The organism is Citrobacter sp. 506 (assembly GCF_050434985.1).
GTDB lineage: Bacteria > Pseudomonadota > Gammaproteobacteria > Enterobacterales > Enterobacteriaceae > Citrobacter > Citrobacter braakii.
Map to the genome: position 1 here is coordinate 1 of NZ_JBNDJN010000006.1, position 115,343 is coordinate 115,343.

Annotated in this window: 97 protein-coding genes, 3 tRNA genes, 1 pseudogene and 1 CRISPR repeat array (1 of these 102 running past the window's edge); of the genes and pseudogenes, 67 read left to right on the forward strand and 34 right to left on the reverse strand. The window is 52.4% G+C overall.

Annotated elements, in window-relative coordinates; translation table 11 throughout:
• The first annotated feature begins 258 nt into the window (after window positions 1-258).
• From ABIE10_RS19780 to recD, 8 genes are all read left to right on the forward strand, one after another.
• Window positions 259-729: a prepilin peptidase-dependent protein gene (locus tag ABIE10_RS19780; protein WP_016157377.1), complete on the forward strand. Its 471-nt coding sequence runs from the start codon at window positions 259-261 to the stop codon at window positions 727-729.
• Window positions 720-1,283 (forward strand): prepilin peptidase-dependent protein, encoded by a 564-nt coding sequence (locus ABIE10_RS19785; RefSeq protein WP_047359084.1) that lies wholly within the window; start codon window positions 720-722, stop codon window positions 1,281-1,283. Before ABIE10_RS19780 ends, ABIE10_RS19785 begins: the two co-directional genes overlap by 10 nt.
• A complete protein-coding gene (locus ABIE10_RS19790) occupies window positions 1,280-1,687 on the forward strand; it encodes a DUF2509 family protein (protein ID WP_047499364.1) in 408 nt (135 codons plus the stop codon). Before ABIE10_RS19785 ends, ABIE10_RS19790 begins: the two co-directional genes overlap by 4 nt.
• Window positions 1,672-1,995, forward strand: coding sequence for a prepilin-type N-terminal cleavage/methylation domain-containing protein (locus tag ABIE10_RS19795; RefSeq protein WP_141875602.1), 324 nt, complete (start codon window positions 1,672-1,674; stop codon window positions 1,993-1,995). The genes ABIE10_RS19790 and ABIE10_RS19795 overlap by 16 nt, the downstream gene beginning before the upstream one ends.
• Window positions 1,996-2,007: 12 nt before the next feature.
• Window positions 2,008-5,376: an exodeoxyribonuclease V subunit gamma gene (gene recC / locus ABIE10_RS19800; RefSeq protein WP_259688475.1), complete on the forward strand. Its 3,369-nt coding sequence runs from the start codon at window positions 2,008-2,010 to the stop codon at window positions 5,374-5,376.
• Window positions 5,377-5,555: 179 nt separating this feature from the next.
• Window positions 5,556-8,444 (forward strand): pitrilysin, encoded by a 2,889-nt coding sequence (gene ptrA / locus ABIE10_RS19805; protein ID WP_049282203.1) that lies wholly within the window; start codon window positions 5,556-5,558, stop codon window positions 8,442-8,444.
• Window positions 8,437-11,982 (forward strand): exodeoxyribonuclease V subunit beta, encoded by a 3,546-nt coding sequence (recB, locus tag ABIE10_RS19810; RefSeq protein ID WP_429156805.1) that lies wholly within the window; start codon window positions 8,437-8,439, stop codon window positions 11,980-11,982. Before ptrA ends, recB begins: the two co-directional genes overlap by 8 nt.
• Window positions 11,979-13,799, forward strand: coding sequence for an exodeoxyribonuclease V subunit alpha (gene recD, locus ABIE10_RS19815; RefSeq protein ID WP_429156807.1), 1,821 nt, complete (start codon window positions 11,979-11,981; stop codon window positions 13,797-13,799). The genes recB and recD overlap by 4 nt, the downstream gene beginning before the upstream one ends.
• 46 nt (window positions 13,800-13,845) lie before the next feature.
• On the opposite strand, the gene argA is transcribed toward recD, so the two are convergent.
• Complete coding sequence (gene argA / locus ABIE10_RS19820; RefSeq protein ID WP_008785703.1) at window positions 13,846-15,177, reverse strand: amino-acid N-acetyltransferase; 1,332 nt, start codon at window positions 15,175-15,177, stop codon at window positions 13,846-13,848.
• Between the two features lie 235 nt (window positions 15,178-15,412).
• Here argA and amiC point away from each other — a divergent pair, with 235 nt between their 5' ends.
• Window positions 15,413-16,666, forward strand: a complete 1,254-nt coding sequence (gene amiC / locus ABIE10_RS19825) for an N-acetylmuramoyl-L-alanine amidase AmiC (protein ID WP_016154266.1) — start codon at window positions 15,413-15,415, stop codon at window positions 16,664-16,666.
• A gap of 74 nt (window positions 16,667-16,740) precedes the next feature.
• On the opposite strand, the gene ABIE10_RS19830 is transcribed toward amiC, so the two are convergent.
• From ABIE10_RS19830 to ABIE10_RS19840, 3 genes are all read right to left on the reverse strand, one after another.
• Window positions 16,741-16,817, reverse strand: a tRNA-Met gene (locus ABIE10_RS19830).
• 34 nt (window positions 16,818-16,851) lie between these two features.
• Window positions 16,852-16,928: transfer RNA gene (locus ABIE10_RS19835), tRNA-Met, on the reverse strand.
• A gap of 34 nt (window positions 16,929-16,962) precedes the next feature.
• Window positions 16,963-17,039: transfer RNA gene (locus tag ABIE10_RS19840), tRNA-Met, on the reverse strand.
• Window positions 17,040-17,244: 205 nt separating this feature from the next.
• On the opposite strand from ABIE10_RS19840, the gene mltA reads away from it, so the two are divergent.
• Both mltA and tcdA read left to right on the forward strand, forming a co-directional pair.
• On the forward strand, window positions 17,245-18,342 hold the full coding sequence (gene mltA, locus ABIE10_RS19845) for a murein transglycosylase A (RefSeq protein WP_019077597.1): 1,098 nt from the start codon (window positions 17,245-17,247) through the stop codon (window positions 18,340-18,342).
• Between the two features lie 39 nt (window positions 18,343-18,381).
• Window positions 18,382-19,188 (forward strand): tRNA cyclic N6-threonylcarbamoyladenosine(37) synthase TcdA, encoded by an 807-nt coding sequence (gene tcdA, locus ABIE10_RS19850; RefSeq protein WP_103766717.1) that lies wholly within the window; start codon window positions 18,382-18,384, stop codon window positions 19,186-19,188.
• Between the two features lie 47 nt (window positions 19,189-19,235).
• Here tcdA and csdE read toward each other — a convergent pair whose 3' ends face one another.
• Window positions 19,236-19,679 carry a cysteine desulfurase sulfur acceptor subunit CsdE gene (csdE, locus tag ABIE10_RS19855; protein WP_016154263.1) on the reverse strand — a complete coding sequence of 148 codons (444 nt, stop codon included), beginning with the start codon at window positions 19,677-19,679 and terminating at the stop codon, window positions 19,236-19,238.
• A complete protein-coding gene (gene csdA, locus ABIE10_RS19860) occupies window positions 19,679-20,884 on the reverse strand; it encodes a cysteine desulfurase CsdA (RefSeq protein WP_429156813.1) in 1,206 nt (401 codons plus the stop codon). Before csdA ends, csdE begins: the two co-directional genes overlap by 1 nt.
• Before the next feature lie 192 nt (window positions 20,885-21,076).
• Here csdA and ABIE10_RS19865 point away from each other — a divergent pair, with 192 nt between their 5' ends.
• The 4 genes from ABIE10_RS19865 (at window position 21,077) to rlmM (ending at window position 24,092) form a co-directional block, all read left to right on the forward strand.
• Window positions 21,077-21,304, forward strand: coding sequence for a YgdI/YgdR family lipoprotein (locus ABIE10_RS19865; protein WP_016154261.1), 228 nt, complete (start codon window positions 21,077-21,079; stop codon window positions 21,302-21,304).
• Window positions 21,305-21,667: 363 nt separating this feature from the next.
• Window positions 21,668-22,585 carry a glycine cleavage system transcriptional regulator GcvA gene (gcvA, locus tag ABIE10_RS19870; RefSeq protein ID WP_016154260.1) on the forward strand — a complete coding sequence of 306 codons (918 nt, stop codon included), beginning with the start codon at window positions 21,668-21,670 and terminating at the stop codon, window positions 22,583-22,585.
• Between the two features lie 18 nt (window positions 22,586-22,603).
• Entirely contained in the window at window positions 22,604-22,999 is a 396-nt protein-coding gene (locus ABIE10_RS19875; protein WP_003034037.1) for a DUF423 domain-containing protein, read from the forward strand.
• Entirely contained in the window at window positions 22,992-24,092 is a 1,101-nt protein-coding gene (rlmM, locus tag ABIE10_RS19880) for a 23S rRNA (cytidine(2498)-2'-O)-methyltransferase RlmM (protein ID WP_003034040.1), read from the forward strand. The genes ABIE10_RS19875 and rlmM overlap by 8 nt, the downstream gene beginning before the upstream one ends.
• A gap of 35 nt (window positions 24,093-24,127) precedes the next feature.
• Here rlmM and fucR read toward each other — a convergent pair whose 3' ends face one another.
• The 4 genes from fucR to fucI form a co-directional block, all read right to left on the reverse strand.
• Complete coding sequence (gene fucR / locus ABIE10_RS19885) at window positions 24,128-24,856, reverse strand: L-fucose operon activator (protein WP_235117394.1); 729 nt, start codon at window positions 24,854-24,856, stop codon at window positions 24,128-24,130.
• Between the two features lie 57 nt (window positions 24,857-24,913).
• Entirely contained in the window at window positions 24,914-25,336 is a 423-nt protein-coding gene (fucU, locus tag ABIE10_RS19890) for an L-fucose mutarotase (protein ID WP_429156817.1), read from the reverse strand.
• A gap of 1 nt (window position 25,337) precedes the next feature.
• Window positions 25,338-26,756 carry an L-fuculokinase gene (fucK, locus tag ABIE10_RS19895; RefSeq protein WP_153690056.1) on the reverse strand — a complete coding sequence of 473 codons (1,419 nt, stop codon included), beginning with the start codon at window positions 26,754-26,756 and terminating at the stop codon, window positions 25,338-25,340.
• A gap of 99 nt (window positions 26,757-26,855) precedes the next feature.
• A complete protein-coding gene (gene fucI, locus ABIE10_RS19900; RefSeq protein WP_235117392.1) occupies window positions 26,856-28,631 on the reverse strand; it encodes an L-fucose isomerase in 1,776 nt (591 codons plus the stop codon).
• 463 nt (window positions 28,632-29,094) lie between these two features.
• Here fucI and ABIE10_RS19905 point away from each other — a divergent pair, with 463 nt between their 5' ends.
• The 7 genes from ABIE10_RS19905 to fucO all read left to right on the forward strand — a co-directional run bounded on the left by ABIE10_RS19905 (window position 29,095) and on the right by fucO (window position 37,269).
• Window positions 29,095-30,594 carry a sugar ABC transporter ATP-binding protein gene (locus ABIE10_RS19905; protein WP_046276142.1) on the forward strand — a complete coding sequence of 500 codons (1,500 nt, stop codon included), beginning with the start codon at window positions 29,095-29,097 and terminating at the stop codon, window positions 30,592-30,594.
• Window positions 30,595-30,597: 3 nt separating this feature from the next.
• Window positions 30,598-31,581 (forward strand): ABC transporter permease, encoded by a 984-nt coding sequence (locus ABIE10_RS19910; RefSeq protein ID WP_003034055.1) that lies wholly within the window; start codon window positions 30,598-30,600, stop codon window positions 31,579-31,581.
• A gap of 73 nt (window positions 31,582-31,654) precedes the next feature.
• The gene (locus ABIE10_RS19915; RefSeq protein WP_016157361.1) at window positions 31,655-32,605 is read left to right on the forward strand and encodes an ABC transporter substrate-binding protein; all 951 of its coding nucleotides are present in this window, start codon (window positions 31,655-31,657) and stop codon (window positions 32,603-32,605) included.
• Between the two features lie 53 nt (window positions 32,606-32,658).
• Window positions 32,659-34,239 carry an FGGY-family carbohydrate kinase gene (locus ABIE10_RS19920; RefSeq protein ID WP_016157360.1) on the forward strand — a complete coding sequence of 527 codons (1,581 nt, stop codon included), beginning with the start codon at window positions 32,659-32,661 and terminating at the stop codon, window positions 34,237-34,239.
• A gap of 66 nt (window positions 34,240-34,305) precedes the next feature.
• On the forward strand, window positions 34,306-35,304 hold the full coding sequence (locus ABIE10_RS19925) for a LacI family DNA-binding transcriptional regulator (protein ID WP_016154251.1): 999 nt from the start codon (window positions 34,306-34,308) through the stop codon (window positions 35,302-35,304).
• A 141-nt stretch (window positions 35,305-35,445) separates the two neighbouring features.
• Window positions 35,446-36,093 (forward strand): L-fuculose-phosphate aldolase, encoded by a 648-nt coding sequence (fucA, locus tag ABIE10_RS19930; protein ID WP_200051885.1) that lies wholly within the window; start codon window positions 35,446-35,448, stop codon window positions 36,091-36,093.
• Window positions 36,094-36,120: 27 nt separating this feature from the next.
• On the forward strand, window positions 36,121-37,269 hold the full coding sequence (gene fucO / locus ABIE10_RS19935) for a lactaldehyde reductase (RefSeq protein ID WP_429156821.1): 1,149 nt from the start codon (window positions 36,121-36,123) through the stop codon (window positions 37,267-37,269).
• A gap of 89 nt (window positions 37,270-37,358) precedes the next feature.
• Here fucO and xni read toward each other — a convergent pair whose 3' ends face one another.
• The 5 genes from xni to queF form a co-directional block, all read right to left on the reverse strand.
• On the reverse strand, window positions 37,359-38,114 hold the full coding sequence (xni, locus tag ABIE10_RS19940; RefSeq protein ID WP_429156822.1) for a flap endonuclease Xni: 756 nt from the start codon (window positions 38,112-38,114) through the stop codon (window positions 37,359-37,361).
• A gap of 137 nt (window positions 38,115-38,251) precedes the next feature.
• Complete coding sequence (locus ABIE10_RS19945) at window positions 38,252-39,619, reverse strand: L-serine ammonia-lyase (protein ID WP_429156824.1); 1,368 nt, start codon at window positions 39,617-39,619, stop codon at window positions 38,252-38,254.
• Window positions 39,620-39,672: 53 nt separating this feature from the next.
• Window positions 39,673-40,962 carry an HAAAP family serine/threonine permease gene (locus tag ABIE10_RS19950; protein WP_016154247.1) on the reverse strand — a complete coding sequence of 430 codons (1,290 nt, stop codon included), beginning with the start codon at window positions 40,960-40,962 and terminating at the stop codon, window positions 39,673-39,675.
• A 562-nt stretch (window positions 40,963-41,524) separates the two neighbouring features.
• Window positions 41,525-42,889 carry a nucleotide 5'-monophosphate nucleosidase PpnN gene (gene ppnN / locus ABIE10_RS19955; protein WP_235117390.1) on the reverse strand — a complete coding sequence of 455 codons (1,365 nt, stop codon included), beginning with the start codon at window positions 42,887-42,889 and terminating at the stop codon, window positions 41,525-41,527.
• Between the two features lie 113 nt (window positions 42,890-43,002).
• Entirely contained in the window at window positions 43,003-43,851 is an 849-nt protein-coding gene (gene queF / locus ABIE10_RS19960; RefSeq protein ID WP_429156826.1) for an NADPH-dependent 7-cyano-7-deazaguanine reductase QueF, read from the reverse strand.
• Window positions 43,852-43,919: 68 nt separating this feature from the next.
• Between queF and syd the strand changes: the two genes are divergently transcribed.
• From syd to ABIE10_RS20010, 10 genes are all read left to right on the forward strand, one after another.
• A complete protein-coding gene (gene syd, locus ABIE10_RS19965; protein WP_131346696.1) occupies window positions 43,920-44,465 on the forward strand; it encodes a SecY-interacting protein in 546 nt (181 codons plus the stop codon).
• A 631-nt stretch (window positions 44,466-45,096) separates the two neighbouring features.
• Window positions 45,097-45,426, forward strand: a complete 330-nt coding sequence (locus ABIE10_RS19970; RefSeq protein WP_429156828.1) for a YqcC family protein — start codon at window positions 45,097-45,099, stop codon at window positions 45,424-45,426.
• On the forward strand, window positions 45,426-46,208 hold the full coding sequence (truC, locus tag ABIE10_RS19975) for a tRNA pseudouridine(65) synthase TruC (protein ID WP_316146727.1): 783 nt from the start codon (window positions 45,426-45,428) through the stop codon (window positions 46,206-46,208). The genes ABIE10_RS19970 and truC overlap by 1 nt, the downstream gene beginning before the upstream one ends.
• A gap of 19 nt (window positions 46,209-46,227) precedes the next feature.
• The gene (locus ABIE10_RS19980; protein WP_047499385.1) at window positions 46,228-46,677 is read left to right on the forward strand and encodes a flavodoxin; all 450 of its coding nucleotides are present in this window, start codon (window positions 46,228-46,230) and stop codon (window positions 46,675-46,677) included.
• A gap of 324 nt (window positions 46,678-47,001) precedes the next feature.
• Window positions 47,002-48,660 carry a hypothetical protein gene (locus tag ABIE10_RS19985; RefSeq protein WP_429156830.1) on the forward strand — a complete coding sequence of 553 codons (1,659 nt, stop codon included), beginning with the start codon at window positions 47,002-47,004 and terminating at the stop codon, window positions 48,658-48,660.
• Window positions 48,653-49,069 (forward strand): hypothetical protein, encoded by a 417-nt coding sequence (locus ABIE10_RS19990; RefSeq protein ID WP_429156832.1) that lies wholly within the window; start codon window positions 48,653-48,655, stop codon window positions 49,067-49,069. The genes ABIE10_RS19985 and ABIE10_RS19990 overlap by 8 nt, the downstream gene beginning before the upstream one ends.
• A 539-nt stretch (window positions 49,070-49,608) precedes the next feature.
• Window positions 49,609-50,961: a galactarate/glucarate/glycerate transporter GudP gene (gene gudP / locus ABIE10_RS19995; RefSeq protein ID WP_016154241.1), complete on the forward strand. Its 1,353-nt coding sequence runs from the start codon at window positions 49,609-49,611 to the stop codon at window positions 50,959-50,961.
• A 2-nt stretch (window positions 50,962-50,963) separates the two neighbouring features.
• The gene (locus ABIE10_RS20000) at window positions 50,964-52,304 is read left to right on the forward strand and encodes an enolase C-terminal domain-like protein (protein ID WP_029139643.1); all 1,341 of its coding nucleotides are present in this window, start codon (window positions 50,964-50,966) and stop codon (window positions 52,302-52,304) included.
• Window positions 52,305-52,324: 20 nt separating this feature from the next.
• The gene (gene gudD, locus ABIE10_RS20005) at window positions 52,325-53,665 is read left to right on the forward strand and encodes a glucarate dehydratase (protein ID WP_016154239.1); all 1,341 of its coding nucleotides are present in this window, start codon (window positions 52,325-52,327) and stop codon (window positions 53,663-53,665) included.
• 81 nt (window positions 53,666-53,746) lie between these two features.
• Entirely contained in the window at window positions 53,747-54,889 is a 1,143-nt protein-coding gene (locus ABIE10_RS20010; RefSeq protein WP_016154238.1) for a glycerate kinase, read from the forward strand.
• A 59-nt stretch (window positions 54,890-54,948) separates the two neighbouring features.
• On the opposite strand, the gene barA is transcribed toward ABIE10_RS20010, so the two are convergent.
• Window positions 54,949-57,696, reverse strand: a complete 2,748-nt coding sequence (barA, locus tag ABIE10_RS20015; protein WP_047357900.1) for a two-component sensor histidine kinase BarA — start codon at window positions 57,694-57,696, stop codon at window positions 54,949-54,951.
• A 57-nt stretch (window positions 57,697-57,753) separates the two neighbouring features.
• On the opposite strand from barA, the gene rlmD reads away from it, so the two are divergent.
• From rlmD to eno, 5 genes are all read left to right on the forward strand, one after another.
• On the forward strand, window positions 57,754-59,052 hold the full coding sequence (gene rlmD, locus ABIE10_RS20020; RefSeq protein ID WP_200051889.1) for a 23S rRNA (uracil(1939)-C(5))-methyltransferase RlmD: 1,299 nt from the start codon (window positions 57,754-57,756) through the stop codon (window positions 59,050-59,052).
• A 100-nt stretch (window positions 59,053-59,152) separates the two neighbouring features.
• Complete coding sequence (gene relA, locus ABIE10_RS20025; RefSeq protein ID WP_016154235.1) at window positions 59,153-61,387, forward strand: GTP diphosphokinase; 2,235 nt, start codon at window positions 59,153-59,155, stop codon at window positions 61,385-61,387.
• A gap of 130 nt (window positions 61,388-61,517) precedes the next feature.
• Window positions 61,518-62,309: a nucleoside triphosphate pyrophosphohydrolase gene (gene mazG, locus ABIE10_RS20030; RefSeq protein ID WP_016154234.1), complete on the forward strand. Its 792-nt coding sequence runs from the start codon at window positions 61,518-61,520 to the stop codon at window positions 62,307-62,309.
• Between the two features lie 224 nt (window positions 62,310-62,533).
• Entirely contained in the window at window positions 62,534-64,171 is a 1,638-nt protein-coding gene (gene pyrG / locus ABIE10_RS20035) for a glutamine hydrolyzing CTP synthase (protein ID WP_016154233.1), read from the forward strand.
• A gap of 87 nt (window positions 64,172-64,258) precedes the next feature.
• Window positions 64,259-65,557 (forward strand): phosphopyruvate hydratase, encoded by a 1,299-nt coding sequence (gene eno, locus ABIE10_RS20040; RefSeq protein ID WP_003034129.1) that lies wholly within the window; start codon window positions 64,259-64,261, stop codon window positions 65,555-65,557.
• A 47-nt stretch (window positions 65,558-65,604) separates the two neighbouring features.
• Here eno and ABIE10_RS20045 read toward each other — a convergent pair whose 3' ends face one another.
• The 10 genes from ABIE10_RS20045 to ABIE10_RS20090 all read right to left on the reverse strand — a co-directional run bounded on the left by ABIE10_RS20045 (window position 65,605) and on the right by ABIE10_RS20090 (window position 74,931).
• Window positions 65,605-66,240 (reverse strand): helix-turn-helix transcriptional regulator, encoded by a 636-nt coding sequence (locus tag ABIE10_RS20045; RefSeq protein WP_200051891.1) that lies wholly within the window; start codon window positions 66,238-66,240, stop codon window positions 65,605-65,607.
• Between the two features lie 249 nt (window positions 66,241-66,489).
• Complete coding sequence (locus ABIE10_RS20050) at window positions 66,490-67,005, reverse strand: fimbrial protein (RefSeq protein ID WP_429156840.1); 516 nt, start codon at window positions 67,003-67,005, stop codon at window positions 66,490-66,492.
• Window positions 67,006-67,045: 40 nt separating this feature from the next.
• Window positions 67,046-67,768: a fimbrial protein gene (locus tag ABIE10_RS20055; RefSeq protein ID WP_429156842.1), complete on the reverse strand. Its 723-nt coding sequence runs from the start codon at window positions 67,766-67,768 to the stop codon at window positions 67,046-67,048.
• 53 nt (window positions 67,769-67,821) lie between these two features.
• Window positions 67,822-68,322, reverse strand: a complete 501-nt coding sequence (locus ABIE10_RS20060) for a fimbrial protein (RefSeq protein ID WP_200051893.1) — start codon at window positions 68,320-68,322, stop codon at window positions 67,822-67,824.
• Between the two features lie 31 nt (window positions 68,323-68,353).
• The gene (locus ABIE10_RS20065; protein ID WP_047499395.1) at window positions 68,354-68,890 is read right to left on the reverse strand and encodes a fimbrial protein; all 537 of its coding nucleotides are present in this window, start codon (window positions 68,888-68,890) and stop codon (window positions 68,354-68,356) included.
• Between the two features lie 39 nt (window positions 68,891-68,929).
• Entirely contained in the window at window positions 68,930-69,898 is a 969-nt protein-coding gene (locus tag ABIE10_RS20070) for a fimbrial protein (protein ID WP_200079775.1), read from the reverse strand.
• A gap of 67 nt (window positions 69,899-69,965) precedes the next feature.
• Window positions 69,966-72,545, reverse strand: coding sequence for a fimbria/pilus outer membrane usher protein (locus ABIE10_RS20075; protein ID WP_429156844.1), 2,580 nt, complete (start codon window positions 72,543-72,545; stop codon window positions 69,966-69,968).
• A 59-nt stretch (window positions 72,546-72,604) separates the two neighbouring features.
• Window positions 72,605-73,279, reverse strand: a complete 675-nt coding sequence (locus tag ABIE10_RS20080; protein ID WP_423244165.1) for a fimbrial biogenesis chaperone — start codon at window positions 73,277-73,279, stop codon at window positions 72,605-72,607.
• Between the two features lie 88 nt (window positions 73,280-73,367).
• Window positions 73,368-73,898, reverse strand: a complete 531-nt coding sequence (locus tag ABIE10_RS20085; protein ID WP_047499397.1) for a fimbrial protein — start codon at window positions 73,896-73,898, stop codon at window positions 73,368-73,370.
• Between the two features lie 400 nt (window positions 73,899-74,298).
• Window positions 74,299-74,931 (reverse strand): winged helix-turn-helix transcriptional regulator, encoded by a 633-nt coding sequence (locus tag ABIE10_RS20090; protein ID WP_047499398.1) that lies wholly within the window; start codon window positions 74,929-74,931, stop codon window positions 74,299-74,301.
• Between the two features lie 383 nt (window positions 74,932-75,314).
• Here ABIE10_RS20090 and ABIE10_RS20095 point away from each other — a divergent pair, with 383 nt between their 5' ends.
• Window positions 75,315-75,971 (forward strand): winged helix-turn-helix transcriptional regulator, encoded by a 657-nt coding sequence (locus ABIE10_RS20095; protein ID WP_046276166.1) that lies wholly within the window; start codon window positions 75,315-75,317, stop codon window positions 75,969-75,971.
• Between the two features lie 113 nt (window positions 75,972-76,084).
• A complete protein-coding gene (gene queE / locus ABIE10_RS20100) occupies window positions 76,085-76,756 on the forward strand; it encodes a 7-carboxy-7-deazaguanine synthase QueE (protein WP_429156847.1) in 672 nt (223 codons plus the stop codon).
• A 52-nt stretch (window positions 76,757-76,808) separates the two neighbouring features.
• Here the strand turns inward: queE and ABIE10_RS20105 are convergent, their stop codons facing one another.
• Both ABIE10_RS20105 and ABIE10_RS20110 read right to left on the reverse strand, forming a co-directional pair.
• The gene (locus ABIE10_RS20105; RefSeq protein ID WP_429156849.1) at window positions 76,809-78,287 is read right to left on the reverse strand and encodes an FGGY-family carbohydrate kinase; all 1,479 of its coding nucleotides are present in this window, start codon (window positions 78,285-78,287) and stop codon (window positions 76,809-76,811) included.
• Between the two features lie 26 nt (window positions 78,288-78,313).
• Window positions 78,314-79,612 carry an MFS transporter gene (locus tag ABIE10_RS20110; RefSeq protein WP_103284164.1) on the reverse strand — a complete coding sequence of 433 codons (1,299 nt, stop codon included), beginning with the start codon at window positions 79,610-79,612 and terminating at the stop codon, window positions 78,314-78,316.
• 319 nt (window positions 79,613-79,931) lie between these two features.
• Here ABIE10_RS20110 and ABIE10_RS20115 point away from each other — a divergent pair, with 319 nt between their 5' ends.
• From ABIE10_RS20115 to ABIE10_RS20135, 5 genes and pseudogenes are all read left to right on the forward strand, one after another.
• Window positions 79,932-80,717 (forward strand): SDR family oxidoreductase, encoded by a 786-nt coding sequence (locus ABIE10_RS20115; protein ID WP_016154226.1) that lies wholly within the window; start codon window positions 79,932-79,934, stop codon window positions 80,715-80,717.
• Window positions 80,718-80,776: 59 nt separating this feature from the next.
• Complete coding sequence (locus ABIE10_RS20120) at window positions 80,777-82,231, forward strand: FAD-binding oxidoreductase (protein ID WP_016157342.1); 1,455 nt, start codon at window positions 80,777-80,779, stop codon at window positions 82,229-82,231.
• 45 nt (window positions 82,232-82,276) lie between these two features.
• Window positions 82,277-83,635, forward strand: a pseudogene (locus ABIE10_RS20125) (MFS transporter); the annotation flags it as partial.
• The gene (locus ABIE10_RS20130) at window positions 83,613-84,395 is read left to right on the forward strand and encodes an electron transfer flavoprotein subunit beta/FixA family protein (RefSeq protein ID WP_131405288.1); all 783 of its coding nucleotides are present in this window, start codon (window positions 83,613-83,615) and stop codon (window positions 84,393-84,395) included. The pseudogene ABIE10_RS20125 and the gene ABIE10_RS20130, both read left to right, overlap by 23 nt.
• On the forward strand, window positions 84,392-85,246 hold the full coding sequence (locus ABIE10_RS20135; RefSeq protein WP_429156852.1) for an electron transfer flavoprotein subunit alpha/FixB family protein: 855 nt from the start codon (window positions 84,392-84,394) through the stop codon (window positions 85,244-85,246). Before ABIE10_RS20130 ends, ABIE10_RS20135 begins: the two co-directional genes overlap by 4 nt.
• A 50-nt stretch (window positions 85,247-85,296) precedes the next feature.
• Here ABIE10_RS20135 and ABIE10_RS20140 read toward each other — a convergent pair whose 3' ends face one another.
• The 4 genes from ABIE10_RS20140 to queD form a co-directional block, all read right to left on the reverse strand.
• On the reverse strand, window positions 85,297-85,872 hold the full coding sequence (locus tag ABIE10_RS20140) for a glycerol-3-phosphate responsive antiterminator (RefSeq protein WP_016157338.1): 576 nt from the start codon (window positions 85,870-85,872) through the stop codon (window positions 85,297-85,299).
• A 16-nt stretch (window positions 85,873-85,888) separates the two neighbouring features.
• Window positions 85,889-86,149 (reverse strand): ferredoxin family protein, encoded by a 261-nt coding sequence (locus tag ABIE10_RS20145; RefSeq protein WP_287110206.1) that lies wholly within the window; start codon window positions 86,147-86,149, stop codon window positions 85,889-85,891.
• Window positions 86,140-87,411, reverse strand: a complete 1,272-nt coding sequence (locus ABIE10_RS20150) for an FAD-dependent oxidoreductase (RefSeq protein WP_429156855.1) — start codon at window positions 87,409-87,411, stop codon at window positions 86,140-86,142. The genes ABIE10_RS20145 and ABIE10_RS20150 overlap by 10 nt, the downstream gene beginning before the upstream one ends.
• Before the next feature lie 81 nt (window positions 87,412-87,492).
• Entirely contained in the window at window positions 87,493-87,855 is a 363-nt protein-coding gene (gene queD / locus ABIE10_RS20155; RefSeq protein ID WP_016154218.1) for a 6-carboxytetrahydropterin synthase QueD, read from the reverse strand.
• Window positions 87,856-88,160: 305 nt separating this feature from the next.
• On the opposite strand from queD, the gene cysJ reads away from it, so the two are divergent.
• From cysJ to cas2e, 11 genes are all read left to right on the forward strand, one after another.
• On the forward strand, window positions 88,161-89,960 hold the full coding sequence (gene cysJ, locus ABIE10_RS20160; RefSeq protein WP_429156856.1) for an NADPH-dependent assimilatory sulfite reductase flavoprotein subunit: 1,800 nt from the start codon (window positions 88,161-88,163) through the stop codon (window positions 89,958-89,960).
• A complete protein-coding gene (gene cysI, locus ABIE10_RS20165) occupies window positions 89,960-91,672 on the forward strand; it encodes an assimilatory sulfite reductase (NADPH) hemoprotein subunit (protein WP_016154216.1) in 1,713 nt (570 codons plus the stop codon). Before cysJ ends, cysI begins: the two co-directional genes overlap by 1 nt.
• An 83-nt stretch (window positions 91,673-91,755) precedes the next feature.
• The gene (gene cysH / locus ABIE10_RS20170; RefSeq protein WP_259688450.1) at window positions 91,756-92,490 is read left to right on the forward strand and encodes a phosphoadenosine phosphosulfate reductase; all 735 of its coding nucleotides are present in this window, start codon (window positions 91,756-91,758) and stop codon (window positions 92,488-92,490) included.
• 222 nt (window positions 92,491-92,712) lie between these two features.
• Complete coding sequence (gene cas3 / locus ABIE10_RS20175) at window positions 92,713-95,373, forward strand: CRISPR-associated helicase Cas3' (protein WP_429156859.1); 2,661 nt, start codon at window positions 92,713-92,715, stop codon at window positions 95,371-95,373.
• 488 nt (window positions 95,374-95,861) lie between these two features.
• The gene (gene casA / locus ABIE10_RS20180; protein ID WP_429156860.1) at window positions 95,862-97,418 is read left to right on the forward strand and encodes a type I-E CRISPR-associated protein Cse1/CasA; all 1,557 of its coding nucleotides are present in this window, start codon (window positions 95,862-95,864) and stop codon (window positions 97,416-97,418) included.
• The gene (casB, locus tag ABIE10_RS20185) at window positions 97,415-97,969 is read left to right on the forward strand and encodes a type I-E CRISPR-associated protein Cse2/CasB (protein ID WP_103766737.1); all 555 of its coding nucleotides are present in this window, start codon (window positions 97,415-97,417) and stop codon (window positions 97,967-97,969) included. Before casA ends, casB begins: the two co-directional genes overlap by 4 nt.
• 12 nt (window positions 97,970-97,981) lie before the next feature.
• Window positions 97,982-99,037 carry a type I-E CRISPR-associated protein Cas7/Cse4/CasC gene (gene cas7e, locus ABIE10_RS20190; RefSeq protein WP_235117368.1) on the forward strand — a complete coding sequence of 352 codons (1,056 nt, stop codon included), beginning with the start codon at window positions 97,982-97,984 and terminating at the stop codon, window positions 99,035-99,037.
• 9 nt (window positions 99,038-99,046) lie between these two features.
• On the forward strand, window positions 99,047-99,775 hold the full coding sequence (cas5e, locus tag ABIE10_RS20195; RefSeq protein ID WP_200047098.1) for a type I-E CRISPR-associated protein Cas5/CasD: 729 nt from the start codon (window positions 99,047-99,049) through the stop codon (window positions 99,773-99,775).
• On the forward strand, window positions 99,775-100,425 hold the full coding sequence (cas6e, locus tag ABIE10_RS20200; protein ID WP_429156864.1) for a type I-E CRISPR-associated protein Cas6/Cse3/CasE: 651 nt from the start codon (window positions 99,775-99,777) through the stop codon (window positions 100,423-100,425). The genes cas5e and cas6e overlap by 1 nt, the downstream gene beginning before the upstream one ends.
• A complete protein-coding gene (gene cas1e / locus ABIE10_RS20205; RefSeq protein WP_049282615.1) occupies window positions 100,422-101,345 on the forward strand; it encodes a type I-E CRISPR-associated endonuclease Cas1e in 924 nt (307 codons plus the stop codon). The genes cas6e and cas1e overlap by 4 nt, the downstream gene beginning before the upstream one ends.
• Complete coding sequence (gene cas2e, locus ABIE10_RS20210; RefSeq protein WP_019077560.1) at window positions 101,342-101,635, forward strand: type I-E CRISPR-associated endoribonuclease Cas2e; 294 nt, start codon at window positions 101,342-101,344, stop codon at window positions 101,633-101,635. Before cas1e ends, cas2e begins: the two co-directional genes overlap by 4 nt.
• A gap of 96 nt (window positions 101,636-101,731) precedes the next feature.
• Window positions 101,732-104,998: a CRISPR direct-repeat array (repeat unit 29 nt; unit sequence GTGTTCCCCGCGCCAGCGGGGATAAACCG).
• A 34-nt stretch (window positions 104,999-105,032) separates the two neighbouring features.
• Here the strand turns inward: cas2e and ABIE10_RS20215 are convergent.
• Window positions 105,033-106,079 (reverse strand): aminopeptidase, encoded by a 1,047-nt coding sequence (locus tag ABIE10_RS20215; protein WP_019077559.1) that lies wholly within the window; start codon window positions 106,077-106,079, stop codon window positions 105,033-105,035.
• Between the two features lie 254 nt (window positions 106,080-106,333).
• Between ABIE10_RS20215 and cysD the strand changes: the two genes are divergently transcribed.
• The 10 genes from cysD (at window position 106,334) to ABIE10_RS20265 (ending at window position 113,798) form a co-directional block, all read left to right on the forward strand.
• Complete coding sequence (gene cysD, locus ABIE10_RS20220) at window positions 106,334-107,242, forward strand: sulfate adenylyltransferase subunit CysD (protein WP_003034152.1); 909 nt, start codon at window positions 106,334-106,336, stop codon at window positions 107,240-107,242.
• Between the two features lie 9 nt (window positions 107,243-107,251).
• Window positions 107,252-108,679, forward strand: a complete 1,428-nt coding sequence (cysN, locus tag ABIE10_RS20225; RefSeq protein ID WP_016154213.1) for a sulfate adenylyltransferase subunit CysN — start codon at window positions 107,252-107,254, stop codon at window positions 108,677-108,679.
• Window positions 108,679-109,284 carry an adenylyl-sulfate kinase gene (cysC, locus tag ABIE10_RS20230; protein WP_019077557.1) on the forward strand — a complete coding sequence of 202 codons (606 nt, stop codon included), beginning with the start codon at window positions 108,679-108,681 and terminating at the stop codon, window positions 109,282-109,284. Before cysN ends, cysC begins: the two co-directional genes overlap by 1 nt.
• Before the next feature lie 47 nt (window positions 109,285-109,331).
• Entirely contained in the window at window positions 109,332-109,655 is a 324-nt protein-coding gene (locus ABIE10_RS20235) for a DUF3561 family protein (RefSeq protein WP_016154211.1), read from the forward strand.
• 215 nt (window positions 109,656-109,870) lie between these two features.
• A complete protein-coding gene (gene ftsB / locus ABIE10_RS20240) occupies window positions 109,871-110,182 on the forward strand; it encodes a cell division protein FtsB (RefSeq protein ID WP_003034163.1) in 312 nt (103 codons plus the stop codon).
• An 18-nt stretch (window positions 110,183-110,200) separates the two neighbouring features.
• Window positions 110,201-110,911 carry a 2-C-methyl-D-erythritol 4-phosphate cytidylyltransferase gene (gene ispD / locus ABIE10_RS20245; RefSeq protein WP_046274807.1) on the forward strand — a complete coding sequence of 237 codons (711 nt, stop codon included), beginning with the start codon at window positions 110,201-110,203 and terminating at the stop codon, window positions 110,909-110,911.
• Complete coding sequence (gene ispF / locus ABIE10_RS20250) at window positions 110,911-111,390, forward strand: 2-C-methyl-D-erythritol 2,4-cyclodiphosphate synthase (RefSeq protein ID WP_016154209.1); 480 nt, start codon at window positions 110,911-110,913, stop codon at window positions 111,388-111,390. Before ispD ends, ispF begins: the two co-directional genes overlap by 1 nt.
• A complete protein-coding gene (gene truD, locus ABIE10_RS20255; protein WP_047499410.1) occupies window positions 111,387-112,436 on the forward strand; it encodes a tRNA pseudouridine(13) synthase TruD in 1,050 nt (349 codons plus the stop codon). Before ispF ends, truD begins: the two co-directional genes overlap by 4 nt.
• The gene (gene surE, locus ABIE10_RS20260) at window positions 112,417-113,178 is read left to right on the forward strand and encodes a 5'/3'-nucleotidase SurE (RefSeq protein WP_047499412.1); all 762 of its coding nucleotides are present in this window, start codon (window positions 112,417-112,419) and stop codon (window positions 113,176-113,178) included. Before truD ends, surE begins: the two co-directional genes overlap by 20 nt.
• On the forward strand, window positions 113,172-113,798 hold the full coding sequence (locus tag ABIE10_RS20265) for a protein-L-isoaspartate(D-aspartate) O-methyltransferase (RefSeq protein ID WP_003034172.1): 627 nt from the start codon (window positions 113,172-113,174) through the stop codon (window positions 113,796-113,798). The genes surE and ABIE10_RS20265 overlap by 7 nt, the downstream gene beginning before the upstream one ends.
• Window positions 113,799-113,830: 32 nt before the next feature.
• Here ABIE10_RS20265 and ABIE10_RS20270 read toward each other — a convergent pair whose 3' ends face one another.
• A complete protein-coding gene (locus ABIE10_RS20270; protein WP_223307949.1) occupies window positions 113,831-114,058 on the reverse strand; it encodes a hypothetical protein in 228 nt (75 codons plus the stop codon).
• On the opposite strand from ABIE10_RS20270, the gene nlpD reads away from it, so the two are divergent.
• Together nlpD and rpoS are read left to right on the forward strand one after the other, a co-directional pair.
• Window positions 113,961-115,043, forward strand: coding sequence for a murein hydrolase activator NlpD (nlpD, locus tag ABIE10_RS20275; protein WP_429156870.1), 1,083 nt, complete (start codon window positions 113,961-113,963; stop codon window positions 115,041-115,043). The two genes, ABIE10_RS20270 and nlpD, sit on opposite strands and share 98 nt — an antisense overlap.
• 62 nt (window positions 115,044-115,105) lie before the next feature.
• On the forward strand, window positions 115,106-115,343 hold the beginning of the coding sequence (rpoS, locus tag ABIE10_RS20280; protein ID WP_000081498.1) for an RNA polymerase sigma factor RpoS. It continues 755 nt past the right edge of the window; only the first 238 of its 993 coding nucleotides appear in the window; it begins with the start codon at window positions 115,106-115,108; its stop codon lies beyond the right edge, outside the window.

Genomic DNA, 115,343 nt, shown 5'->3' on the forward strand with positions numbered 1-115,343 from the left:
CGTTTACGGGCCGTAAGTAACGAAGTCTGATGCAAATGTCAGATCGTATGCGCCTGTTAGGGCGCGGCTGGTAACAGAGCCTTATAGGTGCATCCCTCCGGCTATGCCGGAGGATATTTATTTGTCTCAAATCGCGTTCTTCGGCGTGGGTTCCTGAAATATTGCAACGACCTGCAACGCGACAAATATTCCTCGTAGCTCGCCGTAGAAACCGAATTTCCCGCTCGTTATTCATTTTCCTCACGCCATACTGGCGACATGAAAAAACAACACGGCTACACGCTTCTCGAAACCCTGATTGCGATGCTGATCGTCGCGGCGCTTGGCGCCTCGGGGCTGTATGGTTGGCAGCGCTGGCAGCAGCAACAGCGGCTATGGCAAACCGCCATTCAGGTGCGAGATTACCTGCTGCAACTGCGTGAAGATGCTAACTGGCGTAACCGCGATCACGTCATCAGCGTGATTCGGGATGGCACATCCTGGTGTTTTGTCAGCTCTGCTGCTGTGCAAACCACGTGTCTACCCGTTTCGCCCTTGGTTTTTACACCGCCCTGGGACGATGTCGAAATGGCAGAGATAACGCCTTCACTGGCCTTTTTTGGTCTGCGCAATACGGCATGGGCTGGACATATTCGCCTGAAAAATACGACAGGGGAATGGCGCGTGGTGGTGTCTGGCTGGGGGCGAATCAGGCTTTGCGAGAAAGATGAGGCCAGGTTATGTCAGTAAATGAACGGGGCTTTTCACTCCTGGAGGTGCTGATTGCTATGGCGATTAGCAGCGTTTTATTGCTTAGCTCAGCGCGATTTTTACCCGCGCTGCAGCGAGAGATCCTGCGCAACACGCGCCAGTTAGCGCTTGAAGATGAAATATGGCAGCGGGTATACACCGTGGCGAAGCATCTTCAGCGGGCAGGGTATTGCCGCGGAAACTGTGTCGGAGAAGGGCTGGAGATATCGGCTAAGGGCGACTGTGTCATTGCGCGCTGGGATGCCAATAGCAACGGCATTTGGGAGAGCAGTCCCGCGAAAGAGGCCGATACGATTGGATTTCGTTTACAGGACAAGGTACTGGAGACCCTGCGGGGAGTAACGGACTGCAATGGAAAAGGGTGGGAGAAAATGTCCGATCCAGCCACGATACAGATTGAGGCATTTCAGGTTGAACGTCTGAATATCAGCGGATATTCCCCGCTCCTTACGCTGCGTTTGCGCGGAGTGAACAATGTCGAACCACAAAAGGTTATTGAAGCAGTCTACAGCGTGACAGGATTCAACCTGTGAACCGTGAGCGGGGCGTTTCATCTTTAGCGATGGTCCTGTTACTGCTGGTGCTCGGTAGCCTTCTGCTGCAAGGCGTTAGCAGGCAGGAGTCCCGTTTTGCTTCGCGAGTGGTCACGCAAAGTCAGGCTCTGCAGCGCCAGGCGGTGGTGCAATCTGCGATGGAATGGGGGCGTATGCAGCCCTGGCGCTTACAACTCGCCGCACAGTGTCGGCGTTATACCACGCAGGATGCCGCGGTTTGCCTGCGACTGCTTACTAATAATTTCGTGCTGCTTATAGTCCATTATGAAGGGGTATCGTTATGGCGGCAGGGGGCGATTATTGATGACAATATCGAATATTCGGCGCATGGCTGGAGCGATTTTTGTCCGCTAAAGGAGCAGGCACTATGTCAGATCCCCTGAACAGACAGCGTGGCTTTAGCCTGCCGGAAGTGATGCTGGCAATGGTGTTGATGATCATGATTGTGACCGCGCTGTCAGGATACCAGCGGGCGCTGATGAACAGCTTTATCATCAGAAACCAGTATCAGCAACTCTGGCGTCACGCCTGGCAGCAAACCCAGCTGTATCAGTTTTCATCGCCTTTGAACTGGCAGGTTAGCCGAATGCAGACAATGAGCGCGGGATGTGTCAGCATCAACGTTAAAATTTCTTCACCCTTGGGCAGGCAGGGTCAGATGACGCGTCTGCATTGCCCGAATCGTCAGTAGTCAGGAGTCGCTATGTTAAGGGTCTACCACTCCAATCGTCTGGATGTGCTGGAAGCGTTAATGGAATTTATCGTTGAGCGCGAGCGGCTGGACGACCCCTTTGAACCTGAGATGATCCTGGTTCAAAGTACCGGTATGGCGCAGTGGCTACAAATGACCCTTGCACAGAAGTTTAGTATTGCCGCCAACATCGATTTTCCGCTGCCCGCGAGTTTTATCTGGGATATGTTTGTGCGCGTGCTGCCGGATATCCCGAAAGAGAGCGCGTTCAGCAAACAGAGCATGAGCTGGAAGTTGATGACGCTGTTGCCGCAATTGTTGGATGGCGATGACTTCGCATTGCTGCGCCACTATCTGACGGACGACACCGATAAACGTAAGCTGTTTCAGCTTTCCTCGCGCGCGGCTGACCTCTTCGACCAGTATTTAGTCTATCGCCCTGAGTGGTTGACCCAGTGGGAAGCCGGGCGACTGGTTGAGGGACTCGGCGAATCTCAGGCCTGGCAGGCGCCGTTGTGGAAAGCGCTGGTGGAACACACCGAGGAATTGGGCCAGCCGCGCTGGCATCGCGCCAATTTATACCAACGATTTATTCAGACTCTGGAAAGTGCGTCCGAGTGCCCGCAGGGACTGCCTTCTCGCGTCTTTATTTGCGGCATTTCAGCGCTGCCGCCGGTTTATTTGCAGGCATTGCAGGCGCTGGGCAAGCACATTGATATTCATCTGCTGTTTACCAACCCTTGCCGCTACTACTGGGGAGATATAAAAGATCCCGCCTGGCTGGCGAAGCTGATGGCGCGTCAGCGTCGGCACAGCTTTGAAGAACGCCATCTGCCGCTGTTTCGCGATAGTCAGAAAGCCGAAGGATTGTTTAACAGCGATGGTGAACAGGATGTGGGCAACCCGATGCTGGCCTCGTGGGGCAAACTGGGGCGCGATTACATTTATTTGCTTTCAGAACTGGAAAATAGTCAGGAACTGGATGCGTTTGTCGATATTACGCCTGACAATCTTTTGCATAATATTCAATCGGATATTCTGGAACTTGAAAGCCATGCCGTGGCGGGTGTTACGCTGGAAGAGTATTCGCGTAGCGATAATAAACGACGGCTTGAGCTGAACGACACCAGCGTGACTTTCCATGTTTGTCATAGCCCACAGCGCGAGGTAGAAATTCTTCATGACCGCCTGCTGGCAATGCTGGAAGCGGATCCCACGCTGACGCCGCGCGATATTATTGTGATGGTGGCGGATATCGACAGCTACAGCCCGTTTATTCAGTCGGTCTTTGGCAGCGCACCAGCTGAGCGTTACTTACCTTATGCGATTTCCGACCGTCGGGCGCGCCAGTCTCATCCTGTCTTACAGGCCTTTATTAGCCTGCTGTCGCTGCCGGATAGCCGTTTTGTCTCAGAGGATGTGCTGGCATTACTGGATGTGCCCGTGCTGGCGGCGCGTTTCAATATCGATGAAGAAGGGCTGCGCTATCTTCGGTTATGGGTCAATGAATCCGGGATTCGCTGGGGAATTGACGACGATAACGTGCGTGAACTGGAACTTCCGCCTACAGGTCAGCATACCTGGCAATTTGGTTTAACGCGCATGCTGCTCGGCTACGCGATGGAAAGCGCGCAGGGCGAGTGGCAATCGGTATTGCCATACGATGAGTCCAACGGTTTGATTGCCGAGCTGGTAGGGCATCTGGCCTCGTTGCTGATGCAGCTCAATCTCTGGCGTAGAGGGTTAGCGCAGGAACGGCCGCTGGAAGAGTGGCTGCCCGTTTGTCGGGACATGCTTAATGATTTCTTCCTGCCGGATGCAGATACCGAAGCGGCGATGACGCTGATTGAACAGCAGTGGCAGGCCATTATCACTGAAGGTCTGGGGGCTGAGTATGGTGATGCCATACCGCTTTCTCTATTGCGTGATGAGCTGGCCCAGCGTCTTGACCAGGAGCGCATTAGCCAGCGCTTCCTGGCGGGGCCAGTTAACATTTGTACGCTGATGCCGATGCGCTCTATTCCTTTCAAGGTGGTGTGCCTGCTGGGTATGAACGATGGCGTTTATCCGCGTCAGCTTGCACCGTTGGGCTTTGATTTGATGAGTCAAAAACCGATGAGGGGCGATCGCAGCCGTCGCGATGATGACCGCTACCTGTTTCTTGAAGCATTGATTTCAGCACAGCAAACGCTCTACATCAGCTACATTGGCCGCTCCATTCAGGACAACAGCGAGCGCTTCCCGTCGGTACTGGTGCAGGAACTGATGGACTACATCGGGCAAAGCCACTATCTGCCGGGCGATGAATCGTTGACCTGCGATCAAAGCGAGGCCCGGGTAAAAGCACACATTACTCGTTTGCATACCCGTATGCCCTTTGATGCACAAAACTATCTGCCGGGCGAACAGCAAAGCTATGCCCGGGAATGGCTGCCTGCGGCGAGCCTGTCAGGAAAAGCGCACACGGATTTTGTCCAGACGCTTCCCTTTGAGATGCCTGAAACGCTGACGCTGGAAACGCTGCAGCGATTTTGGGCTCATCCGGTAAGGGCTTTTTTCCAGATGCGGCTGAGGGTCAACTTCCGCTCTGAAGAAAGTGAGATCCCGGAAACGGAACCGTTCACTCTTGAAGGATTAACCCGCTATCAGCTTAATCAGCAATTGCTTAACACGCTGGTTGAAGAGAAGGATGCTGAACAACTGTTTCGCCGTTTTCGTGCGGCGGGCACGCTTCCCTATGGGCCATTTGGCGAAATTCTGTGGGATACGCAGCGTCAGGAGATGCAGTCGCTGGCTGAACGCATTATCGCCTGTCGTCAGCCCTGTCAGAGTATGGAAATCGATCTTAACTGTAACGGCGTGCAAATCACCGGTTGGCTGCCACAGGTGCAAGAGGACGGTTTGTTGCGCTGGCGCCCATCTTTAATAAGCATTGCGCAGGGGGTGCAACTTTGGCTGGAACATCTTGTCTATTGTGCCAGTGGCGGTACGGGAGAGAGCCGGTTGTTCCTGCGTAAAGACGGGGAATGGCGTTTTCCGCCACTGGATGCAGAGCAGGCGCTGCTGTACCTGTCGCAGCTCATTGACGGGTATCGGGAAGGCATGTCGTCACCATTGCTGGTATTGCCCGAAAGCGGCGGCGCCTGGATAAAAACCTGTTATGACGCCGTAAATGATGCCATGTTAGATGACGATGCAACGTTGCAAAAAGCGCGCAGTAAGTTTCTGCAGGCCTATGAAGGCAACATGATGGTACGGGGTGAAGGTGATGATATCTGGTATCAGCGTCTTTGGCGTCAGCTGGATGCGGCTACGCTGGAGACCATTGTTTTACAGTCTCAGCGCTACCTGTTACCGATTTTTCGCTTTAATCAGTCATGATGATTGTATAAAAATTGCGCAGTTCGATGGCTTCCACTATGATGCGCATTCTGTCACGGACTGATTCTTACAAAGAGAGGATGCTGGCTCGTTCAGCACATAGTCTTGCCCTGTTCAGACCACGTATTTATGCGTGCTTTGCTGTGAACAGGTGAATACGTTAATGATGAGGTTTGTGAATGCCCCGCAGCACCTGGTTCAGCGCATTACTGTTGTTCGTCGCCCTTTGGGTTCCCGTAAGTCAGGCAGATACCGGTTGGCAGCCTTTAGCTGAAACCATCCGTAAAAGCGATAAAGACACCCGCCAGTATCAGGCCGTGCGCCTTGATAACGGCATGGTCGTGTTGCTGGTATCCGATCCTCAGGCCGTGAAATCCCTTTCTGCACTGGTGGTTCCCGTGGGCTCGCTGGAAGATCCGGACGAGCATCAGGGGCTGGCGCATTATCTCGAACACATGTGTCTGATGGGCTCGAAAAAATACCCACAGCCGGACAGTCTGGCTGAATTCCTGAAAATGCACGGCGGCAGCCACAATGCCAGCACCGCGCCTTACCGTACGGCCTTCTATCTTGAAGTCGAAAACGACGCGTTGGTGGGGGCGGTGGATCGCCTGGCGGACGCTATTGCCGATCCGTTGCTGGATAAAAAATATGCCGATCGTGAGCGTAACGCGGTTAACTCCGAGCTGACGCTGGCGCGTACCCGAGACGGGATGCGTATGGCGCAGGTGAGTGCTGAGACCATCAACCCGGCGCACCCTGGCTCGCGTTTCTCCGGCGGAAATCTCGAGACATTAAGCGATAAACCGGGAAACCCGGTGGTGCAGGCATTACAAAAATTTCATGAAAAGTACTACTCCGCGAACCTGATGAAGGCGGTGATTTATAGCAATAAGCCGCTGCCAGAGCTGGCGCGGATAGCTGCTGACACCTTTGGACGCGTACCGAACAGAAATATCGTAAAGCCTGAAATTACCGTACCGGTAGTCACCGACGCGCAAAAGGGCGTCATCATCCACTATGTTCCGGCAATGCCGCGTAAAGTACTGCGCGTCGAGTTTCGTATCGATAACAACAGCGCGCAGTTCCGCAGTAAAACCGATGAGCTGGTGACCTATCTGATTGGTAATCGTAGCCCTGGCACGTTGTCTGACTGGCTGCAAAAGCAGGGACTGGTTGAAGGTATTCGTGCGGATTCCGATCCGGTGGTCAATGGGAACAGCGGCGTGTTAGCCATTTCCGCGACGTTAACCGACAAAGGGCTGGCGAATCGCGATGAAGTTGTTGCGGCAATTTTCAGTTATCTCAATCTGTTACGCGATAAAGGCGTCGATAAACGCTATTTTGACGAACTGGCGCACGTACTGGATCTCGATTTCCGTTATCCCTCCATCACCCGTGATATGGACTACGTGGAATGGCTGGCTGATACCATGATCCGCGTTCCTGTCGAACATACGCTGGATGCGGTGAATATTGCCGACCAGTACGATGTGAAAGCCGTTGAGCAACGCCTGGCAATGATGACGCCACAGAATGCGCGTATCTGGTATATCAGTGCGAAAGAACCGCATAATAAAACCGCTTATTTTGTCGATGCGCCTTACCAGGTGGATAAAATCAGCGACAAAACCTTTGCCGACTGGCAGCAAAAAGCGCAGGGCATTGCGCTGTCGTTACCGGAGTTGAACCCCTACATTCCGGATGATTTCACGCTGATTAAAACGGATAAAAAATACGCGCACCCGGAACTGATCGTTGATGAGCCGGATCTACGCGTGGTGTATGCGCCGAGCCAGTATTTTGCCAGTGAGCCGAAGGCTGACGTCAGCGTGATCCTGCGTAACCCGAAGGCCATGGACAGCGCTCGCAACCAGGTATTATTCGCACTTAACGATTACCTGGCGGGGATTGCGCTCGATCAGTTAAGCAACCAGGCGTCGGTAGGTGGAATTGGTTTCTCTACCAACGCTAACAATGGGTTGATGCTTAACGCCAACGGCTATACCCAACGTCTGCCGCAGCTTTTTCAGGCGCTGCTGAGCGGCTATTTCAGCTACACCTCAACGGATGAACAGCTGGAACAGGCGAAATCCTGGTATGCCCAGATGATGGATTCTGCAGAGAAGGGTAAAGCCTACGATCAGGCAATTATGCCAGTGCAAATGCTTTCTCAGGTGCCGTACTTCTCACGCGATGAGCGCCGTAAGCTACTGCCTTCCATCACCCTGAAAGAGGTGATGGCGTACCGCGACGCCTTAAAAACCGGTGCGCGGCCTGAATTCCTGGTAATTGGTAATATGAGCGCCGCTCAGGCGACGACCATGGCGCGGGATATCCAACAACAGCTTGGCGCTAACGGGTCACAGTGGTGTCGCAATAAAGATGTGGTTGTGGACAAGAAGCAGTCCGTCATCTTTGAAAAAGCAGGCAGTAGCACGGACTCCGCGCTGGCGGCGGTATTTGTGCCAACCGGATACGATGAATACGCTAGTTCAGCCTACAGCGCCATGTTAGGGCAGATTGTTCAGCCGTGGTTCTACAATCAACTGCGTACTGAAGAGCAGTTAGGCTACGCTGTATTTGCTTTCCCAATGAGTATTGGCCGTCAGTGGGGAATGGGGTTCCTGCTGCAAAGCAATGATAAGCAGCCGTCTTACCTTTGGGAGCGTTATAAAGCGTTCTTCCCGACGGCGGAAGCGAAGCTGCGGGCGATGAAACCTGAAGAGTTTGCGCAAATTCAGCAGGCGATTATTGCGCAAATGCTGCAGGCGCCGCAAACGCTGGGGGAAGAAGCCTCACAGTTAAGCAAAGATTTTGATCGCGGCAATATGCGCTTCGATTCACGTGATAAAATAGTGGCTCAGATTAAACTGCTGACGCCGCAAAAACTTGCCGACTTCTTCCATCAGGCGGTGGTTGAGCCGCAAGGCATGGCGATACTGTCACAGGTTTCCGGCAGTCAGAACGGGAAAGCAGAATATGTGCACCCGGAAGGCTGGAAAGTGTGGCAGACAGTCAGCGCGTTGCAGCAAACCTTACCCCTGATGAGTGATAAGAATGAATGATGCCGCTGAGTCCCTTGATCCACTGCGCTTGCCCCTGACGGGCGAGCGCCTGATTGAAGCCTCTGCGGGCACCGGTAAAACCTTTACCATCGCCGCCCTGTATTTACGTTTACTGCTTGGACTGGGCGGCTCTGCCGCCTTTCCTCGTCCTCTGACCGTTGAAGAACTGCTCGTGGTCACCTTCACCGAGGCAGCCACCGAAGAGTTGCGCGGTCGAATTCGTAGCAACATTCATGAACTGCGAATTGCCTGCCTGCGTGAAAAGACCGACAACCCGCTATATGCCCGTTTGTTAGATGAAATCGCCGATAAAAAACAGGCCGCTCACTGGCTGCTATTGGCTGAAAGACAGATGGATGAAGCGGCGGTGTTTACCATCCACGGCTTTTGTCAGCGTATGCTCAGTCTCAACGCCTTTGAATCAGGCATGCTGTTCGAACAGCAACTGATAGAAGATGAATCGCTGCTGCGCTATCAGGCCTGTGCGGACTTCTGGCGTCGGCACTGCTATCCGCTACCCCGCGACATTGCGCAGGTGATTTTTGAAACGTGGAAAGGACCGCAGGCTCTGCTGAGAGACATCGATCGCTATCTGCAGGGGGAAGCGCCGGTCATCAAGGCTCCGCCGTCTGATGACGAAACGCTGGCTTCCCGGCACGAACAAATTCTCACGCGCATTAACCAGATCAAGCAGCAATGGCGTGAATCCGTTGATGAGCTGGATGGCCTGCTGGAAGCCTCCGGGATTGACCGGCGTAAATTTAATCGTGGTAACCAGGGCAAGTGGATCGAAAAGATCAGCGCATGGGCGCAAGAACAAACCCAAAGTTATCAGCTTCCTGACGCGCTGGAGAAATTCTCACAGCGTTTTCTGGAAGAGCGCACTAAAGCGGGCGGAATAACCCCTCAGCACCCGCTGTTTGTCGCTATTGATGAACTGCTTAGCGAACCGTTAACTCTCCGCGATCTGGTGATCACCCGGGCGCTGGCGGAGATCCGTTCGGCGGTTGCCGAGGAGAAACGACGCCGCGGTGAGCTAGGCTTTGACGATATGCTCAGCCGTCTGGATGCGGCGTTGCGCAGTGAAAGCGGCGATGCCCTGGCGACGGCTATCCGTACCCGTTTTCCGGTCGCGATGATCGATGAATTTCAGGATACCGATCCGCAGCAGTACCGTATTTTTCGCCGGATCTGGCAGCATCAGCCGGATACCGCACTGCTGCTGATTGGCGACCCAAAACAGGCGATTTACGCGTTTCGCGGCGCGGATATCTTCACCTATATGAAGGCGCGCAGCGAGGTCAGCGCACACTATACGCTCGATACCAACTGGCGTTCGGCCCCCGGCATGGTCAATAGCGTAAATACGCTTTTCAGCCAGATGGATGACGCCTTTATGTTCCGCGAAATCCCCTTTAGCCCGGTAAAATTTGCAGAAAAAAACCAGTCGTTTCGGTTTGTTTTACATGGTGAGACACAGCCAGCCATGAGCATGTGGCTGATGGAAGGGGAAAGCTGCGGCGTAGGCGATTATCAGAACTACATGGCCCAGGTGTGCGCCACGCAAATTCGCGACTGGCTTAAGGCCGGGCAGTCAGGCGCTGCGCAACTGGTCAGTGGTAAAACATCCAGTCCGGTACGTGCATCGGACATCAGCGTACTGGTTCGTAGCCGCCTGGAGGCGGCACTGGTCCGTGATGCGCTGACGCAGCTGGCAATTCCCTCCGTCTACCTTTCCAACCGTGACAGCGTATTTGAAACGCTGGAAGCGCGGGAGTTGCTGTGGGTGCTGCAGGCGGTGATGACGCCGGAACGTGAGAACACGCTGCGTAGCGCGCTGGCGACCTCAATGATGGGGCTGAATGCGCAGGATCTTGAAGCCTTAAATAACGACGAAAATGCCTGGGATGCGGTGGTCGAAGAGTTTGATGGCTATCGTCAGATCTGGCATAAACGCGGCGTGATGCCGATGCTGCGCGCGCTGATGACAACCCGCCAGATTGCGGAAAACCTGCTGGCGACGGCGGGGGGCGAACGCCGCCTGACCGATATTTTACATATCAGCGAACTGTTGCAGGAAGCGGGCTCGCAGCTGGAAAGCGAGCATGCGCTGGTGCGCTGGCTGTCCCAGCATATTCTTGAACCCGACAGCAACGCGTCCAGCCAGCAGCTCAGGCTGGAAAGCGACAAGCATCTGGTCAAAATCGTCACTATCCATAAATCTAAAGGGCTGGAGTATCCGCTGGTCTGGTTGCCGTTTATCACGAATTTCCGCGTCCAGGATCAGGCTTTCTACCACGATCGCAGCTCTTTTGAAGCCGTGCTGGATCTCAGCGATGCCGAGGAGAGCGTTGAGCTGGCTGAAGCGGAGCGTCTGGCGGAAGACCTGCGTTTGCTCTATGTCGCGCTAACCCGTTCGGTATGGCACTGCAGCCTTGGCGTTGCGCCGTTGGTGCGACGTCGGGGCGATAAAAAAGGGGATACCGATGTGCATCACAGCGCCCTTGGTCGCCTGTTGCAAAAAGGTGAGCCGATGGATGCCGCGGGTCTGCGTAGTGCGATTGAAGCGTTGTGCAGTGATGATATTGCCTGCCAGACGCCTGCACAGCCTGACGGTGAACGCTGGCAAGTTGCGCAGACTGTTATCTGCGAACTGAGTGCGAAAATACTGCAGCGTACGCCCGGCGATAGCTGGCGCGTGACCAGTTATTCCGGTCTGCAACAGCGTGGGCATGGAATCGCGCAGGATCTGATCCCGCGACTGGATATTGATGCCGCAGGCGTTGGTGAGGTTATTGAAGAGTCAGGGCTAACACCGCATCAGTTCCCGCGCGGCGCTTCGCCAGGTACATTCTTGCATAGCCTGTTTGAAGATCTCGACTTTACTCAATCGGTAGATCCGAGTTGGGTCGAGGAAAAACTGGCGTTGGGCGGTTATGACGCGCACTGGACGCCGGTTTTGACCGAATGGCTGGATGCCATTTTGCAGGCGCCTCTCAACGAGACGGGCGTGAGTTTGAGCCATCTTTCCGCGCGTGAAAAACAGGTGGAGATGGAGTTTTACCTGCCGATTTCGCAGCCGCTGATGGCCAGCCAACTTGATGCGTTAATTCGCCAATACGATCCGCTCTCCGCGGGGTGCCCTGCGTTGGAATTTATGCAGGTACGCGGCATGCTGAAAGGATTTATTGACCTGGTTTTCCGCCACCAGGGGCGTTATTACCTTCTCGATTACAAATCGAACTGGCTGGGGGAAGACAGCTCAGCGTATACGCAGCAGGCGATGGCCTCTGCCATGCAGGCGCATCGCTACGACCTGCAGTATCAACTTTATACCCTGGCGCTGCATCGCTACTTGCGCCATCGCATTGCTGATTACGATTATGAATGCCATTTTGGCGGCGTTATCTATCTCTTCTTGCGTGGCATTGACAGTGAAAATCCGCAACAGGGAATTTACGCGACCCGACCTGACGGGGAGTTAATCACCTTGATGGACGAGATGTTTGTCGGTGCGCCACTGGAGGAGATGTCATGACAATCCAGAAACGATTACTGGAAGCTGTGGAGCAAAAACAGCTCCGGCCTCTGGATGCCCAGTTTGCGCTGGCGGTTGCCGGAAATGACAACCCTGCCGTTGCGCTGGCGGCGGCGTTGCTCAGTCGTGAAGCAGGAGAAGGGCACGTCTGCTTACCACTTTCGCGGTTATCCCTGAGCGAGGATGCCCATCCCCTTTTAAGCGCCTGGCTCGCTGAAGTGGGGGAGCCAGAAGACTGGACGGAATGTCTGCTGGCCTCCGGGGCGGTAAGCCGTGGTGAGCAACCCACGCCGCTGGTGCTGCACGGCGATCGCTTGTATCTGAACCGGATGTGGCATAACGAACGGGCGGTGGCTCGCTTTTTCAGTGAAGTTAACCATGCCATTGAGGTGGATGAACAACGGCTTACCCACACGCTGGCGGCGTTGTTTCCACCAGCGGAAGGTGTTAACTGGCAAAAAGTGGCCGCTGCGGTGGCGTTGACCCGTCGTATATCGGTGATCTCCGGCGGGCCGGGGACCGGAAAAACGACAACAGTGGCGAGGCTTTTGGCGGCGTTGATTCAGATGGCGGAGGGAGAACGCTGCCGTATTCGTCTGGCGGCTCCTACTGGAAAGGCGGCAGCGCGCCTGACTGCCTCGCTGGGCGCAGCGCTACGAGAACTGCCGTTAACCGAAGAGCAAAAGAAACGCATTCCCGATGACGCCAGTACGTTGCATCGATTATTAGGCGCTCAGCCAGGCAGTCAGCGCCTGCGCCATCATGCGGGAAACCCGCTGCATCTGGATGTGCTGGTGGTGGATGAAGCCTCGATGATTGATTTGCCGATGATGTCGCGCCTTATCGATGCGCTGCCGCCGCACGGGCGGGTGATTTTTCTTGGCGATCGTGACCAGCTCGCTTCCGTCGAAGCGGGGGCGGTGCTGGGGGATATCTGTGCTTTCGTCGGTAACGGGTTTACCCCGGAACGCGCCCGCCAGCTCAGTCGTCTGACCGGAAGCGCTATTCCGGCAGGTCCGGGAACTCAGGCCGCCGCTTTGCGCGACAGTTTGTGTCTTCTGCAAAAGAGTTACCGTTTCGGTAGTGATTCCGGAATCGGTCAGTTGGCTGCTGCGATTAATCGTGGTGACAAAGCCGCGCTCAAAACGGTCTTCCAGCAGGGGTTTAGCGACATCGAAAAACGCACGCTACATAGCAGCGAAGATTACGCCGCGATGCTGGATGAGGCGCTGGCGGGTTATGGGCACTATCTGGATTTACTGCGTGAGGGCGCTGAGCCGGAAGCTGTCATTCAGGCCTTCAATGAGTTTCAGCTGTTGTGCGCCCTGCGTGAAGGTCCGTTTGGCGTGGGTGGTTTGAATGAACGCCTTGAGCAAGTGATGGCGCAAAAACGTAAAATTCATCGTTCAACGCATAGCCGCTGGTATGAGGGAAGGCCGGTGATGATCGCGCGCAATGACAGTTCGCTGGGATTATTTAACGGTGATATCGGCATTGCCCTCGATCGTGGACAGGGCCTGAGGGTGTGGTTTGCGCTGCCGGACGGTTCTATCAAATCAGTCCAGCCCAGTCGCTTACCTGAACATGAAACCACCTGGGCGATGACCGTGCACAAATCGCAGGGATCTGAGTTTGACCATGCGGCGTTGATTTTACCCAGCCAGCATTCACCCGTGGTTACCCGCGAGCTGGTCTATACCGCCGTCACCCGCGCGCGCCGGCGTCTGTCACTGTATGCCGATGAGCGGATATTAAGTAACGCCATTGCCACCCGCACCGAACGTCGCAGCGGATTGGCGGCGTTGTTTAATCAATAAAATTCGTTGCCGGATAAGGCATTTATACCGCATCCGGCAACGACCACTACCCCAAATCCGCCATCAGCACCTTTGACCGCCGCTGATAGTTGTACATCTCTTTCTTGCTTTCCGGCAGCAGGTCGATATCTACCGGCGTGAAACCACGTTCCTGGAACCAGTGAATGCTGCGCGTGGTCAGCACGAACAGTTTGCTCAGTCCCATTTGCCGGGCCTGCGCGGCGATCCGCTCCAGCAATACTTCCCCGCGCGATGAGCTACGGTAGTCCGGATGCACCGCCACGCACGCCATTTCGCCAATTCTCTCCTCCGGGAAAGGGTACAGAGCGGCGCAGGCGATGGTCAGGTTATCGCGCTGAATAATCGTGAATTTGTCGATCTCCATTTCCAGTTGTTCGCGGGAGCGACGTACCAGAATGCCTTGCTGCTCCAGCGGGCGGATCAGCTCCAGAATCCCGCCGATATCGTTAATGGTAGCGCGGCGGATCTGCTCGGCGCTTTCCATTACGATCTGCGTACCGATCCCGTCACGGGAGAACAGTTCCTGCAGCAATGCGCCATCTTCCTGATAGCTGATCAGATGGCAGCGCCGTACCCCACTGCGACAGGCTTTCACTGCCCCACGCAGGAAGCGCACTGTGCCGGAGCTGTAATCGCCTTTCTCTTCCTGCAACTCAACGCGCGCCTGGGCTTCGTTAGGAAACAGCTCGGAAATAATATCGCCATCATCGTTGGTGACGCCCTGAGAGGAGCAAAAGCCGATCATTTTCTCTGCCTTCAGTTTGATAGCCAACTGCGTGGCGACCTCTTCTGAAGTCAGGTTAAAGCTCTCACCGGTGACGGAAACGGCGACCGGACCCATCAGCACAATCGCGCCACTGTCTAACTGACGGTGAATGGCATCTTCATCAATACGACGAATACGTCCGCTATGGCAGTAATCCACGCCGTCATCAACGCCCAGCGGCTGGGAGATAATAAAATTACCGCTGACCACATTGATGTGCGCCCCCTGCAATGGCGTATTATTCAGGCTCATTGACAGGCGGGCGGTAATATCAAGCTGAAGTAACCCTGCCGCCTGTTTGACCAGCTCCAGGGTTTTAGCGTCGGTAACGCGCGTATTCTTGTGGTACACCGGTTCATGATGATGCGCCGCAAGATTGGCATCAATCTGCGGTCGTGCGCCATAGACCACGACAAGGCGGATGCCGAGGCTATGAAGAAGGCCAATGTCATTGACGATACTGGAAAAGTTTTCATGCTCGATGGCTTCGCCGCCCAGCATAATGACAAACGTCTTTCCCCGATGGGTATTGATATAGGGAACAGAATGGCGGAATCCCTGTACCAGTTCGGTTCTACGCTCCTTCACCACGGCACACCCTCATTGCATGATTATTCGTAATTTGTGTATTTTTATTCTGTTTTGACGCTGTGCGCAAGCGTAATTTTTACCCATGCCGAAGATTTTTCTCAGTAATGCCGTGAATATAAAAAGAATGTTTACCCTTTTATAGATGACAGATTATGCGTCATTCGCTAAAGTTTCCGGTCAATTCAGACGTTTTACGTATTACCTCAATAAAGATTTCTTTTTGCTCGGGAGAAGCATGTCGGGATCCAATTCAGCAATCAGTCGCCGCCGTTTACTGAAAGGTGCGGGTGCTATGTGGCTTTTGAGCGTCAGCCAGGTTGGTCTGGCTGCCATGAGTCAGGTCGTTGCCGTACGTGTCTGGCCAGCGTCCAGCTACACCCGCGTCACGGTAGAATCTAACCGTCTGCTGAAATACAAACAGTTTGCCCTGAGTAATCCTGAGCGTGTGGTTGTGGATATTGAAGGCGTTAATTTGAACTCGGTGCTCAAGGGCATGGGTGCGCAGATCCGTCCTGACGATCCGTATATTAAATCGGCGCGTGTCGGGCAGTTTGACCCACAGACCGTGCGGATGGTGTTCGAGCTGAAACAGAATGTGAAGCCGCAACTTTTTGCGCTGGCTCCGGTGGCGGGCTTTAAAGAACGTCTGGTGATGGATCTCTATCCTGCGAATGCCCAGGATGTTCAGGATCCGCTGCTGGCGTTGCTGGAAGAATACAACAAGGGCGATCTGGACAAACAGGTGCCGCCTGCGCAAAGTGGCCCGCAGCCGGGTAAAGCGGGGCGCGATCGTCCCATTGTCATTATGCTCGACCCAGGGCATGGCGGAGAGGACTCCGGTGCGGTGGGGAAATACAAGACGCGTGAAAAAGATGTGGTGCTGCAGATTGCCCGACGCCTGCGAGCCCTCATAGAGAAAGAGGGCAACATGAAGGTCTTTATGACGCGAAATGAAGATATCTTCATTCCGCTTAAAGTCCGCGTGGCGAAAGCGCAGAAGCAGCGTGCAGACCTGTTTGTCTCTATCCATGCTGATGCATTCACCAGTCGACAGCCCAGAGGTTCGTCGGTATTTGCGCTCTCGACTAAAGGGGCGACCAGCACCGCCGCGAAATATCTGGCGCAAACTCAGAACGCCTCGGATTTGATTGGCGGCGTCAGCAAGAGCGGCGATCGCTACGTCGACCATACCATGTTCGATATGGTGCAATCGCTGACCATCGCCGACAGCCTGAAGTTTGGTAAAGCGGTATTGAATAAGCTCGGTAAAGTTAACAATCTGCATAAGAACCAGGTTGAACAAGCCGGGTTTGCGGTACTAAAAGCGCCGGATATTCCGTCTATTCTGGTGGAAACCGCATTTATCAGTAACGTTGAGGAAGAGCGCAAGCTCAAAACTGCGACCTTCCAGCAGGAAGTTGCAGAGTCGATTCTGGCGGGGATCAAAGCCTACTTTGCCGATGGTGCGACGCTGGCGAGAAGGGGATAACAAAAAAGCGCTGAAAAGCGCTTTTTTTATGGACCGCAGATACAAAAAAACACCCTTTAGGGTGTTTATAATGTTGGTTGCGGGGGCCGGATTTGAACCGACGACCTTCGGGTTATGAGCCCGACGAGCTACCAGGCTGCTCCACCCCGCGTCACCGTACTGCTTTATATTTTATCAAATTTGATTGGTTGCGGGGGCCGGATTTGAACCGACGACCTTCGGGTTATGAGCCCGACGAGCTACCAGGCTGCTCCACCCCGCGTCACCGTACTGCTTTTATTTCATCAAATTTTAATTGGTTGCGGGGGCCAGATTTGAACTGACGACCTTCGGGTTATGAGCCCGACGAGCTACCAAGCTGCTCCACCCCGCGTCCGTGGATGCGCACTATACTCTGCTCGCATTTTCATGCAACCCTTTTTTCACCTTGATCACGTTTTTAAGGTGAAAATGAACAAAAACAACGCATTCTGGATTGTTTTTTGCTCAAAATTTGCGTTCGGGTATGTATACGCATTTCATTAGGTTCGGGGGTTTGTTATCTTCGTCTCGCATTCAGGCAACATAAGACGAGAACAATGAAAGGACGTTGGGCAAAATATCTTCTGGCGGGAGCAGTCGTCGCGATGCTCGCCGCGTGTTCCTCAAAACCCACCGATCGTGGGCAGCAGTATAAAGACGGGAAATTTACCCAGCCTTTCTCACTGGTGAACCAGCCTGATGCGGTTGGCGCACCAATCAATGCCGGTGATTTCGCCGAGCAGGTTAATCAAATTCGCAGCGCTTCGCCACGTTTGTACGGCAACCAGAGCAACGTTTACAACGCTATCCAGCAGTGGTTACGTGCAGGCGGTGATACGCGCAGTATGCGCCAGTTTGGTATTGATGCCTGGCAAATGGAAGGGGCGGACAACTACGGTAACGTCCAGTTTACCGGTTACTACACGCCGGTTATTCAGGCGCGCCATACGCGCCAGGGCGAGTTTCAGTATCCTATCTATCGCATGCCGCCAAAACGTGGGCGCTTACCAAGCCGTGCCGAGATTTACGCGGGTGCGCTGAGCGACAACTACATTCTGGCATACAGCAACTCCCTGATGGATAACTTCATTATGGATGTGCAGGGCAGTGGTTACATCGATTTTGGCGATGGCAGTCCGCTTAACTTCTTTAGCTATTCCGGGAAAAACGGCCACGCCTATCGCAGCATCGGTAAGGTGCTTATCGATCGTGGCGAAGTGAAAAAAGAAGATATGTCGATGCAGGCTATTCGCCATTGGGGTGAAACGCACAGCGAAGCCGAAGTGCGTGAGCTGTTGGAGCAGAACCCATCGTTTGTCTTCTTTAAACCGCAATCTTTTGCACCGGTCAAAGGGGCCAGCGCGGTACCGTTGATTGGCCGCGCGTCTGTGGCTTCTGACCGCAGTATCATTCCGGCGGGCACAACATTGCTGGCGGAAGTCCCGTTACTGGACAATAACGGCAAGTTTACCGGCCAGTACGAACTGCGCCTGATGGTGGCGTTAGATGTGGGTGGCGCTATTAAAGGGCAACACTTCGATATCTATCAGGGCATTGGTGCTGACGCCGGACACCGTGCGGGGTGGTATAATCACTACGGTCGCGTCTGGGTACTGAAAACAGCGCCGGGTACGGGTAACGTGTTCAGCGGTTAATAGCCGGATGGCGCTCGATATTAATGAATTTGAGGTGTTATGTCTGTGGTTATCAGTGATGCCTGGCGCCAGCGTTTTGGCGGTACGGCGCGTCTGTATGGCGAAAATGCGCTGCAGTTGTTTGCCCAATCGCACGTTTGCGTGGTCGGGATTGGCGGGGTAGGGTCGTGGGCGGCGGAAGCGCTGGCGCGTACCGGTATTGGTGCCATCACGCTCATCGATATGGATGATGTGTGCGTCACCAATACTAACCGCCAGATCCATGCTCTGCGCGATAACGTCGGCCTGGCAAAAGCTGAAGTGATGGCTGAACGTATCCGTCAGATTAACCCGGAGTGCCGGGTGAACGTGGTCGATGATTTTGTCACGCCGGATAATGTTGCTGAGTATATGAGTGCGGGTTATTCGTATGTCATTGATGCTATTGATAGCGTGCGCCCAAAAGCGGCACTGATCGCCTGGTGTCGGCGTAACAAAATTCCGCTGGTGACCACCGGTGGTGCGGGAGGGCAGATCGACCCGACGCAGATACAGGTCGTTGATTTGGCAAAAACTATCCAGGATCCGCTGGCAGCCAAGCTACGCGAGCGACTGAAAAGCGATTTTGGCGTGGTGAAAAACAGCAAAGGCAAGCTGGGCGTGGACTGTGTGTTCTCGACCGAAGCGCTGGTTTACCCGCAGGCAGATGGCTCGGTATGTGCGATGAAGGCGACGGCGGAAGGGCCGAAGCGCATGGATTGCGCATCCGGTTTTGGCGCGGCCACTATGGTGACCGCCACCTTTGGCTTTGTTGCCGTCTCACACGCGCTGAAGAAGATGATGGCGAAAGCGTCGCGCCAGAGTTGAGTGTGTTGTGCCGGATAAGGCGCGTTCGCGTCGCCATCCGGCAACCATCAAACCTGTCGGGCAGCCTCAAGAATCGCCTCGTTCAGAGCATGCAGCCCCTGGGTACGCGAGGCGCTGAGCTGCGCGCGTAAACCTAGCTCGTCAAATAATGCCATAGGCGAATGCGCCAGTAACTCGGCTGCGGTTTTACCTTCAACCGCCGTGAGTAATACCGCCAACAGCCCGCGAACAATGCGACCTTCGCTGTCGCCGAAGAAATGCAAAGTACCATTCTCATGAAGGGTATGCCCCAGCCAAACGCGGTTTTCGCAGCCCGCGATCTCTTTGGCCTGTGCCTTTAGCGAATCAGGAAGAGCTGGCAACTGCTTACCCAGCAGAATCAGCTGGCGATATTTATCTTCCCACTGGGTGAGCGGGGTAAAGGTATTGCGTAACGTCTCTTCCGTTACGGTTGTGCCAAACGGGTGTCCGGCGAACAGAGGGCTTGTCATTAATCCACCAATATTTCCAGCGCGCGGTCAACGGCTGCGACCAACGCATCTACATCACTTTGCGTATTATAAGGTGCAAATGAGGCGCGTAGCGTCCCGGACACGCCCAGTTCTGCCAGCAGCGGTTGCGCACAGTGTTGTCCTGCACGCAGTGCAATGCCATATTCGGCCAGCAACGTCACCATGTCGCTGTGATGAACGCCTGCGAAATCAAAGGCTAACAGACTGGAGTCCTGGCAGCGGAAGGAGCGAAAGCCGGGGCGTTTCGCCAGCGCATCTTCTGCCAACGTCGCCAGACCCCGGCTCCAGTTTTCGGCCTGCACCACGTCAACGTCCGCCAGCCATTCGAGCGCCGCGCTTAGTCCGATAACGCCAGCAACGTTAGGCGTACCGGCCTCCAGCTTCCATGGAGCAGCCTGGGTGGTGAAACCGTCAAAACTGACTTCGCTAATCATTTTACCGCCACCGAGCCAGGGAGACATGGCATCCAGCAGTTCCGGTTTACCGTACAGCACGCCAATGCCGGTTGGGCCATACACCTTGTGGCCCGAGAACGCATAGAAATCAATGTCTAATTGCTGTACGTCGGCGGGGAAATGGACAATCCCCTGGGCACCATCCACCATCACCACCATTCCAGCCGCATGGGCGAGCGTAATGGCGCGGGCCAGATCCGGGCAACCGCCGGTAACGTTCGACATCTGCCCAAGCGCCAGAATGCGGCTGCGTGGAGTGATGAGTTGCGTGAGGCATTCAACGTCTGGCAATAAATGGGCGTTAAGCGGCAGCCTGACGACCTTCGCCCCCGTTTGCTCCGCCACCATCAGCCAGGGCACGAGGTTGGCATGATGCTCTGCTGCGCTAACGATAATCTCATCACCCGGTTGTAAGCGCGGTCGCGCATAGCTTTGGGCAACCATGTTGATCGCTTCCGTCGTACCGCGGGTCCAGACGATTGTTTTGTCATCCGGCGCATTAATCAGGCTTGCGACTTTTTCCCGCGCGGCTTCATAACGTGCGGTCAGGCGCTGTGCTTCGGCAAACTGGCTGCGGTGGACGTTCCCGGCGCTCAGGCTATAAAACTGATGGGTGGCCTCAATCACTGCCTGCGGCTTCAGTGCTGTAGCAGCGCTGTCGAGATAGACGCCAGCATCGTTGAGTGCGGGAAATTGCGCGCGAAACTGCGCGGGGTTAAAAGCGTTCATGGTATTCCTCAGTTCAGTAAACCGATCGTGGCGCAAAAAGGGCGCTGATACAAGGGGGGGGCTAACCATCGGAATACTCTGGATATCCTGGCAAAGTCCACGCAGTGTCTTATGCTATATACCGTTAGGCGAGCAATTTAGCCTGTTACGGAGTGTGTTTTTAATAGCATAAATCGCTTTAAGGAGAAAAAGATGAAAAAGACTGCCGCAATTATCTCTGCTTGTATGCTGACTTTTGCCCTGAGCGCCTGTTCTGGTTCGAATTACGTGATGCACACCAATGATGGTCGATCAATCGTATCTGATGGTAAGCCACAGACCGACAATGAAACGGGGATGATTTCGTATAAAGACGCTAACGGCAACAAACAGCAGATTAACCGTACCGATGTGAAAGAGATGGTAGAACTGGATAACTAACCGGTCGTCCATCGACAAAGAGTCGGACAAAAAAAAGCACCGCAATTTGGCGGTGCTACATTAATCACTATGGACAGACAGGGTAAATGTACAGGAAGTGAAAAAGGGTAGCTTTGCTACCATGGTCTGAATCGCAGACCAATTGCAAACACAACAACACAACATCACAACCGTAAGCCAAAAGCCCACCAGAACACGCATTCCGATAAAACTTTTCGTTCCGGCTTCAGGAAGTGCCGCCACTATAGGTATTTGCTGGTAGAACCTCAACGGACAATTTATAATGGCTCAGATAAAAAAAACTAATAGGTTACAACCTGTTGGTTAATTGTTAAATTCATTTAACATCAAAGCCTAAAAGTCATGTCAAAACGATTACCACCCCTAAATGCGTTGCGTGTTTTTGATGCTGCAGCGCGTCATTTGAGCTTTACTCGCGCAGCAGAAGAGCTTTTTGTGACACAGGCCGCAGTAAGTCATCAAATCAAGTCACTTGAGGATTTCCTGGGGCTGAAGCTGTTTCGTCGACGCAATCGATCTTTGCTGTTAACGGAAGAAGGCCAAAGCTACTTTCTCGACATCAAAGAGATTTTTTCGCAATTAACCGACGCGACGCGTAAACTTCAGGCACGCAGTGCAAAAGGTGCGCTCACCGTGAGTTTATTGCCCAGTTTTGCAATCCAATGGATGGTTCCCAGACTCTCTAGCTTTAACTCAGCTTATCCGGGAATCGATGTCAGGATCCAGGCGGTGGACCGTCAGGAAGACAAACTGGCTGACGATGTTGATGTGGCGATTTTCTACGGACGTGGCAACTGGCCGGGTCTGCGCGTTGAAAAATTGTACGCAGAATATTTATTGCCGGTCTGCTCGCCGCTATTACTCACCGGTGATAAACCGCTAAAGACGCCCGAAGATCTGGCGAAACACACATTATTGCACGATGCGTCGCGCCGTGACTGGCAAGCCTATACGCGCCAGCTTGGCCTGAATCATATCAACGTACAGCAGGGACCCATCTTCAGCCATAGCGCCATGGTGCTCCAGGCTGCTATTCATGGACAGGGAATTGCGTTGGCTAATAACGTCATGGCGCAATCCGAAATAGAAGCCGGACGTCTGGTCTGTCCGTTTAATGATGTTCTGGTCAGCAAAAACGCATTTTATCTGGTTTGTCATGACAGTCAGGCAGAACTGGGTAAAATAGCCGCCTTCCGTCAGTGGATTCTGGCGAAAGCGGCCACGGAACAAGAAAAATTCCGCTTTCGTTATGAACAATAATTTACGTAGGGTATTCACATGACCAGCCGTTTTATGCTGATTTTTGCTGCCGTAAGTGGCTTTATCTTTGTGGCGTTGGGCGCCTTTGGGGCACATGTTCTGAGTAAAACCCTCGGTGTCGTTGAGATGGGGTGGATCCAGACTGGCCTCGAGTATCAGGCGTTCCATACGCTGGCTATATTTGGCCTGGCCGTCGCCATGCAGCGGCGTATTAGCATTTGGTTTTACTGGAGTAGCGTGTTTTTGGCATTAGGAACGGTGCTGTTTAGCGGCAGCCTGTATTGCCTCGCGCTCTCGCATTTACGCCTGTGGGCGTTTGTTACCCCCGTCGGCGGTTTCAGCTTCCTTGTGGGCTGGGCGCTGATGTTAGTGGGCGCTATTCGATTGAAACGTAAGGGCGTTAGCCATGAATAAGGTTGTATTGTTGTGTCGCCCAGGTTTTGAAAAAGAGTGCGCCGCAGAAATTACGGATAAAGCAGGACGCCGGGAAATCTTCGGTTTTGCCCGCGTGAAAGACAATGCGGGTTACGTCATCTTCGAATGCTATCAGCAGGACGATGCCGAAAAGTTAGTGAAAGAGTTGCCGTTTAGCTCGCTGATTTTTGCCCGTCAAATGTTTGTGGTGGGCGAACTGCTGCAATATTTACCGCCGGAAGACCGCATTACGCCGATTGTCGGCATGTTGCAGGGCGTGGTAGAGAAAGGCGGCGATCTGCGCGTTGAAGTTGCTGATACCAATGAAAGCAAAGAGTTGGTTAAATTTTGCCGTAAATTTACCGTACCACTGCGCGCGGCGCTGCGGGAAGCGGGCGTGCTGGCAAAATATGAAACGCCAAAACGTCCGGTGGTTCATGTGTTCTTTATCGCACCAGGCTGTTGCTATACCGGCTATTCCTGGCCTGACAATAACTCCCCGTTCTACATGGGCATTCCGCGTCTGAAGTTCCCGGCCGATGCGCCGAGCCGTTCAACACTGAAGCTGGAAGAAGCGCTGCACGTGTTTATTCCTGCCGATGAGTGGGATGAACGTCTGGCTAACGGAATGTATGCGGTGGATTTAGGGGCATGCCCGGGCGGTTGGACCTATCAACTGGTTAAACGCAACATGTGGGTTTACTCCGTGGATAATGGTCCGATGGCGCAAAGCCTGATGGATACCGGACAAGTTACCTGGCTGCGCGAAGACGGATTTAAGTACCGGCCAAATCGCAATAACATTTCGTGGATGGTTTGCGACATGGTGGAAAAGCCCGCGAAGGTTGCCGCCCTGATGGCGCAGTGGCTGGTCAACGGCTGGTGTCGTGAGACTATCTTCAACCTCAAGCTGCCGATGAAAAAACGCTACGAAGAGGTGTCGCAAAACCTGGCTTATATTCAGGCACAGCTTGACGAGCATGGCGTAAATGCCCAGATTCAGGCGCGTCAGCTGTATCATGACCGTGAAGAAGTCACCGTGCACGTCCGTCGCCTGTGGGCTGCTGTTGGTGGTCGTCGCGACGAGCGATAAGGTAAAATTGCAGGCCGGATGAAGGCGTAAATGCCTCATCCGGCCTGCATTGTTTCAATCAGCGGCGTATCTGAAATAATATGCGTCACATCATCCAGATGCCCAATCCGGGCCTCCCCCGAACGATTAAATTTACTTTTATCGATCAGCAATAATGACTGCGCTGCGCGCTTAAGCAGAATGGACTTGAAGTCGGCATTGGTCGCGTTAGAGTCCCAGAGTGCGCCGTCGCTGTCGATCCCTACGCAGGAAAAAATAAACAGATCGATCTCGAGTGGTTTGAGCTGCGAGATGAGCGAGGGGTTAACATAGCAACCGTATTTACGCTCAAGGCGACCGCCGGAGCTGATGAGCTGAAGGTGTTCGCGTTTAGCCAATTCCTGGCAAATGGGCTGGCTGTTGGTAAAGACGTGAATGTTGATGTCCGGTAACTGTCGCGCCAGGTACCAGCACGTTGAGCTGGCGTCCAGGGCTATCACCATACCTTCTTCGATCCATGCCAGCGCTTCGCGGGCAATATTCGCTTTGTGGGCATAGTGGCTTTTGAGTCGCATATGAAACGGGTCGCCGCTGTCCTGATTTTCCCGATGAATCACTTTGGCCCGCCCGTGATTGCGCAGCACTTTTCCCTGGGCTTGTAGCTCGCTGAGATCGCGGCGTATGGTCTCTTTGCTGACCTTAAGTTGCAAAGCAAGGGTTTCGGTTGTCAGATTTTTGTGGTTGGTAAGCAGATCTACGATCGCCTGCTGGCGCGTCGCTTTCATGTTCTGATCCTCATCTTATGATGAATGCCCGTAGCTGACGGGCATTCAGACCAGAGATTACGGGGTTACTCCTTTTTTTAATAGAATATTCCCGTACTTTGCCCGCTCTCCAGTGATAACGATCGCAAACGCCTGTTGCGCGCGTTCATAGAAGGCATAGCGGTCAATACGCGTGATGTCCGGGCAGGGGGTTTGCAGTGAAAGCGCCTGACGATAGCGGGCCTCGACGTCAGGATCGAGGGCATCGCCTTCAACAGCCGCCATCATCACCAGCGGTGGGGCATAGCTGTCCAGTTCAAAGAGCGGAATAATCGCCTGTAGCAGGTCGCTGACCAGCAGACCGTCGGTGCGGATAACCTGCGGTCCCATGCTGTGGGCCGGGAAGTGGGCATCGGACAATATAATCTCATCGCCGTGCCCCATTTCAGCCAGTACCTTCAGCAGGTCGGGCGAAATTAAGGGAGATATTGTTTTGAGCATATTACTCAACTCCTGTTAGTTCGGATTCGGTTTGCGGATAAAAGTAACGGTACTGGTAGCGTACCTGCCCGCGTGCCTGTTCCGGTGAGGCAAATTCCCCAATGCCCGACCACGCAAACATTGCGGCACCTGCCACGGTGGTTTCGGCGTCATCCAGCACTTTGACAGGTATCCCGAGAACATTCGCTTTGATCTGATTCCACAACGCGTTGCGGCTTCCCCCACCAACCAATAGCAGTTCTGTGGCCTGGAAATGACCGATTTTTTCCAGCGTATGGAGGTTTCGCTGCAGCTGTTCTGTCAGTCCTTCCAGCGCGGCGCGATAAAAGTGCCCACGGGTGGTATTGAGCGTAACCCCTTGCCAGCCCGCATTCTGACAGGCCAGCAGGTCGCAGTGCATCTTCACGCCTTCGGCGCCTGCCGGGATGGCCCTGGCTTCGTCAATCAGCGTCTGCCAGGGGGTGTCGGCAGTCCACAGCAGCTTACGCACCCACTCGAGTACACCGGAAGCCAGCCACTGCATGCCGGGGTTATTCAGTCCAGCCTGGCTATCCAGCTCACAAGTGGAACCCGCATATTGGCTGAGCTGGGAGGTATCCACCTGCGCACTGCGCACCATCAGAATTTCCCATGTGCCGGAAGAGAGCACCGGTTCATCTGGCTGGGCTCCAGCGCCAAATAGCGCAAACTGCGTGTCGTGTCCGGCAGAGATGACCGGAATTCCCGCCGTAAGCCCGAGCAGGCTGGCAGCCTCTGGTTGCAAAGCCCCAATCTGTTCGCCTGCTTCAACCAGGCGCGGGAACAGACGGCGCGGTATACCCGTAGCCTGTAAAATGTCATGACTAAAATCGCGCTGCCGGATGTCCAGCAACTGGCTGGTGCCCGCCATGGTGATATCTGTAGTGAACTCGCCGGTTAAACGGTGGTTGATAAGCGACGAGATAAACAACCAGGCGTGCGCCTGCTCCAGAAATTGCGGATGGTTTTCTTTCAGCCACACCAGTTTATACAGCGTGTTGAAGCTAAATGCGCCGACGCCGGAAATTTCCTGCAATTGCTGCGGTGATATGTAGCGGTGAATATTCTCCATCACCGCTGCGGTGCGTGGGCATTTCCAGCTAATCACCGGATACAGCTGCTTGCCGTTCTTATCAACCAGCGCGCCGTCTACGCCAAAAGTGGTGACGGCGATCCCGCGGACATGGCAGGCGGCTAGTTGCGTGCAGAGGCGCTGACAGCAATCGGCGAAGCGTTGCAGAATGGACTCCAGCGACCATTGATGCCAGGTACTGTTTTCTGTTGCGATGTCACTGGCGTTCGGGGTTGCTGCGCGGGCGACAATCTTTCCCTGTCGGTCAACGGCGATAGCCCGCACGTTGGTCGCGCCACAGTCGAGAACCAGGATAACGTCTTGTTTCATAATCGCTCCCCAAACGTAGCCGGATGGCGCAGCGCTTACCCGGCCTACAAAATTCACCGCGCAGGCCCGGTAAGCTTGCGCCACCGGGCCAGAGTCGCATTAACGCTTATACAGCGGGCCGTAGTTCTGGCAGGCGCGATAATCCTGGCCTTCCATATCCATACCATGGGCTGCCCAGGCTGAAGGGCGGTAAATTTTTTCGTCTTCCACGTTGTGCATACAAACCGGGATACGCAGCATGGCGGCGAGCGTAATAAAGTCCGCGCCCACGTGACCTATCGTCAGTACGCCGTGGTTTGCGCCCCAGTTAGCCATGACGGAATAGACATCGCTGAACGGGCCTTGACCGGTTAAGCGCGGGGCAAACCAGGTGGTTGGCCAGGTGGAGTTGGTGCGCGCATCAAGCTGGTCGTGCATCTCTTTCGGCAATTCCACGCTCCAGCCTTCCGCGATTTGCAGCACCGGGCCCAGGCCTTTGATGATGTTGATGCGGGTCATGGTGAACGGCACGCCGCCCTCGGTCAGGAAGCGAGAAGAATAGCCGCCGCCGCGGAAGTATTCGTGAATAGCCGGACACCATTCGGTAGCCGCCAGGCAATCATCCGCCTCTTTCTGTGAGATTTCCCAGTGCGGCTTCATGGTCGGCTTCCCTTCGCCGTCGCGCTGTTTGCAGGAGCCATCCAGCGCTGCCGAGCCGGAGTTAATCAGGTGAATAATACCGTGCTCAGCAAGGCCGGTCAGCGGTTTACCCGTGACACGTTCAACCGCCTCTGGCGACCAGTAGGTACGCACATCGGCAAAGACCTGCGCTGTGCCGGTGAGTTGATGACCAAACAGCATCGCCACGCCGTTCAGGCTGTCGTTTTCGGTGGCGACAACGAACGGTTCGCGAATGCCGTTCCAGTCAAAGGAGCTGTTGAGCAGTGCTTCGGCGGTATCGCCATTCGGGTATTGATCGGTCCAGTGACGCTGGCCCTGGAAGCCTGCGGCAATCGCGTTGTACCCCAGCGACTCTTCAACCCGACCTTTGTCTGCCAGTTTCTGGTTACCCTGCATCATGTCGCGAATGCACATGGCCATCAGCAGGCTCTCTTTCAGCACCGCACGGCTCTGCTCTGCGTTACGTTTATATTGCTGTGCGTTCTGATCTTCACCGTAGCGGAAGTTTTTATCCGCCCACGCCAGCGCCATTTCCAGCTCAGCTTCGTCATAGATTTTTTGGTCGATGCGACGACGCAGTTCGGTCATATCAACGGGTTGAACCTTCATTCCCAGCCAGGATTCAAAGAAGTTATGATCGACAATCGAGCCGGCAATGCCCATTGAAACACCGCCTACGGACAGGTAGCTTTTGCCTTTCATACTGGCAACCGCCAGGCCCGCGCGGGCAAAGCGCAGCAATTTTTCTTCAACATCGGCAGGAATCGTGGTGTCACCGGCATCCTGTACGTCATGGCCGTAAATAGAGAAGGCGGGAAGTCCTTTTTGATTATGCGCAGCCAATGCTGCGGCCAGATAAACTGCGCCGGGACGTTCTGTTCCGTTAAAGCCCCAGATAGCTTTCGGGCGCATCGGATCCATGTCGATGGTTTCGCTACCGTAGCACCAGCATGGGGTAACAGTAATCGTCACGCCTACGTTCAGGCTGCTGAATTTTTCTTCACAGGCGGCAGATTCAGCCATCCCGGCAATGCAAGTGTCGGCAATCACACATTCAATTTGTGCGCCACAGGCGTGACGAAGTTTCTCTGTGATCAGCGCAGCAGTGACTTTGGCCATATTCATGGTTTGCTCTTCGAGCGATTCACGAACACCCATACGGCGCCCATCAATCACCGGACGAATTCCAATTTTCGGTAAGCTATTTTTGTTCATTCGAGGTTCCTCATCTCACTTTATGCCGTGCTGCAAAAGCGGATGTTGAACACCACTGTCGCAGTTGGCTGAATAACCCATTTTTGCTAACTCGAGTTAGCTTAGGTATTAGAGAGTTTTTTGCACAACTTTTTTGTTGTGGAACTGTGAGAGGCTTCACGAGAAGTGGTTAAAATTCGATCTGCGTCAAATAAACCTGGACGGGTATTTTCAATAAATCCTTTTTAAATTAATCGGTTGTAATAAATTGTCTGTTCAGCGTCACAGTTTTAAACCAAATGATTTGGCTATTTTGAGTAGCTAAAATAGCTTTAAAAGGCACTTCGCTAACTCGAGTTAGCATAATTGATAAAACGCATATGAACTTATAGGTAGTATTCGCATTAACGGTGACGATGGCTCCCTGGCAACGTTTTGCGCCTGATTCACTGATTGCAGTTTCTGTATATTGAGGAAAGCAGCAATGTCTGAAACATTTTTACAGATGAGTCATATTACGAAACGTTTTCCCGGCGTATTAGCGTTGAGTAATGTGGATTTTGCTTTACGCAAAGGAGAAGTTCATGCGCTGCTGGGTGAGAATGGCGCAGGAAAGTCTACGTTGATGAAGATTTTATCCGGTGTTTATCAGCCTGATGAAGGGGATATTATTTTTGAGGGACAACCTGTTACTTTTGCGAACCCGTTAAGTGCACAAAGCGCAGGTATCACCATCATTCACCAGGAGTTTAACCTTTTCCCTGAACTCACGGTGGAAGAAAATATATTTATTGGCAGGGAGTTTTGCAAAAATAATCGCTGGCGTCTGGATGAAAAACAACAGCGACAGGCAGCTATCGATATTTTGCAAAAATTAAACCTGAATATCTCTCCAGAAACGCTGGTGGCCGATCTGACCGTCGCGCAACAACAAATGGTTGAGATTGCTAAAGCGATATCGGTGAATGCCAAGATTCTTATTATGGATGAACCGACGGCAGCACTGACTGAAACGGAAATTGACAGCTTATTTCAGGTAACTCGTTTGCTGAAAGAACAGGGAACGGGCATTGTTTATATCTCGCACAGATTAGAGGAACTGGCGCTGATCGCCGATCGCGCGACGGTGATGCGGGATGGTCAGTTTATTGCCACTGTGGATTATGATGCGGTTAAAATTAGCGATCTGATTGCCATGATGGTTGGGCGCGATCTTGGCAATATCTATCCTCGCCGCGAACCTTTGGCTCAACGCAAGCCGGTGTTGGAAGTAAGCGGTCTGACGCGCAATGGCGTATTGAACAATATTGATTTCACTCTGTATCAGGGCGAAATTTTGGGCTTCGCCGGTCTGATGGGGGCAGGACGTACTGAGCTGGCGCGGGCGATTTTTGGTGCGGATCCCATTGATGGCGGAACCCTCAAGCTGAACGGTAACGTGACGGTAATTAAAGATATTCCTGATGCTATCAAACAGGGTATCAGCTATTTAACCGAGGACAGGAAAAAAGAGGGGCTGGCATTAGGACTGTCCGTTGAGCGCAATATTATGTTGGGCAATTATCCTGAGTATTCCGATCGTTATGGCAACGTGGACAGCAAACGTTGTCAGAAAACCAGCGAAGAACAGGTGAAAGCCCTACGTATTAAAACACCACATTTAGAACAGGCTGCTCTGAATTTAAGTGGTGGTAATCAGCAGAAAATTATTATTGCCAGATGGGTGTGTAAAGACACCGATATTCTCATCTTTGATGAACCCACTCGCGGTATTGATGTGGGTGCCAAACTTGAGATTTATGAATTAATGAATCGACTGGTGGCAAAAGGGAAGTCAATTATCATGATCTCCTCTGAATTACCGGAAGTGCTGGGTATGTGCGATCGCATTTTAGTGATGCGTAATGGACGTATTACCGGGGAGTTAGCTTCTGATGACGCCACACAAGAAAAAATCATGCAATATGCGACGTTAGAGGACTAATTTATGACTATCTCTGTAACCTCTTCAGACAGCAATAATAAGAAAATAAAAATTAACAAAGAACTTTTAATGCGCCTTGCGCCGCTTTTGAGTCTGATTATTTTAGTAATATTTTTTAGCTTTGGTTCGCCATTTTTCTTTAACACTGAAAACATCATGACAATCGCTCTGCAAACTTCAGTGATTGGCATTATGGCGATTGGCGTTACCTTCGTCATTATCACGTCAGGAATCGACCTTTCTCTTGGCTCGGTGGTGGCCTTTTCGGGTGTTGCGGTGGGCATCAGCGCCACGCTGGGATTGCCTCTGCCCGTATGTATTCTGGCCGGGGTGCTGGCCGGTGGATTATGCGGCTATATCAATGGTCTGCTGGTCACCAAAATGACTATCCCGCCTTTTATCGCCACGCTGGGCCTGATGATGTCCGTCAGAGGCATCAATATGGTGATGACAGATGGTCGTGCGATTTATTTCGCTGATTACCCCACCTTCAAAATGCTGGCCCAGGGACGTTTGTTCGATGTGTTGCCTTATCCCGTTTTTTACCTGGTGGTGGTGGCGCTAATCGCCGCCTACATCCTGAAGAAAACGGTGATTGGTCGCTATGTTTACGCTGTGGGTAGCAATGAGGTGGCCGCACATCTTTCCGGTATTAAAGTTCAACGCGTCAAAATTTTCGTCTACGCCTTTTGCGGTCTGCTGACCGGGATCGCCGGCGTTATTCTGGCCTCACGTCTGAACTCTGGTCAGCCAACGGTTGGCGTGGGTTATGAACTGGAAGCCATCGCAGCGGTTGTTATTGGTGGGACGAGCCTGATGGGGGGAATTGGCACCATCGGCGGGACTATCATCGGCGCATTCATTATGAGCGTGTTGAAAAATGGTCTGAACCTGATGGGGGTTTCCCAGTTCTGGCAAATGGTGGCCATGGGCGTGGTGGTCATTGCTGCGGTTTATCTCGATACATTACGCAAAAAAATTCGTTGATTTACGCTCCCGGAAGTCACGGGGCATCATAACCCTGACGTTTAGGGTGACTCACTCAGAACGGAGTAAAACAATGAGAACCAGGAATTTTGTCTATGCGTTATCCCTGCTGGCCTGTATGACATCCAGCGTATTGGCTAAAGATATGAACCTTCCGGTGGTCAGTAAAGGTTTCCAGCATGAATTCTGGCAAACCGTAAAAATGGGGACGGAAGCGGCAGCAAAAGAGTCGGGTGATAAAACCAGCTATGTCGGCCCGGCGGATGAAACTCAGATTGCCGAGCAGATTCAGCTAGTTGAAAACGCGATGGCGCAAAAACCCAATGGGCTATTGCTGGCAGCGTTAGATGCCAATGCGCTGGCGCCATTAGTTGAGACCGCAAATTCACGCGGCATTAAAGTTGTGACGTTTGACTCCGGCGTGAATTCCGATATTCCAGTGAGCTTTGTCGCCACGAATAACCGTAAAGCCGGTGCTGAAGCGGCGGATGCACTGGCTGCGGAAGTGGGCAGCAAAGGTAAAGTGGGCATTATTGCGCACGTAGCGGGGACCTCCTCAGCGATTGAGCGTTCGGAAGGGTTTATTGCCCGCATGAAGGAGAAATACCCGGAAATCCAGGTGCTACCGGTCCAGTACAGCGATGGCGATCCGCAAAAAGCGATGGATAAAACCATCGATATGATCCAGGCCAACCCTGATATTGCAGGGATTTATGGCACCAATGAAGGCTCAACGCTGGGCGTAGCAAACGCCATTGATAGTCAAAATCTGAAAGGCAAAGTGAAAGTGATTGGTTTTGATAGCACCGAGGCAATCATTGCTTTCCTGAAGTCTGGGGTCATTCAGGGCTTTGTCGTGCAGGACGCTTATCAGATTGGCTACCAGGGTATCAAGACACTAAATGCAGCGGTATCGGGTCAGTCTGTACCGAAAGAAATTGATATTCCGGTTAAATTCGTTAATGCGAAGAACATTGACACCCCGGAAATTGACAAGCTGTTACACCCATTTGGTAAAAAATAACCCCGTTGGGGCGAAGTGCTCGCCCCATCATTCGCCAGCGTCAGGGAGTTACTATGGGCAGTGGATATTTCCTCGGTGTGGATGTCGGTTCCGCCAGCGTCAGGGCTGGTGTCTTTGATGCCAGTGGCAAACGGCTGGCTTTTGCGACACACGCCATCTCGCAGTTTCGACCCGGTCCTGAGCGGGTTGAGCAGTCATCTGCAGAAATCTGGCAGCAGGTTTGCCATGCAGTGAAGGAGGCGGTGTCGTCATCCGGGGTTCGCATTGAGGAAATCCGCGCATTGGGATTTGATGCCACCTGTTCATTGGTGGCACTGGATGAACAGGGGCGGGGCCTGGCGGTTTCACCAGGCGAACCATCAGACCATAACATCATCATGTGGATGGATCATCGTGCGGCGCAGGAGACGCAACGTATAAACGCCACGCAGGATCCGGCTCTGCGCTACGTTGGCGGTGAAGTCAGCGTCGAAATGGAGCTTCCTAAAGTACTGTGGCTGAAAAACCATTTTCCAGCCACCTGGCAGAGTGCGTATCGCTTCTACGATCTGGCGGACTTTCTGGTCTCTAAAGCTACCGCCTGTGATGTTGCTGGTCTGTGCACGCTGACGTGTAAATGGAACTATCTGGCACATGAACAACGCTTTAGCCACTCTTTGCTTGACGCTGTTGAGCTAACGGATTTGTTGGGAAAAATCCCGTCGCGGATCCTGCCGCCAGGCGCTGCCGTTGGAACGCTTAGCACCGATGCGGCCCAGGCACTGGGGCTGACGACTGCAGTGGTCGTCGCCAGCGGAATGATTGATGCCCATGCGGGCGGAGTAGCGCTTGCCGGTGTTGAGCCTGAGGGGACGTTGGCGTTGATCAGCGGAACGTCAAATTGCCATATGCTGTGCAGCGAGCAGGAAATTCATACACCAGGTGTATGGGGGCCGTACTGGTCAGCCATGCTGCCAGGCTACTGGCTGACAGAAGGGGGGCAAAGTGCCGCTGGGGCGTTAGTCGACTGGACGCTTCAGGAGTCAGGAGCCAGCGCGGCGCTATTTCACAAGGCTGAGGCGCGGGGTTGCCATCCCATCGTTTTAGTTAATGAATGGGTTGCCGCACTTGAGGCGCAGGAGTCAGAGCCAGGTCGTTATTTGCATGTGCTGGCCGATCATCACGGTAATCGTTCACCGCGCGCGCGACCCGATGCCCGGGGGAGTGTTTGCGGTTTGACTCTTGAGCGAGGCGAGATGCAGGTTGCTCGTCTGTACCTGGCGACATTACAGGCGATCGCCTGCGGTACGCGGCATATTATGGAAGTGATGCGCGAAAACGGTCACACCATTTCCCGACTGACGCTGTGCGGCGGCGCAACGCATAATCCACTGTGGTTGCGAGAATATGCCGATGCCACCGGATGCGATATTCATCTGATGCAGGAAGAGGATGCGGTGACGTTAGGGGCGGCCATCACCGGCGCGGTTGCCTGCGGCGCGTGGGAAAATATTCCATCTGCATGCCAGGCGATGGTTCGATCAGGCGAGGTGATTAAGGCTAACCCGGCACGGCGCAACTTCTATGACCGCAAATATCAGGCTTATCTGATGATGTGGGATCAGCAGCAGGCGATTAACCAACTTATGCAGTAAGACAAAAGTTTAAAATACTTTTATGATTGTAGATTGACGTTTTTGGATGTGAACTGGGGCATATAAATGGCTAAAACAGTAGAACAGATAGCCAGCGATCTGAATTTATCGGTTACGACCGTACGACTGGTGCTGAACGGGAAAGCAGAGCAATATCGAATCAGTGTCAAAACCCAAACGCGTATTAATGAATATGTCGAGCGCTATGGTTACGTCATTAACCATTCAGCACGTAGCCTGAAATTGAATAAAACGGATACGTTGGGATTGATTGTGCCCAATATTTCCAACGTGTTTTTTGCCACACTCGCAGAAAAACTTGAGCAACGCTGTCGTCGTTCCGGTTATCAGCTAACGATTAGCTGTACCTATGACGATGTTGATTACGAAAATAAACTGACCAAAGCGTTAATAGCTCGCAATGTCGATGGCCTTTTTATTGTTCCCTCAACATTAGAGAATCAGCAGCACCATTTACGTCAGGTCAGAAAACCGATGGTGTTACTTGACCGTGATTTTAAGTATACCGATAACGCTCTGGTAGAAAGCCATAACATTTTGGGCGGCGAAAAATTGACGCAAAGTTTGTTTGACGCTGGAAAGTCGCCGATCTGGTTTTTGGTGGGAGATACCGGATTACCCAGCATCGGCGACCGTTTGCAAGGTTATCTTAATGCATTGAACAATAATGGTATTTTGCATAGCGATTGGGTGCGCGAAGGGCCGGACAACACGCCCGAGGGGGGTTATCGACTGATGGATGAGTTGATCGGCGAACAGGGCTGTCCACAGGCATTTATCGCCTCATCATTACCCGTACTGGAGGGGGCCATTAATGCTATTCGTAATCGTTTTGGCACAATTCCACCTGAAATTAACATTGGGACATTCGATGAACACCCAATGCTGGGATTCCTCGCCAATAATGTCTGGTCAATGCAGCAGGATGAAAATGTTTGGGCGGAAAAAGCGTTCGATATGATGATGAGTGCTATTGATGACCAGCCAATTAAAGAAACTGTAAAAGTTGAGATGAAACTTATTAAGCGCGTAAGACAACCTTAATACGCCGCTATAAATAAATCGGCCTACTGAACCTGAATATATACGTTCAGTGGCTGCCTGTATCTGAAACCTGACCCGTCTTACTCTGCGGCTGCATTTTTCGCAATAAAGACGAGGGGAAACTGTACCCGGAGAATCATTATGGAAAGAATGCGTTTGTCGCGAGAAATCATTGAAACCTGCCTTGAAATGACCAGCCTTGGATTGAATCAGGGGACGGCGGGAAATGTGAGTGCGCGTTATGAAAATGGGATGCTGATCACGCCCAGCGGTATTCCTTACGAAAGACTTACTGAAAATATGATCGTGTATGTAGATAACGACGGGAAATATGATAAACGACAATTACCCTCCAGTGAATGGCGTTTTCACCTGGCGGCATACCAGACGCGTCCGGATGCCAATGCGGTTGTCCATAACCATGCCGTACATTGCACGGCCGTTTCTATTCTTAATCGCCCTATCCCGGCAATTCACTACATGATTGCGGCGGCAGGGGGGAACTCTATTCCGTGTGCGCCTTATGCGACGTTTGGTACACGAGAGCTGTCAGAGCATGTGAGCGTCGCCCTGAAAAACCGTAAGGCAACGCTTTTACAGCACCATGGGTTGATTGCTTGTGAAGCGAATTTGGAAAAAGCACTGTGGTTGGCGCATGAAGTGGAAGTTCTGGCCCGCCTTTATCTGAGCACGCTGGCGATTGTTGACCCCGTGCCGGTGCTGGATGACGAGGAGATCGCCATTGTGCTGGAGAAATTCAAATCTTACGGATTACGCATTGAAGAGTAATTTCGCATAGCGAAAAGGAGAAATACGATGGCGAACAGAATGATTCTGAACGAAACGGCATGGTTTGGCCGGGGAGCTGTTGGTGCATTAACCGATGAAGTCATCCGTCGTGGTTATCGCAAGGCGTTGATTGTGACTGATAAAAATCTGGTGCAGTGCGGCGTTGTCGATAAGGTGACTTCCCGAATGGATGCTGCTGGTCTGGCATGGGAAATCTATTCAGGCGTTATTCCTAACCCAACCATTGCGGTGGTGCAGGAAGGGTTGGGTGTCTTTAAGCAAAGCGGCGCAGACTATCTGATCGCCATCGGCGGAGGCTCCCCTCAGGATACCTGTAAAGCGATTGGCATTATCAATAATAACCCTGAGTTTGCGGATGTACGCAGCCTTGAAGGGTTATCGCCAACGCGCAACCCGAGCGTGCCGGTTATGGCTATCCCCACCACCGCGGGAACGGCAGCGGAAGTGACCATTAACTACGTGATCACTGACGAAGAAAATCGGCGTAAGTTTGTTTGTGTCGACCCCCATGACATCCCACAGGTAGCGTTCATCGATGCAGACATGATGGACGGCATGCCAGCGGCGCTAAAAGCCGCCACCGGAGTGGATGCCCTGACCCATGCTATTGAGGGGTACATTACGCGGGCGGCGTGGGCGCTTACCGATGCGCTGCACATTAAAGCCATTGAAATGATAGCCGGGGCATTACGTGGTTCCGTTGCGGGCGATACCCAGGCCGGGGAAGCGATGGCGCTGGGCCAGTACGTGGCCGGGATGGGCTTTTCCAACGTTGGTCTGGGATTAGTGCATGGAATGGCACACCCGTTAGGCGCGTTTTATAACACGCCGCACGGCGTAGCAAATGCCATTTTGCTGCCGCACGTGATGCGCTATAACGCCGAATTCACCGGGGAAAAATTCCGCGATATCGCCCGGGTGATGGGAGTTAAGGTTGAAGGAATGACGCTGGCAGAGGCACGTAAAGCGGCAGTAGATGCCGTCTTCGCCCTTAACCGCGATGTAGGGATCCCGCTGCATTTACGCGATGTTGGCGTACGTAAAGAGGATATTCCTGCGCTGGCGCAGGCGGCATTTGACGATGTTTGTACCGGGGGAAATCCCCGTGAAGCGAATCTTGGGGATATCGTTGAGCTGTACCACACCGCCTGGTAATTTTTCAGCATGACGGCGTGAAAGCCTTATCCGGCCTACCGGGGTTCGACGTGTAGGCCAGATAAGCACAGCGCCATTCGGCAACAGAACTATCGCACCAACCGTAATTGCTGCAGGTTTCCGTCGATATGTAAGTCCGTTTGCAGCCGTGCGATATCGCGACACAGAAACGCCATCTCCTGGTGCATCTCTAGTTTCTTGCGCCACTTGTCCGGTACTTCATCAAGATGCGCGTAAATGCCTTCCAGATGTTGAAACTGTACGAGCAGCTGCGTGGCGCTTTTGGGACCAATACCTGCAACCCCCGGAACTTTCGAACTGCTGATCCCGGCCAGTCCCCAGTAATCAGGCAACTGCTGCGGCAGCACGCCAAACTCTTTCTCAATAAACGGTGCATCCAGCCAGCGCTTCTGGAAGTAGTCACGAATACGCAGCGTCGGGGAGAGCAACTGACAATAGCCTTTATCGGTTGAGACGATGGTAGCCTGATGTCCCGCCTGGCTCACTTTAACCGCCAGGGTTGCGGCTAAATCATCGGCTTCATTCCCGCTGGAGACCCAACAGCAGACGCCGCGCTGTTCAAAAGCGGCGCGTAAGGCGGGCATTTCCTGGTGCAATTCATCAGGCATCGGGGGGCGACCTGCTTTGTAGTTAGGCAACCGTTGGTGACGCCAGCCGCTGTTGCGCGCTTCATCATCGAATACCGCCACGGCGTGCGTAGGCTGACTGTGCACAATCAACTGATCGAGCGCGTGCTGGCACGTCTCTACGCAGGGTGAGCCCTGTACGGCGTGAATGCGGCGGATAAGGTTCAGTGCATCGACAATGAGCAGGTGGACGGCCACGGTGTTCTCCCTAACAAATAAGTTTGTAGGGTAACATTCACGGAGAGGGGAGGCGAGTGTTGCAAAATAGCGTTATCCGTAGACCGGATGGCGGCGAGCGCCTCATCCGGCCTACAGATCCTGAAACGTGGTGGGACTTAATCGCAGGTGACAATCTTCATCGCCAGACCGCCGCGAGATGTTTCACGGTATTTGGCGTTCATGTCTTTACCGGTTTCGTACATGGTCTCGATGACTTTATCAAGGCACACGCGCGGTTCGCTGGTACGGCGCAGCGCCATACGTGCGGCGTTCACTGCTTTAACCGAAGCAATGGCGTTACGCTCAATGCACGGTACCTGTACCTGGCCGGCAACCGGATCGCAGGTCAGACCCAGGTTATGTTCCATACCGATTTCCGCCGCGATGCACACCTGCATTGGGCTACCGCCCAGCAGTTCAGCCAGACCGGCCGCAGCCATGGAGCAGGCAACGCCGACTTCACCCTGACAGCCCACTTCGGCGCCAGAGATAGAGGCGTTCATCTTGTACAGTGAACCAATGGCGCTCGCGACCAGCATGTAGCGTGCCAGCGAGTTAGCGTTCACTTCGCGGATAAACTTGTCGTAGTACGCCAGCACGGCAGGAACAATCCCGCATGCGCCATTAGTTGGCGCCGTAACCACGCGTCCACCGGCAGCGTTTTCTTCGTTCACGGCCAGCGCGAACATGTTGATCCAGTCAACAACCGCCATCGGATCAGTGGTGGTTTTGTCGCTGCTGACCAGCATACGACGCAGCGCCGCCGCGCGACGTGGAACGCGCAGTTTGCCCGGCAATACACCTTCGGTGGTGATGCCGCGCTCAATCCCGCTGCGCATGACGTCCCAGACGTTGGCGAAGTGTTGTTCCAGCTCTTCTTTGCTGTGCAGCGCCAGTTCGTTTTGCATCATCAGACCGGAAAGTGACAGGCCGGTTTCCTGGCAATAACGTTGCAAATCAGCCGCAGATTTATACGGATACGGCACGTTTACCGGAGAGTTGTTCGGTAAACCAAAATGTTCTTCATCAACGATGAATCCACCGCCAATGGAATAGTAAGTCTGGCTGTAAATGGCTTTTTCGCCCGCCAGTGCGGTAATACGCATCCCGTTTTCGTGCAGGGACAGATTGTCCGCATGGAAATTCATGCACTTGTCGACCGGGAACTCGACCTCATGTTGACCGTCCGCCAGCAGCAAACGTCCATGAGTATTCACATCCTGGATAAAGGCCGGGATGGCATCAATGTCTACGGTATCCGGCAGATTACCCGCCAGGCCCATAATAATCGCGATGTCGGTATGGTGACCTTTCCCCGTCAGAGACAAAGAGCCATAGACATCAACCACTACGCGGGTTACGTCAGTGAGAATTCCGCGTGCAATCAGGTCATCCGTGAATTGTTTGCCTGCTTTCATCGGGCCAACAGTGTGGGAGCTGGAAGGGCCAATGCCGATTTTGAAAATATCGAATACGCTAATCATGAGGCGTCCATTGTGTATCGAGGTGCGCCGCCCCGAGGAGCGGCGCAGGGGAATTAACTGAACAGAGAGTAGAAAATAGCGGAGATAGCGATCAGGCCCATAATCACAACGAAGACGTTGCTGATATGGCCGCTGTATTTACGCATTGCCGGTACTTTCTGAATTGCATACATCGGCATCAGGAACAGAATCATCGCGATGATTGGGCCACCCAGGGTTTCAATCATACCGAGGATACTTGGGTTCAGCGTCGCCACAATCCAGGTGGTTACCAGCATGAACAGCGCAGTGATTTTGTTCAGTTTGTTGATTTCGATGGTTTTGCCTTTGCCGCGCAGAGACTTAATCACCATACCGTTGAAACCTTCACGTGCGCCCAGGTAGTGGCCGAGGAAGGATTTGGTGATAGCGATAATCGCGATGATCGGTGCCATCCAGGCAATGATCGGCGCGTTAAAGTGGTTTGCCAGGTAAGACAGGATAGAGATGTTCTGCTCTTTCGCTGCAGCCAGATCCGCTGGGGTCAGGCTAAATACGCAGCTGAAGACGAAGAACATAACGGTCAGCACCATCATGATGTGAGCGAATGCCAGAATCTTAGAGCATTTCTTCTCAGCTTCATCACCGTATTCTTCACGCTTCGCCACGGCGAAGGAGGAGATGATTGGTGAGTGGTTGAAGGAGAACACCATTACCGGAATTGCCAGCCACAGGGTCAACAGCAGTCCGTTGCCGGTGGTTGCTGCAGAGTCAAAGGACAGGGTTTCAAGAACTGCACCGCTCCACTGAGGGATCAGGTACAGCGCCAGCAGCATCAGGGCGGCAACAAACGGGAATACCAGGATGCTCATCGCCTTCACGATCATCTGCTCACCGAAACGCACGATGGTCATCATGCCGACAATCAGGATCAGAGACAGGATTGCGCGCGGCGGCGGCGTAATTGCCAGCTGGTGGGTCAGGAAGCTTTCGACGGTGTTGGTGATTGCTACGCTGTAGACCAACAGAATTGGGTAGATAGCGAAGAAGTAGAGCAGGGTAATCAGTTTACCTGCGCCTACACCAAAGTGTTCTTCTACAACTTCAGTAATGTCTTCACCCGGATTTTTACCGGACAGCACGAAGCGAGTCAGGCCGCGGTGTGCAAAGAAGGTCATTGGGAAAGCAAGGATCGCCATGATGATCAGCGGAATCATACCGCCTACGCCTGCGTTAATCGGCAGGAACAATACACCCGCGCCAATCGCCGTGCCGTAAAGGCCCAGCATCCACATGGTGTCTGTCTTGCGCCATGCGCTGCGGGTCTGGCCCGTAACGATAGTGCTGGTTTGAGTGTTTTCCATCTATTTCTCCTGGAGGAAGCTTAAAAAGTCGGGTTTGGGGTCAATCCAATGAGAAAATACCCGACTGTAAATCGAAATTCGTTGAGCGATTTTTTATATAATTTTTCGCCGTAATAATTTGCGGGCGGAAAGATACATTTTAGTAATGAATGTATCAGTGATCGCGATCCCAAATGCAATAATCCACCTTTTATGTGGATAAATTTGGACCATTAATCTGTTAAAAAATAGTCAAAGCGAATTTACGGGCGCGAAGGCTAACATTAACGACATATATCATGAAAGCGAAGGCGCGAAGATACGAGCGTTACGCTGTAAAAACTGTTGTTTTTAGAGGATTTTGGCGACTAATAATAATTTCCTAAGATAAATCACGGTTGGGTTTTAAAGGTAATCGTTTGCGTGGCTCGCTATTTTTAATGAAACATCATCGGTATTTATATGATCGTCTGAGCTATGTGACTGGTATCACTAAAAAAAGCCGGGAGGCTGATGCGCCAAACCCGGCTTTGATATGGACAAAACTGTCACCGCGATAGCGTCTGCTGGCGGCTGTTGGAGGTTAGGCGCAAATCTCGTAGCAAGGGATATACGCGGAGCCTGGTAACTTCATACGATGCTGTGCAACAAAGCCCTGCAGGAGATCGTCCATGCGGCGCATCATTTCGTGGTCACCGTGGATTTTGTACGGGCCAAACTCTTCAATGGCGCGGATCCCGACTTCCTTCACGTTACCGGCTACAATCCCCGAGAACGCACGGCGCAGGTCTGCCGCCAGTACTTCCACGGGTTGATCCGGGTACAGCTTCAGGTTAGCCATGTTTTCATGGGACGGCTCGAACGGCATCTGCAAATCAGGCGCGATACGAATCGACCAGTTAAAGCTGTAGGCATCACCGGTGTCACGGCGGTTCTCTTTCACCAGCGGCATCGCTTTTTTCATCAGACGAGCCACTTCTGCTGCATCGTCTATGATAATGCGATAGTGGCGACGCGCATCTTCCCCCAGCGTGTGCACGATAAATTCGTCCAGCACGCGGAAGTAATCGGCGCTCTCTTTTGGTCCAGTCAGGATCAGCGGTAAAACCTGATCTTTGTTGGCCGGGTTCATCAGGATCCCCAGCAGATACAGCAGTTCTTCTGCTGTCCCTACGCCGCCTGGGAAGATGATTATACCGTGGGCGATACGCACGAACGCTTCCAGACGTTTTTCAATGTCCGGCATGATGATCAGTTCGTTAACCAGCGGGTTAGGCGGCTCAGCGGCAATGATTGACGGTTCGGTCATACCGATAAAGCGGCTGTCTTTGTATCGTTGCTGGGCGTGACCGACCGCAGCGCCTTTCATTGGCGCTTCCATCGCCCCCGGACCACAGCCGGTACAGATGTTCAGTTCGCGCAGGCCCAACTGGGTACCAACGCGGCGGGCGTACAGGTACTCATTTTCGTTGATTGAGTGACCCCCCCAGCAGACGACCATGTTCGGCGCTTCACCCACGTGTAGCGCCCGGGCATTGCGCAGGATCGAGAATACCAGGTTGGTAATATGCACCGAGCTTTCGAGATCCAGATGCTGAAAGCGACCGGCGTTATGGATCTGGCCATTGACGAACAGAATGTCGCGCAGCACAGCAAACAGGTTGGCCTGCAGTGCGCGAATAATGCGTCCATCAACAAACGCATCTTCAGGCGGGTTGATCAGTTCCAGCTTTACGCCCCGTTCGCGGCGCAGCACGTTAATGTCGAAACTTTCAAAGCGTGACAGCAGCTCTTTGCTGTTGTCGGTCAAACTGCCGGAGTTCAGAACGGCAAGCGAACAGTTACGAAACAGTTGATACAGGTCGCTGCTGGCCGTGCGTTTAAGCATATCGACTTCCAGCTGCGACAACATGTCCATTGAGCCAAGCGGGCTAATATGTGTAATCAAGTAAACTCCTTATGGGACGCAACACGTCATTCCCTGTTGATTACAATAGCCCTGGCTTATGACCTTTCACAACCTTGCGCGCGGAATCCGGCACGCAAAATTGAGAAAAAAGATTACTGACGTACCAGGCGCCCCGTTGCTGGGGTGAAATCGGTGTTGGTGCGCCATGGGTTAATGTCCAGGCCGCCACGTCGCGTGTAGCGTGCGTAAACGCTCAGTTTCTCCGGCTGGCAGAAGCGCAGAATGTCATTGAAAATGCGTTCCACGCACTGCTCGTGAAACTCATTATGGTGACGGAAGGAGACCAGATAACGCAGCAGGTTCTCGCGATCGATTTTCCGTCCGCGATACTGAATCTGTATGGAGCCCCAGTCCGGCTGGTGGGTGATCAAGCAGTTAGACTTCAGCAGATGGCTGACCAGCGTCTCTTCCACCGCTTTTTCACCGCCAACGGCATTTTCCAGATACTCTGTGCTGAACTGGTAGTTATCGATGACGATATCCTGATTGTCGATACAGGTGCCGTTAAAGTGGGCTATCGGTTGTCCTTCCAGTTCGTCAAGACGGTACAGCGCTACGCTGACATCACCCTGAGCACAAGCGCGCAGATCGTTTTCCAGCGTCTGGCGTACCGCATCCCAGGAATCAAAACGCGTCTGGTTAAAACTGTTCAGGTAAAGCTTAAAGCTTTTCGATTCGATCAGATTTACGCTGGTGTAATCCAGTTCTACATGACCGACCGCTACCTGCGGTAAACCGTTGGCATTCAGCCAAGACAGTTCATATAGCGTCCAGATATCGGCACCGTGAAAAGGCAGATTATCGGCCTGTAAATCCAGCGGGTCGCGGTTCAGGCTGCGTGGAACGCCCTGCAGCAGGCTGGCATCGTAATTGTCACGGTAATCTGTTGATTTACCGAGAGTCAGGCCGTCAAGCGCCTGATGATTTTCATAAGAGGACATGTTTCACCGTCATAAACCAGATACACTATGCGACAAGTGTATCCTGGCTTTTGTGAAGAGAGAAATCAGTGGACGAATTGACAGCGCAGGCGTTGACAGCCTTTACGACACGTTATTGCGACGCATGGTACGAAAAAAACAACAGCTGGCCCCTCAGCGATGAGCTGTATGGCGTACCTTCTCCGTGCATCATTTCTTCCACAGACGATGCGGTATTCTGGCAACCTCAGCCTTTTGTCGGCGAAAAAAACCTCAATGCGGTTGAACGCGCCTTTGATATCGTGATACAACCAGCCGTTCACGCTTTTTACACCACCCAGTTTGCCGGGGACATGCACGCGCAGTTTGCGGATGAAAAACTAACGCTGCTGCAAACCTGGAGCGAAGACGACTTCAGGCGCGTTCAGGAAAACTTGATTGGTCACCTGGTTACGCAAAAGCGCCTCAAGCTGTCGCCTACGCTTTTTATTGCCACCCAGGACAATGAGCTTGACGTTATTTCGGTGTGCAATCTCTCCGGTGAAGTGTGCAAAGAAACGCTGGGAACCCGTAAACGAACGGTGCTGGCAGACTCACTTGCGGAATTTCTCACTCAGCTTAAGCCAGTTCTGTAATCCAGATTGCCCTGAACCTTGTGAGAGATCTCTTACAAACCCTGTAGGACATTGCCAGGTAATAAGTAAAGACTTAATGAACGGATAAAATAATTATCCCTTATTATTCATAAAGTTAATGTTTTATTGTCAACTTTCATACGAAAATAATCTTAAGGGAGTGTCTGTAAGCATCTTGTAAGACAAGGCGAAACAGGCGATTCTATATCTGTCGACAAGGAGTCGCACAACGAAGAGAACATCAGGATGATGGCTCTTCGGCAGGACACACCAGGACGGTGTTACAAGGACAGGCTTCAGGATGAAGCGAAGCGGAAAGCGCTGGATGCGTTAAGGGACACCTCCAGGATGGAGAATGAGAGCCGGTCAGGATGTTCGGCGGGTCAGGATGGCCAGGACACTTCAGGATGAAGTTTTCACATCGGGGTGATGTGAGCAGGATGCACAAGTTCAGGATGAACAAGGTCGCAAGACCACAGGAAAAGTTGTCACGGATGAGCAGGGAGCACTAAAAGTAGCTGGAACGCTGCGAAACGAACCGGGAGCACTGTTTTTACAGTGCTCCCTTTTTTTATTTCCCTTCACTAGTGCTATTCTTCGCGCCAGATTTTTCATCATTGAGGTTAATTTCATGACGACTCATGACCGTGTGCGCCAGCAGTTACACGCGCTTGAAGCGCTACTGCGTGAACATAATCACTGGCGGTTGGATGAGCCTGCAGAGCATCTGTTTACCAGCACGCAGCCTTTTTGTATGGATACCATGGAGCCGGTTGAGTGGCTGCAATGGGTATTGATTCCCCGCATGCATACGCTGATTAATAACGCTCAACCGCTTCCGCAGGCTTTTGCCGTCGCACCGTATTACGAAATGGCGTTGGCAGCCGATCACCCGCAACGCGAAATTCTGCTGACGGCATTGCAGGAGTTGGATGCACTGTTTACAAGTGATAACGCCTGATGCTGGAGATTCTGTATCAGGACGAATGGCTGGTCGCAGTTAACAAACCTTCGGGCTGGTTGGTTCACCGCAGTTGGCTCGACCGGGATGAGAAAGTGGTGGTGATGCAAACGGTACGCGACCAGATTGGTCAGCACGTTTTTACCGCCCACCGACTCGACAGACCGACTTCCGGGGTACTGCTGATGGGACTGTCCAGCGAAGCCGGGCGGTTGCTGTCCCAGCAATTTGAACATCATCAAATTCAGAAACGCTATCATGCGATTGTGCGTGGCTGGCTGATGGATGATGCTGTGCTGGATTACCCGCTGGTCGAAGAACTGGATAAGATCGCCGATAAATTTGCCCGTGATGATAAAGGCCCGCAGCCTGCCGTCACCCATTATCGCGGTTTGGCGACGGTTGAGATGCTGGTAGCGACCGGACGTTATCCGACGACCCGTTATGGATTGGTGGAACTGGATCCTAAAACCGGTCGAAAACACCAGCTCAGACGCCATCTGGCGCACTTACGCCATCCAATTATCGGCGACAGTAAGCACGGTGATTTGCGGCAAAACCGCAGCGCCGCTGAGCATTTTGGCTGTCAGCGTTTGATGCTTCATGCCAGCCAGCTTGCGCTGACTCATCCTTTCACCGGCGAACCGCTGGTTATTCGCGCCGGGCTGGATGATGTCTGGATGCAGGCGCTATCACAGTTTGGCTGGCGTGGACTTCTCCCTGAGAATGAAAGGGTTGAGTTCAACGGGCTGTCAGGTCAGGATGAGCAGATAGATTCTTAAGTCCCAGGAGATTACGGTTATGGCGGAAATTGGAATTTTTGTCGGCACGATGTACGGAAACGCGTTGCTGGTTGCCGAAGAGGCCGAAGCTATTTTGACGGCGCAGGGTCATAAAGCCACGGTGTTCGAAGATCCCGAGCTCAGCGACTGGCAGGCATATCAGGAAAAATATGTGCTGGTGGTGACCTCAACGACCGGACAGGGCGATCTGCCGGATAGCATCGTGCCGCTGTTTCAGGGGATCAAAGATAATCTCGGTTTCCAGCCAAATCTGCATTACGGGGTAATTGCGCTGGGTGACAGTAGCTATGTTAATTTCTGCAATGGCGGCAAGCAGTTCGATGCACTGTTGCAGGAACAAAGCGCCCACCGTGTTGGGGAAATGCTGCTGATTGACGCCAGCGAGCATCCTGAACCGGAAAGCGAATCCAATCCCTGGGTAGAAAACTGGGGAACCTTGCTTAAATAACCTTGCGCCCGGCAGCGCTTTGTTTGCACGGGCCTGTGACAAATGATGGACATGGAGAGAACAATCTGATTATCACTAAGGGAGATTTGCTTTAATTTATCTGTATTATAAATACAATCGCATAATTTTATTTGTAACCCGAATTTATAAAAATTAAATTCGGGTTTTTTATTATTTATGAGATCAAAAGCACAAACAAATAACCCGGTTATCATGCTTTAATAAAAACAGGCCCAAAATCTGGATTTTGTGAATGAATTAATGAGGTGAATAAATGAGATAGAATGATAATAATTGGAAATTATTAAGCTAAGGAGATGCAATTTGTTTACTTTGTATAATTCACGGGATTTTAGCCAAAGCGCCAGATTAGAAGACTTCGAAAAAATAATTTCACCTAAAGAAGGTATTAGGTTAGCAAGGATATATTATGAACTTGATGATGATAAAAATCAGCGCTCAACTATATTTGGCCTGCCACAGAGAAAATGGAATGTAAACCGATATTCTTCTGGTGCGTATGAAAGGCCCTCTATTGGTAGATGTAATCGCATTTATGATGAGATACAACACAAATTAAGCGTGGGCTGGATAATAGCGATAGATTATGATGAGCATTGGTCCTGGGACAGAAATCCTTTTTATTTTGATCAGGACGGGGAGTTAGTTTATGAACCATTTATGCCTGATGTATTCGACAGTATCTTCGCAGAGAGAGTAAGGAGAGCTTATCAGGAAACCCTCGACAGGGGACTGGGAAGAAAAACCAGACCCACTCAAAAGATTGAGTATGGCGCACCAGGTTATCTTGAACCCACACTAAAACCTCTTGCCGTAGTACCAAGGCATTCATGTCCGGTTGAAGAGGATAAACCGTCTCGCGAACCTGTAGATGCAGGATTTTGTGTACTGCCCTATGAGGCCACACCGTCATCTTTCGAATCCAGCTTTTTTATTAATCCTCCGGATGGTACACGTGAGTTATATCACAAGCTCAATCCAGATATAAAAAAACAACCGGGTTCAATTCTGCTTGTCGTTGATCCTGAAAAGCAAGATCAGCAACAGATTGAAATATTGCAAAAAGCGCGTGATCGAATTGATAACGCGCTTGCACCATTAACACTGCCAGAAGCCCGTGTGTTACACAAAAATAGAGCTTCCGTGGATATTTTTTCTTCACAATTATACAGCGATGCTTTAGGACAAAGCGGGGATATCTTAGGTTACATAAAAGATACCGGTGGGGGGTATTATGAAGAAATAAATAAAACACTCAATGAAATACAGGCGCTTTATAAGAAAACATATAGTAGTAATTCTGGTCGTATTTCTGGAGAGGAGTTTTTTGGTCAACGAGAACGACTATTTAAAAAATTAGACGGTATTTTGAATAAATTCTCAAAAGAACGGCTAAATTTAAAACAATATGAAGATATAAAGCAGGCATTAGGTTTATCAACCAAATCGATTATGCATAAGTGGGATCAAACAGGAGTAAAGGATATTGAGGGATATGCAAGCTACATAGAAAAGTCAGCCAAACTGATAAAAATAATGAGAACAACAGGCTATGTAGGTGTTGGTCTTGATTTTGCGAGTTATACAACTAACGTTTATGAAGCTTGCGCAAAAGGACGTGAAAGCGAATGTAGAAAAGCAGCGATAACGGAGTACAGCAAATTCGGCTTCAAACAAACTGCAAGTTTTGCTGGCGGAGCTGCCGGGGGAATTATGGGGAGAGCCGCGTGTACATGGGTTCTGGGATTGATTACATCAGAAGCAGGAGGTATTGGCGCAAGTGTATGTTTGGTAAGTGGCATTGCTTCAAGTATTGCAGGAGGTAAATTTTTGGAAAAAATGGGTGAGAAACTAGGTGATAGGTTTGGTGGATTAGTGAATGACGATATTGATAATCCAGAACTTAAACTGTATGACCCAGATTCATTTAATGAAGCAGCAGGTATTCTAATATATGAATAGATTTTTAACAGATAATCTAGATGTCATTAATATGAGCCTTGGCATAATGCTGGTTATTATAACTTTGATTTTAATACTTATTTCTTATGTGATAAATGATGAGAAGTATAAAAAAATAGTAATATTATACGAGGAGGAGTTTGGTCGTCTTCCTATCACTGCAAGTTTGGCGAGAACAGCAAGCTTAATTGGTACTCCCGGTATCTACTTTGCAAAAATAGATTTCATTATGTCTAGTCTGATTTTTCCCTATAACAGGGTTTTTAATAATGATATGAGTATTGAAGCATATCATTTTATTCGTTCCTTACCCAAAGAATTAACCACCGGGTTTAAAGTTGAAGCGGCGTTCTGGTTTGTTGAGTTTATTGTTCTGGCTTTTTTGGTGATCCTTTATTATTTTTTCTGAAAAATCGAATGTTAATAGGGACTCCAATAAACTAGAGTCCCTTTTTTATTTTTATTTTTATTTCAATGTCCCATATTCCTGATCAACAATCTCACCATAATTAGCGGCAGGTAATAACCCCACTAAAAAACAATTGAGTCACGTTAGGAGTTGGTGCGCAATCTAAGAGATCAGCTTCCTAAACTGTTAGTCGTCATAAGTAGTAGCGCCTTAAACCCAGATGGGCACCGCTGGTTAGATGTTGCCGCTACCCGGCAACAAATCGCCCACCAAACGCCAATTTCGTGAAGCATCTTCCATTCCCTTAGGCTTATGCCATAAACAACCTCATTCACCTCCCGCAATGTTGTGTTTTTGCACGGTGAGGGTAAGAGGCACTCCTTCATATACTTTTCCCGTCAGTTCCCGAAAAGGCAGCGAGTCAGAATAAAACGGCCCTGAGCTGTACCAAAACTGCCACACACTAACCTCTCATTCTGATCACCCTACAGGTGCTGTACAGAATGAACTGGCGAAAGCCAAGATTCAGGAGTGCAACAATGAGTTCATTAAGTCAGGCGGCGAGCAGCGCGGAAAAACGCACTAACGCTCGCTACTGGATAGTGGTGATGCTGTTTATCGTCACATCCTTCAACTACGGCGATCGCGCCACCTTATCCATCGCCGGCTCGGAGATGGCCAAAGATATTGGTCTGGATGCGGTGGGGATGGGGTATGTATTCTCCGCTTTTTCATGGGCCTATGTTATCGGTCAGATCCCCGGCGGCTGGCTGCTCGACCGCTTCGGTTCAAAACGTGTTTACTTCTGGTCCATTTTTATCTGGTCCATGTTTACCCTGCTGCAGGGCTTCGTCGATATCTTCAGCGGCTTCGGCATTATCGTTGCGCTGTTTACCCTGCGCTTCCTCGTGGGGTTAGCCGAAGCGCCATCCTTCCCTGGCAACAGTCGTATTGTGGCGGCGTGGTTCCCGGCGCAGGAAAGGGGCACGGCGGTCGCTATTTTTAACTCGGCGCAGTACTTTGCCACCGTAATCTTCGCGCCAATCATGGGCTGGTTGACCCACGAAGTGGGCTGGTCGCATGTGTTCTTCTTTATGGGCGGTCTCGGGATTGTTATCAGTTTTATCTGGCTGAAGGTGATTCATGAACCGAACCAGCATCCGGGCGTAAACCAAAAAGAGCTGGACTACATTGCCGAAGGCGGAGCGCTGATCAATATGGATCAGGCGGCAGCCAAAGCCAAAGTGCCGTTCAGCGTGAAGTGGGGGCAGATCAAGCAACTGCTGGGCTCACGAATGATGATCGGTATTTATATCGGCCAATACTGCATAAATGCACTTACCTACTTCTTTATCACCTGGTTCCCGGTTTATCTGGTACAGGCACGCGGTATGTCGATTTTGAAAGCCGGTTTTGTTGCCTCGGTCCCGGCCATTTGCGGATTCGCAGGCGGCGTGCTCGGCGGCATTATTTCCGACTGGCTGATGCGCCGTACCGGTTCGCTGAATATCGCCCGTAAAACGCCAATCGTACTGGGTATGCTGTTGTCGATGGTGATGGTGTTCTGTAACTACGTCAACGTAGAGTGGATGATCATCGGCTTTATGGCGCTGGCCTTCTTCGGCAAAGGTATCGGTGCGTTGGGATGGGCGGTGATGGCCGATACTGCGCCAAAAGAGATCAGCGGTTTGAGCGGCGGTCTGTTCAATATGTTTGGCAACATCTCCGGTATCGTTACGCCAATTGCTATCGGCTACATCGTAGGTACCACTGGCTCGTTTAACGGTGCGTTGATTTACGTCGGGGTGCATGCGCTGATTGCTGTAGTGAGCTATCTGGTGCTGGTGGGTGATATTAAACGTATCGAACTGAAACCTGTCGCAGGGCAATGATGATGACAACACAATCGAGTCCCATTATTACCGATATGAAGGTCATTCCGGTGGCCGGTCATGACAGCATGCTGCTCAATATTGGCGGGGCGCATAACGCATACTTTACCCGCAATATCGTCGTGCTCACCGATAACGCCGGAAATACCGGCGTCGGTGAAGCGCCGGGCGGCGAAGTGATTTATCAGACGCTGGTGGACGCGATTCCACAAGTGTTGGGCCAGGAAGTCGCGCGCCTGAATAAGGTGGTTCAGCAGGTGCATAAAGGCAACCAGGCCGCTGATTTTGACACCTTTGGTAAAGGTGCCTGGACCTTTGAACTGCGGGTTAATGCGGTGGCCGCGCTGGAAGCCGCACTGCTCGACCTGCTGGGCAAGGCGCTGAACGTACCGGTCTGCGAACTGTTAGGGCCAGGCAAGCAGCGCGATGCGGTCACCGTGCTCGGCTATCTGTTCTACGTGGGAGATCGCAGCAAAACCGATCTGCCGTATCTGGACAGCACGCCGGGTAACCATGAGTGGTATCACCTGCGTCACCAGCAGGCGATGAACAGTGAGGCGGTGGTGCGTCTGGCTCAGGCTTCGCAGGATCGCTACGGCTTTAAAGATTTCAAACTCAAAGGCGGTGTGCTGCCTGGCGAACAGGAAATCGACACCGCTCGCGCGTTGAAACAATGCTTCCCGGATGCGCGTATTACGGTCGATCCTAACGGTGCCTGGCTGCTGGATGAAGCTATCTCCTTGTGTAAAGGGCTGAACGATGTTCTGACCTACGCCGAAGATCCGTGCGGCGCAGAACAGGGTTTTTCTGGCCGCGAAGTGATGGCCGAGTTCCGCCGTGCAACCGGCCTGCCGGTAGCAACGAATATGATAGCCACCAACTGGCGTGAGATGGGCCATGCGGTGATGCTCAACTCGGTAGATATTCCACTGGCCGATCCGCACTTCTGGACCCTTTCCGGCGCGGTACGCGTGGCACAGCTATGCGATGACTGGGGACTGACCTGGGGCTGCCACTCTAACAATCATTTTGATATTTCCCTGGCGATGTTCACCCACGTCGGTGCCGCTGCGCCGGGCAACCCAACGGCGATCGACACCCACTGGATCTGGCAGGAGGGCGATTGCCGCCTGACCAAAAATCCGCTGGAGATTAAACACGGAAAAATTGCGGTACCCGACGCGCCCGGCCTGGGCGTGGAACTGGACTGGGATCAGGTACAGAAAGCGCATGAAGCCTATAAGGCGCTGCCCGGCGGCGCGCGTAATGACGCAGGCCCGATGCAGTATCTGATCCCTGGATGGACTTTTGACCGTAAACGTCCCGTTTTCGGCCGCCACTAATTTTGAATAAGGACTTAATTATGAGCGCACAATTTACTACCCCAGTCGTAACCGCGATGCAGGTGATCCCGGTTGCGGGCCATGACAGCATGCTGATGAATCTGAGCGGCGCACATGCTCCGTTCTTCACGCGTAATATTGTGATTATCAAAGATAACTCCGGTCATACCGGCGTGGGTGAGATTCCCGGCGGCGAAAAAATTCGTCAGACCCTGGAAGATGCCATTCCGCTGGTGGTGGGCAAAACGTTAGGTGAATACAAAAACGTACTGAATGCGGTCCGCAATACCTTTGCCGATCGTGATGCCGGTGGCCGCGGTTTGCAGACCTTCGATTTACGTACCACTATTCATGTGGTTACCGGGATCGAAGCGGCCATGTTGGATCTGCTGGGTCAGCATCTGGGCGTTAACGTCGCATCTCTGCTGGGCGACGGTCAGCAGCGTAGCGAAGTTGAAATGCTGGGTTATCTGTTCTTCGTCGGTAACCGTAACGCGACGCCGCTGCCGTATCAGAGCCAGCCGGATGAGAAATGCGACTGGTATCGCCTGCGTCATGAAGAGGCGATGACCCCGGATGCAGTGGTGCGCCTGGCGGAAGCCGCATATGAGAAATATGGTTTCAACGATTTCAAACTGAAAGGCGGGGTGTTGGCCGGGGAAGAAGAAGCGGAATCTATTGTGGCGCTGGCGAAACGCTTTCCACAGGCACGCGTCACGCTCGATCCCAATGGTGCGTGGTCGCTGAATGAAGCGATTAAAATTGGTAAGTACCTGAAAGGATCGCTGGCTTATGCGGAAGATCCGTGCGGCGCCGAGCAGGGGTTCTCAGGCCGTGAAGTCATGGCGGAATTCCGTCGTGCTACCGGCCTGCCGACCGCCACCAACATGATTGCCACCGACTGGCGTCAGATGGGACATACGCTGTCGTTGCAGTCCGTGGATATCCCGCTGGCGGATCCGCACTTCTGGACTATGCAGGGTTCTGTCCGCGTTGCGCAGATGTGTCATGAGTTTGGGCTGACCTGGGGCTCGCACTCTAACAACCACTTTGATATTTCGCTGGCGATGTTTACTCATGTTGCGGCGGCGGCGCCGGGCAAAATTACCGCTATCGATACCCACTGGATCTGGCAGGAAGGCAATCAACGCCTGACCAAAGAGCCGTTTGAAATCAAAGGTGGCATGGTGCAGGTACCGGCGAAGCCGGGTCTGGGCGTGGAGCTGGATATGGATCAGGTTATGAAAGCTCATGAGCTGTATCAGCAACATGGACTGGGAGCGCGCGATGATGCCATGGGAATGCAGTATCTGATCCCGAACTGGACGTTTGATAATAAGCGTCCGTGCATGGTACGCTAAGCGAACTGGGACCGCTCCCACAAAGGGGCGGTTTTTCTCCTGGTGTATGCTTAACACAGTCAACATGCGTAAGGATGCTTTATGAAAATAGTAATCGCACCGGATTCCTATAAGGAAAGTTTGAGTGCGCTTGAAGTGGCAACGGCTATTGAGCTGGGATTTCGTGAGATCTGGCCTGAGGCGAATTACGTGAAGATCCCGGTCGCGGATGGCGGTGAGGGAACGGTCGAAGCGATGGTTGCCGCAACGCAAGGCCACCTTGTGCATGTTGATGTTACCGGCCCTCTGGGTAAAACGATTCAGGCATTTTATGGTTTATCCGGGGATGAGCGTTCGGCGTTTATCGAAATGGCGGCCGCCAGCGGACTGGAGCAGGTTCCCGCAGGTTTACGCGATCCGCTGAAAACGACCTCCTGGGGAACCGGGGAGCTAATCCGTCATGCGCTGGACGCGGGCGTTGAACATATCATTATCGGCATTGGCGGCAGCGCCACCAATGATGGCGGTGCCGGGATGGTGCAAGCGCTGGGAGCAAAATTACTGGATGCGCAAAATAACGATATTGCTCATGGCGGGACTGGCCTTGAATCACTCGCCCGGATTGATATTTCTCAGCTAGACCCGCGTCTTGCCGCGTGCCGTATTGAAGTGGCCTGCGATGTGACTAATCCGTTGACCGGTGAAGAGGGGGCCTCTGCGGTCTTCGGTCCGCAAAAGGGGGCGACGCCGGAGATGATTCTTCGTCTTGATCGGGCGCTCACGCATTATGCGCAACTCATTGCCCGCGATCTGGACGTCAACGTGCTGGAACTGGCGGGTGGTGGCGCGGCTGGTGGTATGGGGGCGGCACTGTATGCGTTTTGCGGTGCGCAGTTACGCTGCGGTATTGAGGTCGTGACGGATGCGTTACACCTCGACGACTGCGTTGCGGATGCGGATTTAGTGGTCACGGGTGAAGGACGTATCGACAGCCAGACCATTCACGGTAAGGTTCCGGTTGGCGTGGCGAAGGTGGCAAAGCGTTACAACAAACCGGTTATCGGCATTGCTGGCAGCCTGACGGCTGATGTCGGTGTTGTACATGAGCATGGGCTGGATGCGGTTTTTAGCGTTATCTATACCGTTTGCACACTGGATGAGGCGCTGAAGAACGCGAGTGAGAACGTGCGAATGACGGCGCGAAACGTGGCCGCGACCCTGAAAGCGGGTCAGCAATTACGTTGAATGATGTGGCATGAAGGCCGGATAAGACGCGTGAGCGTCGTCATCCGGCAATCAGATCTTTACCCTAACAACTTCTTCGCTTCGCGCGCAACGTTATCCATTTCATCCAGAAGCTCTAAAAACTCAGGCTCCAGCTCTTCTTCTTTGCTCCCGCTACGTAATTGCTGCTCAATCAGCTGACACAGGTTTTTCATGCGGGGAACGCCGCTATAACCGCAACTGCCATGCAGTTTATGGATCATATCCACCAGTCCTTCAGGGTTTTCACCTACCAGCTGTTCTTCAATTTTGTTACGCACTTCGGGCAGAAAATCGAGCAGCATTTGCAGCATATCCCGCGCCAGATCGTTTTTACCGGCGGCTTGCCTTAACGCCAGTTGCCAGTCGAGTGTGGTATTCGGATTGACGACCGGTTCAACAGCGAGCGCCCTCAGCGATGAGCTCGCGCCGGGTTTGTAGCGTAACAGCAGATTATGCAGCTTATCTTCTTCGATAGGCTTCGCCAGGTAATCGTTCATCCCGGCGCTGAGCAGCTTCTCTTTTTGCCCGGCCATGGCATGTGCGGTGACCGCAATGACCGGCGTCTGTTGTTGATGAGGAAGCTGGTGGATCAGTTCGCAGGCGCGAATACCGTCCATGTCTGGCATCTGAATATCCATCAGGATGAGATCAAACTGCATCTGTTTGGCGCGATCCACAGCCTGATGTCCGCTGTCGCAGAGCACGACGTGCTGCACTTTATCTTCCAGCAGAGCACCAATCAGCTTGAGGTTCGCCGGGTTGTCGTCCACCGCCATGACGGTCATCGCAATTTTGCTCTCGTCTAACAGCAGCGGAGCCGCGCTGTGGTTCAGTTGACAATACTCTGTCAACGCTGGCAGTAAGCGGGTTGAGGTAAGAGGTTTCAACAGGCACGCCGCCGCGCCGCCCTGCTTTAATTTCTCGGCGTTGATCTGCGCATGGCAAGGCAGAGCCAGTAACAAAAAGTCGGTCATCGCCGCTGCGCTTGCCAGCCGCTCATGCTGCATGGTGAGCGGTTCGCGTAAAGTGACCGGTATGCCAAGCAGCAGAATATCGTAGTGATCCTTCGGCAGCCCGGAGAATGAAGGGCTGTAAATCACTTCCAGCGGCGTTTCACTCAAGATATCTAACGTGCATTGCGCCGCTGTGGCGTTAGGTTCAACGTAGGCCAGCCGCTTTCCTGCCAGACAGTGCGTGGTTGAGCGATCCACGAGAACGTTAGGGTTGAGATCGAGGCTGATATGGAACCAGAACGTGGAGCCCCGGTTCGGCTGGCTGTGGAAGGAGATATCCCCGCCCATTTCATTGACCAGCTTTTGCGTAATGACCAGGCCCAGTCCGGTCCCGCCGTGGCGGCGGGAAATACTGGCATCGGCCTGGCGGAAGGCCTGGAACAGGCGTGACTGATCGCGCTCAGGGATGCCAATTCCGGTATCGCGGATTTGCACTTCAATTTGCACTTTCGTGTTACTGAGGGCGCGTTTCTCGACCAGAATGTCGATATTACCGCCTTCGGTAAATTTGATGGCATTGCCAACCAGATTAGTGATTACCTGCTGTAAGCGCAGCGGGTCCCCGATGACGTTGTCCGGCACGTCATTCTTAATATTTAGCGTCAGCTCAAGCCCTTTATCATGGGATGAGTGCGCTAACAGCGTGACGACGTCATCCAGCGTGCTACGCAGCGGGAATGGGATGCTTTCCAGAATCAGTTTGCCCGCCTCAAGTTTGGAGAAGTCGAGCACATCATTGATGATGGCCAACAGATTGTTGGCCGAGCGTTCAATCGTATTCAGGTGATCGCGCTGCGTCGTGTTGAGCTCGGTTTTAAGCGTCAGGCGGGTGAAGCCAATCACGCCATTCAGCGGCGTACGCAGCTCATGCGACATGTTAGCCAGAAACTCAGACTTAATACGCGCCGCTTCCTGGGCGCGTTTCTTCGCCAGATCCAGTTCGACGTTCTGGATTTCCATCTGCTCCAACGTTTCGCGCAGGTCAGAGGTGGCCTGGTCGATGTTGTGCTGCATCTCTTCATGGTAGGCCGCAAGTGACATCGCCATCGAGTTGATGCCATTTTTGAGCATATCCAGCTCGCCCAACATGAAACCTTCGACGCGGCTGTCGAGCTGGCCTCTACGTATTCGGTCAACGGTATTCACCATATTGCGAATCGGGCCAGTCACGTCGCGCATCAGACGCCAGCCAAAAATTAACGCAATACCGATACAAAACAGCATCATTACGCTGGAGATAAAGATCTCTTTATACTGCTGCAATCTTACTGACTTAAGGTCCAGTTCAAGCGCCACATACCCCAGCATATTTTCCGTATTTTTGGCGTCGCTGACTGCAGATTCATCCGGCGAATAGCTTTCCGATATAATTGGCGTTCGCAGGATCATAATATCCCCGAGCCGGGTGACGCTCAGCTTTCGGGGAAATGGTGAACCGGTTGCCAGCTGCATTTCAGACGGATCGAGATGAAAATTGGATGTGACAAACAGCCGGTTATTCTCGTCATAGACAGAAATTGCCCGCACGATATCGGAATGGCGACGATGCAGCACGCTGATAAGTTGGCCGATGGATTCTCTGTTTTGCAGATTCATGCCATATTCGCTGGAGACCGCGAGTGGCTCAATGATGCTGGCGCCAGCATCTTCCAGTTGACGCTGCAAGTCGTTATAGCGATGCACAACAAAAAAGATACTGAGCAGCAAACCAATCAGGACGGTCGGGGCCAGGATCAGAATCATCATGCGTGCGCGCAGGCTGTAGTTGGTCATGGAGTTCCGTTATGGGACAATTAGGGTCACACTGTTAAATAGAGAAATATCTCGTCGATGGCGCAATTCTACTCTGCAAAACGACGCGTGACGACGCGTCAGATCATAACCGTTACCGTCAATGACCTTGATCCTTTCGGCCAGGGCGTTGCTCGCCATAACGGAAAGGCGTTGTTTATACCGGAATTGCTACCTCAGGAAAGCGCCGAGGTGGTGATTACCGAAGATAAAAAACAGTTCGCCCGCGCGCAAGTAAAACGACGTTTAAACGACAGTCCGCAGCGTGAAGTGCCACGTTGCCCGCATTTTGGCGTGTGCGGCGGCTGCCAGCAGCAGCATGCCAGCATCTTGTTGCAGCAGCGTAGCAAAAGCGCGGCGTTGTCGCGTTTAATGAAATGTGAAGTGTCGGATGTTATAGCTGATACCCCGTGGGGCTATCGTCGTCGCGCCAGGTTGAGCCTGAACTATCGGCCAAAAGAACAAAAATTGCAGATGGGGTTTCGCAAATCTGCATCCAGCGACATTATCGATGTTAAACAATGCCCTATTTTGGTGCCCCAGCTTGAAGCGCTCTTGCCCCACATCCGGGCGTGTCTGGAAAGTCTGCAAGGGTTACGCCATCTTGGTCATGTCGAGCTGGTGCAGGCGGGGAGCGGAACCCTGATGATTTTGCGCCACACGGCGCCATTAAGTGTTCAGGACAAAGAAAAACTGGAATGCTTTTCGCATTCTCAGGGGCTGTCTTTGTTTCTGGCCCCGCAAAGCGAGATACTGGAATCAATATCAGAAGAGTCGCCCTGGTATGACTCAAATGGACTACGGTTAACCTTCAGCCCGCGTGATTTTATTCAGGTCAATGAAGGGGTAAACCAACAAATGGTGGCCCGTGCGCTCGAATGGCTGGATGTGCAACCTGAAGATCGCGTACTCGATCTGTTCTGTGGAATGGGTAATTTTACCCTGCCGCTGGCAACCCGGGCTGCAAACGTGGTGGGGGTGGAAGGGGTACCGGCGCTGGTGGAAAAAGGCCGGGAAAACGCGCTGAATAACGGATTACACAATGTGACATTCTTTCATGAAAACCTTGAGGAAGATGTTACCCGGCAGCCGTGGGCGAAAAACGGATTCGACAAAGTATTGCTCGATCCTGCGCGTGCGGGGGCTGCAGGTGTGATGCAACATATTATAAAATTAGAACCTATACGCGTTGTTTATGTATCCTGTAACCCGGCAACGCTGGCTCGTGACAGCGACGCTTTGCTCAACGCGGGATATGCCATACGGCGACTGGCGATGCTTGATATGTTCCCGCACACTGGACACCTGGAATCAATGGTCCTGTTTGAGCGTATGTAATAAATTTTGTACCCATTGGATTTCGGGTGGTAATGCAGCGTGAAAGACAATGGGTATGGCTTGTCGACTTCGACAGGCCAGGCCCCTTAAGGAGAGGACAATGGTTGCGGTAAGAAGTGCACATATAAATAAAGCTGGTGAGTTTGATCCAAAGAAATGGATCGCGAGTCTGGGGATCTCCAGCCAGCAGTCGTGTGAACGCTTAGCCGAAACCTGGGCGTACTGCCAGCAGCAGACACAGGGGCATCCGGATGCGGATCTGCTGCTGTGGCGTGGCGTGGAGATGGTAGAAATACTCTCCATGTTGAGCATGGATATCGACACGCTGCGCGCAGCAATGCTGTTCCCTCTGGCAGATGCCAACGTGGTCAGTGAAGACATCCTGCGCGAGAGCGTGGGCAAATCCATTGTTCATCTTATCCACGGCGTGCGGGATATGGCGGCAATACGCCAGCTTAAGGCCACTCATACCGATTCAGTCTCATCCGAACAGGTCGATAACGTTCGCCGCATGCTGCTGGCTATGGTGGATGATTTCCGCTGTGTGGTCATCAAGCTGGCGGAGCGGATTGCACATCTGCGTGAAGTGAAGGACGCACCGGAAGATGAACGCGTTCTGGCGGCAAAAGAGTGCACCAATATCTATGCGCCGCTGGCCAACCGTTTGGGTATCGGGCAATTAAAATGGGAACTGGAAGATTACTGCTTCCGTTACCTGCACCCGGCTGAATACAAACGTATTGCCAAGCTGCTGCACGAACGTCGCATCGATCGCGAGCATTACATTGATGAGTTCGTCGGTCATTTGCGCTCAGAGATGAAAACGGAAGGCGTCAAAGCCGAAGTGTACGGACGTCCGAAACACATCTACAGCATCTGGCGCAAAATGCAGAAAAAGCAGCTGGCCTTCGATGAACTTTTCGACGTGCGCGCAGTGCGTATCGTGGCGGAGCGTTTACAGGACTGCTATGCCGCGCTCGGGATAGTGCATACTCACTATCGCCATCTGCCGGATGAGTTCGATGACTATGTCGCTAACCCGAAACCCAACGGCTATCAGTCAATTCATACGGTTGTGCTGGGACCGGGCGGGAAAACCATTGAAATTCAGATCCGTACGAAACAGATGCACGAAGATGCCGAACTGGGCGTTGCGGCACACTGGAAGTACAAAGAGGGCACCGCTTCAGGCGTAGCGCGCTCTGGTCATGAAGATCGTATTGCATGGCTGCGTAAGCTGATCGCCTGGCAGGAAGAGATGGCGGACTCTGGTGAAATGCTGGATGAAGTCCGTAGCCAGGTCTTTGATGACCGAGTGTACGTCTTTACGCCAAAAGGCGACGTTGTGGACTTACCTGCAGGCTCTACACCGCTCGATTTTGCTTATCATATTCACAGTGATGTGGGGCATCGTTGCATTGGCGCGAAAATTGGCGGGCGCATCGTACCGTTTACCTACCAGCTGCAGATGGGCGATCAAATTGAAATTATCACCCAGAAACAGCCCAACCCAAGCCGCGACTGGTTGAACCCTAACCTCGGCTATGTCACCACCAGTCGGGGGCGTTCGAAGATCCACGCCTGGTTCCGTAAACAGGACCGCGACAAAAACATCCTTGCTGGCCGCCAGATCCTCGACGATGAGCTGGCGCATTTAGGCATTAGCCTGAAAGAAGCGGAAAAGCACCTGCTGCCGCGCTACAGCTTCAATGAGCTGGATGAGCTGCTGGCGGCGATTGGTGGGGGGGACATTCGCCTCAACCAGATGGTGAACTTCCTGCAGGCGCAGTTTAATAAGCCAAGCGCAGCCGAACAGGATGCTGCCGCGCTGAAACAGCTTCAGCAGAAAACGCAGGCGCCGCAGAGTCGCCGTAAAGACGACGGTCGCGTGGTGGTGGAAGGGGTGGGTAACCTGATGCACCACATCGCGCGCTGCTGCCAGCCGATTCCAGGCGATGAAATTGTCGGGTTTATCACTCAGGGCCGCGGTATTTCCGTGCACCGGGCGGATTGCGAACAGTTGACCGAGCTGCGCTCCCATGCGCCGGAACGTATTGTTGATGCGGTTTGGGGCGAAAGCTACTCGGCAGGATATTCGCTGGTGGTTCGCGTCCAGGCTAACGATCGCAGCGGCTTATTACGTGATATCACCACGATTCTTGCCAACGAGAAGGTGAACGTGCTGGGGGTTGCCAGCCGGAGTGATACCAAACAGCAACTGGCTACCATCGATATGACCATCGAAATCTATAACCTGCAGGTGCTCGGGCGCGTGCTTGGCAAGCTGAACCAGGTGCCGGATGTGATCGACGCACGTCGTCTGCACGGTAATTAATTATTTTATAGGCCAGATAAGTTTGCATGCCTGGTGAGGCGCGTTAGCGTTGCCATCAGGCATTGCCATGTTGCCGGATATCGGCTGTCGTCTTATCGGGCTTCGCGTATTGAAATTTCAGGATATTCCAATGAACCAAATCGACCGACTGCTCGGTATTATGCAGCGCCTGCGCGACCCGGAAAACGGTTGTCCCTGGGACAAAGAGCAGACATTCGCCACTATTGCCCCTTACACCCTCGAAGAAACCTATGAAGTGCTGGACGCAATTGCGCGGGAAGACTTCGACGACCTGCGTGGAGAACTGGGTGATTTGCTGTTCCAGGTGGTGTTTTACGCCCAGATGGCGCAGGAAGAAGGACGTTTCGATTTCAATGATATTTGCGCCGCCATCAGCGATAAGCTTGAGCGTCGCCACCCACATGTTTTTGCTGATGTTTCTGCCAGTAACAGCACTGAGGTGTTGACCCGCTGGGAGCAAATCAAAAGCGAAGAACGCGCCCAGAAGGCGCAGCATTCCGCACTCGACGATATTCCCCGTAGTTTACCGGCGTTAATGCGCGCCCAAAAAATCCAGAAACGCTGCTCTAATGTTGGCTTCGACTGGAAAACATTGGGACCGGTTGTCGACAAGGTTTACGAAGAGATCGATGAAGTCATGTTTGAGGCGAAGCAGGCTGTTGTCGACCAGGCTAAACTGGAGGAGGAAATGGGCGACCTGCTGTTTGCGACGGTCAATATGGCTCGGCATTTAGGTACTAAAGCAGAGACCGCATTGCAAAAAGCGAACGAGAAATTTGAGCGCCGTTTTCGTGAGGTTGAGCGAATTGTAGCGGCTCGGGGTCTGGAAATGACTGGTGTTGATCTGGAAACTATGGAAGAAGTCTGGCAACAGGTAAAACGGCAGGAAATTGATCTCTAAGGGATTTCGTCGGTCAAGGGCGATTTGTGTGATTTTTTAAATAACAAGCGCTTGATTTACGTCAAAAACATTTACCCCAAAGGGGCTATTTTCTCACTCCCGATGTTTATGTGAGCCTGGTGAAGAGGAGGAATAATGAAAGTTTGTGGCGCTCGTCATGTTCGGGTATACTACTTTCCCGTCTTGGTAATTCCATCGTTTCACCCTAACTTCTCAGGTCCAGCATGACAACGAACTATATTTTTGTGACCGGCGGGGTCGTATCCTCTCTGGGTAAAGGCATTGCCGCAGCCTCCCTGGCAGCCATTCTTGAGGCTCGTGGCCTCAACGTGACCATGATGAAACTGGATCCGTATATCAACGTCGATCCAGGTACTATGAGTCCAATCCAACACGGGGAAGTGTTCGTTACTGAAGACGGCGCTGAAACCGACCTGGACCTGGGTCACTATGAGCGTTTCATTCGTACCAAAATGACTCGCCGCAATAACTTCACTACCGGTCGAATTTACTCCGATGTCCTGCGCAAAGAGCGCCGTGGCGACTATCTGGGTGCAACCGTACAGGTTATCCCGCACATCACCAACGCGATTAAAGAGCGTGTCCTTGCCGGTGGCGAAGGTCATGACGTCGTTCTGGTTGAAATCGGCGGTACTGTCGGTGATATCGAATCCCTGCCATTCCTGGAAGCGATTCGCCAATTAGCGGTGGATATCGGTCGTGAACACGCGCTGTTCATGCACCTGACTCTGGTTCCTTACCTGGCCGCTGCCGGTGAAGTCAAAACTAAACCGACTCAGCACTCGGTAAAAGAGTTGCTGTCTATCGGTATCCAGCCTGACATTCTGATCTGTCGTTCCGATCGCGCGGTTCCGGCCAACGAACGTGCAAAAATTGCATTGTTCTGTAACGTGCCAGAAAAAGCCGTTATTTCAATGAAAGATGTCGATTCCATCTATAAAATTCCAGGCCTGTTGAAATCCCAGGGCCTTGACGATTATATTTGTAAACGATTCAGCTTGAACTGTCCGGAAGCTAATCTGTCAGAATGGGAACAGGTTATCTACGAAGAAGCGAATCCGGCAGGCGAAGTGACTATCGGTATGGTCGGCAAGTATATTGAACTGCCGGATGCCTATAAGTCAGTTATCGAAGCATTGAAGCACGGTGGTCTGAAGAATCGTGTCACCGTCAACATTAAGCTGATCGATTCGCAAGATGTCGAAACGCGCGGCGTTGAGATCCTGAAAGGTCTTGATGCAATCCTGATCCCTGGCGGCTTCGGCTACCGTGGTGTTGAAGGTAAGATCGCGACAGCGCGCTTTGCGCGTGAAAACAATGTTCCTTATCTGGGTATTTGCCTGGGTATGCAGGTTGCGTTGATTGAGTTTGCACGTAACGTAGTGGGTATGGATAACGCCAACTCCACGGAATTTGTGCCAGACTGTAAGTACCCGGTGGTGGCCCTGATTACCGAATGGCGCGATGAAGACGGCAACGTTGAAGTCCGTACCGAGAAGAGCGATCTGGGCGGCACAATGCGCCTTGGCGCCCAGCAGTGTCAGTTGAGCGACGATAGCCTGGTTCGTCAGCTGTACGGCGCGCCGACAATTGTTGAACGCCATCGCCACCGTTACGAAGTCAACAATATGCTGTTGAAACAGATTGAAGCTGCGGGTCTGCGTATTGCAGGCCGTTCCGGTGATGATCAGTTGGTCGAGATCATTGAGGTACCGAATCATCCGTGGTTCGTGGCCTGTCAGTTCCACCCGGAATTTACTTCCACGCCACGTGATGGGCACCCGCTGTTTGCCGGCTTTGTGAAAGCCGCCAGTGAACATCAGAAGCGTCAGGCGAAGTAAGAAGTAAAAAAGTTAGAACGGCAATGCACCCATCCGGGTGCATTGTTTGTCTGGAGTTTTAGTTTAACTTGTACTGAGGAAAATCTAATGTCCAAAATCGTTAAAATCATCGGTCGTGAAATCATCGACTCCCGTGGTAACCCGACTGTTGAAGCCGAAGTACACCTGGAAGGTGGTTTCGTTGGTATGGCAGCAGCTCCGTCAGGTGCTTCTACTGGTTCCCGCGAAGCACTGGAACTGCGCGACGGCGACAAATCCCGTTTCATGGGTAAAGGCGTACTGAAAGCTGTTGCAGCTGTTAACGGCCCAATTGCTCAGGCTCTGCTGGGTAAAGATGCTAAAGATCAGGCTGGCATCGACAAGATCATGATCGATCTGGACGGTACTGAAAACAAATCCAACTTCGGTGCAAACGCCATCCTGGCTGTGTCCCTGGCGAACGCCAAAGCAGCAGCTGCTGCTAAAGGCCTGCCGCTGTATGCACACATCGCTGAACTGAACGGTACTCCGGGCAAATACTCCATGCCGGTTCCGATGATGAACATCATCAACGGTGGTGAGCACGCTGACAACAACGTTGACATCCAGGAGTTCATGATTCAGCCGGTTGGCGCTAAAACCCTGAAAGAAGCCGTACGTATGGGTTCTGAAGTGTTCCACAACCTGGCTAAAGTTCTGAAAGCTAAAGGTATGAACACTGCAGTGGGTGACGAAGGCGGCTACGCGCCGAACCTGGGTTCCAACGCTGAAGCTCTGGCTGTAATCGCTGAAGCGGTTAAAGCAGCTGGCTACGAGCTGGGCAAAGACATCACCCTGGCGATGGACTGTGCAGCTTCTGAATTCTACAAAGACGGTAAATACGTTCTGGCTGGCGAAGGCAACAAAGCATTCACCTCCGAAGAATTCACTCACTTCCTGGAAGAACTGACCAAACAGTACCCGATCGTGTCCATCGAAGATGGTCTGGACGAGTCTGACTGGGACGGTTTCGCATACCAGACTAAAGTTCTGGGCGACAAAATCCAGCTGGTTGGTGACGATCTGTTCGTAACCAACACCAAGATCCTGAAAGAAGGCATCGAAAAAGGCATCGTTAACTCCATCCTGATCAAATTCAACCAGATCGGTTCTCTGACCGAAACTCTGGCTGCGATCAAAATGGCGAAAGACGCTGGCTACACCGCTGTCATCTCTCACCGTTCTGGCGAAACTGAAGACGCTACCATCGCTGACCTGGCTGTGGGTACCGCTGCAGGCCAGATCAAAACCGGTTCTATGAGCCGTTCTGACCGCGTTGCTAAGTACAACCAGCTGATTCGTATCGAAGAAGCTCTGGGTGAACAAGCGCCGTACAACGGTCGTAAAGAGATCAAAGGTCAGGCGTAATCCTGTTCTTTAACTCTTAACGTAAAAACCCGCTGCGGCGGGTTTTTTTATGCGTTCAGCGGAACTTGAAGCAGATAAATCTGCTGGCTGTTTTTATCGGCAAGTTTCTGAAGGAAGCAAAATAGCGCATGATTAGTTCGCAGATTAAACTTTTTGCGGATGATGTATTTATGCACATAGAGCGTTTTCTCTGAGATTGACATGTTGTGGGCAATCTCAGATGTCGTTATCCCCTGATAGATAAAGGACATAATACGCCTTTGCTGCCTGGTCAGGACTTTATGTGGACAATGAAGACATAATGTTTTCCCAGGTTGTCTTTGCTTTTTTCTTGATTCCCGCCAGGCGGTTAATACTTTCTCTTTGACTGTCGACAGTGAGTCCTGTCGGTGAATAAAAATGATCCGGGCAATGCAAAAGGGCAGATCGGAAGGGGAGTCAATCACCTCATCGGTTAAGCCAATAATAATGCCTGTTGTCCTGTTTTGCAGTTCAGGAAAACACATGAGATGCTCTCCTGGAGCCAGAGAAATAACGACGATATCTGCCTTATCAAAGTTTTGTTGGGAGTAAGATGTTAAAAAAATAATGTTATTGGCGGTTATTCCAAAGAATATCTCTATAAAAAAATGTTTCAATCCATCGCAATAAAATTCGTAAGGGTCCTGTATAAGTATTTTCATATTTAATATACCAGAAGCCAGCAGAGGCATTTATTAATAATAAGGGTATTTTTTATTGATTAAAATTCATTTGTACCAAAGAGTTAAACGTATTGGGAAGGGGGCAGATACCAGCCAGTAAAAAGGTCGCTGGACACAGGGGACAAAGTGCCAGGATAGAATAATTCATTTGTTGCACCATGATAAATATCCTTTACACAGAAATAGTTCGGTTTACTGATGAGTCATTGTGAATTGCAAAATAGTAACTTAATTGTAAGTAAAGTTGGCCTGAACGATACCAGAGATCGTGCCCGGCATCACATTGCCTTTGGAATAGGCCCGGGCACGTAAATTGTATGTAACGGTACGATCGGCCAGTACCGATTGAGTAATATTTTTATTATTTCCTTTCAGGTAACCGGTGCTGGCCTGGATCAGTTCTATCGCAACGTTCGCCGTTCCGGTATTTTTATAGCGTACCGGAAAGTCGGGATCTTCCGTTCCGGTAAACGTCACGACTACGCTGGTGGTTCCCACCGGGCAACTGGCAAGGTTAATGGTAAAATTAACCGGGGTAGAGGTTGTACCTGCCACTGCAATATCTGCAGCCGGGATGTCTCCTAAATTAACATTGATATTGCTGCCACTGGCTACGACACACGGGGACGCAATAACTTTCCCGGTAATATTAATATTGGTGGGTTCGGCCCCGGCAATACTGATTGTCGTCCCCAGATACAGTCCTGCCAGCGCCAGATGAATGTACTTTTTATGAATATTCATTTTAATTCTCTCCTTTTTATAATTCTGATGGCCGAGTTGCTTACTGATAAGTAATATTGAGCGTCGCAGTGGCGTTAGCGCTGCCTGCGGTCACGTTGTTTTTCGTCTGAAAATAGCGTGCGGTAAAGGCTCCCGGAGGAAATTCCTGCCCGCCTGCTGAGGTTTTCAGCACGATGTTGTTATCCAGCTTCAGGGGCGTATTGCCATACAGCAGTTGGATCCCGATTCCGCTCGCAACTCCTGACATTCCTGCTCCCGATAACGCCAGGATACTGTCATTGGCGGTCTCTGCACTTTGCGTCCCACTTAACGATGCGTTAATGCGGACGCCCGCATCACAGTTCAGGTCTATTGTGTAAGTCCGTGTTGAGTTTGAAATATGATCGTCATAATTCATCGGGCAAAAAGACCATGTACCTTCATATATTGCGAAATTATAACGAACGCCAATTCCGTCGATATTCGTGGGATAGACATCGGTATAACCCGCAACGGGGGCCGAATTAACCTGTAAACGCAAGTACACATCTCTGTCGGCGTCAGGATCCCCAAAGCAACCCAACCCCCATACTTCGCTGCCAATAGATCCAAATTTATCACTGAAGACATTCATGGTGGCGTCGTCACGTTGATAATTTAACGTTCCTGAGAACGTGTAATACCCACCGGAATTATTACAGCTGGCCGCTTCAACAGAGGCAGTAAACGCACCGGTTAACCCAAATACCAAAGTGAATATATAATTCTTCTTTTTCTGTAACATAACGCATACTCTCACCGCTATTTCAGGTCCCATTTAGAGCAGGGTAGTTTTGTTTATCGGTAAGTAAAATTCATTTGTACCAGGGAATTAAACGTACCGGGGAGGGTAGTGTCAGAGACAATCACCCGACCAGCCAGTAAAAAGGTCGCCTTGCGCTGAGCGTCAACGGGGACGTTCATGCTGCTGCCGTTGCCCTGCACCTGCGCCTTGTTCGTGTCCCGGGCCATTTGCACGGCGGCGTTGGCGGCGGTCCCCGTATTGGCATACAACGTGGGATCTTCTGCTGCCGGTTGTCCGTTGAACGTCACGTCCACCGATGTCGTTCCTGCCGGGCATTTGAAAAGCCTTACCTCAAACGATTTCCACGCGGAAGCATTTCCGTCGGCGCGCATTTCATTTAAGCGGAGCTGGCCGAAATTAACGCTCTGGTTTTGCGAGGCGATATCGACTACGCAGGGAGAAGCCACAACATGACCACCGATATTGATCTCCGCAGCATATGCAGGGCACGCCAGACAAAGCGCCGGGAGAACATATTTCATTTGTTGCTGCATGATAAACACCCGTTGAGCAGAGAAGTCAGGTTTACTGATAGGTGAAGGTGACTTGTGAAACAGTCACTATCGTGCCGGGCATAACGTCTGCCGCTGCGGCAATGGCACGCGCGCCTATCGGGAAGGAGACTGTGCGGTCGGTTGCAACATTACGCTTTAATGTGGTTCCCGGACCTAAAAACTTACCGTTACCGGAACCCAGACTCTCTTTAAGCTGTACGTTAACATTGGTTGCCGTCCCGGTATTGGCATACTCCCCGGGGCTGTTCGCTGCTGGCGTTCCGGAAAAGGCCGCCGTTACCGATGTTGTGCCGAAAGGACAATCTTTTAAGATTAAATAAAAGATTTTGAATGTTGTGACGTTACCAGGCTGTGCCAGGGCGGTGGCCTGAATATCATCACCCAAATTAACATTGAGCTGTGATTTGGTGGTGTCAACGGTACAAGGTGAGGCGACGACTTTGCCGGTAATATTAATATTGACCGGATTGGCCCCGGCAATATTGATTGTTGCCGCTAAATACAGCCCCGCCAGCGCCAGATGAATGAATCTTTTATGAATATTCATTTTATTCCTCTCCTTGTATAACTCTGATGGCGGAGCCGTCTACTGATAAGTAATATTGAGCGTCGCTGTGGCGTTAGCGCTGCCCGCGGTCACGTTGTCTTTCGTCTGAAAATAGCGTGCAGTGAAGGTTCCCGGAGGGAATTCCTGACCGCCTGCTGAGGTTTTCAGCACGATGTTGTTATTCAGCTTCAGGGGCGTGCCGTCATAAAGCAGCTGGATCCCGATCCCTTTCGCAACCCCTGACGTTCCGGCCCCTGATAACGCCAGGATACTGTCATTGGAGGTCTCTGCACTTTGTGTCCCGCTTAACGATGCGTTAATGCGGGCACCTGCATCGCAGTTAAGATCTATCGTGAAGGTCCGCTCGCCTTTGGTTGTACCTATTGCGGTGAACTCACTGCCTAAAGCATCAGGCAACGGTACGGTAATCGTTGAACTGTTTAGCGAACAGGCTAACTGAATAACCTGACCTGCGACGATACTTCCCCTGATAACCTCAAGGTCACCGTAGGTTTTTTGAAAATACAATCCGCTATCAATATTTTTGGATGTTATCGGTCCCGTCTTATATAGCTCCACCGTTACACCCTTATCCATCCCGGAGTTCTCGACACCGACCGCACCCTGTCCCATTGTTCCTGTCCTGGGTGGGTTATCAAATGTATCTTGCGTGAACGCCGTATAATAGACCTTTATCCCGACGCCGGGGATGCCTGTACTATAGATATGGGGAAAACCGCTAATTGCATCGCGAAACATGGATACTGAAATTAATTCTCCCCCCTGACAACCGAACCATGAGCCAGTAAAGGACGGAAATAATTTTATCGTACCGATCTTCTGACCCACAGGAATATCACGTTGCGCATAGATTGTACCAATATCTATATTATCCCAGGCTATAACCCCCTTTTGTTGTTCGATATTGCAGGTGGCAAGCGCAGGAAATGAGCTGCATATCAGAAAAGCAGCGCTCCAGATAATTTTCTGAAATTGCATTTTGTTCATTGGTATACCTCAATATGCAGCAGATATCAGATAAAAAATTATTTTTTTGAACGGCTAAGTTATTTACTTAATGACATCGCTCGCTAATGATCAGAATATCGCTATTTTCCGGCGGCGCTTTATCCAGGGAATAATTCACCTGACACTGCTGCTCTGCACCGTTCCCCCATTTCACTCTTAGTTCGCCGCTGTCGGCCAGACCGGTCAGATACACCTGTCCGCCATCGCCAACGATAAATGCCTGGGCGCTTTTCTGCGCGGTATCGCTGACCGTCGCGCCAAATGGCACCGGCATTCCACCCTGTCGCAATAGCGTCATCATCACGCGCTGGCCCACGCTGGCGTTAAAGCTGGCCTGCACCACGGCTCCCCGCGTCGGCACCACGTTGCGGGTGGTCTGCGTCAGCTCCACGTTATCGGGCAGCGTCAGCGTATTCAGCTGCACCTGGTTTTTACGGTAGGGCGAGGTATAAGGCACGATGGCATAGCCGCGCCAGTCGGTTTTCACCCCGCTCTGATTGCTCACGCCAACCCCGGAGGCTCCCGGAACCTGAACCAGCGCCATGGTTTCACCCAGCGGTTGGCCGAAGGTGACGCCGCTGGCGTGCGCGACTATCCCGCCCTGTAGCCCGTAGTTCAGCCGCTGGCTGTTTTTGTCGTAAGCATATCCCGCAGTGACTTCAGCATAGGTTCCGCGATAGTCGGCGTTCAGATTGCCGCCGTTGCCCGTCCCCTGGCTGCCGTAACCCTGCTGGATGCTCCAGCTCAGGTTATTGCCCTCAAGCGTCGTACCATTGAGGCCCACGGTGTGATTGGTGCTCCCTTTCTGGCTGCTGCTGACGTTCCACGACGCGTGGGTATTACTCAACCAGTGGCTCAGTGGAATGCTGACGTTCAGTGAGAACACCTGGTCGCGCTCATAGACCTTTTCTTTGCCGGAGCCCCCGCTGCGCGACGTCGAGTTAATGTTATAGCTGTAATTAAGCCCGTAGCTGATGCCGTTCCAGCTATTGTTGTAACCGGCGCTCATCGACCGCAGGGTCCGGCCGCTGTTCCAGTAGTCTTCGTTTATCAGGCTCAGCGACAGCGAACCCGCTCTTTCCCACAAATTCTGGCTCAGCGACAGTTCAGTACGGTTACGCCTGCGCTCGAAAAACGTCGGGGTGTTCCCGCCGCGCCAGGTATCCATGACTTCTGCCAGCGTGTAATAGCCATCGGTCGAGTAGCGATAACCGGCAATGGCGAAGTTAGTCCCGGTTTCGACAATATTTTTGCTGTAGCGGATCCGCCATGACTGGCCTTTCTCCTTCGGCTGGCTCTGTATCTTCGACCAGCCCTGGGTGACGTCCAGCGAAAGCGCGCCAATTTCCCCCAGATTTTTACCGACGCCCAGCGCCAGCGACTGATAGTGGTCCGCGAACTGGCCGCCGCCATAGAGGGTAAAACCCCGGGGCAGGCCGTAGATCAGCGTCGCCTGGCTAAACGGCGTCTTTTCCACGCTGCGGTCATACGAACGATACTGGCCGCTGGTCAGTGAATATTTCAGCCGCTGTTCACGCTGGAGCACCGGCAGTGAGGCAAACGGTACGACGAGATTCTGCTCGCTGCCGTTATCTTCTTTAATCGTCACATAGAGATCCCCGCTGCCACCGGTGGCGTACATGTCGTTGATTTCAAATGCGCCCGGTGCCACATAGCTCTGATAAATAACATACCCGTTCTGGCGGATAATCACCTGCGCATTGGTTCGCGCGATGCCTTTGATCGCCGGTGCATAGCCCTTCATGCTGTCGGGGATCATCTCCTCGTCGGACGCCAACTGCGCGCCGCGAAAGGGAACGCTGTCAAAAATATCGGACGGGGAGGCGCTGTCTCCCAGCACCAGCTGGCTCTTCAGGACACGAATATCACGGGACAAATAGGTATAGACGGTGTCCCAGCTGTCGCGACCGTTATTCTCCCGCTGAAAAGTCGTGTAATTACGCAGCCGCCAGGGACCGATATTCATGCCGGGACGCAGGTTGGCGTACTGGGTCGTACTGTCCGTGCCGCTACGATCCCGTGCCCGGGTACTGGCGCCGTTCACGCTGTAATTAAGCAGCAGGGCGGTGATCCCATCATCCCACTGCGTTTCAGGAACGTAATCGCGTGGATTCATCACAATGCCGGCCTGCGGAATGCTCAACAGCAGTTGCTGCGCGCTAAAGCGAAACTCTGCGCGAGCATGGGGGATCGCGTCCAGCCTGGCGCACGGCGCGGCGGCATCGCCCAGATCCGGGAACAGGTCGGTTTTGACTCCCATCGCGTTAAGCTGGCTCACGCTCAGGCATGGCGACAGAAGCGCTTTCCCGTCCGGGCCGGGCTGCATGCTGAATTCCACTTCCCGGGTTTCCTGAAACTGGTTGTTAACAGAGATATCGACCCGGTAAACGCCCGGCGCCTGGCCGTTTTCCTCTTCAAATACGCTAAGATCGGTCTTTTCCTGATGCGGGTTGTCAATTTCCAGCATCAGCGGATTAAAATATTCCCTGGCGTGTGAGGCAAAAGTCGTTAAATTTAATAGTAAAAAGGGTGTCGAAAAAAGATAAATCAGCCTGCGGATATTATTGGTTTGTGGATATTCGCGCAGGTTTTTTGGGCTCCCCATCTGTGTAGTCCTTCCCTGAAGGGTAAATAATTAACGCCGGATTCCTGTGCTGTTATTTATCAGAACGAAGCACGATGAAGCTCGCCGATTCCGCCGTAATCATTAATAATTTTCCAGCTCACGCTATTACCCGCACCGCTGGGTAATTCAAAAATGGCGCTACTCTGCGGCGCAATATACCGGGCATCTTCCAGCTCTTTACCTGCAACGGTAACGCTCTGGAAATTCATATAAAATGAGGTCGGGTTACTCACCTCCAGCCGGTTGCCGCGGCGCTGCCAGGAAAGCTTATGGGTTAACACTTCCGCGGAGCCTGTTAAACCTTCAGGGCGATAGATCAGTTTGATGCGCGTCTTGACCGCGATCTGCAGCAGGTTTTTACCCTGATCTTTTTCTATCGAGGGGATACTCTTAATATTCAGCCAGTACAGCGATTCCCTATTCTGCGGTAGATTCCCGCCCGCCCGCACGACGCGCAAGACATTTTCCTGCCCGCCGTCCAGACGAAATAACGGCGGGGTGATCACAAACGGCGTTTTCTCTGCGCGATTAATTTCGGGCTCGACCCAGCTTTGTACCAGATAAGGTGCATGGTCCGGGTTGCTCACATTAATTGAAGACTCTTTCTTACTCCCATCGTAAATTAAGCGGGTGCCACCCACAATCAGGCCAGCCTGGGCTAACCCGGAGGTTATTATTAGTGCAGTCAGCAAGGTGAGAGGAATAAGTTTCATCATTAGTCATTCATTAAAAGAGTGAGGACGGACCGACAATAATCCATCGGTCCGAATAACAATTTCGTTATGCAGGTATGACGGGCTATTAATTATAAACAATGGTGAAACTTGCCATTGAATTAGCCTTGCCTGCAGTCACCGTTGTCGATGTGGCGATATAGCGCGCAATAAAATCCAGATTATTCACCACGCCGGTACCTGACGTCAGAGGGTATTGTTTGGATGCGTTATACAGCGGAATCGCGGTATTGGCATCGTCGTATAATTGAATCCCCACGCCGCCTGCCACGCCAGTTTCTGCGGTCAGGGCCAGCACGCCAGGACTCCCTGTCACCGGAGAGCCGTCAAACTTCACGGCCGCCTTGGTTGCGCTTACCGGGCAATCCGTGAGCTGCAACGTGAATTTGGTCGGTGCAGCAGTAGAGCCTGCGTTGGTAAAGGCGCTCTTACTGACCTGACCTAATGTCACCGTCAGCGGACTGGCCGGACTATTGGTGACTTTACAGGCGGCATCAATAATCTCGCCGTTAAAATTCACCTCCCCATCAGCTGCCATCGCTGAAACTCCAGCCAGAGACGAAATCAGCACTCCCAGTGGCAGTAATTTGCTTTTCATGATCTATTCCTTGAGTATATTCAATTTATTAGTATTAATGTATTGCCAGGCAAACGGCAGCTTTTTGAAATTTATCAATAGAATATCGTCCCGTTTCCAGGCTCACAGATCTCTAATGATAATATTAATAAGAATGACAGTTCCCTGCTTTTATATTTAAAACGGGTTTGTCAAACTTTATAATTTGTATGAGATTATTCTTGTACATTTCAAAATATCCGGCAACACTTTTTTGGGTGTAATTTTACACCCTGTGTGTTTTCCGCGATAAAAGGGTTATGCCAGAGGGGTGGTAAGTCTTGGGAAAATAGCGACTGTCAGTTAACAAAACAAGAACATATTATAAGGGTAAACATTTCATCGAAGAGAGTACGTTATTTTTCTTCGTTGATACAATAGGTTAGTACTTTAACGGAAGATGCTCGATTGTCAAAAGGATGCCGTTTTCAATGCTGATATAGCCCCCCTTTTTAAGCTGTGCGAGGATTTTCATAATGCTGCTACGTGAAAGGCTGGTTTTCTGCTGGATATACTGCGCGGCAGAAACATCATGTCTGTATTCCGCTGGTTCACTCATCAACTCCTGTAACTGAACGCGGACAATTTCATAGGCACAGGTGGCCATGAGCCTGGTATTTATCGTATACAGTCGTGAGGTGACTCTGAGGCTATGGCAGGCCAGCAGCCTCCAGAGATTGTGCTCGGTGACGAACTGGTTGACCTTATCGGTACGGGTAATGGCGATCTCAGAGGTACTGTGGGTCTGAATAAACATCCCCGCCTCGGCGTAAAGTGTTCCACTGAGACCCATGATCCCTGGCACATACAGCGTGCCCAGCAGAATTTCACTCGTCTGATGATAGACGTTGCACACGCCGCTTCGTACCAGATAGCAGTACGCAACGCCATTATTATAAAGATATAACCGGGTGTTGGGAGGATACATAGCAAAAGTCGCCAGAGGAGCCAGGCTTTCCAGCAGTTCGGCGGTAGCGGAGAGGATCAGACTGCGATCCGGATGTTCGGTATCCATAACATACTCCTCATGTTGATTGACGCTCACTTAAAATTTGACTCAGAATTATCCGATAGATCTTAATCTTATTTCTTTTTAAATCAATATCTTCAAAGTAATATTTAATCTTGTTTATATAACAAAATAATTCTGATAAGTAATTTATGGTTTTATTACTTATTTCCTTTTACTAAAATGGCTGTAATATCAAATTGGATGATTTTTAAGAAGAATGAATTCAGTACCCATAATAGTATTATGGATATTTATGCAAGTTGTTTATCGGTGTAATTTTACACCCATAAACAACTTTTAAAAATCTAAAACAATTATCATAATTATCGTTTATGTGAGGGGAGTGCGTTAGGGGGATGTTCATAAGCCTATGGAGGGATTTATTTGTGAATAATAAAAAAAGAGCCACCTCAATAAGTTACAGCATCAGACACAAAAAGCCTCTGGCTGATATCAATCAACTGATAAGCATCCTTACACCTTCAGCCAATAAGTTGACGCTCGCCAATAAGCAGTCACTTAACTTTAGAGTGGAAGGGGAGCATAAATGTTTTTTACTTCATCACGGTAACATTACGCTTTATCGCCATGCCGACGGTATTGCCTTAAATTCAGAATCAGCTCCCTACATCTTTGGCTTAAGTACGCAGTTGCTGGAGCATGATTATTTCTATATCAGAACGAATGAGACTTCTGATATTAGCGTTCTTTCTATTGCCGATGCCAACCGGATTATCGACAGGAGTAACCTGTGGAAAGGCGTAGCCGCGCTATTAATTTATAGTGCGACAAGAATGTTCGATCACTGCACGAAGATCTCGGCATTATCTTCTTATGAGATTATATGCTATCAGCTCTATGAACTGATGGATGAAACAGAAGAGGTGAGAAATAATGTCAGCATTGTTTCTTATATTTTAAGCCGTACCTTTCTGTCACGCAGCAGCATCATGAAGATACTGGCTCAGCTGAAGACCGGAAATTATATCGAGACTGAAAAAGGCCTGCTCAGAGCGATAAACAACATACCTTCAAAATATTAAATCATCACCGCTGGCGACAGCACCTGAAGCCACAGAGGCGCGGCGGCTCCCGTACATGACCTGATGACCGAAATCTGCGATACTTATGCTTTATCCCCCTCACAGAGATGACTATGCAGTACCCGATTAACGAGATGTTCCAGACCCTGCAAGGTGAGGGTTACTTTACCGGCGTCCCCGCCATTTTTATTCGTTTACAGGGATGCCCGGTTGGCTGTGCCTGGTGCGATACCAAACACACCTGGGATAAGCTTGAGGATCGGGAAGTTTCCCTGTACAGCATCCTGGCTAAGACCAAAGAGAGCGATAAATGGGGCGCGGCGAGCAGCGAGGATCTGCTGGCGGTCATTGTGCGTCAGGGCTATACCGCCCGTCACGTGGTGATAACCGGTGGCGAGCCCTGCATTCACGACCTGATGCCGCTGACAGACCTGCTGGAAAAGAACGGCTTTAGCTGCCAGATTGAAACCAGCGGTACCCACGAAGTGCGCTGTACGCCGAATACCTGGGTGACCGTATCGCCGAAAGTGAATATGCGCGGCGGTTATGAAGTGCTGTCGCAGGCGTTGGAGCGTGCGAATGAAATCAAACATCCGGTTGGTCGCGTTCGCGATATTGAAGCGCTGGATGAACTGCTGGCTACGTTGAGCGACGACAAACCGCGTATCATCGCCTTACAGCCAATCAGCCAGAAAGAAGATGCCACGCGTTTGTGTATTGATACCTGTATCGCGCGTAACTGGCGTCTGTCGATGCAGACCCATAAATATCTGAATATCGCCTGATGATAATGGGTTTATCGGCCTGCATTGAGTGCTACATGCAGGCCGGATAACCTTATGCGTTAGACCAGCTCTGAATCGAATTAACGTTATCCAGGCCGCCATGCAACACTTCATACGACTTTTTCAGGATCACATCGGTGTGCTGGGTTAAATCGCGGAAAATCCCTTTGTTCAGCGCGTCATAGCGTCTGGCGTTGCTTTCTATTGGTGTGAATACATCTTTCACCCGAACCATTTTTTCTATCGCGGTCTCATAGTTCGGATAGAGACCAAGCCCTACCGCCGTGTTAATTGCCGCACCCAGGCTGGCGCAACCGTTAATGGCATTCCGTCTTGCGGGAAGATTGAACACGTCGGCAAAGATTTGCATGAATAGATCGCTGTTTGAACCGCCGCCAGTGATGATAACCTGTTTAGCGAAGTGATTCATTTCATTACACATATTGTCGTAATTGTTTTTCAGCGTCAGCGCAACGCTTTCCAGAATAGAGCGGTAAATCCAGGCGTAGTCCATGCTGGAGTCAAAGCCAATCATGATCCCACGTTTGAACGGTTCCCACGGGTTGGTCAGCCAGTCCAGGACGGTCATCAGGCCATTACAACCGGGTGGTACGCTGGCCGCTTTCTTGTTCAGTAAATCTTCCGGCGACAGATCCTGCGCTTTCGCATCCTGGGTTAGTGATTCCCCCAACATATCCCTCAGCCAACTGACCGTCCACATTCCTTTGCGAATGCCATAGCCTTCGTAGAGTAGCGTTTGCGGAATCGAAGACATAATTGGCCAATAAGCGACTGGATCTTTGGGCAGCGCTTTGCCGTTCATCATCAGGGCGATATAGGTGCCTAATGAGATCACCGCAGTTTCGTCGTCCAGCAATCCTGCGCCCAGGGCCTCTACCGGTTTGTCGCTGGTGGTGCAAACCACCGGTAATCCTGCCGGGAAGCTGGTCGCTTTCGCCGCAGCATCCGTCAGGTGCCCGAGCACGGTTCCCGGCATCTGCACCTCGAACAGCATCCTGCGCGGGATATTGAATTTCTTCACCACCTCCGGGTCGTCGCTCCATGTCCAGGTTTTGTAATCCACCGGCCACTGACCAAAGTAGTTGGCGATATTGTCTTTAAATTCACCGGTTAAGCGATGTGACAAATAACCTGAAAATGAGGTGACGTAAGCCACATCAGGATTGGCGTGCTCATAGGGGCGGGTGACGCGCGCGTCCTGCCAGCTGATCAATGGCGCAGCGGGCGTGCCGTCTGCTTTGAGCAATGCGCGACAGCAGCGAATGGAGCCCAGACCAATCCCGACAATGTCTTTTGGATCTCCCGCGAACTGGCTCATTAAGTCTTTGCCAGCAAAACACAATGAAGCCCATAAATCGTCGTCCGGATGCTCTGCCGTATCGGCGTCGGGAGTAAACATCGGTTGCAGGAGACCTTTTCCTTCACACACCACGTTACCTTCCAGATCGTACATCACAACCTTGGTACTTTGACTTCCGCCATCAATTCCAATGATGTATTTCTTTGACATTGTCATTCTCCTTTAATTTTCCATCTTCACTCGCCGGAGGTTTCTGCGGCCAGTGAAGTTATCTTTTCCGGTGCGGCGTTGTTGGTGCGAATTTTGCGAAACAATAAGAACGTGAAGAGGATGACCATGCACAGCGCCGCCAGTCCCATCAGCCACATATTGCGATAGGCTTGTGCCGCCGGGAGCGTATCCTGCCAGTGGCCGACAATCGGATAGACGAACACGTCGGGCAGAAAACCGATCACCGAGCAGATCCCTACGGTGGTTCCCATGATGTAAGAAGGGGTTCTGGCCTCGCCGGGACAGGCCCAGTAAAGCCCGCGCGAGGCGTAGCAGGTGAAGCCCAGCAGCAGAATCAGGCCGATCCCCATAACCACGGACTGCGGATTTGAGTTCGTCACCAGCAGGGCAATCAGCGCAGCGGCGCCGACAATTGAAAGCAGTTGTACCACGCGCGTTGGCGACTTAATTTTGCTGTAGGTGGTGATGATGCCGCCCAGCGGCCCACAGATAGCCCGGAAGATCTTGTTGATGACGATCCCCATGTAGCTCGCCGCGACCAGCGACATGCCGTACATTTCAGTCAGATAGTTGGTGGAGTAGCTGAGAATGGCGTAGATCGTAAAGACGCCAAAAATAACCATGCTGCAATACCAGGTGGTGCTGATACGCAGCACGGCGATGATATCTTTGAGCTGAAACGCCTGCTTATCCTCTTTCGCACCGTGGCTGCGGCTGTTGCCATCGTTCACGAAGAACCAGCACAAAATTCCCAACAGGATGTAAACCACGCTATAAATCAGGATCACGGCCTTCAGGCTGTTGCTGTCGTCCGGTGCGAAGCGAGAAAAGACCCACATGGTAAATACCGCCAGCGACATGACGCCGACGCCGCGCAGGCCTTCCATCCAGCCCATGATTTTCCCTTGTTCACTGTGATCCCCCAGCAGCGAGGCGGCTTTAATTGATACCGACCACAGCATCAGGATTGTCGTGATGGCAAAGGCGACCTGAATACAGAGCATGACCCACAGCGGTGGATAGGTCATCATCAGCAGACCGAGCAAGCCGGTAATTATCATGGCTGAGGTGATCATTTTGCGATGGGAGAATTTATCGGCAATAACGCCGCTGGGCGCATACAGAATAATAGCGGCAACGCCAAAGGTACTCATTATTAATCCAATTTCGGTATTGCTAAATCCCATGAATTTTGCCATGGGAATTTGATAGATATAACGTAAATAGGCTAAATCAAAACTAACGCCACCGCTGAAACTAATAATGGCGAGTGTTATCCAACGGCGATATGAGGATTGTTGCATATCGGACTCTCATTTTATGCAGACAAAAAAAAGAGAAAAGTAAACCGCCCTTTCAGGTGGATTACTTTTCTCAGGTCTCTAGTAATTGCGCTTAGAAATAACATGGAAGTGTGGGTTATAGTGTGAGAATAATCACGCTTCTTGTTTTTAGTCATCAATACAAAATGAACAAAACATCTGTGATTTTGATCACGTTAGATATTTTCTCGTTATGCTAAAAATTCATTCCAGTTACCAGAGATAATGAGAAAGGTGACTTCCCTCTAGCGGGGGAAGTTGCCTTTCTTTTTTTTTTGCCTAAAGGAATTTGGAGCCAGCTATGTCAATCGAATCTCTCAATGCATTCTCAATGAATTTTTTCTCCCTGAAAGGGAAAACGGCGATCGTAACGGGTGGCAACAGCGGTCTGGGTCAGGCTTTTGCGATGGCGCTGGCGAAAGCCGGGGCGAATCTGTTTATCCCAAGTTTTGTAAAAGATAACGGTGAAACGAAAGAAATCATTGAGAAACAGGGTGTTGAAGTTGAATTCATGCAGGTGGATATCACCGAGAAAGGTGCCCCGCAGAAGATTATTGCCGCCTGCTGCGAGCGTTTTGGCACCGTTGATATTCTGGTGAACAACGCCGGAATTTGTAAGCTGAATAAGGTACTGGACTTTGGTCGTGCGGACTGGGATCCGATGATTGACGTCAACCTGACGGCGGCGTTTGAACTGAGCTACGAAGCGGCAAAAATTATGATTCCGCAAAACAGCGGTAAAATTATAAATATCTGTTCTTTGTTCTCTTATCTTGGTGGTCAGTGGTCTCCGGCTTATTCAGCAACTAAACATGCGCTTGCCGGTTTTACCAAGGCGTATTGCGATGAATTGGGGCAATATAATATTCAGGTTAACGGTATTGCCCCAGGATATTATGCAACGGATATTACGCTGGCTACGCGCAGCAATCCGGAAACAAATCAGCGCGTACTGGATCATATCCCGGCCAATCGTTGGGGCGATACCCAGGATTTAATGGGGGCCGCGATATTCCTTGCCAGTCAGGCTTCTAATTATGTTAACGGTCATTTACTGGTCGTCGATGGCGGTTATTTAGTTCGCTAATCTCTACCTATAGTTTCTGTATTATTAATTGTTCTGCTAATTATCAGGAAGGAATAGTTATGCCTTTATCTCGCGAAGCGATTGTTGACCAGTTAAAAGAAATTGTTGGGTCCGAACGCGTAATTACCGATGAAACGGTATTAAAGAAAAACAGTATTGACCGCTTTCGTAAATATGCCGATATTCACGGTATTTATACACTACCCATTCCGGCGGCAGTGGTAAAACTCGGTTCGACAGAGCAGGTTTCCCGCGTTCTGGCGTTTATGAACCAACATAAAATCAATGGGGTTCCGCGTACCGGCGCATCCGCGACGGAAGGGGGGCTGGAAACGGTGGTTAAAGACTCCGTGGTGCTGGACGGGGCTGGGATGAACCAGATCCTGAGCATTGATATTGAAAATATGCAGGCGACCGCTCAATGCGGCGTTCCGCTTGAGATTCTGGAAAATGCATTGCGCGAAAAAGGATATACCACCGGGCATTCGCCGCAGTCTAAGCCGCTGGCGCAGATGGGCGGCCTGGTTGCAACCCGCAGCATCGGGCAGTTCTCCACTCTTTACGGTGCCATTGAAGATATGGTCGTGGGGCTGGAGGCGGTGCTGCCGGACGGCACGGTAACCCGCATCAAGAACGTGCCACGCCGGGCTGCCGGGCCGGACATTCGCCACATCATCATTGGGAACGAAGGCGCGCTGTGCTATATCACTGAAGTGACGGTGAAAATCTTCAAGTTCACGCCGGAAAATAACCTTTTTTACGGCTACATTCTGGACGATATGAAAATCGGTTTCGACATCCTGCGTGAAGTGATGGTGGAAGGCTACCGTCCTTCGATTGCACGCCTGTATGACGCCGAGGATGGCACCCAGCACTTCACTCATTTTGCTGACGGGAAATGCGTGTTGATCTTCATGGCTGAGGGCAATCCGCGAATGGCGCAAGCCACTGGCGAGGGCATTGCGGAGATCGTCGCGCGTTATCCACAGTGTAAGCGTGTGGACAGCAAGCTGATTGAGAACTGGTTTAACCATCTGAACTGGGGCCCGGAAAAAGTGGCTGCTGAACGCGTGCAGATCCTGAAAACCGGCAATATGGGCTTTACGACGGAAGTTTCCGGCAGCTGGAGCTGCATCCATCAAATTTACGAAAACGTGATCCATCGTATCCGCACTGAGTTCCCACACGCGGATGACATCACCATGCTGGGCGGTCACTCTTCCCATAGTTATATCAACGGTACCAACATGTACTTTGTGTATGACTACAACGTGGTGGACTGCAAGCCGGAAGAGGAGATTGATAAGTACCACAACCCGCTTAACAAGATTATTTGCGAAGAGACGATCCGTCTTGGCGGCTCAATGGTGCATCACCACGGCATCGGCAAGCATCGTGTTCACTGGAGCAAGTTGGAACATGGCAGCGCGTGGCCGCTGCTGGAAGGTCTGAAACGTCAGTTTGATCCAAACGGCATTATGAACACGGGAACGATCTACCCGATTGAGAAATAAACATCAGCTGGCTTCCTGATCGGGAAGCCACAATTTTACCGGACAGGGGTAGAAATGAACACTTCACCGGTGCGAATGGACGATTTACCGCTTAACGGTTTTCACTGTCGTATTGCCGCCTTGACCTTTGGTGCTCACCTTACCGACGGCTATGTTCTTGGCGTTGTCGGCTATGCCATTATTCAGTTAACACCTGCCATGCAGCTCACACCGTTTATGGCCGGGATTATTGGCGGCTCGGCGCTGCTCGGGTTGTTTCTCGGTAGCCTGGTGTTGGGCTGGATTTCAGACCATATCGGTCGACAGAAAATTTTTACCTTCAGCTTTGTGCTGATCACCATCGCCTCTTTTTTACAGCTTTTCGCCACTTCGCCAGAGCAGCTCATTGTGTTACGTATTCTGATTGGGATTGGGCTGGGAGGCGATTATTCCGTAGGGCACACTCTGTTGGCCGAATTTTCTCCACGACGACATCGGGGAGTGTTACTGGGGGCGTTCAGCGTGGTATGGACCATCGGCTATGTGCTGGCAAGCCTGGCGGGACACCACTTTATTACCGAAAGCCCGGATGCCTGGCGCTGGCTGCTGGCGTCGGCGGCGCTGCCTGCACTATTGATTACCCTGCTTCGCTGGGGGACGCCGGAATCTCCCCGCTGGCTGCTGCGCCAGGGGCGTTTCGCCGAAGCCCATGCCATTGTTCACCGCTATCTTGGGCCGCACGTATTGCTCGGCGACGAGGTTTCTGCGGCGTCCGGGAAACATATCAAAACGCTCTTTTCCCCCCTCTACTGGCGGCGAACCGCGTTTAACAGCGTGTTTTTTGTTTGTCTGGTGATCCCGTGGTTTGTTATCTACACCTGGCTGCCCACGATTGCCGGGACCCTCGGCCTGGAGGATGCGCTCACCGCCAGCCTGCTGCTGAATGCGTTGTTAATCGTTGGCGCATTGCTGGGGTTGGTATTGACACATCTGCTGGCGCACCGTCGGTTTCTGCTTGGGAGTTTTTTTCTGTTGGCTGCCACGCTGGTGGTGATGGCTTTTCTGCCGTCCGGTAGCTCGTTAACGCTGCTGCTTTTTGTCCTGTTCAGCACCACAATTTCTGCGGTCAGTAATCTGGTAGGGATCCTGCCTGCTGAAAGCTTCCCGACGGATATCCGCTCGCTGGGCGTGGGTTTTGCGACGTCGATGAGCAGACTTGGCGCGGCAATCAGCACCGGCCTGCTGCCCTGGACGCTGGCGCAATGGGGGATGCAGGTCACGCTGCTGCTGCTGGCTGGCGTGCTCCTCATTGGATTTATGGTGACATGGCTATGGGCACCGGAAACGAAGGCATTGCCGCTGGTGGCGGCCGGAAGCGTGGAGAAAAGACAGGGAGGATCACATGAACATTCTGTTCGCGTTTAAGGCCGAACCAGACTCCGGCATGTTGGCGGAAAAAGACTGGCTGGCGGCGACGGAAGATACCCGTGGCCCGGACACCGCGCTGCTGCGCTGTTCTCCTGGTGCCGATGAGCAGGCGGCTGCGGCATTACTGCTGGCGCAACGTCGTGAAGGTTGTGATATGACGTTAACCGCGCTAAGCATTAGCGATGAGCGTGCGATTCATTGGTTGCGCTATTTTGCTGCGCTGGGTTTTGATAAGCCGGTGTTGCTGGAAACGACGGCGGATCTGCGCTTTGCGCCGGAATTCATTGCCCGGCAAATAACTGACTGGCAGCGTCATCACGGCGCGGATTTGATTATCACTGGCTGTCAGAGTAGCGAAGGGCAGAACGGGCAAACGCCATTTTTGATGGCTGAAATGTTGGCCTGGCCCTGCTTTACCCAGGTGGAGCGTTTTACGCTGACGCCGCCTTTTGTTGTTGTCGAGCAACGAACGGCTACCGGGTTGCGCCGCTGCCGGGTGCGGCTTCCGGCAGTGATTGCCGTCAGGCAATGTGGTGAAGTTGCGCTTCCCGTCCCCGGAATGCGTCAGCGTCTGGCGGCGGCAAAAGCGGAGATTGTGCGCCAGCCAGCCTCTTATGATGTCCCCCCGTATGTGCAATGTCAGAAGCTGGTACGACCGGCGCAGCGGTGCAGCGCCACGATTATCGACGGCGCGACGGCGCAGGAAAAAGCCCGGATATTGTGGAATGATTATTTGCGCCAGAGGATGCAGCCATGAAGATCGTTGTGATTACGGAATCGGGTGAATGCGCTGCACTGGCAGGCTGGATTGCAGAAAACGCGCTTAATGCAGCAGAACTGGAACGCTGGACTCTCGACCCGATGCCGGACGTGGCGGAGCAGGTGCTGGACGCGCTGGCGGCGCAGTGGTTGCTGACGCCAGCCGACATCCTGATTTTTCCGGCGGGTGCGCTGGGGGATGAGCTTGCGACGCGGCTGGCCTGGCGTCTGCATGGCGGCAGCGTTTGCCAGGTGCAGACGCTGGATGCGCAACAGGGGCTGGTGACGAAATCCCACTGGGGGAATGCGCTGACGGCCCGGCTACAAATTACCGCGCGTCCCTTGTGCCTTTCACTGGCGCGACAACCGGAAACGAGCGCGTCGGGCAACGCGCTGCCAGCGATGGTGGAGCGCCGGATTGCCTCCACCACACCTCCGGGCTGGCTGGATAGCGTAGAAAGCATCGACCGTGTTACAGCTCATCCTTTGTTGCAGGCCGGGCGTGTGCTGGTGGTAGGGCAGGGAAGAAGTGACGCCGATGCCGAAAAAATTACCGCTCTCGGTAAGGTGCTTGGTGCCGAAGTGGGCTACAGCCGTGCACGGGTGATGAATGGCGGCTTTGATGCTGAGCGCGTGATTGGCATCTCAGGTCATCTGCTTGCGCCGGATGTCTGCATTGTGGCGGGAGCGTCCGGCGCGGCGGCGCTAATGGCCGGGGTTCGTCAGAGCCGGTTCGTCGTGGCGATAAACAGTGACGCCAGAGCGCCGGTCTTCTCACAGGCGGATGTCGGCATTGTGGATGACTGGCTGCCGGTGCTGGAGGCGTTGGCAGCCATCGCAGAAAATTAATCCAGGGGGAGGCCGGATCAGGTGTTTACACCGCTATCCGGCGGCTCGGGTTAATGCAGCTTTTTCGCTAACGTCCAGACGTCGGTGTTGGTAGTTGAAAGCGCCGCCACACCGGCTTTCATCGCATTGCGGGCGTCCTCTTCATCGCAAACCAGACCACCGGCAATCAACGGCTGGCGTATTTTTTCCGTCACCCATCCCAGCACTTTTGGCATGCATCCCGGCAGGATTTCAATACAGTCCGGGTTTGACTGTGCGACCTGCTTATCAATGTTGTGAAAGGAGATGGAGTCGACGATAAACAGGCGATGAATACAGAAAAAGCCCTCTGCCCGCGCCGCTTTCAGCATCGACGCTTTGGTACTGATGATGCCGTCGGCCTCGGTGACCAGCTTCAGAAACTGGATCACCACCTCTTTATTGGACGCGCCCTCCAGCAGATCAACGTGGATAAATGCGTACTTACCGGCATTTTTAATCTTCTTCACGATATGGCTGATGGTGCAGATATTACCGTACAAAACAGAAATGAACTGGCATTCGGAATCGATGGCTAATTGCAGGCTGGCGTTGTCTTTCACCGCGGCAATGACCGGATTCTGGCGGAGCAGGTGTAACAGGGGCATAAATTATCCTATTAAATTATCCAAATCGGTAAGTGATGCCAAAGCCGGACGCGGGGTAGCGCCACTGTTGCAGCGTTTTTTCATCACACAGCAGTCGACAGGTGCCGCACTCCAGGCAGCCGCGAAAGTTGACCCGTAGCTCACCTTCCGCCGTAAGAGAAAACAGTCCGGCGGGGCAGGACGTAATCAACCGTTCTGCCGTTTCGCTGTCAATAACGGTCGCAGGAACGATATGTGAAATGTCGGCGGGACGCCAGACGTTACGGGCTACAGACATCGTAAGCTCTTGATGATATCGCCTGCCAGATGACGCAGGCCGTGACGACGAAACTGACGCCAGACAATCTGGCGCAGCGGGGCTACCGGGCGGTCGCCCTGATGCCAGATTTCGCGCGAGACCGACTCCATCAGCATGGGCCATTGGCGATACCATCCGGGGCGCTGGAGCAACGCTGGAACATCCCGGTAACGTTGTAGAACGCCCCACAGCAGGCTGTGCTGGATGTCGTGGTGATAAGCCGGAAACAGGTTTTGCGGCTCGCGTTTCCGGCAGGCGTTAATCAATGTTTGCGCCGCCGCCTGAGCGCCAATGAGCGCCATATCCATGCCGCGAACGGAGAAACCGGTATTCACACAACTGCGCAGCGCATCGCCCACCAGCAGCCAGCCTTCTCCGGCGTACTGTACGGGCAGGCTGTGCAGGCCTCCTTCTGGTACCAGATGTGCGCCATATTCCAGCGTTTCACTGCCCCTGAGCAGCGGATGTAACGCCGGATGCGTCTTGAGCCGCTCCAGCAGTTCAGTCGCTGGGATATCGCTCTGTGCCAAAGAGGAGAGCGGACAAACCACGCCCAGAGAGAGCGTATCTTGATTGGTATAGAGAAACGCGCCGCCGGGAAGCTCGCCACAAATATTGCCACTAAACAGCATTGCCGCGCCTTCGTCATTGGATAAGCGGAAACGTTCCTCAAGTAACGATTTATCCAGCGCCAAAGTCTCTTTAATGCCTAATGCCATTGCGGCTGTCGAGGGACGCGGCAGGAATCCGTAGCGCTCGGCCAGTACGCTGTTTGCCCCTTCCGCCAGTACCACATAACGGGCGCGCAGCGTCTCGTTATCGGCAATGACGCCGCAGATTCTGCCCTCTTCGATATGGAGCGCCTCGACCGTCACACCGCTGATAAACTGTACGCCTTCGGCCTCGGCCTGGGCGACAAACCACGGGTCGAAGCGGGCGCGCAGCAGGCTCCATGAGTCTCCATCCGGTTGCAGGCTGGAGTACGTCGTTGCGCCATCGCGAGTTAACAGCGAGAGATTTTCCTGGGTAATTCGGCGTTCAAGTGGGGCTGAATGTTGGAAGTGGGGAAGAAGTTCACCGAGCGCGTGAGTATACAGACGCCCGCCGGAAAGGTTTTTACTGCCGGGAAGCTCGCCGCGTTCAATAAGCAAAACTGACAGTCCTGCTCGCACGCAGCGTAAAGCACAAGCGGTGCCCGCTATCCCTGCACCGATAATAATAATATCGAAATCGTCAGACATGTTGTGCTCCAGATATCCAGAGCACATAACCCTAACAGAGTGTTAGTTAAGGAAAATTGACCGTTGCCACAGACGATACAATCATTCCCCGCGATACACGCAGCCTGCTGTGCAGGTCTCTTTTACCATTACGGCACTCAGCAGAGGGACAACCGGTTTAACCTGATCCCAAATCCATTTGGCCAGAACTTCACTAGTTGGGTTTTCTAAGCCGGGAATATCGTTCAGATAGTAGTGATCGAGTCTGTTGTAAGTTGGCTTAAACGCGGCTTTTAACTCAGAAAAATCCATGATCCAACCGGTATGCGGATCGACTTCACCGGTAATTTCAAGACGCACCATAAATGAGTGACCATGCAGGCGGCCACACTTATGCCCTTCCGGTACATGCGGCAGGCGGTGAGCGGCTTCGAAGGTGAAATCTTTAAACAAGGTGGTGGACATTTTTTACTCTCAAGAATGCGAAAAACCGCCGTAGGGTACCGTAAAGAGCGAATTTTATCATTAGTTAAAAGGGCGCTGAGTATCAGAACGACCGATTCATGATGGTAATATTTAATAATTATTGATATGTCATATAGTTATCCAATCTGTTTTGCTGTTAATAACTATAACTAAAACAGGTTAGTTCATTTGGTTATTTGTTATTTCTATCCCTTCTTTAATTGTTACTATCCCCGCCGTTAACCTTATCTTCAGTTTGGGTTTTATTGCTGAAATCCGCTTTGCTTACTGGAACATGACAACGCATGACGACACAGGCCCCACCTTCCGCTCTGCTACCGCTAAACCCGGAGCAACTGGCACGCCTTCAGGCGGCCACGACCGATTTCACTCCCGCACAGCTTGCGTGGGTTTCTGGCTATTTTTGGGGCGTGCTGAATCAGCAGCCAGGCAGCAATGCGGCGACTCCTGCGCCTGCTGCTGAAATGCCTGGCATTACGCTTATCTCCGCCTCGCAAACCGGTAATGCGCGTCGTGTGGCGGAAGCCCTGCGCGATGATCTGATCGCTGCAAAGCTCAACGTCACTCTCATCAATGCTGGCGACTATAAATTCAAACAAATCGCCAATGAGAAATTGCTGATCGTAGTGGCGTCGACGCAAGGGGAAGGTGAACCGGCGGAAGAAGCCGTAGCGTTGCATAAATTCCTGTTCTCGAAAAAAGCGCCGAAGCTCGATAACACCGCTTTTGCCGTGTTTGGTCTTGGTGACACTTCTTACGAGTTTTTCTGTCAGTCAGGAAAAGACTTCGATGCAAAACTGGCTGAGCTGGGCGGTGAACGCTTGCTTGACCGCGTGGATGCCGACGTCGAATACCAGGGCGCGGCAGCCGAATGGCGTGCCCGTCTGGTTGATGTCCTGAAAGCGCGTGCCCCTGCGGCATCGTCTGTGCAAATTGCTGCGAGCGGTGCGGTAAATGAAGTACACACCAGCCCGTACACCAAAGAAGCGCCGCTGACGGCATCGCTTGCGGTGAATCAGAAAATCACCGGTCGCGACTCGGAAAAAGATGTGCGCCATATTGAAATCGATCTCGGCGATTCCGGCCTGCGCTACCAGCCGGGCGATGCCTTAGGAGTCTGGTATCAGAACGATCCTGAGCTGGTCAAAGAGCTGGTTGAATTGCTGTGGCTGAAAGGAGATGAACCGGTCACGGTTGACGGCAAAACCCTGTCGCTCACCGAAGCGCTGCAGTGGCATTTCGAGCTGACGGTTAACACCGGCAATATCGTTGAGAACTATGCCACTTTAACCCGTAGCGACTCTCTGCTGCCGCTGGTGGGCGACAAAGCGCAATTGCAGCATTACGCCGCAACCACGCCAATCGTCGATATGGTGCGCTTCTCCCCAGCGCAACTGGACGCCCAAACGTTGGTTGATCTTCTGCGCCCGCTGACGCCGCGTTTGTATTCTATTGCCTCTTCCCAGGCGGAAGTGGAAAGCGAAGTGCACGTCACCGTGGGCGTGGTGCGTTATGACATTGAAGGTCGTGCCCGTGCTGGTGGTGCGTCCAGTTTCCTCGCCGATCGCGTGGAAGAAGAGGGCGAAGTGCGTGTGTTCATCGAACACAACGATAACTTCCGCCTGCCGGCTAACCCGCAGACACCGGTGATTATGATTGGACCGGGCACGGGGATTGCGCCGTTCCGTGCATTCATGCAGCAGCGTGCGGCTGACGGAGCCGAAGGCAAAAACTGGCTGTTTTTTGGCAATCCACACTTTACCGAAGATTTCCTGTACCAGGTGGAATGGCAGCGTTACGTCAAAGAGGGCGTACTGAGCCGCATCGATCTTGCCTGGTCGCGCGATCAAAAAGAAAAAGTCTACGTACAAGATAAACTGCGCCAACAAGGTGCGGAACTGTGGCGCTGGATAAACGACGGTGCCCACATTTATGTCTGCGGCGACGCCAATCGCATGGCGAAAGACGTTGAGCAGGCTTTGTTGGAAGTGATTGCCGAATTCGGTTCTATGGATATCGAAGCGGCGGATGAATTTTTAAGTGAGCTGCGCATTGAGCGCCGTTATCAGCGAGATGTCTACTAATGAGCGAAAAATACCCAGGACCATTGGTGGTCGAAGGCAAGCTGTCCGACGCTGAGCGTATGAAGCTGGAAAGCAACTATCTGCGCGGTACGATTGCCGAAGATTTAAACGACGGCCTGACCGGCGGCTTCAAAGGCGACAACTTCCTGCTGATCCGTTTTCACGGTATGTACCAGCAGGATGACCGCGATATCCGCGCCGAACGAGCCGAGCAAAAGCTGGAGCCGCGTCACGCGATGCTGCTGCGCTGCCGTCTGCCGGGTGGGGTGATCACCACCAAACAGTGGCAGGCGATCGACACGTTCGCCCATGACAACACGATTTATGGCAGCATTCGTCTGACCAACCGTCAGACCTTCCAGTTTCACGGCATTCTGAAGAAGAACGTTAAGCCGGTACACCAGATGCTGCATTCGGTCGGGCTGGACGCGCTGGCGACCGCCAACGACATGAACCGTAACGTTCTGTGTACCTCTAACCCGTACGAGTCCGAGCTGCACGCCCAAGCCTATGAATGGGCGAAGAAGATCTCCGAACATCTGCTGCCGCGTACTCGCGCCTATGCAGAAATTTGGCTGGATCAGGAGAAGGTTGCGACCACCGACGAAGAGCCGATCCTCGGTCAAACCTATCTGCCGCGTAAGTTTAAAACCACGGTCGTAATCCCGCCGCAGAACGACATCGATCTGCACGCCAACGACATGAACTTCGTAGCGATTGCCGAAAACGGCAAGCTGGTGGGCTTTAACCTGCTGGTCGGCGGTGGCTTATCGATTGAGCACGGCAATAAGAAAACCTACGCCCGCACCGCGAGCGAATTCGGCTATCTGCCGCTGGAGCACACGCTGGCGGTGGCGGAAGCGGTTGTTACCACGCAGCGCGACTGGGGTAATCGTACCGATCGTAAAAACGCCAAAACCAAATACACGCTTGAACGCGTTGGTATCGACACGTTCAAAGAGGAAGTGGAGCGTCGTGCGGGTATTAAATTTGAGCCGATCCGCCCGTACGAGTTCACCGGTCGCGGCGATCGTATTGGTTGGGTAAAAGGGATCGACAATAACTGGCACCTGACGCTGTTTATTGAAAACGGCCGTATCCTGGATTATCCGGGCCGTCCGCTGAAAACCGGCCTGCTGGAGATCGCGAAGATCCACAAAGGGGATTTCCGCATCACCGCCAACCAGAACCTGATCATTGCTGGTGTGCCGGAAAGCCAAAAAGCGAAGATCGAGAAGCTGGCGCGCGATCACGGATTGATGAATGCGGTGAAGCCGCAGCGTGAAAACTCGATGGCCTGCGTGTCGTTCCCGACCTGTCCGCTGGCGATGGCGGAGGCCGAACGTTTCCTGCCATCGTTCACTGATAAAGTGGAAGCTATTCTCGAAAAACACGGCATTCCTGACGAGCATATCGTGATGCGCGTTACAGGTTGCCCGAACGGCTGCGGCCGCGCGATGCTGGCGGAACTGGGCCTGGTGGGTAAAGCGCCGGGGCGCTACAACGTGCACCTTGGCGGTAACCGCATGGGCACGCGCATTCCGCGTATGTATCGCGAAAATATTACGGAATCGGAAATTCTCGACTCCGTTGACGAACTGGTTGGGCGCTGGGCGAAAGAGCGCGAAGCGGGTGAAGGCTTCGGTGATTTTACGGTGCGTGCGGGCATCATTCGCCCGGTGCTCGATCCCGCCCGGGATTTCTGGGAATAAGGTGAAATTGACTTATCGGGTCTGCTGAATCTGTAGGCCTGATAAGCGCAGTGCCATCAGGCAAGGTAAACAGCGAGGAATTTATGTCCAAACTCGATCTCAACGCGTTGAACGCGCTGCCGAAGGTTGAACGCGTTATGGCGTTGGCACAAACCAACGACCAACTGGAAAAATTGAGCGCAGAGGATCGCGTGGCGTGGGCGCTGGAAAACCTGCCTGGTGAATATGTACTGTCATCAAGCTTTGGTATCCAGGCTGCAGTAAGCCTGCACCTGGTGAATCAGGTTCACCCGGATATCCCGGTGATCCTCACCGATACCGGCTATTTGTTCCCGGAAACCTACCAGTTTATTGATGAGTTAACAGACAAACTCAAGCTTAATCTGCAAGTCTACCGGGCGAAGGAGAGCGCGGCCTGGCAGGAAGCGCGCTACGGCAAACTGTGGGAGCAGGGCGTTGAAGGCATTGAGAAATACAATGAGATCAACAAAGTCGAGCCGATGAACCGCGCGCTTAAAGAACTCAATGCGCAAACCTGGTTTGCCGGTCTGCGCCGCGAGCAGTCGGGCAGCCGGGCGCATTTGCCGGTGTTGGCTATCCAGCGTGGCGTGTTTAAAGTGCTGCCGATCATCGACTGGGACAACCGTACCGTTTACCAGTACCTGCAAAAGTACGGCCTGAAATACCATCCACTGTGGGATCAGGGCTATCTGTCAGTGGGTGATACCCATACCACCCGCAAATGGGAGCCGGGTATGGCGGAAGAAGAGACGCGGTTCTTTGGATTGAAGCGCGAGTGCGGATTGCACGAAGGGTGATAAATAGCGGACACCAAATCAATAATTCTACTCCCGGCGTTGCCGGGATTTTTTTATATTTTAGCCAAGTTTGTTATTAATTATATTAAAATTCAATGTAAGTTAGAATATACATCATATTATCTAATTAATTGAATTATAAGATATATTGAGCCGTGTCACGAATTGTTTTCTGTAAATACGTAATGATACGAAGACAATTCCTGATTAGCTGGATACGCGGTGTCGATATATTTTTATTGGGGAAAAAGCCGGCAAGTTGAAAAAGATGGTGGCGACGATTACCACCTGCTGTGCTGGCATTCACTGGACGTAGCGGCAGTAGGCTACTGGATGGTGAAAAATAATCTCTACGGGCTTGCTGTTTATTTCCAGAGATTGGGAATAACGAATGTTGAGCAAGCCGCACAATTTTTTGCCTGGTTATTGTGTTGGCATGATATCGGTAAGTTTGCCAGTTCATTTCAACGGCTGTATAGCCATCCCAACCTGCCCGTTCCTTCCGAACGGCGAAAAAACTATGAATCAATCCACCACACGACGCTGGGACACTGGTTATGGAACAGTTGGTTAAGCGAGTTCCCTGAACTATTGCCGGGCTCTCCACTTTCTTCCCGCAAGTTGAAGCGGGTTATCGGTATGTGGATATCGGTGACGACAGGCCATCATGGGCGCCCGCCGCAGGGGATTCGCGAGCTGGATAATTTTCTGCCGCAGGACAAAGATGCGGCCCGGGAATTTTTAACGCGTATTAAATCGCTGTTTCCGCTGATTGATATTCCGCTATTCTGGGATGAAGACGAAGGTATTGTGTTGTTCCAGCACCTCTCATGGCCGATTTCTGCTGCGGTAGTTCTGGCGGACTGGTGTGGTTCGTCCTGCCGTTTTTTCCCTCGCATCGCCTGTTCGATGCCCATCGAAAAATACTGGCCGCTAGCGCTGGATAAAGCGAAGGCCGCGCTTGCTACGATACCGCCTCCTTCTGCGGTTGCTCCTTTCTCCGGTATTCAAACGCTTTTCCCCTTTATTCAGCAGCCCACGCCTTTACAGCAAAAGGTACTTGAGCTGGATATTGATAAAGACGCGCCGCAACTATTCATTCTGGAAGACGTAACGGGCGCAGGTAAAACCGAGGCCGCGTTAATTCTCACCCATCGATTGATGGCGGCAGGAAAAGCGCAGGGGTTGTATTTTGGATTGCCGACGATGGCAACCGCGAATGCCATGTTTGATCGCCTGTCGGAGAGCTGGCTTTCGCTGTACAGGTCGGGTTCTTGCCCCAGTCTGGTGCTGGCGCACAGTGCGCGCGGTTTAATGGACAAATTTAATCAATCAATTTGGTCGACTGAGTCGTCAGGTTCGGAGGAGCTGGATGATAAGCAGCCCTTAAGCCAGGGCTGCGCCGCCTGGTTTGCCGACAGTAATAAGAAAGCGCTGCTGGCTGAAGTGGGCGTCGGCACGCTCGATCAGGCCATGATGGCGGTGATGCCGTTTAAGCATAACAACCTGCGGTTGCTGGGCCTTAGCGACAAAATTCTGCTGGCCGATGAGATCCACGCTTACGACGCCTATATGTCGCGGATTCTGGAAAGTCTGATTGAGCATCAGGCCCGCAGCGGCAACAGTACGATCCTGCTTTCTGCCACGCTCTCACAACAGCAGCGCGATCGGCTGGTGGCCGCATTCGCGCGCGGGGCAGGAAGCCGAGCTGAAGCGCCTTTATTGAGTTATGACGATTATCCCTGGTTGACTCAGGTTATAGGGCAGGAGGTGGTTTCTCAGCATGTGGCGACGCGCAAAGAAGTTGAGCGCAGTGTTAATGTCGGTTGGCTCTATAGCGAGGAATCCTGCATCGCGCGAATTGAACGAGCGGTAAGCAAAGGCAAATGCATCACGTGGATTCGCAATTCGGTGGATGATGCCATTCGGATTTATCGCCAGCTACTCGCCAGAGGCCGTGTTCAGGCCGAACATCTCTCATTATTTCATAGCCGATTTGCTTTTTATGACCGGCAGCGGATTGAGACGCAGACATTGTCGCTATTTGGTAAAGGGGAGAGTACGCAACGTGCCGGTAAAGTTCTTATCGCCACTCAGGTGATTGAGCAGAGTCTCGACATCGATATGGACGAGATGATCTCTGATTTAGCGCCAGTGGATCTCCTGATCCAGCGAGCGGGACGGTTACAGCGCCATATCCGCTATCGCAACGGCAGAGTGAAAGGTAGTGGTCAGGATGAACGCGATGCGCCGGAACTGGTGATCCTCGCACCAGAGTGGGATGGCGCCCCGCAAGAAGATTGGTTTTCCGCTGCCATGCGTAACAGCGCCTATGTCTATCCCGATCATGGCCGCCTATGGCTGACACAGCGCGTGCTGCGGGAGCAGGGAGCCATTCGGATGCCGCAATCTGCCCGGTTGTTGATTGAGTCGGTATACGGTGAAAATGTGGTAATGCCTGACGGTTTTGCGAAAACAGAGAATGCGCAGGAAGGAAAATATTATTGCGATCGGGCGTTTGCCGCGCAGATGTTGCTGAACTTTGCACCGGGATACAGCCCTGAAAGTAGCGATTTCCTTCCGGAGAAGTTGTCGACTCGTCTGGCGGAAGAGTCCATCACGCTATGGCTGGCGAAAAGGGTTGATGGCAACGTCACCCCTTATGCCTCTGGTGCTCATCCCTGGGAGATGAGCGTGCTGCGAGTGCGCCAGAGCTGGTGGGAAAAGCATAAAGATGAGTTTGAACGGCTGGAGGGAGAGGTGCTGCAGAAATGGTGTGTGGAGCAACATCAGAATATGGAGTTTGCCGTGGTGATTGTTGTGTCGGAGGATGCAAACAGCGGCTATACGGCGAGTGAAGGATTGATTGGTAAAGTTGATTAGATTGCCCGGAACCAGATGGCTCCGGGACTTATCCCCGCTGGCGCGGGGAACGTTACAGAACTTAGCTTACAAGTTTTCCCAATAAGCGGTTCAACCCTTAATAAAGGGAACAGATCAAGTGTAGCAGGCATGTCGTAAAGTGTCTTTTGATGATTTTTATGAAGTCTTCCCTATAAGCATTTGTTTTTTGTTTTTCATGGGGTATTATCACTACAATTCTTCTGGGGATGGACTTCCGGGCCCTTCATAAGAAGATATGCCCCGAAGCCCAATCACTTTTCTCAGCTTGATAGCGTTCTTTCAGGGATTGGTTGTTTCAATAGTAAATAAGGAATCTGTCATGGAAGAAAAATCAAACCGATGCAAACGGTTGTTCTGTCGGTTGAAGATTCAGTTAGGTAATAAGCTGTCAGCAAGCTTTCAACTGTCAGTTCATTAACACTCCAGGGAACATTAGCGCTATGGATGGCGCATCGTAAGGAAAAGGTATGTTTCCAATAAATTTACTAACAACGCCCTGGCTTCCCGTGCGCTTTAATGACGGCTCGCTGGGCAAGTTGGCCCCCGCCAATCTGGCGGATGAAAACGTGGTGGATATCGCCGCAACGCGAGCTGATTTACAGGGGGCGGCCTGGCAATTTCTGCTGGGATTGCTGCAATGCAGCATTGCGCCAAAAAATAGCGCCCGCTGGGACGATATTTGGGTGGAGGGATTAACGGAAGAAACGCTTCGTGAGGCGCTGACCCCCTTAGAGCATGCCTTTCAGTTCGGTGCTGAATCGCCCTCTTTTATGCAGGATTTTGAACCGTTAAGCGGCGAAAAAGTTTCTATAGCTTCGCTGTTGCCGGAAACACCCGGGGCGCAAACCACCAAATTTAATAAAGACCATTTTATCAAACGTGGCGTCACAGAACGTTTTTGCCCGCATTGCGCGGCGTTGGCGCTATTCTCACTGCAACTCAACGCGCCATCCGGCGGTAAAGGCTATCGTACCGGTCTGCGCGGTGGTGGGCCGATGACCACGCTTATCGAGTTACAGGAGCATCAGGGTACCCGGCAAACGCCGCTGTGGCGCAAGCTGTGGCTTAACGTGATGCCGCAGGACGCCGCAGAACTTCCTCTGCCAGATTTATATGATGCGTCGATTTTTCCATGGCTCGCCGTTACGCGCACCAGCGAACAAGCCAGCGCTGTGACGACGCCGGAGCTGGTTAATAAGCTCCAGGCGTACTGGGGTATGCCGCGCCGTATCCGTCTGGATTTTGCCACCTCGCAGTCTGGTTTTTGCGATATGTGCGGCGCTGACAGCGACGAGTTACTCAGCGCGATGACCGTCAAAAACTACGGCGTTAACTATGAAGGCTGGCGACACCCGCTGACGCCGTATCGTCTGCCGATAAAAGAGAGCGATGGATTCTTTTCCGTGAAACCACAGCCTGGCGGGCTTATCTGGCGGGACTGGCTGGGGTTAAGCCAGGACAACCAGACGGACACGAATAAAGAATATCCGGCGCTGGTGGTCAAAGTGTTTAACGCTCGCAGCCTGAAGGACATAAAGGCGGGTTTGTGGGGCTTTGGGGCGGATTTCGACAATATGAAAATACGCTGCTGGTATGAACATCACTTCCCGATACTTATGACGGAAAATTTGATCCCTCATTTGCGTAAAGCCGTGCAAACGGCTACCCGACTCCTCAGCCTTTTACGTAACGCCCTAAAAGAAGCTTGGTTCGCCGATGCCAAAGGCGCGCGCGGCGACTTCAGTTTTATTGATATTGATTTCTGGAATCTGACGCAGGGACGTTTTTTGACCCTGATTCACGATCTTGAAAATGGCCAGGAGCCGGGTGACAGGCTGAATAAATGGCAAAGGGAGCTGTGGCTATTTACTCGCCGTTACTTTGACGATCGTGTCTTTACCAACCCCTATGAAGATAACGACCTGAAGCGCAGCATGATGGCACGCAAAAAATATTTTACGACATCGGCGGAAAAGCAAAGCGCAAAAACCGTCAGGGACAAAAAGCAGGAGGCTGCTGAATGAGTATTGTGAAAGAAGATCACAAAGCCAGGCTGCGCAAATGGCATGAGGAGTTGCAGGAGAAGCGCGGCGCGCGTGCCAGTCTGCGGCGCAGCATAACGGTAAACGATGCCTGTCTGTCTGAAGGATTTCGCTCCCTGCTGATGCAGACCCATACGCTGTGGAAAATTGAAGGGCAGGAGTGGCGGGTTACCGCGCTGGCGCTGGTTGCTGCACTGGGCGCAAATGTGAAAACGATTGATGAACGCCTGTGTTTTGCCGCGCAGCTTGGGCAGATGACGGGCAATAACCCGGTCATGTCGGAGAAGCGGTTTGCGATATTGTCTGCGGTAAAAACGCCGGATGAACTGCTGCGTCAGCTGCGACGTGCGGTGAAGCTGTTAAAAGGCTCTGTAAACCTGATTTCGCTGGCGGAAGATATTTTCCGCTGGTGTCAGGAATACGACGATTTGCAAAACCATCATCGCCGTCAGCAGCGACCCACCGAATTTATCCATATCCGCTGGGCGCTGGAATACTATCAGGCTGGCGAAACCGATAACGAAGAAAATTAATAGGGACTCCAAATGACAACGTTTATTCAGCTCCATTTACTGACCGCTTATCCTGCTGCCAATCTGAACCGTGACGATACCGGTGCGCCGAAAACAGTAGTGCTTGGCGGAGCAACACGTTTGCGTATTTCTTCCCAGAGTCTGAAACGCGCATGGCGCACTTCTGAATTGTTTGAGCAGGCGCTGGCCGGGAATATTGGTATTCGCAGTGGGCGTATTGCGCGTGAGGCGGCGAATATCTTGATAGAAAAAGGTATTGATCCGAAAAAAGCGGTTGAATGGGTAGAGGGTATCGCAAACTGCTTTGGCAAAGTAAAAGCAGATAAGAAAGCGAAAGATGTACTGACCAACGCCGAAACCGAGCAACTGGTGCACATTAGCCCGGCAGAGTTTGATGCGGTAATTACCCTGGCTCATCGTCTGGCAGAAGAAAAACGTGCGCCAAAAGAGGAAGAGCTGGCGCTGCTACGTAAAGATCGCATGGCCGTCGATATCGCGATGTTTGGCCGCATGCTGGCCAATAAACCAGAGTTCAATATAGAAGCAGCCTGCCAGGTTGCGCATGCCTTCGGCGTCAGCGAAACGATCGTCGAAGACGATTTCTTTACTGCCGTCGACGATTTACGCGCTTCTTCAGATGATGCGGGCGCAGGTCACTTGGGAGAAACCGGTTTTGGTTCAGCGCTGTTTTATACCTATATCTGCATCGACAAAGATCTGCTGGTGAAAAATCTCCACAGTAATGAAGAGCTGGCTAATAAAACGTTGCGGGCCTTTACCGAAGCGGCGCTGAAAGTCTCGCCAACCGGCAAACAAAACAGCTTTGCCAGTCGCGCTTATGCCTCTTGGGCGTTGGCGGAAACGGGAACCGATCAGCCTCGTTCCCTGGCTGCGGCATTTTATAATCCGATCAACGGCACCAACCAACTGGATGTGGCGGTAAAACGCATTACCGAACTGCGTGAAAATATGAAGAAAGTCTATGGTGAGCAAACCAAATCAACCCACTTTGATGTTATGCAGCAACAGGGAAGCATGAAAGACGTCCTGGACTTTATCTGCGCGTAAGGGGCGGCTATGAGCCAATATCTGGTTTTTCAGCTTCATGGGCCAATGGCTTCCTGGGGCGTCGATGCGCCCGGCGAAGTTCGCCATAGTCACGAGCTTCCCTCTCGTTCGGCATTACTGGGGCTGCTCGCGGCAGCGCTCGGTATTTGTCGTGATGAAGAGGAGCGGTTAAACGATTTCAATCAGCATTATGCTTTTCTGTTGTGTGCCAGCCAGGAACCCCGCTGGGCACGAGATTATCACACAGTCCAGATGCCAAGAGAGGTGCGTAAAGCGCGCTATTTTAGCCGCCGGGAAGAGCTGCGCGATCCTGAGTTGCTCAGTGCGCTGATTTCCCGGCGAGACTATTACACCGATGCCTGGTGGATGGTTGGCGTTGCAATGACGCCGGACGCGCCTTATTCGCTGAAGCAGATCCGGGAAGGATTGCAACATCCGGTATTTCCTCTGTATTTGGGGCGAAAAAGCTATCCGCTGGGGTTGCCGCTCGCGCCGGTACTGCTGGAAGGAAGCGCGCCGGATGTCTTACGTGAGGCATATCGTCAGTATGAGAGTAAATTCAAAGCGCTGAAACTTCCTCTGGCGAAATTACAGAATGAATGCTGGTGGGAAGGGGATCACGACGGCTTAACCGCGAATAAAATTTTGCGCCGCCGTGACAGGCCGTTGAGTCGCCAACAATGGTTGTTTGGCGAACGTTCCGTGAATCAAGGGCCATGGCTCAGCAAGGAGGAATAGTGTACCTCTCAAGAATAACGTTACATACCAGCCAGCTTTCGCCTTCACAACTGCTGCATCTGGTGGATCGTGGCGAATACGTTATGCATCAGTGGCTGTGGGATCTTTTTCCTGGTGGAAAGGATCGGCAGTTCCTTTATCGTCGTGAGGAGTTACAGGGTGCTTTTCGCTTTTTTGTTTTGTCACAGGAACGGCCAGCAGAAAGCGCGATTTTCGACGTGCAGTGCCGCTCGTTCAGCCCAGCGTTAAGCGTTGGTCAGACGTTGCGATTTAACCTGCGTGCTAATCCGACAATTTGTAAAGCAGGTAAACGTCATGATTTGCTGATGGAAGCAAAGCGCCAGGTCAAAGCGCAGATGGGTAGTCAGGACATCTGGCTCTGTCAGCAGCAGGCGGCGCTGGCGTGGCTGTCTCGCCAGGGGGAGCAACATGGATTCTCATTGTGTGAGAGTAATGTTGATGCCTATCGGCAGCAGCAGATACGGCGCGAGAAAGCCCGCCAGATGATTCAGTTCAGCAGCGTGGATTATAGTGGCGTGCTGGAGGTCAACGATCCTGAACGATTCCTGCAACGTCTGGCGGTGGGATTCGGTAAAAGCCGGGCGTTTGGCTGCGGCATGATGATGATCAAACCGGGAGATGGTGAGTGACGTTTGTCCCGCTAAGCCCGATTCCCTTAAAAGATCGTACCTCAATGATCTTCCTCCAGTATGGTCAGGTTGACGTACTGGATGGCGCGTTTGTCTTGATCGATAAAAGCGGTATTCGCACGCATATTCCGGTGGGGTCGGTAGCCTGCATTATGCTGGAGCCGGGAACGCGAGTCTCTCATGCCGCAGTGCGACTGGCATCAATAGTCGGGACATTGCTGGTGTGGGTTGGGGAAGCGGGTGTGCGCGTTTACGCTTCCGGCCAGCCCGGAGGGGCACGGGCTGACAAACTACTCTATCAGGCCAAATTAGCGCTGGATGATGATTTTCGGCTGAAAGTCGTGCGAAAAATGTATGAATTGCGTTTTCGCGAGCCGCCCCCAGCGCGTCGTTCAGTTGAACAGTTACGCGGTATTGAGGGGGCCCGTGTGCGACAGACCTATGCCCTGCTGGCAAAACAATACGGCGTAAAATGGAATGGTCGCAACTATGATCCTAAAGACTGGGAAAAAGGCGATGTAGTCAATCGATGTATTAGCGCCGCGACGTCATGTCTTTATGGGATTTCAGAAGCGGCTATCCTGGCGGCTGGCTATGCACCTGCCATTGGTTTCATTCACAGTGGTAAACCGCTTTCTTTTGTTTATGACATTGCCGATATCATTAAATTCGACTCTGTCGTGCCGAAGGCATTTGAAATTGCTGCCCGCCATCCTGTAGAGCCAGATAGAGAGGTGAGATTGGCCTGTCGCGATATATTTCGTAGTTCTAAGCTGACGAGCAAACTGATACCTCTGATTGAGGAAGTCCTTGACGCTGGCGAAATAGACCCTCCGCAGCCTGCGCCAGATATGTTGCCGCCTGCAATACCGGAACCGGAATTGTTTGGAGATGGTGGTCATAGGGGGCGTGGTGGATGAGTATGGTTGTCGTTGTAACGGAAAACGTTCCGCCGCGTCTGCGAGGGCGTCTCGCCGTCTGGCTGCTGGAAATCCGTGCGGGTGTTTACGTTGGTGATACCTCTAAGCGAATTCGGGAAATGATTTGGCACCAAATCATACAGTTGGGCGGAGCGGGAAACGTTGTGATGGCCTGGGCGACAAACACGGAGTCAGGTTTTGAGTTTCAAACCTGGGGAGAAAATCGCCGTATTCCGGTAGATTTGGATGGACTTAGACTAGTGTCTTTTCTTCCTTTTGATAATCAATAGGTTGAGTGTTCTTTAATAAAACGGAATTGTTGTTCCCAAGTTGGTAGATTGTTACTTGATGAAAATTGCAATAGAAAACAGTTATATATATTTAGTGTGTTCCCCGCGCCAGCGGGGATAAACCGGCGGGATGGAAAAAATGTCGGCAAGTTTTAAAGTGTTCCCCGCGCCAGCGGGGATAAACCGCTGTTCCAGATAGGACTCAGCAAAAATCGCATGTGTTCCCCGCGCCAGCGGGGATAAACCGGGCAACGTGAACAGCTTGATACAGACGCGTTAGTGTTCCCCGCGCCAGCGGGGATAAACCGAAGCCAGAGCTATTACGCTGCGTGCTGCGCTGGTGTTCCCCGCGCCAGCGGGGATAAACCGCTGGCAAAGCTGGTGCTGATCTCCCGATCCCCGTGTTCCCCGCGCCAGCGGGGATAAACCGCAGGCAAACGTGATTGCGGGGTTAAATCAACTGTGTTCCCCGCGCCAGCGGGGATAAACCGTCGATGCGCTTAGGGGCTGGATTAAGAAAGTAGTGTTCCCCGCGCCAGCGGGGATAAACCGTTTTTTGGAGTAAATAAAAAGTCAAGGATGGGGTGTTCCCCGCGCCAGCGGGGATAAACCGCGCGATTTCGTTATGGCTAACCGTAACAACACGTGTTCCCCGCGCCAGCGGGGATAAACCGGTCCAGCGTGGCGCGTGCAGTATCACCCACCAGTGTTCCCCGCGCCAGCGGGGATAAACCGTGTGACCTGATCGCCTCTGGCGTGACTGTTCGGTGTTCCCCGCGCCAGCGGGGATAAACCGTGGAAATCATGATCGAACAGATGAGGTATAGCGTGTTCCCCGCGCCAGCGGGGATAAACCGCCATCGCGGCGCGGTAGTCGGTCGCAGATGTAGTGTTCCCCGCGCCAGCGGGGATAAACCGAGCAATTCATAAACGAAATTGGACGGAGTGAAGTGTTCCCCGCGCCAGCGGGGATAAACCGACAGGGGTACTGGTGCAATGCACCGTCGCGAAGTGTTCCCCGCGCCAGCGGGGATAAACCGGTTCCACAGGACATTCAGGACCGATTTATACAGTGTTCCCCGCGCCAGCGGGGATAAACCGGTACGGCGCTAACTGTTTTTCTGGATCAGGTCGTGTTCCCCGCGCCAGCGGGGATAAACCGAGAAACGGCTGTTCGCCGGACAGGTCGATAATGTGTTCCCCGCGCCAGCGGGGATAAACCGAAATTGTTCCGCTGGCCGATACGCTGGTGTAAGTGTTCCCCGCGCCAGCGGGGATAAACCGTGTTCCCGTCCTGATTTTTGGCGATTTTTGTCGTGTTCCCCGCGCCAGCGGGGATAAACCGTGATTCATTGTCATATTTAAGCAATAAAATCAGTGTTCCCCGCGCCAGCGGGGATAAACCGACTTTAAAACCCTTGCTGGAGAAATTGACAAAGTGTTCCCCGCGCCAGCGGGGATAAACCGTTGCACCGGATCAACCATTACACCCGCACCCACGTGTTCCCCGCGCCAGCGGGGATAAACCGTTTGATTCGACATTCGTAGGTGTCGTAACTGTGTGTTCCCCGCGCCAGCGGGGATAAACCGACAGAGGATTCACTGAAGGGCAGCATTCGCAAGTGTTCCCCGCGCCAGCGGGGATAAACCGTAGAAACACAACCAGGGCAACGGGCGCGATTTGTGTTCCCCGCGCCAGCGGGGATAAACCGCGCTTTTTCAGCTTTCGTTTTATACGACTGTTGTGTTCCCCGCGCCAGCGGGGATAAACCCACATGTAGAAAAACGTGGGAAACGATACTTTCGTGTTCCCCGCGCCAGCGGGGATAAACCGGAGGAATAACTTTTCCACTTTCATTAATTATAGTGTTCCCCGCGCCAGCGGGGATAAACCGTTGATAGCCTGGTTAGTTGCGCGAATGTTTTGGTGTTCCCCGCGCCAGCGGGGATAAACCGGGTGGTGCAAGCCTCGTTGAGGAGGCATTGAGGTGTTCCCCGCGCCAGCGGGGATAAACCGGAATTCATGGGAATGGGAGACACGGCGGCAGAGTGTTCCCCGCGCCAGCGGGGATAAACCGGTAGCGTTTGGCTTTATCTTCCAGCGTGGTTTGGTGTTCCCCGCGCCAGCGGGGATAAACCGCCTGTTTTAACGCGTCTGTATCAAGTTGTTCGCGTGTTCCCCGCGCCAGCGGGGATAAACCGGATTATCGCGGTTTGTTGAAATCAACGGGCAAGTGTTCCCCGCGCCAGCGGGGATAAACCTGACAACGCCCCGCGCATTCGAGTTAACTGCGCGTGTTCCCCGCGCCAGCGGGGATAAACCGATGCCTGCGCGGATATTCGCACGGAACATAGCGTGTTCCCCGCGCCAGCGGGGATAAACCGGGCAGCGGGTAGCGTTGGAGAATTGCGCCCGTGTGTTCCCCGCGCCAGCGGGGATAAACCGCGACATCCGGACGGGTGCTGAACTCTGACGAAGTGTTCCCCGCGCCAGCGGGGATAAACCGCACCGCGTGTCCGTTGCAATGATTCTGGAATCGTGTTCCCCGCGCCAGCGGGGATAAACCGCCCCACATGGGCTCACTGCGGCTATTAAACACGTGTTCCCCGCGCCAGCGGGGATAAACCGCAATCCGCGCCGCTGGCATTGGCGTGAAGGGGGTGTTCCCCGCGCCAGCGGGGATAAACCGTCGGCGGCTATACGATACGTGAGGCGGGAATAGTGTTCCCCGCGCCAGCGGGGATAAACCGAACAGAAAAACGAGGGCGACACAACAACCAAAGTGTTCCCCGCGCCAGCGGGGATAAACCGTCGTGACAAAACCGACTATTCAGCAATTGGGGGTGTTCCCCGCGCCAGCGGGGATAAACCGCTGCTGAATTCGATTGCGAGATTGATAGTAATGTGTTCCCCGCGCCAGCGGGGATAAACCGTGATCGAGGCGATGAAGGCCTATGGCGGGATCGTGTTCCCCGCGCCAGCGGGGATAAACCGGCCATTGGAAACAGTATGGCGGTACCGGTTATGTGTTCCCCGCGCCAGCGGGGATAAACCAGGAATGTCAGATGAACAAGCAGTGAAAACTGCGTGTTCCCCGCGCCAGCGGGGATAAACCGTCAGACTGAATTCTTAATGCGGTTCCTTCGCCGTGTTCCCCGCGCCAGCGGGGATAAACCGCAGGGCAACGTTGTCATCGATGAAGCTGCGTTCGTGTTCCCCGCGCCAGCGGGGATAAACCGGCAGATTTAACTGGGCGGCGATTTCTTTCGGGGGTGTTCCCCGCGCCAGCGGGGATAAACCGATCGCGCCGTTACAATGTTAATCTCGATTGGTGTCTTCCCCGCGCCAGCGGGGATAATCCACTTTGAAAGCAGAAATATTATGGAGCTGGATGGGTTACGAGGATTTACCCGCCTTTGCCAGTTCTTTTACCAGCGGGAGCATAATGCGTACCACGTCGCGGCTACGGTGCTCTATCCTGCCCGGTAAGGCTTTATCGATATGCTGCTGGTTATCCAGTCGCACATCGTGCCAGCTGTTGCCTGCCGGGAACGAGGCGCTTTTGGCGCGCTGTTGATAGCCATCTTTCTTGCCCAGACTCCAGTTGGTTGCTTCAACGGAGAGCACGGCAATGCCCGCGTCGTCGAAGACCTCTGCATCGTTACAACATCCAGTACCTTTCGGATAGTTTTTGTTCAGTCCCGGATTGGTGCTGGCTACGATACCGCGGCTGTGCGCGATGGCCAGCGCCCGGTCGCGCGTCAATTTTCGCACCGCTTCCGGGGTTTTCTTACCGCTATTGAAATAGAGCTTATCGCCGACGATCAGGTTATCGAGGTTGATAACCAGCAGCGTATTTTTCTTCTCGGCGGCGCTCATTCGCTTCAGGATGTTCTCCGCGCCCAGTTTGCCTTCTTCCTCGCCGCTGGTGGCGATAAATCGAATGCCGTACTGCGTCGGCACGTCTTTGAGTTTTTCCGCCAGTTCCAGCATCACGCCAAGTCCTGCGGCGTTGTCATCAATACCTTGCAGGGTCAATCCACCCAGATTGGCATCGGAATCGGCGTCGCTCTGTGCGGCGTAGGTGTCGAGGTGCGCCATGATAATAATCTGCTGTGGCGCTTTACCCTCATGTGCGGCAATAACGGTACTCCCCGTGACGTTATGCCAGTTTTTACGGTTATTTTTGGCGGTATAAACATAACGGCTATTAAACGTTCGAATATCACTGCTGTAGCCCATCTGCTGAAATTGCTGGCGAATATAATCAGCAGACAACATTTCTGCCGGAGAGCCGGTTACGCGGCCTGGGAAAAACGTTGCGATATATCGAGCCTGGGTATTTGCGATATCTCCAGGTTTGGAAGATGTTGCCTGTGCGGGAAGGATAAAGCACGCGCCGAGCGCCAGGATTGCAAGAAGGGGGCGCGTTGCGGAAAACATAATGAGTCCTTAAATACCAAGCAGAAATTTTTAGCCGCTAGTATGAAACCGTGATCGAGGTAAAACAATTTCATTTGCTCCTAAATGCCCTAAATTCGGTAGCTTAAGCACTTTTTGATATTTGCTTTTCCGGATCGTTATTCCTTTGAGGAACTACTCATTCCAATTCGTAATTTCATTCGCCCTCTTGCCCTCCCTATAGTCAGGTTATCTGAGCATCGTTAGCAAAATAACGGCATTACATAGGAACGGTTATGGATCAAAAACGACTTACCCACCTGCGGCAACTGGAAGCGGAAAGCATCCATATTATTCGTGAGGTGGCCGCCGAGTTTTCGAATCCGGTGATGATGTATTCCATCGGCAAAGATTCCAGCGTAATGCTGCATCTGGCGCGCAAAGCGTTTTATCCTGGCACGTTGCCGTTCCCTCTGCTGCACGTTGATACCGGCTGGAAATTCAGCGAGATGTACGAGTTTCGTGACCGCACGGCGAAAGCCTACGGTTGTGAACTGCTGGTGCATAAAAACCCGGAAGGGGTGGCGATGGGCATCAACCCGTTTGTTCACGGTAGCGCCAAGCATACCGATATTATGAAAACCGAAGGGTTGAAGCAGGCGTTGAACAAATACGGTTTCGACGCCGCGTTCGGTGGCGCTCGTCGTGACGAAGAGAAATCGCGTGCCAAGGAGCGCATTTATTCTTTCCGCGATCGTTTTCATCGCTGGGACCCTAAAAATCAGCGTCCGGAACTGTGGCATAACTACAACGGACAGATTAACAAAGGCGAAAGCATTCGCGTATTCCCGCTCTCCAACTGGACTGAACAGGATATCTGGCAGTACATCTGGCTGGAAAATATCGACATCGTGCCGCTGTACCTGGCGGCGGAGCGTCCGGTGCTGGAACGCGACGGCATGCTGATGATGATTGATGACGACAGAATCGATCTGCAACCGGGCGAAGTGATTAAAAAACGTATGGTGCGTTTCCGTACGCTCGGCTGCTGGCCGTTAACAGGCGCGGTGGAGTCGAATGCGCAGACTCTGCCGGAAATTATCGAAGAGATGCTGGTCTCAACCACCAGTGAACGTCAGGGCCGCGTGATTGACCGCGACCAGGCGGGCTCCATGGAGCTGAAGAAACGTCAGGGGTATTTCTAAGGAGCCGCCATGAACACGACACTTGCACAACAAATTGCTAATGAAGGCGGCGTTGAAGCCTGGATGGTCGCCCAGCAACACAAAAGCCTGCTGCGTTTTTTAACCTGCGGTAGCGTGGATGATGGGAAAAGCACCCTGATTGGTCGCCTGCTGCACGACACGCGTCAGATTTATGAAGACCAGCTTTCATCGCTGCACAACGACAGTAAACGTCACGGTACTCAGGGCGAAAAGCTCGATCTGGCGTTATTGGTTGACGGCTTGCAAGCCGAGCGCGAGCAGGGCATCACCATCGACGTGGCTTACCGTTATTTCTCTACCGAGAAGCGTAAATTTATTATTGCGGATACTCCCGGCCATGAGCAGTACACTCGCAACATGGCGACCGGTGCGTCGACCTGCGACCTGGCGATCCTGCTGATCGATGCGCGTAAAGGCGTGCTGGATCAGACCCGTCGTCACAGCTTTATCTCCACGCTACTTGGGATCAAACACCTGGTGGTGGCGATCAACAAAATGGATCTGGTGAACTTTAGCGAAGAGACATTTAACCGCATTCGCGAAGACTATCTTACTTTTGCTGAACAGTTGCCGGGCAACCTGGATATCCGGTTTGTGCCGCTCTCTGCGCTGGAAGGCGACAACGTGGCTTCACAAAGCGCCAGCATGTCGTGGTACAGCGGTCCGACGCTACTGGAAGTACTGGAAACCGTTGAGATCCAACGCATAGTTGATACTCAGCCGATGCGCTTCCCGGTGCAGTATGTGAACCGACCGAATCTGGATTTTCGTGGTTATGCCGGGACGCTGGCCTCCGGTAGTGTGAAGGTAGGGCAACGCGTCAAAGTACTGCCATCCGGCGTTGAGTCGAGCGTGGCGCGGATCGTAACCTTTGATGGTGATTTACAGGAAGCACATGCGGGTGAAGCGATCACCTTGGTATTGAAAGATGAGATCGATATCAGCCGGGGCGACCTGCTACTTGATGCCGGTGAAGCGTTACCTGCGGTACAAAGCGCTGCCGTTGATGTGGTGTGGATGGCGGAACAACCGTTGTCGCCTGGGCAGAGCTACGACATCAAAGTCGCCGGTAAGAAGACCCGCGCACGCGTTGATAACGTGCAGTACCAGATTGATATTAATAACCTGACCCAACGTGATGTTGAAGCGTTGCCGCTAAACGGCATCGGTCTGGTTAATCTGACCTTTGATGAGCCGCTGGTGCTGGATACCTATCAGCAGAACCCGGTTACGGGCGGGCTGATTATCATTGACCGCCTGACCAACGTTACCGTTGGCGCGGGGCTGGTACGTGAGCCAATCGTCCAGGAGCACACCGCGGCTTCTCAGTTCAGCGCGTTTGAGCTGGAGCTTAATGCGTTGGTGCGTCGCCATTTCCCGCACTGGGGCGCGCGCGATCTGCTGGGAGGAAAATAATGGCGCTGCATGACGAAAACGTCGTCTGGCATGCCCATCCTGTTACACCGCAACAGCGGGAACAACGCCACGGTCATCGTGGTGTTGTGCTGTGGTTTACCGGGCTGTCTGGTTCCGGTAAATCCACGGTAGCAGGGGCGCTGGAAGAGGCGTTGCACAAGCTGGGAGTGAGTACCTATTTGTTGGATGGCGATAACGTGCGCCACGGCCTGTGCAGCGATCTTGGGTTTAGCGATGCCGATCGTAAGGAGAATATTCGTCGGGTTGGCGAGGTGGCTAACCTGATGGTGGACGCGGGCCTTGTGGTGTTGACCGCCTTTATCTCTCCGCATCGCGCCGAACGCAAAATGGTCCGTGAACGCGTTGGCGAAGGGCGTTTTATTGAGGTTTTTGTCGATACGCCGCTGGCAACGTGCGAATTACGCGATCCAAAAGGGCTGTATAAAAAAGCGCGGGCGGGTGAGTTGCGCAATTTCACCGGAATTGATTCGGTATACGAAGCGCCTGAATCGCCAGAGATTCACCTTGATGGTGAACAATTGGTAACAAATTTGGTACCCCAATTATTAGACCTGCTGAGGCAGGAAGATATTATCAGATCCTGAGACACCCGAGCTTGTATGCCCGGTCAGTCACGGTCACAGGATTAGATATGCGTAACAGCCATAACATTACTATTACAGAGTCAGATACCTTCGCCGCCGACGATGAAACCACCTGGTCACTACCGGGTGCCGTGGTCGGTTTTATCGCGTGGCTGTTGGCGCTGGGGATTCCGTTTCTGATTTATGGCCCTAACACACTCTTTTTCTTCATTTATACCTGGCCCTTTTTCCTCGCATTGCTGCCCGTGGCGATTGTCGCGGGTATTGCGCTGCACTCCCTATTGAAGGGGCTGTTGCTGCTGAGCATTACCTGCACCCTACTGGTGGTTGGGGCGATGTTTGGCGCGCTATTTCTGTGGTTGTTGGGTTAGGCAAACGCCTTTTTTTAACAATCGCTGATGTTGTTCACTCTCTGGTCATAATTCAAACCGTAACCAACAATGAGATTATGTTCTCCTTACACGGGGTATACGTAACAACGGGCAAATGTGGTACATTTGCCCGCGTTGTCGCGGCATTCCCGACCGTTGATGTAAAGTTGTCTGCGGAAGTTATGGGATGTTAATGCCGTTTTTCAGGGGGCAGGATGGGTAAACTAACGCTGCTGTTGCTGGCTTTATTGGTCTGGCTGCAGTATTCGCTGTGGTTCGGTAAGAACGGCATACATGACTATAGTCGCGTCAACGATGATGTTGCTGCGCAGCAAGCTACGAACGCGAAACTTAAAGCACGTAACGATCAGCTCTTTGCCGAAATTGACGATCTCAATGGCGGACAAGAGGCTATTGAGGAGCGCGCGCGCAACGAACTCAGCATGACTAAGCCGGGCGAAACCTTTTATCGTCTGGTGCCTGACGCGTCTAAACGCGCTCAGACTGCAGGGCAAAACAATCGATAAACCGTCCAGGGATTTAACATGGCAGCCACTTTATTGGACGTTTGCGCCGTGGTGCCGGCTGCCGGGTTTGGCCGCCGAATGCAAACAGAGTGTCCTAAGCAGTACCTCTCTATTGGCAATAAAACCATTCTTGAACACTCGGTTGATGCGCTGCTGGCTCATCCCCGGGTGACGCGAGTCGTTATCGCTATCAGCCCAGGCGACAGCCGCTTTGCCCAACTTCCACTTGCCGCGCATCCGCAAATTACCGTAGTGGATGGCGGCAACGAGCGTGCCGATTCTGTCCTTGCCGGTTTGCAAGCCGCAGGTGAGGCCAGTTGGGTACTGGTGCATGACGCCGCGCGTCCGTGTCTGCACCAGGATGATTTAGCCCGTTTGCTGGCAATCAGTGAGACCAGCCGCACCGGCGGGATCCTGGCGGCACCAGTACGCGACACGATGAAGCGCGCGGAGCCGGGCCGAACAGACATTGCCCATACGGTCGATCGCACCGATTTATGGCACGCGTTGACGCCGCAGTTTTTCCCTCGCGAGCTGTTGCACGACTGCCTGACCCGTGCGCTCCTCGAAGGCGCAACCATTACGGATGAGGCCTCGGCGCTGGAATATTGCGGCTTACATCCTCAGCTCGTTGAAGGACGGGCTGATAATATTAAAGTAACGCGTCCAGAGGATTTGGCGTTGGCCGAATTTTATCTGACCCGGACTACCCACCAGGAGAAGACATAATGCGAATTGGACACGGTTTCGACGTACACGCTTTTGGCGGAGAAGGCCCAATTATCATTGGTGGTGTGCGCATCCCGTATGAAAAAGGATTGCTGGCGCATTCTGATGGCGATGTGGCGTTACACGCGCTAACCGATGCTCTGCTGGGCGCGGCTGCGCTGGGGGATATCGGTAAACTCTTCCCTGACACCGACCCGACCTTTAAAGGTGCCGATAGTCGTGAATTATTGCGAGAAGCCTGGCGGCGTATTCAGGCCAAAGGCTATACGCTTGGTAATGTGGATGTGACAATTATTGCTCAGGCGCCGAAGATGCTGCCGCACATTCCGCAAATGCGCGTGTTTATTGCCGAAGATCTCGGCTGCCATATGGATGATGTTAACGTGAAAGCGACCACCACGGAAAAACTCGGTTTTACCGGGCGTGGGGAAGGGATTGCCTGTGAAGCGGTGGCGTTACTCATTAAGGCACCGAAATGACTGTGTTTGACGATCTGACGTATCTCCATGGCAAACCACTGGGCCATGGCGTCCTGAAAGCGAATCCGGAAGACTTTGTTGTCGTCGAAGATTTAGGCTTCGAACCGGATGGCGAAGGCGAGCATGTTTTGGTGCGCATCCTGAAAAACGGTTGTAACACCCGTTTTGTGGCTGACGCGCTGGCGAAATTCCTGAAAATTCACGCCCGTGAAGTGAGCTTTGCCGGGCAGAAAGATAAGCATGCGGTCACGGAACAGTGGCTGTGCGCGCGTGTACCGGGCAATGCAATGCCTGATCTAAGCAAATTTGAGCTCGAAGGCTGTAAAGTTCTGGAGTACGCGCGCCACAAGCGTAAGCTGCGTTTAGGGGCGCTGAAAGGCAACGAATTTACGCTGGTGTTGCGTGAAGTGAGCGAGCGAAATGACGTTGAAGCGCGTTTGCAGGCGATTAGCGAACGCGGCGTACCGAACTATTTTGGCGCTCAGCGTTTTGGTATCGGCGGTAGCAACCTGCAAGGGGCGCTGCGCTGGGCACAAAGCGATGCGCCGGTGCGCGATCGCAATAAACGCAGTTTTTGGTTGTCGGCGGCCCGTAGCGCGTTGTTTAATCAGATAGTCAGTGAACGCTTGAAAAAAACAGACTTTAATCAAGTTGTTGACGGCGATGCGCTACAATTATCCGGACGCGGAAGCTGGTTTGTCGCCACACAGGAAGAACACACAGAATTACAGCGTCGCGTCGATGAGAAAGAATTGATGATCACAGCGGCATTACCGGGCAGCGGTGAGTGGGGAACTCAGCGCGACGCACTGGCGTTTGAAAAAGCCGCTGTTGCTGATGAAACCGTGCTGCAAGCTCTGTTATTGCGCGAGAAAGTCGACGCGTCGCGTCGCGCTATGTTGCTGTATCCACAACAATTAAGCTGGAACTGGTGGGATGACGTAACCGTCGAGTTACGCTTCTGGCTACCGGCAGGTAGCTTCGCCACCAGTGTTGTAAGGGAACTTATTAACACAATGGGTGATTATGCGTATATTGCTGAGTAACGATGATGGGGTCCACGCACCCGGTATACAAACGCTGGCGAAAGCGCTGCGTGAGTTTGCTGACGTACAGGTGGTTGCCCCGGATCGTAACCGCAGTGGCGCGTCTAACTCGCTGACGCTGGAATCCTCACTTCGCACCTTTACCTATGATAACGGCGATATCGCCGTACAAATGGGTACGCCCACCGACTGCGTCTATCTGGGCGTGAACGCATTAATGCGTCCGCGTCCGGACATTGTCGTTTCTGGTATCAACGCGGGTCCTAATCTGGGTGATGATGTTATCTATTCCGGTACCGTTGCGGCGGCAATGGAAGGCCGTCATCTGGGATTCCCGGCGCTGGCTGTCTCACTTGATGGCCATAAATACTACGATACTGCTGCCGCAGTAACCTGTCGTATCTTACGGGCGCTGAGTCGTGAACCGCTGCGCACCGGTCGCATTTTGAATATCAACGTGCCGGATTTACCGCTGGATCAGATTAAAGGTATTCGCGTCACGCGCTGCGGCAGTCGCCATCCGGCGGATCAGGTTATTCCACAGCAGGACCCACGCGGTAATACGCTGTACTGGATCGGGCCACCGGGCGAAAAGTGCGACGCCGGGCCGGATACGGATTTTGCCGCCGTCGATGAAGGCTATGTTTCTATCACGCCGCTGCATGTCGATTTAACCGCATACGGCGCGCATGAAGTGGTTTCTGACTGGTTAGACAGCGTGGGAGTCGACACGCAATGGTAAGCAGACGCGTACACACTCTTCTTGAACAATTACGTGCGCAGGGCATCAGAGATGAGCTTGTCCTCGATGCGCTCGCCGCCGTGCCGCGTGAAAAATTCATTGATGAGGCGTTTGAACATAAGGCCTGGGACAATATTGCCCTGCCGATTGGTCAGGGGCAGACGATTTCGCAGCCCTATATGGTTGCGCGAATGACCGAACTGCTTGAGCTAACGCCGCAGTCTCGAGTGCTGGAAATTGGTACTGGCTCTGGCTACCAGACGGCGATTCTGGCGCACCTGGTGCATCATGTGTGCTCCGTTGAGCGCATTAAAGGTTTGCAATGGCAGGCGCGTCGCCGCCTGAAGCAGCTTGATTTACATAATGTTTCGACCCGTCATGGTGATGGATGGCAAGGCTGGCAGGCGCGAGCTCCGTTTGACGCTATCATTGTAACGGCAGCGCCGCCCGAGATCCCGACCGCATTGATGATGCAACTGGATGAGGGCGGCATTCTCGTCTTACCCGTGGGCGATGAGCACCAGTTTCTGAAGCGGGTGCGTCGTCGGGGAGGCGAATTTATTATCGATACCGTGGAGGCCGTACGTTTCGTTCCCTTAGTAAAAGGGGAGCTTGCGTAGATAGCGCTGCTGAATACCTGGAGTTTTCCTGGTTATTCTCGAAAGAGTAAGCGTATTGTGACGGGGCCTTGCACGGTGATTACGTCACTGGTTTTAACCAATTTTCCTGGGGGATAAATGAGCGCGGGAAGCCACAAATTTACCGTTCGCCGCATTGCGGCATTGTCACTGGTTTCACTATGGTTGGCAGGTTGTTCAAACACCTCGAATCCACCAGCGCCGGTCAGCTCGGTTAACGGTAGTGCATCAACGAACACCAGTTCTGGCATGCTGATTACGCCTCCACCTAAAATGGGCTCGACGTCGACAGTACAGCAGACGCCACAGATCCAGTCGGTGCAGCAACCAACCACACAGCCAACGCAAATCCAGCCTGTTGCTCAACAGCCTGTGCAGATGGAAAACGGTCGTATTGTATACAATCGTAAGTATGGGAATATTCCGAAAGGTAGCTACACGGGCGGCAGTACCTATACTGTTAAGAAAGGCGATACCCTTTTCTATATTGCCTGGATCACCGGGAACGATTTCCGTGACCTCGCACAACGCAATAACGTTCCGGCCCCGTATGGCCTGAATGTCGGTCAAACTCTGCAAGTGGGCAACGCGTCTGGCGTACCGATTACTGGTGGCAATGCCATCACCCAGGCGGATGCAGCACAGCAAGGAGTTGTGACCAACCCTGCACAAAATTCCACCGTTGCTGTTGCTTCGAAACCAACAATTACGTATTCTGAGGATTCAGGTGAACAAAGTGCTAACAAAATGTTGCCGAACAACAAGCCTGCTGGGACTGTGGTCACAGCGCCTGTAACGGCTCCAGCAGTAAGCACAACCGAATCAACTGCAAGCTCAACGTCGACTAGCTCGCCAATCTCTACCTGGCGCTGGCCGACTGACGGCAAAGTGATCGAAAACTTTGCGGCTACCGAAGGTGGCAATAAAGGGATCGACATTGCAGGCAGCAAAGGACAGGCTATTGTCGCGACCGCAGATGGACGCGTCGTCTATGCCGGTAATGCGCTGCGTGGTTACGGTAATCTTATTATCATCAAACATAACGATGATTACCTGAGCGCCTACGCCCATAACGATACAATGCTGGTCCGGGAACAACAAGAAATCAAGGCGGGGCAGAAAATAGCTACCATGGGTAGCACCGGAACCAGTTCAACACGCTTGCATTTTGAAATTCGTTACAAGGGGAAATCCGTAAACCCGCTGCGCTATTTACCGCAGCGATAATTAGGCGGAACCAGGCTTTCACGTGCTAGTTCCGTTAGGGATCACGGGTAGGAGCCACCTTTATGAGTCAGAATACGCTGAAAGTTCATGATTTAAATGAAGATGCGGAATTTGATGAGAACGGAGTAGAGGCTTTTGATGAAAAAGCCTTGAGTGAAGAGGAACCCAGTGATAACGACCTGGCTGAAGAAGAGCTGTTATCGCAGGGGGCCACACAGCGTGTGTTGGACGCGACTCAGCTTTACCTTGGTGAGATTGGTTATTCACCACTGTTAACAGCCGAAGAAGAAGTTTATTTTG

Coding starts and splice junctions, on each gene's coding strand:
- queD (WP_016154218.1), bottom strand. CDS start 87,855: ATGTCCACCACCTTGTTTAAAGATTTCACCTTCGAAGCCGCTCACCGC.
- ABIE10_RS20045 (WP_200051891.1), bottom strand. CDS start 66,240: ATGAAAATACTTATACAGGACCCTTACGAATTTTATTGCGATGGATTG.
- ABIE10_RS20145 (WP_287110206.1), bottom strand. CDS start 86,149: ATGTCTGTAGCCCGTAACGTCTGGCGTCCCGCCGACATTTCACATATC.
- ABIE10_RS20055 (WP_429156842.1), bottom strand. CDS start 67,768: ATGTTACAGAAAAAGAAGAATTATATATTCACTTTGGTATTTGGGTTA.
- ptrA (WP_049282203.1), top strand. CDS start 5,556: ATGCCCCGCAGCACCTGGTTCAGCGCATTACTGTTGTTCGTCGCCCTT.
- gudD (WP_016154239.1), top strand. CDS start 52,325: ATGAGCGCACAATTTACTACCCCAGTCGTAACCGCGATGCAGGTGATC.
- cas2e (WP_019077560.1), top strand. CDS start 101,342: ATGAGTATGGTTGTCGTTGTAACGGAAAACGTTCCGCCGCGTCTGCGA.
- gcvA (WP_016154260.1), top strand. CDS start 21,668: ATGTCAAAACGATTACCACCCCTAAATGCGTTGCGTGTTTTTGATGCT.
- ABIE10_RS20010 (WP_016154238.1), top strand. CDS start 53,747: ATGAAAATAGTAATCGCACCGGATTCCTATAAGGAAAGTTTGAGTGCG.
- ABIE10_RS20115 (WP_016154226.1), top strand. CDS start 79,932: ATGTCAATCGAATCTCTCAATGCATTCTCAATGAATTTTTTCTCCCTG.
- ABIE10_RS20000 (WP_029139643.1), top strand. CDS start 50,964: ATGACAACACAATCGAGTCCCATTATTACCGATATGAAGGTCATTCCG.
- ABIE10_RS20060 (WP_200051893.1), bottom strand. CDS start 68,322: ATGCAGCAACAAATGAAATATGTTCTCCCGGCGCTTTGTCTGGCGTGC.
- recC (WP_259688475.1), top strand. CDS start 2,008: ATGTTAAGGGTCTACCACTCCAATCGTCTGGATGTGCTGGAAGCGTTA.
- ABIE10_RS20065 (WP_047499395.1), bottom strand. CDS start 68,890: ATGAATATTCATAAAAGATTCATTCATCTGGCGCTGGCGGGGCTGTAT.
- amiC (WP_016154266.1), top strand. CDS start 15,413: ATGTCGGGATCCAATTCAGCAATCAGTCGCCGCCGTTTACTGAAAGGT.
- ABIE10_RS19945 (WP_429156824.1), bottom strand. CDS start 39,619: ATGATTAGCGTATTCGATATTTTCAAAATCGGCATTGGCCCTTCCAGC.
- fucU (WP_429156817.1), bottom strand. CDS start 25,336: ATGCTCAAAACAATATCTCCCTTAATTTCGCCCGACCTGCTGAAGGTA.
- surE (WP_047499412.1), top strand. CDS start 112,417: ATGCGTATATTGCTGAGTAACGATGATGGGGTCCACGCACCCGGTATA.
- ABIE10_RS20070 (WP_200079775.1), bottom strand. CDS start 69,898: ATGAACAAAATGCAATTTCAGAAAATTATCTGGAGCGCTGCTTTTCTG.
- ABIE10_RS19780 (WP_016157377.1), top strand. CDS start 259: ATGAAAAAACAACACGGCTACACGCTTCTCGAAACCCTGATTGCGATG.
- ABIE10_RS19950 (WP_016154247.1), bottom strand. CDS start 40,962: ATGGAAAACACTCAAACCAGCACTATCGTTACGGGCCAGACCCGCAGC.
- ABIE10_RS19865 (WP_016154261.1), top strand. CDS start 21,077: ATGAAAAAGACTGCCGCAATTATCTCTGCTTGTATGCTGACTTTTGCC.
- ABIE10_RS19910 (WP_003034055.1), top strand. CDS start 30,598: ATGACTATCTCTGTAACCTCTTCAGACAGCAATAATAAGAAAATAAAA.
- cysC (WP_019077557.1), top strand. CDS start 108,679: ATGGCGCTGCATGACGAAAACGTCGTCTGGCATGCCCATCCTGTTACA.
- cysD (WP_003034152.1), top strand. CDS start 106,334: ATGGATCAAAAACGACTTACCCACCTGCGGCAACTGGAAGCGGAAAGC.
- casB (WP_103766737.1), top strand. CDS start 97,415: ATGAGTATTGTGAAAGAAGATCACAAAGCCAGGCTGCGCAAATGGCAT.
- cas5e (WP_200047098.1), top strand. CDS start 99,047: ATGAGCCAATATCTGGTTTTTCAGCTTCATGGGCCAATGGCTTCCTGG.
- gudP (WP_016154241.1), top strand. CDS start 49,609: ATGAGTTCATTAAGTCAGGCGGCGAGCAGCGCGGAAAAACGCACTAAC.
- fucI (WP_235117392.1), bottom strand. CDS start 28,631: ATGAACAAAAATAGCTTACCGAAAATTGGAATTCGTCCGGTGATTGAT.
- fucR (WP_235117394.1), bottom strand. CDS start 24,856: ATGAAAGCGACGCGCCAGCAGGCGATCGTAGATCTGCTTACCAACCAC.
- cysN (WP_016154213.1), top strand. CDS start 107,252: ATGAACACGACACTTGCACAACAAATTGCTAATGAAGGCGGCGTTGAA.
- fucK (WP_153690056.1), bottom strand. CDS start 26,756: ATGAAACAAGACGTTATCCTGGTTCTCGACTGTGGCGCGACCAACGTG.
- ABIE10_RS19795 (WP_141875602.1), top strand. CDS start 1,672: ATGTCAGATCCCCTGAACAGACAGCGTGGCTTTAGCCTGCCGGAAGTG.
- tcdA (WP_103766717.1), top strand. CDS start 18,382: ATGTCTGTGGTTATCAGTGATGCCTGGCGCCAGCGTTTTGGCGGTACG.
- recD (WP_429156807.1), top strand. CDS start 11,979: ATGACAATCCAGAAACGATTACTGGAAGCTGTGGAGCAAAAACAGCTC.
- ABIE10_RS20050 (WP_429156840.1), bottom strand. CDS start 67,005: ATGAATATTCATAAAAAGTACATTCATCTGGCGCTGGCAGGACTGTAT.
- ABIE10_RS20075 (WP_429156844.1), bottom strand. CDS start 72,545: ATGGGGAGCCCAAAAAACCTGCGCGAATATCCACAAACCAATAATATC.
- ABIE10_RS20085 (WP_047499397.1), bottom strand. CDS start 73,898: ATGAAAAGCAAATTACTGCCACTGGGAGTGCTGATTTCGTCTCTGGCT.
- ABIE10_RS20120 (WP_016157342.1), top strand. CDS start 80,777: ATGCCTTTATCTCGCGAAGCGATTGTTGACCAGTTAAAAGAAATTGTT.
- rlmM (WP_003034040.1), top strand. CDS start 22,992: ATGAATAAGGTTGTATTGTTGTGTCGCCCAGGTTTTGAAAAAGAGTGC.
- relA (WP_016154235.1), top strand. CDS start 59,153: ATGGTTGCGGTAAGAAGTGCACATATAAATAAAGCTGGTGAGTTTGAT.
- ABIE10_RS19990 (WP_429156832.1), top strand. CDS start 48,653: ATGAATAGATTTTTAACAGATAATCTAGATGTCATTAATATGAGCCTT.
- cysJ (WP_429156856.1), top strand. CDS start 88,161: ATGACGACACAGGCCCCACCTTCCGCTCTGCTACCGCTAAACCCGGAG.
- recB (WP_429156805.1), top strand. CDS start 8,437: ATGAATGATGCCGCTGAGTCCCTTGATCCACTGCGCTTGCCCCTGACG.
- mltA (WP_019077597.1), top strand. CDS start 17,245: ATGAAAGGACGTTGGGCAAAATATCTTCTGGCGGGAGCAGTCGTCGCG.
- queF (WP_429156826.1), bottom strand. CDS start 43,851: ATGTCCTCTTATGAAAATCATCAGGCGCTTGACGGCCTGACTCTCGGT.
- ABIE10_RS20080 (WP_423244165.1), bottom strand. CDS start 73,279: ATGAAACTTATTCCTCTCACCTTGCTGACTGCACTAATAATAACCTCC.
- ABIE10_RS19905 (WP_046276142.1), top strand. CDS start 29,095: ATGTCTGAAACATTTTTACAGATGAGTCATATTACGAAACGTTTTCCC.
- csdA (WP_429156813.1), bottom strand. CDS start 20,884: ATGAACGCTTTTAACCCCGCGCAGTTTCGCGCGCAATTTCCCGCACTC.
- ABIE10_RS20135 (WP_429156852.1), top strand. CDS start 84,392: ATGAAGATCGTTGTGATTACGGAATCGGGTGAATGCGCTGCACTGGCA.
- ABIE10_RS19970 (WP_429156828.1), top strand. CDS start 45,097: ATGACGACTCATGACCGTGTGCGCCAGCAGTTACACGCGCTTGAAGCG.
- queE (WP_429156847.1), top strand. CDS start 76,085: ATGCAGTACCCGATTAACGAGATGTTCCAGACCCTGCAAGGTGAGGGT.
- ABIE10_RS20150 (WP_429156855.1), bottom strand. CDS start 87,411: ATGTCTGACGATTTCGATATTATTATTATCGGTGCAGGGATAGCGGGC.
- ABIE10_RS19785 (WP_047359084.1), top strand. CDS start 720: ATGTCAGTAAATGAACGGGGCTTTTCACTCCTGGAGGTGCTGATTGCT.
- ABIE10_RS19980 (WP_047499385.1), top strand. CDS start 46,228: ATGGCGGAAATTGGAATTTTTGTCGGCACGATGTACGGAAACGCGTTG.
- ispD (WP_046274807.1), top strand. CDS start 110,201: ATGGCAGCCACTTTATTGGACGTTTGCGCCGTGGTGCCGGCTGCCGGG.
- eno (WP_003034129.1), top strand. CDS start 64,259: ATGTCCAAAATCGTTAAAATCATCGGTCGTGAAATCATCGACTCCCGT.
- ABIE10_RS20130 (WP_131405288.1), top strand. CDS start 83,613: ATGAACATTCTGTTCGCGTTTAAGGCCGAACCAGACTCCGGCATGTTG.
- barA (WP_047357900.1), bottom strand. CDS start 57,696: ATGACCAACTACAGCCTGCGCGCACGCATGATGATTCTGATCCTGGCC.
- cysH (WP_259688450.1), top strand. CDS start 91,756: ATGTCCAAACTCGATCTCAACGCGTTGAACGCGCTGCCGAAGGTTGAA.
- ABIE10_RS19925 (WP_016154251.1), top strand. CDS start 34,306: ATGGCTAAAACAGTAGAACAGATAGCCAGCGATCTGAATTTATCGGTT.
- cas7e (WP_235117368.1), top strand. CDS start 97,982: ATGACAACGTTTATTCAGCTCCATTTACTGACCGCTTATCCTGCTGCC.
- ftsB (WP_003034163.1), top strand. CDS start 109,871: ATGGGTAAACTAACGCTGCTGTTGCTGGCTTTATTGGTCTGGCTGCAG.
- ABIE10_RS20215 (WP_019077559.1), bottom strand. CDS start 106,079: ATGTTTTCCGCAACGCGCCCCCTTCTTGCAATCCTGGCGCTCGGCGCG.
- ispF (WP_016154209.1), top strand. CDS start 110,911: ATGCGAATTGGACACGGTTTCGACGTACACGCTTTTGGCGGAGAAGGC.
- ABIE10_RS20105 (WP_429156849.1), bottom strand. CDS start 78,287: ATGTCAAAGAAATACATCATTGGAATTGATGGCGGAAGTCAAAGTACC.
- ABIE10_RS20235 (WP_016154211.1), top strand. CDS start 109,332: ATGCGTAACAGCCATAACATTACTATTACAGAGTCAGATACCTTCGCC.
- cysI (WP_016154216.1), top strand. CDS start 89,960: ATGAGCGAAAAATACCCAGGACCATTGGTGGTCGAAGGCAAGCTGTCC.
- truD (WP_047499410.1), top strand. CDS start 111,387: ATGACTGTGTTTGACGATCTGACGTATCTCCATGGCAAACCACTGGGC.
- rlmD (WP_200051889.1), top strand. CDS start 57,754: ATGGCGCAATTCTACTCTGCAAAACGACGCGTGACGACGCGTCAGATC.
- ABIE10_RS20265 (WP_003034172.1), top strand. CDS start 113,172: ATGGTAAGCAGACGCGTACACACTCTTCTTGAACAATTACGTGCGCAG.
- truC (WP_316146727.1), top strand. CDS start 45,426: ATGCTGGAGATTCTGTATCAGGACGAATGGCTGGTCGCAGTTAACAAA.
- ABIE10_RS19875 (WP_003034037.1), top strand. CDS start 22,604: ATGACCAGCCGTTTTATGCTGATTTTTGCTGCCGTAAGTGGCTTTATC.
- fucA (WP_200051885.1), top strand. CDS start 35,446: ATGGAAAGAATGCGTTTGTCGCGAGAAATCATTGAAACCTGCCTTGAA.
- casA (WP_429156860.1), top strand. CDS start 95,862: ATGTTTCCAATAAATTTACTAACAACGCCCTGGCTTCCCGTGCGCTTT.
- ABIE10_RS19920 (WP_016157360.1), top strand. CDS start 32,659: ATGGGCAGTGGATATTTCCTCGGTGTGGATGTCGGTTCCGCCAGCGTC.
- csdE (WP_016154263.1), bottom strand. CDS start 19,679: ATGACAAGCCCTCTGTTCGCCGGACACCCGTTTGGCACAACCGTAACG.
- pyrG (WP_016154233.1), top strand. CDS start 62,534: ATGACAACGAACTATATTTTTGTGACCGGCGGGGTCGTATCCTCTCTG.
- mazG (WP_016154234.1), top strand. CDS start 61,518: ATGAACCAAATCGACCGACTGCTCGGTATTATGCAGCGCCTGCGCGAC.
- fucO (WP_429156821.1), top strand. CDS start 36,121: ATGGCGAACAGAATGATTCTGAACGAAACGGCATGGTTTGGCCGGGGA.
- ABIE10_RS20140 (WP_016157338.1), bottom strand. CDS start 85,872: ATGCCCCTGTTACACCTGCTCCGCCAGAATCCGGTCATTGCCGCGGTG.
- ABIE10_RS19915 (WP_016157361.1), top strand. CDS start 31,655: ATGAGAACCAGGAATTTTGTCTATGCGTTATCCCTGCTGGCCTGTATG.
- ABIE10_RS20090 (WP_047499398.1), bottom strand. CDS start 74,931: ATGGATACCGAACATCCGGATCGCAGTCTGATCCTCTCCGCTACCGCC.
- ABIE10_RS20110 (WP_103284164.1), bottom strand. CDS start 79,612: ATGCAACAATCCTCATATCGCCGTTGGATAACACTCGCCATTATTAGT.